Origin of the sequence: Aeromonas sp. QDB34, assembly GCF_027705405.1 — a bacterium.
Lineage (GTDB): Bacteria > Pseudomonadota > Gammaproteobacteria > Enterobacterales > Aeromonadaceae > Aeromonas > Aeromonas hydrophila.
In genome coordinates, this window is sequence record NZ_JAPDBT010000002.1 from 55,111 (window position 1) to 167,989 (window position 112,879).

Here is a 112,879-nt window from a genome sequence, read left to right on the forward strand (position 1 = left end):
AGCATAGCCAGCCGCACGCGAGCCGGCATTAACCTTTGTTAAGATCCTTCAGCCGTTTGCGGATGCGGCTCAGGCTGATGGGGGTGATGCCGAGGTAGGCGGCGATCTGGTGATCGGGCACCCTGGCCTCCAGCGCGGGAAAACTGCGCAAAAAGTGCTGATAACGGGCCTGCGGGCTTTCGGTCAGCAGCAGCAGCTCCTTCTCCTCCTTGATGCGCAGCTGCACCGCCAGCAGATGCTGATACCAGGCGAGCCAGCAGGAGAGCGTGCGCAGGTCGGCCAGATTGAACAGCAAGAGCCGACAGGGCTCCAGCGCCTCAACGCTGTAGCGGGCCGGCTCGCCACTGAGCAGGTGGTGGAAGTCGAGGAACTCGTCCCCCTCCCAGTAGAACTCCTTGATGTACTCGCGGCCATCCGCCAACACCACCTTGGCCCGCAGCAGTCCCTGCTCCACCATCACCAGCAGATCGGGTCGATCGCCAGCATGCCAGAGGCAGGCACGGGGGATCAGGGTCAGCGGCCGGGCAAAAGAGAGGAGGCGCGCGGCCTCCTGCTCATCTGTGACCCGATCCCGGCAAAACGGGGGTCTGTCCATTCAGCTTGCCTCAAGCACGACGCTGGCGCACGGCTTCAAACAGGCAGACGCCGGTCGCTACCGAAACGTTGAGGCTGGATACCGCCCCCGCCATCGGGATGCTCACCAGTTCATCGCAGTGCTCGCGGGTCAGCCGGCGCATCCCCTTGCCCTCTGCGCCCATCACAAGCGCCATCGGGCCGGTCAGCTTGGCCTGGAACACGTCGTGATCCGCCTCGCCGGCAGTGCCGACAATCCAGACGCCACGCTCCTGCAGCTCGCGCAGGCTGCGAGCCAGGTTGGTGACCTGAATGAGCGGCACCACTTCGGCGGCGCCACAGGCGACCTTGCGCACGATCGGGGTCAGGCCAGTGGCCTTGTCGCGCGGCACGATCACCGCATGGACGCCGGCCGCATCGGCGCTGCGCAGGCAGGCGCCGAGGTTGTGCGGATCGGTCACCCCGTCCAGCACCAACAGGAAGGGCTGAGTCTGTTGCTCGGCCAGCTTGTCCAGCAGGCTGGCCAGGTCGTGCTCGGCCAGCTTGGGCGCCTCTTTCACCCGGGCCATGATGCCCTGGTGATTGTTGCCCTCTGCCTTGTCGTCGAGCGTCTTGCGGTTCACGCTCTGCACCTTGAGGCCGAGCGCATCCAGCTCGGCCAGCAAGGGTTGCAGCCGGTCGTCATCGCGCCCCTTGAGGGCCCACACTTCGATGAAACGCTCCGGGGTGCGCTCCAGCAGCGCGGATACAGCGTGAATGCCGTAGATCAGTTCAGTACTCATTTAGTGCTCTTGGCCTTGTCGCGAGCTTTTTTGCTCGGTCGTCTGTTGCTGGGTTTGGCACGGCCGCCCTTGTCGGATTTGCCGTGATCCTTGCCCTCTTTACGTTTTTCGTGACGCTGTGCGCTCTTGGCCTTCTCTTTCTTGATCTCGGCCTGCTTGCGCGCCATCTCTTTGGCGTTCTTGCCGGTTGCCTTGAGGGGCTCTTCCACCATCACGAAGTCGATCTTGCGATCGTCCAGATTCACGCCCATCACCTTGACCCGCACCTTGTCACCCAGACGGTAGCGGCGGCGGAAGTTCTCGCCGATCAGCTGCTGGTGCAACGGGTCAAACTGGTAGTAGTCGTTGGTGAGGGTACTGACGTGTACCAGACCGTCGATGTGGATCTCGGCCAGACGCACGAAGAAGCCAAATCCGGTGACGCTGGCGATGACGCCATCGAACTCATCACCCACGTGATCAAGCATGTACTCGCACTTGAGCCAGTCAGCCACGTCGCGGGTGGCGTCATCGGCGCGGCGCTCGGTCATGGAGCAGTGCTCGCCCATGGGGTCCACTTCTTCCAGCTGGTAGTGGTAGCCACCGCTCGGAGTCCACTTGTGGCGCAGGTTGGCCTGCTGCTCCTTGGCGGTCTGATACTTGATCGCGCGGTGCAGGATGAGGTCGGGGTAGCGACGGATCGGCGAGGTGAAGTGAGCGTAGGACTTCAGCGCCAGACCGAAGTGACCGATATTGTCGGCCTGATAGATGGCCTGACGCATGGAGCGCAGCAGCATGGTGGAGAGCAGCTCCGCATCGGGGCGTCCTTCGAACTTGGCGGCCAGGTCGGCGAAATCTTTCGGCTCGGGCTCAAGGCCTCCCTTGAGCTCCAGACCCAGTTCGGCCAGGAAGTCACGGAAGCCGGTCAGACGCTCTTCGCCAGGACGGTCGTGTACCCGGAACAGGGCGGCGGCCTCGTTCTTCTCGATGTAGCGGGCAGCGGCCACGTTCGCCTGGATCATGCACTCTTCGATGATCTTGTGGGCGTCGTTGCGCACCAGCGGTACGATGCGGTCGATCTTGCGTTGGGCGTTGAAGATGAAGCGGGTCTCTTCGCTCTCGAACTCCACCGCACCGCGCTGATGACGGGCATGCTTGAGCGCCTTGTAGAGGTTGTTGAGCTCTTCGATGTGACCCACCAGCGGCTCGTACTGCTGACGCAGCTTGGGCTCCCCTTCCAGGATCGCAGCGACCTTGGTGTAGGTCATGCGGGCATGGGAGTTCATCACCGCTTCGTAGAACTTGTAGCCGGACATGCGGCCGGCGGCGGAGATGGTCATCTCGCACACCATGCAGAGGCGGTCAACCTGCGGGTTGAGCGAGCAGAGGCCGTTGGAGAGCACCTCCGGCAGCATGGGCACCACGAATTCGGGGAAGTAGACGGAGTTGCCGCGCTGGTAGGCTTCGGTGTCGAGGGCGGTGCCCGGCTTCACGTAGGCGGAGACGTCGGCAATGGCGACCCACAGGCGCCAGCCACCGCCGCGCTTGGCTTCACAGAAGACGGCGTCATCGAAGTCGCGGGCATCTTCCCCGTCGATGGTGACCAGCGGCAGGGCACGCAGGTCGATGCGACCCTCTTTGGCCTTCTCCGGCACCTGCTCGCCCAGACCGGCAACCTCCTTGGTCACCTCTTCCGGCCAGGTATGCGGAATGCCGTGGGTACGCAGGGCGATCTCGATCTCCATGCCGGGCGCCATGTTTTCACCCAGCACTTCCAAGACGGTACCGACCGCGTTGAAGCGGGCTGTAGCGCGCTGATTGATGCGCACGACTACGACCTGGCTCTGGCGAGCGCCCTTGTTCTCCCCTTCCGGGATGATGATGTCCTGGCCGATGCGGCTGTCATCCGGCACCACGAAGCCGACGCCGTTCTCGACGAAGTAGCGGCCGACGATGTCCGCTTCACGGGATTTGAGCAGGCGTACCAGACGCGCCTCCTGGCGCCCCTTGCGGTCGATCTCGGTAGGCTGCACCAGGGCGTAGTCGCCGTGCATCAGGCGCTGCATCTCGCGGTTGTTCAGGAACAGATCCGGGCCACCACCCTCGGGGCGCAGAAAACCGAAGCCATCTTTGTGGCCGAGCACGTAGCCTTTCACCAGATTCAGGCGATCCGGCAGGGCGTAACACTGGTTGCGAGTGAATACCAGCTGACCATCACGCTCCATGGCGCGCAGACGACGGCGCAGGGCTTCCAGCGGCTCTTCTTCGGTCAGCTTGAGGACCTTTGCCAGCTCTTCACGGGACATGGGCTTTTCATGGCCCTTGATGAGGTCGAGGATCATCTCGCGACTGGCGATGGGGTTCTCGTATTTTTCGGCCTCGCGTTCGAGGAAAGGATCTTTTTGAGACATAAGCAGGCCTTAGGGTAGGTGGTAACGGTGCCATTATATCGGAGGGGGGGGCGAATGGCATCCATCGACTGCCTTTTGGCCAATCTCTCTGTCATACTATGCACAGTTTGCAGGCATGATGAGACATGGAACTCATGAGCAAGGACTCGTTCGCCCAATCCGCCGCCTATCTCAAGCAGGCGGTTCCCCTGATGATCAAGTATCAAATCCCCACCACGCCGGATAATTACACCCTTTGGTATAACTACGTGGCGGCCAGCATGCCCGAGCTCAATCAGGCCATCGATCAGGCCATCAAGCTGCAGGGAACCTGCTCTCTCACCACCTGCGAGCGCCTCTATCACCAGCACCTCGCCGCGCAGGATGAGCAGCAGATGGAAACCATGAAACTCAACCTGGCCGCCATGGCCAACGAGCTTGGTCACACCATGCAGGATGCCCTCTCTGACACCGGCATGTTTCAGGACATGCTCGACAAGAGCTTCGATCGGCTGAGCCTCATCGACGACGAGGGGCTGAGCCTGGAAGACACCATGGGGATCCTGCGGGATCTGGTGCGCGAGTCGCGGGACGTGCGCATGTCTACCATGCACTTTCGCAACCAGCTCAGCAGCGCCGAGAAGGAGATCAAGGAGCTGCGTGAGGCGCTCAACGAGACCCGCAAGCTGGCCAACGAGGATGCCCTCACCAGCCTGCTCAACCGGCGCGCCTTCGATCTGGAGATAGAAAGCCTGATCCGCAGCAAGCAGCCCTTCTCCCTGATCCTGTCGGACATAGACCGCTTCAAGAGCTTCAACGATGAATATGGCCACCTGCTTGGGGACCAAGTGCTGCGCGCCTTCAGCAAGCGGCTGCGGGAAACCTGCAAGGAGGGCGTCACCGCCTACCGCCTCGGCGGCGAGGAGTTTGCCCTGCTGGTCCCCATGCGCAGTCTGGCGCTGAGCCGCCAGATGGCGGAGAGCCTGCGCCGGGCCATCGAGAAGATGTCGATCCTGGATCGCAAATCGGGCCGGCGCATCGACCACATCACGGCCTCGTTCGGGGTGGGTGAATACAGCGGTCAGGAGACGGGCGACAGCCTGGTCGAGCGCACCGACAAGCTGCTCTACAAGGCCAAGGAGCTTGGTCGCAACCGGGTGATGCCGCTGCCATCCTGATTCTGCCAGCACACAAAAAGGCCGGTCAATGACCGGCCTTTTTCATGTTTGCCATCCCGGGATCAGAGGCTTTTCAGCTTCTCTTCCGGCAGGGCCAGCTCGTCATTGCGGTTGACGCCGATGCCGCGCTCCAGCACGTGGCGGGCGATGGCATGGGCCTCTTCCAGCGAGTGCATGCTGTAGGTACCGCACTGATACTCGTTCAGCTCGGGGATCTTGCCCTGCTCCTGCACGGTCAGCACGTCGCTCATGGCGGCCTGCCAGGCAGCACCAACCCGGGCTTCGTCCGGCGCACCGATCAGGCTCATGTAGAAGCCGGTCCGGCAGCCCATGGGGGAGATATCGATGATCTCCACCCCGTTGCCGTTCAGGTGATCACGCATGAAGCCGGCAAACAGGTGCTCGAGGGTGTGGATGCCGCGCTCGGAGAGGATCTCCTGGTTCGGCACGCAGAAACGCAGGTCGAACACTGTGATGGTGTCCTTGCTCGGGGTCTGCATGGTCTTGGCCACACGCACCGCCGGCGCAGCCATGCGGGTGTGGTCAACGGTAAAACTGTCCAATAACGGCATTTCTGACTCCTGATTTGGTTACCAGAACCAGCCCCCGCTGGAGAGCTGATCCTTGCATTGTCGATACTGGGCGCCGTAGCGCTGGGCACGGGCCTCTACCTTGTGGGATGTCTTCATCAGCCATCCCTTGCTGCGGTAGCTGCCACGCCGATAGCCACCCCACCCTTCGTGATAGTTGAGATACTGGCCATACGCATCCCACTTGGAGGTGCCGTTCAGCCGCTGGGCCTTGTGAGTGTACCAGCCCATGAAGTCGATGGCGTCGGCAAAGTCGTCGCGATCGCTCCAGCCGTTGCCGGTTTCCCGCTGGTAGTCAGCCCAGGTTTCATCTTTGACCTGGGCATAGCCGTAGGCGGAGCTGGCCCGCCCGGTCGGGATGAAGAGGAAATACTGCATCGGCGGCTGGGCATCGTGCACGAAAGAGGACTCCTGATACATCATGGCCATCACCACCTGGATCGGGGTTCCCCACTTCTCGTTCATCTTGAGCGCCGCCTTGTGCCACTCCGGCTTCTCGCGAAAGATCTGGCACAGGTTTTCCGGCTGGGCCGGCGGCCGGGTACTACAGGCGGTCAGACCGGCCAGCAGGCCGACCACCGCAACGAGGCGCATCCAGGACATCAGCGGGATCGAGTCTCCATTCGTTGGCTCATCACGAGGTTCTGCCATCTCATCAGATGGCGTCTTCGTTCTCTTCGCCGGTACGGATACGAATGACGCGCTCCACCTCGCAGACGAAGATCTTGCCGTCACCAATCTTGCCGGTGCGAGCGGTGTTCTGGATCGCTTCCAGGCAGGCATCGAGATCCTCGTCCTGCACCACCAGTTCCACCTTCACCTTGGGCAGGAAGTCGACCATGTACTCGGCGCCGCGATAGAGCTCGGTGTGGCCCTTCTGACGGCCGAAGCCCTTGACCTCGGACACTGTCATGCCGTTGATGCCGATCTCGGCCAGGGCCTCGCGCACATCGTCCAGCTTGAACGGTTTGATGATGGCTTCAATCTTCTTCATGGTGACTCCTTACCAGTTCTGTTTGCCAAACCCGGACGTGATGGGGTAACGGCGATCCTTACCAAAGTTGCGGGCCGTGATGCGGGGCCCGACCGCCGCCTGACGGCGCTTGTATTCGTTGAGATCCACCAGCCGGATCACCTTGCGCACCACCGCCTCTTCGAAGCCCTCCGCCACCATGTCGGCCACGGAGGCATCTTCTTCCACGTAGCGCTTGAGGATGGCATCCAGGATGTCATAGGGCGGCAGGCTGTCCTGATCCACCTGGTCCGGCGCCAATTCTGCCGAAGGCGGGCGGTCGATGACCCGCTGCGGGATCACATAATCGACAGAATTGCGGTATTCGCACAATTTGAAGACCAGCGTCTTGGGCACATCTTTCAGCACGTCAAAGCCGCCGGCCATGTCGCCGTACAGGGTGGCATAGCCGACCGCCATTTCGCTCTTGTTGCCGGTGGTCAGCACGATGCGACGACGCTTGTTGGAGAGCGCCATCAACAGCACGCCGCGGCAACGGGCCTGCAGGTTCTCTTCGGTAGTGTCGCGGGCGGTCCCTTCAAACAATGGTGCCAGCTGGGCCATAAACCCTTCGAACATGGGCTCGATCGAGATGATATTGAACTCCACCCCCATCCGCTCGGCCTGCTCCTTGGCATCTTCCACACTCATCTGGGCGGTGTAGCGGAACGGCATCATCACCGCCTGCACCTTGTCAGCACCGATGGCATCAGCCGCGATGGCCAGGGTCAGTGCCGAGTCGATGCCGCCGGAGAGGCCCAGCACGGCGCCGTGGAAGCCGTTCTTGGTGACATAGTCGCGCACCGCCAGCACCAGCGCCTGATAGGTCTCGGCCAAAGGATCGAGCGGGGCAGCCGGTTCCCGCTCTTTCACCGGCTGGCCATCGGCAAAGCGCACCAGCGCCAGCTCTTCGGCAAAGGGGGCCAGCTTGTGGGTCAGCTCACCCTGGCTGTTGAACACCTTGGAGCAACCGTCGAAGATCAGCTCGTCCTGACCACATACCTGATTGAGGTAGACCAGCGGCAGACCGGTCTGATCGCAGCGCTCGGCCATCAGCTCGCGGCGGATCCAGGGTTTTTCCTGATCATAGGGTGAGGCATTGATGGTGAGCAGCAGCTCGGCTCCCGCCGCCTTGGCGGCCAGCGCCGGACCCGGCTGCCAGAGGTCTTCACAGATGAGCAACCCCAACTGATGACCACGGAAGGGGACCACACAGGTCTCGGTTGCCGCAGTGAAGTAGCGCTTCTCGTCGAATACCCCGTAGTTGGGCAGATCCTGCTTGAAGTAGCGTGCGACCAGCTTGCCTTGCTCGTAGAGGGAGGCGGCGTTGTAGAGTGCCTCCCCGTCGCGCCAGGGGTGACCCACCAGAATGGCGCAAGCCCCCTGCCATGCCGCGATGCGGGCCAGGGCGGCCTCCACCCGGATCATCAGGTCGGCGCGCAGCAGCAGATCTTCCGGCGGGTAGCCGGTCAGGGCCAGTTCGGAGCAGACCAGCAGATCGGCGCCTTGCCTATCGGCCTCGGCGGCTGCCGCCAGCACCTTGTCACAGTTATCTTCGATGGCGCCTACCGTCAGATTCAACTGGGCAAGCATCAGAGAGAGGGCTTTTGCCATGGCGATGCATCTTGAATTCGAAAATGATGGGGAATGATAAAGAAAAGGGGGGCGATCTGCCAGTTCAAGACGGAGCTCTAATGTGACAGTCCTTCACTGGCAGTGATAAGCTGTAAGAAGTCAAGGAACGACATATTCAGGATTATATGAAAAACAATGGATTTACCCTACTGGAGCTGATGGTTACCATCTCACTGCTGGTCATTCTGTTAGGGATCGGCTTACCCTCCTTAAAAGAACTCATCAGTAGCAACAGCCTGTCATTCCAGTCAGAAATGATTCTGAAACTTATTCGCTTTGCCAGAGCACAAGCCATTGATAATCAACAGAATGTAACTGCCTGCCTTGCTGATGCATCTGATAAATGTGTGCAAAATAGTCCAGACCATTTTCTTGTCTTCATCGATGATAACAGCAATAGCGAGCTCAGCACAGGTGAAACACTTCTGGCTCGCAGTCAATCTCTATCAGATGGGATTGTTGTGACGGCGAATAGAATTTCAACCATATATAGTTCGGATGGTACCAGCATTGGTACAAATGCAACCCTCACTCTATGTGAATCAGGTCAACCTCAAGTCAATTTAGTCATAGCCCAATCAGGTCGCAGTACAAATACTCCGCAGGCCAATATATGTCCATGACGATTATCTCGGCTGACTTAACTCCTGTTTTTTAGCCAATTCAAGATTGAATTCTCGGTTAAGATCCGTACACTCAATAATGTTTTTGACTTTGCTCACTCTCCCTTGATATTCAAAGCCTTTTTTGGTGAAGGCTCTGTGAATACTATCTTGGCTATTATCAGATAATGAAGTCTGCAAGATCACCTTTTGGCCATTCTCTAGTTCAACATAGCATTTTATATCAGCAGCCACAGCCACACTCGAAAGTAAAAAAAACAACATAGAAAATGAATATATAAATTTCATTACTGAGCTCCTTCATAGAGATATATCTTTTTGGGAGACATGTCCATTTCTGCTTCATCAGCGCCCTGAGAACACTCTCCCTCGGTGGTACAACGCTCAGGCTCACCCTGGCCTTCATTCTTGAGGATCACCTCTTCCCCTGGTGCACCACCAATAATACGGATCTTGGAGTCATCCCCAGCATGAACAACAAGATCATCAGCAACTTTGTTGTTCACATCCACATATCGGATAGGACTCTCATTGCCATCTTGATCTAGAACATACCGAAATGTCGTACCATAGTGCATATCAATCATATATTGACGCATTGCACCAATCGATTGAATCGTACATTCCTGAAAAGACTGAACTTGAGGTAAAAATGAGGTGAAATATAGCTTTCCTTGCAATACGACACCAGCCCCCATCGATTTCTCCCCCGGTTCATTTAACCAGTATACCCATCCCTTTTTACTTGTTATAGCAGCCCTCACATTCAAGATATCGGCATCGGTAGTTTTGCCAATGAGAGGGTCACTGGTCACATCATACAGATCTGAGACCAGCAATGGAGTGGGTGTATTGGTTTGATAATTTTTGGCGATGACATTGTAATCTCTCAACATGAAATAGGCATTTTTTACCGTAGACTCAGATGATGGTCTATTACGGTCACCACTTCCGATCAGCACAGCATCAAATGGACGCTCTTTATAGGTATATTGATCTTTTCCATTTACTGTGGTTCTAGTCACTTCCTTATTAATTGTCCTGACAATGACTGGTTGGGTAAAGAAGCGTCGATCAGCACTTTGTACGGAATCAGACCCCAGGTTGGCGAACTTATAAATACTCCACTCTGTTTTATTGGTTGATGAAAGGTCCATTCTCCATATATTACCCCCCGTATCCCCTGCATAGACTCTATCTATTTTTCCATCACCATCACTATCCAAGGTAGCAACAGTCCCCGGCATGCTATCCGTCATACCAGGCACGCTGAGATTTGATGAAGAAGCAACTGCAGGTGTAGCACTGAAAATCAACGCCCCGGTGTTAGCATTAATAAAATAGATTCCGGCGCCTGAGCTATCTCCAGCACCGATACCGGCATTACTCTTGTTCAAATCATAACCACCAGCGAAAACTAATACCGGATCGGTGACACCCGGAATAAAAGCAACTTCAGGTACAGACCATGTCTGCCCCAACTGAGAAAAACCTGTGGTTTGATTACTGATACTCCATTTCAGTGCAGGCGCATCAGGATTGGAAATATTGAATGCATAATAACTCTTACCACCCCCTCTCAATCCTATAAACAGCCATGCAAAGTCACCTTCTGAAGACTTGATAACACCATTTCGGTTAGCATCTTTGATCAATGCAACAGGAGATGAGTCAACTCCATAGATATGTGTCGAAGACTCTACATTTTCTCGAAGTGCCTTTTGGTTTGCCATAAATTCGTATGGGATAATAGCCCAGCTTTCATCAATACTGGAACCTGAGTCCTTAAACATATGGAGAAAACCAGCATTTGTTCCCATGATAATCCGAAGGTCTGGCGCATCATTAGCGTTGCCGGAGGGTGGCCCATAATTTATGACTAATGGCCTTGAGTGGAGTGGATCACCGAGAATGAATTGTCTGGTAGATGTCGTAGCATCAAAGTCTTCATCATCAACATCTACACCACGTGTCCAGTTTATCAATGAGTCCGCCGCTGCAGAATCGGTGACCTGTAGATCGCTAATTAAAGTAGAGGCACTACCCGCAATGCTTTCCAGATTGGATCTGGTGAAGTTATCCAAACGTGACTGGGCTTTATTGATCACATAAATGCTACGTGAGGCTTTTTCTGCCAGCATTGCTTGGGCACCACCTTTCACAACAATATTTCCATCACGCTCACCAGACCAATATGTCTGTGCATTTTCTATAATCGAACCATCCGTTTTTATCGCTGGCAAATCATTAACATCTGCCACATAGCCTTTGCTAGAAAAAATCAATTTCTTCAGATTGCCTTTCCAACGCGGACCTGAGTCAGGTTCAAACATTGCGTAATATATATTATTGAGGCTACGCGTCCGATCAAAGTTATTAGTTGCAATTGCCGGCGAGACTAGAGATGTGTTAATTTTCAGTATCGCCAACAAAGAGGACTTCAGCGCCTGGGTCAGAGCTGTCGCATCTGTTGCTGGATAATACGTCCCTCCACCACGACGAGCCGTTTCCGCCAACAAATTACCGGCCCCAGTTACCGCATCATCTCCAAACCCAACAGTGAATGTTGTCACAGTCTGCACACCAGGTGAGCCACTATTCACATCTTTATGTTTCATATAACCAGCAAGCGCGGCAAGATAACTTTTACTACCACTGGTACCATAACCAACCGTTGTACCATAAGCAGCTTTTTCATCCGCGCTAAGTGTATTAATAAGCCCTTGGACCAAGGTGTTAGCAGCTGTATCTTGAGTGGGTTCACCGTCTGTTATATAAATAACATAACCATTATTTGAACAATTATCATAAGGCGACTTATAAGTTCCAACGGGATTTTCTGCCAAAGTGTCTCTTGTTGGCACTCTCGTACTATCATCGTCACCATAATAAACACTTTGCCCACCAAAAAAACGATAAGCCTCATACAGAGTTTCACACAATGGAGTATTGGTTTCGGCACTTAAACTATCAATTGTTGACAACAAATTTTGTTCTGCCGTTACTCCTCCTCCCATATTTTCATCATTACTTAAAATTCGTCTAACTATACGACCACCGTTTCTTCCACCATTACTATCATTGTAATTATAAACAGCCAACCCAAAATCCACACCAGGAGTTGAAGACACCAATCCTTTGACTGCATCCTTGGCAATTTTCAGTCTTGACTGAACGCTATAACCAGTAGGACCATAGTACCAACGAATGTAATTTGCTGAATATAGTGTGACACTAGTATTACTGCCCGTCACTGCATTGGCTATATTTGAAGTGTAATACCAAGAGCCTGAATTATTGGATGTTTTATTGATAGGATATCCTGCAGTTACACTTCCGACAGGAACGGCACCACTGAAAGGGTTTGCGGTGTTTTTCGCTGTAATATCTTGCTTGCAATCAACTAAGTAAATCTCACTCTCAACATATGGAGAAACAGATGTCCACGAACCTTGCCGAGGTACTCCGCTGTTATTAAAACTAGAATATAGGTAACTCCATACTTGTGATTGAAAATATCCTACGTTGCTCAATGGTGTTTTTGAAGAGGCACATGCATTAACTTTATCCGAAAAACGTTTGGTACTAGTAATGGTCGGCACGCTACCATCTGTTGAATAGTATATATATTTTTTGCTATTACCAGTATCAGGATCTTTGTTTAAAGCAGCATATGTTGTTGATGGATTATACTCTTCTTTAACAACATCCATTGTCTCACTCATGCTACCAGAGTTATCGAAAACAATTAATATTTTCGGTCTAAAATCCCCAGCCTTAGAGAAATCATAGACAAATAGTTCAGTATCATCTGAGTAACTATTGGTTGCCATCGCTGGCATGACAGTAACCAGCATGAGTAACAACACTTTTAAATAATCAAGCATATCCTATGCTCCTCATTCAGATTTGAGCAATGGTTGCTCGACACCTGCAGTCCAGTTTAATGGACGAGAGTTTTTTCCATAATTTACTCCTGCCTGCATCTCTACATAGCGGCAGGAAGGGATAACATTTTGACTACTTGCATTGAACTTTCTTTTACATATCGTCTCTGCTCGACGTGTCATGCTAACTGATGTTGTTATATTATTTCCCGATATACTTAATGCTGCACTTGTACCCATCGTTGCGATACGAGTTGACAGACCACTCTGTTGCAATGCACTCTCGAGCACACCTTCAACCTGATGCTCTGCTTGCTGGATACTTGCTGAAGCTCCCGCCATACGCAAATCGACCCCACTTGACTGCATCACAATGATAGCAATTAAAGTCAAGGGGACTAAAATAATGAGAGCAATGATCAAGGCAACTCCTTGTATGCGCATCACTTGCCTCCTGTCGCAATCATCGCAGGATTACGAATAGCAACACTGCTTTCCAATAACAAGCGTCTAAATCCATCACCATTGCCCGACACTGAGATATTACCAACCTGATATACATTATTGTTTTTGTATTTTGCAGATGCCTGTAAGGAACGAACCAGAATAAATACCCTGGCTGAAACAACTCGACCCTCATTCCATTCCTGTGATGAAACATTGACACTGCCAACATATTTATCGATAACACCATCTTGCACGGGAGTGGTATCCACACCATACAGAACAACAATACTTTCAATACCGTCAGCCATCGACCCCGTTATCAGAAAAGAACCGCCATTTGCAGTTAGCATTCTTTTTCTCAACTCAGGAATGCCTGATGAGCCTGATGCGAGGTAGTAAATATAATGTTGATATTCCCATATTTGCCTGGCTGGCATTGCGGTATCGGTTGGTGCAACTTCATTACCACGAAAAATATATGCAGCTTGAGTCGTTGTCGCCATATAGAACCGATTACTATCGAGACTACCAGTGAGAGGTCGTCCAATCAGCCGTTTTATACTGATAACATCAGAATTCGCTATTCTGGACGAGGATGTAATACAAGAAAAACCTGTCATATTTTTACTGGCATCGACTCTGGCGACCCAAAGTGCCCGCGTGACTGTTGTTGAGGATGGAAAACTTCCCTCTCCCCTTTCATCGATACAATCATTGATACCAGAAATAACGGCGCCACTACTTAAACTAACTCCAGCATCTTTTTGCATCGGCATTCCGGTATAGTCACCCCAAAAACCGGCCCATCGCAGGTCTTGAGTAATCATCCGCATAGCCAGGCGACCATTTTCTTGCAGTTCACTTTGATCAAAAACATCTTCCGTTGTGGCACGGGAAGCCACATAAATGCTTAATACCCCCCCCAGTAGAAATACCCCAATGACCATGGCAATAAGCCATTCGATAAGCGTAAAACCTTTGGTTTTCATAACGTTGTTGCCAGCATATAGTAACGCCTTGACTGGAGCGTTCCGTTGCCAAAACCACACAGGTTGCGGATATTATTCGATATGGCCGATGTACCGTCAGAAATGCTCTCTCGCCCCTGCCAGGTAACAATGACTGTCATAGCATTGGCATTTCCTCGAATAATACAGCCGGATGGATTCTGTAGTACTGAGGAGGCACCTGATACTGCAACGCCCGACAAGGACTGCTGCCAACTGAACATATCCAAAGCGAGCAGATCGTTTGAACTGCAACTGGTCATGGTGCCATCCTTGTTACCACAGCTTGGCTTGCTGATGGAAGAACCCGAGCTCACAGTCCAAGCCTGTGCTGTCTGAAGCTCCCATATAGAACGATTGATTCTGGCACGTTCAACGATGTCAGTTGCCAGCCAGCTCGCTATCGTTCTTTGTCTGGCCTCATAGCCAGATAGCTTGGACGTCACCTGCATTCCCACCAATCCCAGCAACCCAAAAGACAGCACGACAGCCGCAATCATTACTTCCAGTAGACTGAACCCTTTCATTGAACTCAAGATGGGCCATTTCATGGGCTAGTCCCAGCAATCATTGTTGACAGCATTGCCAACATTGAAGGCACTTTTAGTGCCATCTTGGTCGATGGAATAGATGACACAGTCCTCATCAGAGCCCTGTGCACCTGATGCTGTAGCGGACAACACATATGTATTAGTACCGGCAGAAATCACCAGATGGTACAAACCCGCATCGGAATTCTCGGAAATGTTGAGCGCCGCCGCGGAAGATGCATATCGATTGAAATCCATGAAATAGGTTTCTTGCCGGTTGGCGGCATCCAACAGCATTTTTTTTGCATCGACACGATGGCTGGTCAGCAGATATCGCTGATAGGAGGGGTAAGCAATTGAGCTAAGAATTGCCACGATGGCAACAACGATCATCAGCTCGACTAGAGAAAAGCCTCGAAAGAACCCAATCATATCCCATCCTTGGTGTGATTGACGGCTTTATAAGTTTAACGCCGAGCCTGTCACTAGAACAAACTCGGCGTCAATATCATTGCACTTTATTCTTAAGCCTTCCTGGCTTCGCTCAAATAATTCTAAGTTCCGGCGGCACCTCAAACACCACGTTCTCTTCACGACCGGGATGCTCGGCCACCACCTTGCCGCCCAGCTCACGCAGGCGCGTGATGACCGACTGCACCAGCACCTCGGGTGCGGAAGCGCCGGCGGTGACACCGATCGCCTCTACTCCCGCCAGCCAGTCGGCCTCGATCATGGAGGCGTCGTCGATGAGATAGGCTTTGGCGCCCACCTTCTCGGCCAGCTCCCGCAAGCGGTTGGAGTTGGAGGAGTTGCGCGACCCCACCACCAGCATGGCGTCCACCAGCCCCGCCATCTCCCGCACCGCGTCCTGGCGGTTCTGGGTGGCGTAGCAGATGTCGTCTTTGCGTGGCCCCTGGATCTTGGGGAAGTGGACACGCAAGGCATCGATGACGTCCGAGGTCTCGTCCACACTGAGGGTAGTCTGGGTGACGAAGCAGAGGTCATCCGGGTTCTTCACCTTGAGCTTGGCCACGTCTTCCGGCGTCTCCACCAGATACATGCCCCCCTCGCGATTCTCGTACTGCCCCATGGTCCCGATCACCTCGGGGTGACCGGCATGGCCGATGAGCACGGCCTCGGAGCCCTTGCGACTGGCGCGATGGACCTCCATGTGCACCTTGGTCACCAGCGGGCAAGTCGCATCGAACACCTTGAGGGCACGGGACTTGGCCATCTCGCGCACCGCCTTGGAAACGCCGTGGGCGGAGAAGATGACGATGCTGTCGTCTGGCACCTCATCCAGCTCTTCGACGAAGACGGCGCCCGCCTCCTTGAGCTTGTTCACCACGTAGCGGTTGTGCACCACCTCGTGACGGACATAGATGGGGGCGCCGAACTTCTCCAGCGCACTCTCGACGATGCTGATCGCCCGGTCGACACCGGCACAGAAACCACGGGGATTGGCCAGAAGAATATTCATCAGTGAACCGCTTCCTCGTCATCAACCCCCAGGATCTCCACCTCGAACGTGACGGTGTGACCGGCCAGGGGATGGTTGAAATCGACCGTCACCGACATCCCTGCCACCGCCCGGATGATACCCGGCAGCTCGCTGCCGTTGGGCTGGTCGAACAGGATGATGGTGCCGACCTTGGGCTCTACATCGGCACCGAACTTGGCGCGGTCCAGATGATAGATGTTGTCGGGATTGGAGAGGCCGAAGGCCTCTTCCGGCGCCAGCGTGAAGCTCTTGCTCTCCCCTTCGCGCAGCCCCAGCAGGCACTGCTCGAAACTGGAGGTCAGGCTGCCATCGCCCATCCGCAGGCGGGCAGGCTTGCCTTGCAGCGCAGTGCTGTCGGCCACCGAACCATCTTCCAGCTTGATGGCGAAATGAAACAGCACGCTGCTGTCTGTCGCAATCGGCTGGCTCATGGCGTCACATCCTTCTTCTTCTCACTGCGAAAACCGTCCAGCACTATCATGGCGGCGCCGATGAAGATGAAGCTGTCCGCCAGGTTGAACGCCGGCCAGTGGGCACGCTGCCAGTAGAAATCGAGGAAATCGACCACGTGACCCAGCACCAGCCGGTCAAACACGTTGCCGAGCGCCCCGCCGATGATCAGCGAGTAGGCGATGCCGCTCCAGCGCTGAGCGACGGACTGCTTGCGCAGCCAGTGGATCAGCAAGCCACAGATGGCAAACGCCAGCACTGCGAAGAACCAGCGCTGCCAGCCGCCCTGATCAGCCAGGAAGCTGAAAGCCGCCCCCTTGTTGTAGACATGGACCAGGTTGAAGAAGGGGGTGATCTCCACCCCCGGGTAGCCAAATGGCAGCAGCTTGACCACGGCGAGCTTGCTCGCCTGGTCCAGTACAAAGGCCAGCACTGCCAGCCACAGCCAACGCAGGCCGCTTTTATGGTGAGTCATGTTCATCAGGCAAATTGACGAGTTTCGCCGTCACCCTCGACGTTGGTGACGCAGCGGCCACAGATCTCTTCGTGACCCGCGATGGTGCCCACGTCTTCCACATGGTGCCAGCAGCGGTCGCACTTGGCGGCGGCAGACTGGGCCACGCTCAGCCACAGGTCATCGCGCTCGGTCGCCACGGCGTCTGCCGGGGCGGCATCGACGCTGACGACCTTGGCCTTGGAGGTAAGCAGCACGAAGCGCAGCTCATCGGCCAGGGCGTTCAGACGCGCAGCCAGTGCCGGCTTGGCGAACAGGGTCAGCTCGGCCTGCAGGGAGCCACCGATGCGCTTCTCGCCACGGGCCACTTCCAGCGCCTTGTTCACTTCACCGCGCACGGTGAGGATCTCGGCCCAGAAATCGTCGTTGAGGGCTTCACCCGCTTCCAGCCCGAACAGGCCGTCGTACCACTCCTCGGTGAACACGAACTCACCGCGCTCACCCGGCAGCAGCGCCCAGATCTCGTCGGCGGTGAAGCTCATGATCGGCGCCATCCAGCGCACCATGGCTTCGGCGATGTGATAGAGGGCGGTCTGGCAGGAGCGACGGGCCAGGCTGTCAGCCTTGGCGGTGTACTGACGGTCCTTGATGACGTCCAGGTAGAAGGAGCCCATCTCGATGGAGCAAAACTGCATCAGCTTCTGGGTCACACCGTGGAAGTTGTACTCGTCGAACGCCGCCATGATCTCGGCCTGTACCGCTTTGGCACGACCCACGGCCCAGCGATCCACCACCACCATGTCGGCAGGCGCCACCATGTCGGTCGCCGGATTGAAGCCGTTCAGGTTGGCCAAGAGGAAACGGGCGGTGTTGCGGATGCGGCGATAAGCGTCGGCAGAGCGCTTGAGGATCTCGTCGGAGACGGTCATCTCGCCGGTGTAGTCGGTGCTGGCGACCCACAGACGCAGGATGTCGGCACCCAGCTTGTTCATCACGTCCTGCGGGCTCACCACGTTGCCGATGGACTTGGACATCTTGCGACCCTGGCCATCCACGGTGAAGCCGTGAGTCAGCACCTGGTTGTAGGGAGCCTTGTCTTTCATCGCCACGCCGATCATCAGGGAGGACATGAACCAGCCGCGATGCTGGTCAGAGCCTTCCAGATACATGTCGGCCGGGTTGCCGTTGAACTCGGGACGGGCGTCGACCACGGAGGAATGAGTCGAACCTGAGTCAAACCAGACGTCCAGGGTGTCGGGCACCTTGTCGTACAGGTCGGCGTCGCTGCCCAGCAGCTCGGCCTTGTCCAGATCCCACCAGGCCTGGATGCCGGACTGTTCGACCCGCTTGGCCACTTCGTGCATCAGGCGCACGGATTCCGGGTGCAGTTCCTGGGTCTCCTTGTGGACGAACAGGGAGATGGGCACGCCCCAGGTACGCTGACGGGAGATACACCAGTCAGGACGGTTCTCGACCATCGCCTGGATACGGTTTTTACCCCAGGCCGGCACCCAGCCGCTCTGGCCGTGCTGTTTGATGCCGTCTTGCTCGATGCGCTCGATCTCTTCCAGCGCGCGCTGCCGCAGACCCTTCTGCTCCATGCTGATGAACCACTGCGGGGTCGCACGGAAGATGATCGGGGTCTTGTGACGCCAGCAGTGCGGGTAGGAGTGGTTGAACACCTTGTGGTGCAGCAGGGCACCGCGCTCGGTCAACACCTCGACCACGGAGGCGTTGGCCTTGAACACGTGCTGGCCGGCAAACAGTTCGGTATCCGGCAGGTACACGCCGTTGCTGCCAACCGGGTTGGCGACTTCCAGACCGTACTTCTGACCGACCACGAAGTCTTCCTGACCGTGGCCAGGGGCGGTGTGCACGGCACCGGTACCGGCATCCAGAGTGACGTGGTCACCCAGCACCACCGGCACGTCGAAGCTGTAGAAGGGGTGGTTGAAGCGCAGCAGCTCGAGCGCAGCGCCCTTGGCGTAGCCCAGGTTGTGGAACTGCTCGATACCGGCGCGGTCCATCACGTCCTTGACCAGCTCGGCGGCCAGGATCAGGCGCTCGGGATGCTCACCTTCCACCTGCACCAGCGCATAGTCCAGATCGGCATGCATGGCGATACCGCGGTTGGCGGGCAGGGTCCAGGGGGTGGTGGTCCAGATCACGGCAGAGATCGGGCCCTTGCCAGTGTGGCCTTCGGCGCAGTCAAACTTGGCGGCAACACCCGCCTCGTCGACAGCCTTGAAGCGCACGTCGATGGAGGGGGAGTTCTTGTCGTAGTACTCCACCTCGGCTTCGGCCAGGGCGGAGCCACAGTCGGTACACCAGTGCACCGGCTTGGAGCCTTTGTGCAGGTGGCCGTTTTCAACGATCTTGGCCATGGAGCGGATGATGTTGGCTTCGGTGCCAAAATCCATGGTCAGGTAGGGGTGTTCCCAGTCACCCAGCACGCCCAGCCGGATGAAGTCGGTCTTCTGCGCTTCGATCTGGGTCTTGGCGTATTTGCGGCACTCGGCGCGGAACTCGGCAGCAGAGACCTTCTCGCCCGGCTTGCCGACCATGCCTTCTACTTTCAGTTCGATGGGCAGACCGTGGCAATCCCAGCCCGGCACATAGGGGGAGTCGAAGCCGGAGAGGCCCTTGGACTTGATGATGATGTCTTTGAGGATCTTGTTGACCGAGTGACCGATGTGAATGCTGCCGTTCGCATAGGGGGGGCCATCGTGCAGAATGAACGAAGGCTTGCCCGCTTTGGCGCGGCGAATGGCGCCGTAAAGATCCTGATCGTACCAACGTTTCAGCATGTTGGGTTCGCGCTTGGCCAGATCGCCACGCATCGGAAACTCGGTTTCCGGAAGATTCAGGGTGTGTTTATAGTCGCTCATCAGTCCTGGGTTCCCTTCTTTTCTAAAAGAGTGCTGGGTAAATGGAGTAGTGGCAGCCCGAACCAGGCTCGGGCCGCCAGGGCATCTCGTTCGATCTGCTCTTTCAAGGCGGTGAAAGAGGCAAACTTCTGCTCTTCGCGCAGCTTGTGGCGAAGCAGCACCTTGACCTGTTGACCATATAGGTCGCCAGAAAAATCAAATAGATGTACTTCCAATCTGGCTTGTGTACCGCTCAAGGTCGGCCGTACACCCACATTGGCGACACCGGGGAAGGTCTTGCCGGAACATAACACTTCCACCGCGAACACGCCACCGACCGGGATCACCTGGCGCTTGAGGGCCAGATTGGCGGTGGGAAAACCTATGGTGCGGCCCAGCTTGTCACCGTGGGCAACCCGGCCGCTGATGGTATAGGGGCGGCCAAGCATCAGCTCCACCTCCGCCATGCGACCGGCCGCGAGGGCCTCGCGCACCAGCGTGCTGCTGACCCGCTGACGGGACAACTGGAAGCTCTGGGTGCTGATCACCTCGAAACCGAAGCGCCGACCGGCCTCTTCCAGCAGGTGGAAGTCCCCTTCCCGCCCCTTGCCGAAACGAAAATCGTCGCCCACCACCAGATAGTGCACGCCGAGTTTCTCCACCAGCAGTTGCTCGATGAAGGTGGTGGCGGACTGCTCGGCGAAGCGATGGTTGAAGCGCACGCAGAGCATGCGATCGATCTGCATCCCCTTGAGCGCTTCATACTTCTCCCGCAGGCGGCTAAGGCGGGCCGGCGCCGCAGCCCCGGCAAACAGCTCCAGCGGCTGCGGTTCAAACAGCATGACGCAGGCCGGCAGGCCCAGTTGGGCTGCTTTTTCCTGCAGGCGAGACAGCACGGCATGATGACCCTGATGAACCCCATCAAAGTTGCCAATGGTCAATACACACCCCCGGTGACGGGGCTTGATATTGTGAATACCGCGGATAAGCTCCATCAATGCCTTGTGCGTCGCTGCTATGAAAATCGCCGGATTATATATCAGGCGGCACTCTGGGTCAGCCCTGTTGCTGACCCGATTTCAGCCATCCCGCCCTGATTGCTGGCTCAGGCGGGACTTCAATCGCCATGGCGCGCCGACTCAGTCATCCCGCCCTGCTCTCAGATCTTTTGGCCGAATGCCCAGCGCCAGCAAGACACCGGCATAGATGGCGCCCCCCAGCACCAGCAGCATGGTCAGTTGCATGCTCGCCTTGCTCATGTGCCAGGCGCCCCATTGGGCCAGATCCGGCGAGAGGTAGAGGAGCACGCCCCCCATCAGCAGACTTGCGGTCAACAGCTTGAGGCAGAATACCCCGGTGTGGCGGGAGGGCCGGTAGACGTTCTGCTGATGGAGCCCCTTGAACAGCAGGGCCGCGTTCAGCGTGCCCGAGCAGGCAGTCGAGAGCGCCAGTCCCACGTAACCGAGCGGATAGATGAAGATGAGGTTGCAGGCCATGTTGGCCGCCATCGACATCATCCCGATCCGTACCGGAGTGCGGGTATCCTGGCGGGCGTAGTAGCCAGGGGCCAGCACCTTGATCAGCATCAGCGACAGCAGGCCCGTGGTGGATGCCAGCAGGCTGGCGCTGGACATGCTCACCTCGTGCAAGCCGAACTCGCCGCGCATGAACAGCACCCGCAGAATGGGTTCGCGCAGCACGGCGATGCCCACCATGGCCGGCAGGCCGAGCAGCATCACCATCCGTACCCCCCAGTCCATGGTGCGGGAGAAGTCGGCCGGATCCGCATCCACGTGTTTTTTGGCCAACGCCGGCAGGATGACGGTACTGATGGCGACACCGAACATGCCGAGCGGGAACTCCAGCAGTCGATCCGAGTAATAGAGATAGCTGATGGCGCCGGTCGCGAGGAACGAGGCGAGCATGGTGTTGACCAGCAGGTTGATCTGGCTGACCGACACACCGAACAGCGCCGGGATCATCAGGGTGCGGATCTTCACCACTCCCGGATGGTGCCAACCCCACTTGGGCCACACCAGCATGTTGATCTGGCGCAGGAACGGGAACTGGAACAGGAACTGCACCAAACCGCCGAGGAAGACACCGATGGCCAGCGCCAGCTCAGGGTCGTCGAGCCAGGGGGAGATCCACCAGGCGGCGGCGATCATGGTGATGTTGAGAAAGATCGGCGTGAAGGAGGAGACCCCGAAGCGGCCGAAGGTATTGAGGATGGCCCCCGCCATGGCGGTAAAGGTGATGAACCAGAGATAGGGGAAGGTGATCTTGAGCATCAGGCTGGCCATCTCGAACTTCTCGGCCGCCGGCCCACCATGCAACCAGTCCCAGAACCAGCCCCAGCCGAACAGGGCGGTCAGCACCCCAGAGCCCAACACCCCGAGCAGGGTGACCACGGTGACGATCCCCCCGAGGGTGCCCGCCACCGCGGCCAGCAACTCGCGCACTTCGCTCTCGTCGCCCTTTTTCTTGTACTCCGTCATCACGGGAACAAAGGCCTGGTTGAAGGCACCTTCGGCGAACAGGCGACGCAGAAAGTTGGGAATGCGGTTGGCAAAGAAGAATACGTCTGCGGCCACCCCGGCACCGAGCAGATTTGCGATGACCACATCGCGCACCAAGCCCATCACGCGGGACGCCAACGTCATTCCGGACACTATCATGCCGGATTTGATCAATTTCTTACTCAAGACGAGGCCTCTGGAACTGTCGGAAAGAAAAGAATGCTGTTAGAATCGGCCGACAGTTTAACCGTCTCCCATCTGACACACCACCGGGGGGCGGTGTTTATTTGCACAAATCATTTGACAATATGTGGTTGAGAAGGCATATTTCCGGGCCTTTTCAATACACTCGCTAAGACAGTTTTAGGAGTTTTACCTTGGCTAACATCAAATCTGCTAAGAAGCGCGCTCTTCAGTCAGAGAAACGTCGTCAGCACAACGCCAGCCGTCGTTCCATGACCCGTACCTACCTGAAGAAAGTCATCGCTGCCATCGCCTCCGGCGACAAGGCTGCCGCGACTGCCGCTTTCGCTGTTGCTCAGCCGATCATGGATCGTATGGCGACCAAAGGCCTGATCCACAAGAACAAAGCTGCTCGTCACAAGAGCCGCCTGTCTGCCCAGATCAAAGCTATGGCTTAATTCAGCATCTGCTGAACAAAGCTAAAAAAACCGGCCTTCGTGCCGGTTTTTTATTTCTGTTCGCTGCAGTACAACTTGTGCAGCAATCCTATCATCTCGCGCACCTCGTGGCTGCGCAGCGAATAGTAGACCGTCTGGGCCTCCTTGCGCGTCTCCACCAGTTCATCCCGCCGCAACACAGCCAGATGCTGTGACAACGCCGACTGGCTCAAACCCAGCCGCTCGTTGAGCTCACCCACCGACAGCTCCCGCTCCAGCAGCTGACACAGGATAAACAAGCGCCGCTCGTTGGCCAGCGCCTTGAGCAGAGCGACCGCCCGGCTTGCATTTGCCTCCATCTCTTCCAGTTGCATCTCATTCCCTCTCGTTCGAGGCAAGAATCATACTCTGTGGCCCGTCGATTTAAAATGACAGGGTTGCCGGTTGAATCGTGGTGAAATCCTCCTGACCGGCAAACAGAAAGGAGAAATCGCTCTCGCATACCCGTTTTACCGCCGGATGCTGGATCATCCGTTCGGCGAAGATGACGTAATACTCCTCCATCAGATCCTGGGTCTCCCCCAGCAGCATCACCTCCTCCCCTTCCAGGATCTCCTCCCGATAGATGGTGGGAGCCATGAAGATGCCCTGGTTGAAGAAGCCGAATGCCTTCATCAGGGCAGCATCGTCAAACTCGCCGAGGATGCTGGGCGATACCCCCTGCTGCTCGAACCACTGGGTCAGCTGGCGGCCCATGGCGGTGCGCCGGCCCGGGATCAGCAGCTTGCGTTCCTCCAGACAGGCGGGAAAAGGGAGCGACGGCAGTGGCGCCTTGCAGAAGAAGCTGACCCCACAGCCACCGAGCCGCTTGGAGAGCAGACCGGCGTGCTGGCTGGAGTCCACCGGGCAGTCGGAGAGGATCATGTCGAGCTTGTGCTCGCTCAGCTGCTCCAGCAGCAACTCGTGGGTCGATTCGAAGCAACGCAGGTGGATGGAACCGTCGTTGGGAATAACGGAGAGCAGTACCCGGCTGGCAAGGCGTTTGGAGAGTGCATCGGCGATGCCGACGTCGAACAAGATCTGGCTCTCCTTGCGGTAGTTGACGATATCCAGCATCTCGTAGGAGAGGCTGAACATCTTGTCGGCATAGCGAAACACCAGCTGACCCAGCTCGGTCGCCTCGAGGGAGCGCCCTTTACGCATCAACAGCTTGCCGCCCAGTCGCTGCTCCAGCAGCTTGATCTGGCCGGTGACGGTCTGCGGGGTCAAGAAGAGGGCTTCCGCCGCTTGCGTGACGGAGCCCTTCTTCTGAGTCATCCAAAAATAGTAAAGATGATTGTAATTAAGGTGTGACATCCGATGGGGTTCCCGCGCTGCGCGGACTCCGGTAGCAACTGAGTTCAGCCGCCAGAATGTCATACATGTCGCTGATCGAGTCAACCTTGTTCGCGTCGAACTGCGCCTGCAGATGGGCCTTGAGGCGGGCCGGATCCGGCATCCGCTCCCCGCAGTAACGCTTGTTGGACTGTTTGACCCGCTCGCCGGCCCGGCTGCTCAGCGCCCGCTCGGCGAAGGTCTCGCCAAACTGGGCCTTGGCCTGCTTGTCCCCCAGCATCAGGGCGCTGTCGACCACCCCGTTGAGGTAGGCCGAGCAGCCGGCCGAGGCCGCATCCTGCTGGCAATCCCGCAGACTGCCGGCCAAGGCCGTCTGGCTCAGCGCCAGCAAGGCCAGCCATCCTAGTCTTTTCATAACCCCTCCGTGCTTTGATCGGCCTCCCGATTCGGAAGCGCCATGCGCAGGGCGAGATAACCGACGATCGCCGCCAGGGTCGATCCCACCAGGATCCCGAGGCGCGAATAGCTGCCGTAATCCAATCCGCCGTGCTCGAAGGCCAGCGAGGCGATGAACATCGACATGGTAAAGCCGATGCCACACAGGATGCTGACCGCGAAGATCTGTTTGAAGTTGACCCCGTTGGGCAATTGGGCAATGCCGAGCTTCACCGCCAGCCAGCTGATGGTGAACACCCCGAGCGGCTTGCCGATGAACAGCCCCAGCATGATGCCGAGCGGCACCGGGCTCAGCAGGGCGGAGAGACCGATCCCCTCCAGCGATACCCCGGCATTGGCAAAGGCGAACAGCGGCAGGATCAGGTAGGCGCTCCAGGGGTGCAGGGCATGCTCCAGCTGCTTGAGCGGCGAGGCATAGCGCTTGCCGTTGAGGGGGATCATGAAGCCCACGATGACCCCGGCCAGGGTCGCATGGACGCCCGATTTCAGCACCGCCACCCAGAGCACCAGCCCCACCAGCATGTAGAGGCTGATCCGATCCTCGCCGCGACGGTTCATCCACAGCAGGGTCAGGGTCGCCAGGATGCCGATCGCCAGTGCCGTCAGCGACAGCTGCTGGGTGTAGAACAGCGCGATGATGATGATGACGCCCAGGTCGTCCATGATGGCCAGTGCCAGCAGGAACACCTTGAGGCTGACCGGCACCCGCTTGCCTAGCAGCGCCATCACCCCGAGGGCGAAGGCGATGTCGGTGGCGGCGGGAATGGCCCAGCCGGCACGCGCCACTTCATCCGAGTAGTTGAAGAAGGCATAGATGAGCGCGGGCGCCAGCATGCCGCCCACCGCGGCGATGGCCGGGAAGGTGGCCTGCACCCGGGAAGAGAGGGCCCCTTCCAGCATCTCGCGCTTCACCTCGAGGCCGACCAGCAGGAAGAAGACGGCCATGAAGCCATCGTTGATCCAGAGCAGCAGCGGCTTGTTGATGTCGAGGGCGGCGATGCGTACCTGCACCTGGGTATCGAGGAAGGCCTGATAGCTGCCGGCCAGGCCGCTGTTGGCCAGGATCATCGCCAGCATGGCCGCCATGATCAGAATTATTCCGGAGGCGGCCTCCAGCTTGAGGAACTTTTTGATTACGTCGCTCATGGTTAAATTATCCACAGTATTACTTTGTTTTGAGTCTATATCCCATAACAATTAATGGAAAATCGTTTCTTACTGCGAAATACAACGAGAAAACCGAAGGCAAAATCAAACATGCCTGCTATAAGCAGGTTTTCTCCCATACGGATATCACTCGAAGCCCAGTCATCAGAATGAATATCCGGTGATTCTTATGCATAAAAAAGGCGCCTCATGGGCGCCTTTCACATCAGATGGCGACGGGCGCCTTGATGCCGGGATGTGGGTCGTAACCCTCTATCTCGAAATCCTCGAACTTGTAATCGAAGATGGAGTCCGGCTTGCGCTTGATCACCAGGGTCGGCAGCGGGCGCGGCTCGCGGGTGAGCTGCAGTGCGGTCTGCTCCATGTGGTTGGAGTAGAGGTGCACGTCACCGCCGGTCCAGACGAAGTCGCCCACTTCCAGGTCACACTGCTGGGCCATCATGTGGGTCAGCAGGGCGTAGCTGGCGATGTTGAACGGCAAGCCGAGGAACACGTCACAGCTGCGCTGGTAGAGCTGGCAGGAGAGCTTGCCGTCGGCCACGTAGAACTGGAAGAAGGCGTGGCAGGGGGCCAGCGCCATCTTGTCCAGTTCGCCCACGTTCCAGGCGGAGACGATGATGCGGCGCGAATCCGGATTGTGCTTGATGTCGTCCACCGCCTTCTGGATCTGATCGATGACAGACCCGTCAGCCGCCGGCCAGGAGCGCCACTGGGCGCCATACACCGGCCCCAGATCGCCGTTCTCGTCGGCCCACTCATCCCAGATGCTGACGCCGTGCTCTTTCAGATAGGCGGTGTTGGTATCGCCATTGAGGAACCACAACAGCTCGTGAATGATGGAGCGCAGGTGGCACTTCTTGGTGGTGACCAGCGGAAAGCCTTCCGCCAGATTGAAACGCATCTGATGGCCGAACAGGGAGACGGTGCCGGTACCGGTACGGTCGGATTTGACGGTCCCTTCATCGAGGATCTTCTGCATCAGGTCGAGATAGGCTCGCATTACTTTGCCTCCTTGACGCGGTTACCGAACAGCTGCGGTCGCTTGTAGGCAACCCAGATCATCAGGGCACCGATGATGATCATCGGGGTGGAGAGGATCTGACCCATGCTGATCTCCTGGAAGTAGAGACCTAGCTGGCTGTCCGGCTGGCGCACGAACTCCACCAGGAAGCGGAACAGGCCGTAGAACAGCAGGAACATGCCGGAGATGGCGCCACGGGGCGGGTTCTTGCGCCAGAACAGGTTGAGGATGATGAACAGCACCACCCCTTCCAGCGCGAACTGATAGAGCTGGGACGGGTGGCGTGGCTCGGGACCTGCCTCCGGGAAGATGATGGCCCAGGGCACATCGGTGACCCGACCCCACAGCTCGCCGTTGAGGAAGTTGCCGATGCGACCGACACCGAGGCCGAACGGAATGAGCGGTGCCACGAAGTCAGCCACGGTGAAGAAGTGGCGATTGGTCTTGTGGGCAAACCAGACCATGGCGGTGATGACCCCGATCAGGCCGCCGTGGAACGACATGCCACCGGTCCAGATCTTGAACAGGTAGAGGGGATCGGCCAGGAACATGTCGAAGTTGTAGAACAGCACGTAACCGACCCGGCCACCCAGGATCACCCCGAGGAAGCCGTAAAACAGCAGGTCCGAGACCTCGTTGCGGGTCCAGCCACTGTTTGGCGCATCCGCGCGACGCCCCGCCAGCCACATGGCAAAGGCGAAACCAAACAGGTACATGAGACCATACCAGCGTACCGATAGTGGTCCCAAACTGAATGCTACGGGATCAATCTGCGAGAAAACCCAATATCCATCGTGCTGCATATGCGGCCCCAGTCATAAGAAAAGCCGCATTTTCCGATCATTCGTCAGCAGGGACAAGGCATGATTATCAATCAGTCTGTTTCGTTTTGTGACCGGCGCGCAGCAAACCGCCCAGGCCGTGCTCTTCCAGATAGCGGGCAAACAGGCCGCGCAACACGTGCGGGTTGTCGTGCTTGAGGCCATCCGTCAGCAGCACCGTCAGTTCGCTCAGGGTGGACTGACGCAGCACGTACTTGATGCGGGCGATGTTGTGCGTGTTCATGCTGAAGCGGCGATAGCCCATGGCCAGCAGCAACAGCACCCCGACCGGATCACCGGCCAGCTCGCCACACACCGACACCGGCTTCTGGTAACGATGGGAGGCATCGACCAGCAGTTGCAGGGCGCGGATCACCGCCGGATGGAAGGCATCGTAGATGTTGGCGACCCTGGCGTTGTTGCGATCCACCGCCAGCAGGTACTGGGTCAGATCGTTGCTGCCCACCGACCAGAAATCGATGAGCGGCGCCATTTCGGGCAGGATGTAGAGGGCGGAAGGCACCTCGATCATCACCCCCAGGCTCGGATAGCGGATCACCGCCTCACGGCTGGCCGCCTCTTCCGATACTTCGCGCCAGGCCTGATCCAGCAGGCGGCGGGAAGCCTTGATTTCACTGACGCTGCTGATCATCGGCAGCATGATGGCCAGATTGTCCAGCCCTTCGCTGGCCCGCAGCATCGCCTTAAGCTGCACCAGGAACAGTTCGGGGTGATCCAGGGTGAGCCGGATCCCCCGCCAGCCAAGGAAGGGATTTTCCTCGACGATGGGGAAATAGGGCAGCTGCTTGTCGCCGCCCACATCCAGGGTTCGCATGCAGACCGGCCGGTTGCGGTAGGTCTCCAGAATGCCGCGATAACGGGCGGTCTGCTCCCACTCGGAGGGGAAGCTGTCCTGCAGCATGAAGGGAATTTCGGTGCGATAGAGGCCGACCCCGTCCGCCAGCTGATTGAGGGATATTTCGGTGTCGGCACTGAGCCCGGCGTTGAGCAGCAGGGAGACTGGCACGCCATCGGCCGTCTCGGAGGGCTGGTTGTCGACGCTGCGCACCAGGGTATCGAGCGCCCGCTCTTCGCTCAGCAGCTGGCGGTACTCGGTCAGGATCACCTGATTGGGCTCGATGAAGAGATCGCCGCTGTAACCATCGACCACCAGCATGCGACCGCCGATGTCGCCGAGCGGCAGATCCACCCCCATGATGGCCGCCACCCCCATGGCGCGAGCCAGAATGGCGGCGTGGGAGTTGGTGCCCCCCTTGAGCGACACTACCCCGGTCAGAAACTCGCGGGGAACTTCGGCCAGGATGGTGGCGGTCACCTCGTCGGCAACCAGCACCACCGGCTCGCCGATGGCGATATGCTCTGGCTCGTTTTGCACCAGCCGGCTGATGAGCCGCTGGGCAATGTCCTTCACATCGGTGGAGCGCTCCTGCAGGTACGGATCCTTCATCCCCTTGAACTGATCGATCAGCCGGTCACTGATGAGCTTGACCGCCGAGACGGCCGTCCAGTGCTCCTTGCTCACCTTGTTGCGAATGGGCTTGATGTAGCCCGGATCGTTCAGCAGATGCAGGTAGATGTCGAAGATGGCGACCGAGTCCTGGCTGTAGCTCTCGCGAAACCGCAGTGCCAGGCTCTCCAGATCGTGGCGCACCTCCTCCACCGCCACATTCAGCCGTTCCAGCTGTCTGGCGTGATCCTCATCCTTGCGCGGGGTGATGGAGTTGAGCTCCTTGCGCGGCCGCCACACCCAGGCCTTGGCCATAGCGATGCCGCTGGCACCGGCAATGCCGCGCAGCGGCTTGCTCCAGTCGGTCTTCTGCAGCCAGCCCTTGGCCTGGGCCTGGGCGATCCGGGCCGCCAGCTGGGCCGCCAGGGTCACCATGAAGGACTCTTCCCCCTCATCGAAGAGGCGGCTCTCCTTCTGTTGCACCACCAGAATGCCCACCACCTGACGCTGATGCATGATGGGGGCGCCGAGGAAGGAGCGAAACGCCTCTTCGGCCACATCGGGCAGGAACTTGAAGCTGGGATGGGAGGGGGCATCGGCCAGGTTGATCAGCTCTTCCCGCTGACCCACCAGACCGACGATGCCCTGCTCGAACGGCAGGGTGGCCTTGCCCACCGCCGACTCGGCCAGACCATCGGTAGCGGCCAGCCGGTAGCGGCGCATCTCGGGTTCTGAGACATAAACGGAACAGCAGTCCACCATCATGGCCAGCCGGGTCTGGCTGACCAGTGCCTGCAAGGCCAGCTCGAGGGTATTGGCCTCGGCCATGCTTTCGACGATGCGTCTGAGTTCCGTTAACAACTAATCTGTGCTCCTTAACGGGGGCGATTGCGCCGCCCATCCTTCTTGTTGACCTGAACTGCCGGCACCGGCATCGCCAGCGGGGCAAACTCCTTCATTACCCGTCGATAGACTTCCCGCTTGAAGGAGACGACCTGACGGACCGGATACCAGAAGCTGACCCAACGCCAGTCATCAAACTCGGGATGACCATGACAGCCGAACTGGATCCTGGACTCCCTGCCCGGATCCAGCTGCAGCAAGAACCATTTTTGTTTTTGGCCAATACAGACCGGTGAACTGTCCCAACGAACGAGGCGTTTGGGCAAGCGGTACTTCAGCCAGTTGCGACTGGTGGCCATGATGGTCACATCTTCGGGCTTGAGGCCTATCTCCTCATACAGCTCACGATACATGGCCTGCTCCGGCGTCTCACCATCATCAACCCCTCCCTGCGGAAACTGCCAGGAGTGCTGCCCATAGCGCTTAGCCCACAATACTTGTCCGTCACGGTTACAGATCACGATTCCGACATTGGGACGAAACCCGTCGCCATCTATCACGTGATCACCTTATAAAGGCTGAATCTATAAGGGGATTGTTCCACATTCACCTCGTGGCAGCAAACAGGGACTGCGATCCCCCACTCATGAATAACTTTCAATTTCAAGCCGACTTATAAACAAATCCAAGGATCAACTCAGCCAAGTTGCCCACCCAGACTGTGCATAAGCCTGTGAGCAAGCAGGTATATACAGTAGTTTCATTTATCTGATCCAAACCAGGCGACAGCATACCTCATGTTGATAAAAACAGAATATGTATTTAAATACATGAAGTTAAACGATCAATGCTGGATCAAGATCCATGTCTTTCACGGCCGGCGATCCGGGATCTCGATTGTGAACAAGTTCGACTGTTCAAAGATCCACCACGGCTATTTTATCCACAGGAGTGGCACACTATCTGCTCTGGAATCGCCGTTGAAATCGGTGCTGTTTCACATTTTTTTGTAACAATGAGCCAACTATTAGCACTTGCCGGCAGTTATCCAAGATTTCTGTGGATAACTGTGTGCAACAGCGCAAGCAAACCCTTGGACAACTATTTTGAGCCTGGATCCTGCTGGTCAGCGACCGACAGCATAGAGACAAATTTGTTTAAAATCATTATGATAAGTACTTACTCACAAAACAGCCCCCCCTGTGCATACCCCTGCCGGGATCGGTTATAAAAACAGCGATCCTCAGCGAGGATCAGAGTTGCTAGAATAATCCCCCTTTGCAGGAGTGACCCATGCCCACCAACCCCCAGTCAGAGCAGGAATTGCTGGCCCGCGCCTATGCCATGGCGGGCTTCACGCTGGCCCAGCTGGCCGCCACGGCTGGCATCGCCGTGCCGGCGGATCTGCGTCGTGACAAGGGTTGGGTTGGTCAGCTGATCGAGTGGCAGCTGGGGGCCAGCGCTGGCAGCAAGCCTGAACAGGACTTCCCGGATCTCGGCATCGAACTCAAGACGATCCCCATCGATCCTCAGGGCAAACCGCTGGAGACGACCTTCGTCTGCGTGGCACCGCTGATCGGTGTCAGCGGCCAGCAGTGGGAACAGTCCAATGTGCGCAACAAGCTCTCTCGCGTGCTCTGGATCCCGGTGGAGGGCAGCCGCGAGATCCCCATCGGTGAGCGCCGGATCGGCATGCCGCTATTGTGGAGTCCGAATGAAGAGGAGGAGCGGCTGCTGCGCCAGGACTGGGAAGAGCTGATGGACATGATAGTGCTGGGAGAAGTGGAGCAGATCAGCGCCCGCCACGGCCAGGTGCTGCAACTGCGCCCCAAGGCGGCCAACAACAAGGCTCTGACCCGGGCCATCGGCCGCAATGGCCAGCCGATCATGACCCTGCCGCGCGGCTTTTACCTCAAGATAGGCTTTACCCACGGGCTGCTGCAGCGCCACTTTGCCCTGCCCGCTTGATCTCGGTTATCAACATCCTTGTCATAAAGTGATATAAAAATAGCCAGCAGCTATTTCTTCGCAATCAGGACAAGGAGGCGTCATGCCGATCAACAAGCAATTTCTCAAGTCCCGCCCCGAGGTCAAGGTGACCTTTGCCGTGGAAAAAGAGGCAGCAGGAGAGGCCGAACAGGTGCTGTTGCTGGGGGAGTTCAGCCAGTGGCAACCCATCGAGCTCAAGCGGATGAAGAGCGGTGAGTTCAAGACCACCCTCAATCTGCCGACCGATGGTCCCGCTCATTTCGAGTATTGCTACCAGCTGGTGCAACCCAACGGGGAGACCCACTACGACAATGACTGGGCGGCGGATGACTACGTGCCTGGTCCCTTCGGACGCGACAACTCGGTGGTGCGGGTCAACCAGCCAGGTTGAGCCGACACACCCGGAAGCGGATACAAAAAAGGCTCGCCATTGGCGAGCCTTTTCACTACCTGTCGAGCTTTTCGCCGACATACCGACACCAATTCGAATCGAATTAGTTGAGCTTCTCTTTGATACGAGCAGCTTTGCCGGACAGGTTGCGCAGGTAGTACAGTTTGGCGCGGCGAACATCACCACGACGCTTCAGTTCTACACTGTGGATCAGCGGAGAGTGAGTCTGGAATACACGCTCAACACCTTCGCCGTTGGAGATCTTGCGAACGGTGAAAGCAGAGTGCAGACCGCGGTTACGCTTGGCAATAACGATGCCTTCGAAAGCCTGCAGACGCTCTTTACCACCTTCTTTAACACGAACTTGAACACGTACGGTGTCGCCCTGGGCAAAAGCCGGGATGTCGGTACGCAGTTGCTCTTGTTCAAGCTGCTGAATAATCTTGCTCATTGTCTTTCCTTACCTAGGATAAACTGAAAACTCTACTTAACGCTGTCACGCACTTCGCGGACATACTCGGCAAGAAGTGATTCTTGCTCGTCAGTCAGAGCTAGGTTGTTAATAAGTTCCGGCCTTCTCTGCCAGGTTCGTCCGAGCGATTGCTTGAGCCGCCAGCGCCGAATCACTTCGTGATTGCCGCTTGTCAGCGCCTCTGGCACCGCCAATCCATCCAACAACTCCGGCCGAGTGTAGTGGGGATGATCCAGCAGGCCATCCATGAAGGAGTCCTGCTCGGCACTGGCCTGATCGCCCAAAACCCCCGGGACCAGACGCGAAACCGCATCGATCAGGGTCATGGCAGGCAACTCGCCACCACTTAACACGTAATCTCCGATAGACCACTCTTCGTCGACTTCGGTTTGTATCACGCGTTCATCGATACCTTCGTATCGACCGGCGACCAGAATCAGTTTCTGATTCGTCGCCAACTCGGTCACGCCCGCTTGAGTCAGCTTGCGTCCCTGAGGAGAGAGATAGATGACTTTCGCCCCGTCTCCCGCCGCTTGCTTGGCTGCATGAATCGCGTCACGCAGCGGCTGAACCATCATTAACATGCCGGGCCCACCACCATAAGGACGATCATCGACCGTACGGTGTTTGTCGTGGGTAAAGTCCCGGGGGTTCCAGCACTCAATCTGCAGCAGGCCACTCTTGACGGCCCGACCCGTTACCCCGTGCTCGGTAATGGCTCGGAACATTTCAGGGAAGAGGCTAATCACCCCAATCCACATAAGAAACCTCCGGCACCCGTGTTAGCGCGGGAAACTAGAAACCAGGATCCCAATCAACTTCGATTGTTCGAGCAGTCAGATCAATGTTCTTGATCACCTGCTCTTCCAGGAACGGAATCAACCGCTCCTTCGCACCAAAGGCATCTTTTACATTGGCCTCAACCACCAACACATCGTTGGAGCCGGTTTCCATCAATTCGGTCACCTTGCCCAGGTCGTATCCCTTGGTGGTCACTACCGAGCAACCAATCAGGTCACGCCAGTAGAACTCGCCCTCAGGCAACGCAGGCAACAGATCGGCGGCTACGCCAATCTCGACATTGGTCAATGCCAGGGCATCCTCGCGCACGTCGATACCATCGAGTTTGCAGATCAGACCCTTGTTGTGACGCTTCCAGGATGAAACCTGAATTTCACGCCACACCCCGTTCTGATTGATCAGCCAGGGGTTGTAATCGAAAATCGCTTCGGCAACATCGGTGAAGGAGTTCACTTTAAGCCAGCCCTTGATGCCGTAAACGGTACCCAGGGTGCCCAGAACTACAGGTTTTTCCACCTTAACTCCTTACCGTTTGGCTGATTAAGCAGCTTTGGCAGCGTCTTTGATCAGCTTGGCAACGCGGTCAGAAACAGCGGCACCAGTACCAACCCAATGCTCGATGCGAGCCAGGTCCAGGTTCAGCTTTTCAGCGTTACCAGAAGCAACCGGGTTGAAGAAACCAACACGCTCGATGAAACGACCGTCACGGGCGTTACGGCTGTCAGCAACTACTACCTGGTAGAACGGACGCTTTTTCGCGCCACCACGTTGTAAACGAATGGTTACCATATCGTCCTCATTAACATCTAATGAACAAGGCCCGCAAACACGCGGACCCTAGCTTAAAATAAGCCGCGTAATTCTACTTGGATTCGTAATAATTGCAACCAAGCCAGCCATTTTTTGCACAAGCGGCCACATGAAAAGGGCCCACCCGTGGTGAGCCCCTGACTTCTATATAAAGACTCTGCAATCAGAAGGGGCCGCGGCCACCACCGAATCCCGGCGGCAGCATGTTCTTCATCTGCCCCATCATCTTGCGCATGCCGCCCTTGCCGGACATCTTCTTCATCATCCGCTGCATCTCGGTGAACTGCTTGAGCAGCTTGTTCACGTCCTGCACCTGCATACCCGAGCCCGCTGCGATGCGACGCTTGCGAGAGCCCTTGATGAGGTCGGGATGGGCACGCTCTTTAGGCGTCATGGAGCTGATGATGGCCTCCATCCGCACAGTGAGCTTGTCATCCATCTGATCCTTGATGTTGTCCGGCAGGCCGGACATGCCCGGCAATTTGTCGAGCATGCCCATCATGCCGCCCATGTTGCGCATCTGGGCCAGCTGCTCGCGGAAATCTTCCAGATCGAAGCCCTTGCCGCTCTTGACCTTGCTGGCCAGCTTGGCCGCCTTCTCTTTATCGACGTTGCGCTCCACCTCTTCGATGAGAGAGAGCACGTCGCCCATGCCGAGGATGCGGGAGGCCAGACGATCCGGGTGGAACGGCTCCAGCGCATCGGTCTTCTCGCCCATACCGATGAACTTGACCGGTTTGCCGGTAATGTGGCGCACCGACAGGGCGGCACCACCGCGGGCATCGCCGTCCGCCTTGGTGAGGATCACGCCAGTGAGCGGCAGCGCCTCGTTGAAGGCCTTGGCGGTGTTGGCGGCATCCTGACCGGTCATGGCATCCACCACGAACAGGGTCTCGACCGGCTTGATGGTGGCGTGGAGATGCTTGATCTCGTCCATCATATCGCTGTCGACGTGCAGGCGGCCGGCGGTATCGACGATCACCACGTCATAGAACTTCTTGCGCGCCTGATCGATGGCCGCATTGGCGATGTCGACCGGCTTCTGGCTGGCATCGCTCGGGAAGAAGTCCACACCGATGTCATTGGCCAGAGTTTCCAGCTGTTTGATCGCCGCCGGACGATAGACGTCGGCACTGACTACCAGCACCTTTTTCTTGCTGCGCTCTTTGAGCAGCTTGGCCAGCTTGCCAACCGTGGTGGTTTTACCGGCCCCCTGCAGACCCGCCATAAGGATGATGGCCGGTGGCTGGGCCGCCAGATTGAGCTGCTCGTTGGCCTCCCCCATCACGGAAACCAGTTCGCCATGCACAATCTTGATGAAGGCCTGGCCCGGGCTCAGCGACTTGGCCACTTCCTGGCCAACCGCCCGCTCCTTGACGCGAGCCACGAAGTCACGCACCACCGGCAGGGCGACGTCCGCCTCGAGCAGCGCCATGCGAACTTCGCGCAAGGTCTCTTTGATGTTCTCTTCGGTCAGACGACCACGGCCGCTGACATTGCGCAGGGTGCGCGAGAGTCGTTCAGTCAAATTCTCAAACATGACGCATTCCGGTTCTTGGCGTAACAAATGGGGGCATTATACCTCAGCCGGCGCAATGAGGACGATTATTCGCCGCACACGACGGTGACCTGCCCTCAAAATGGCAGGCACAATGACCCCAGGCTGGTATTTCGGCCGGTGCCGGCGCGCCTTCTGGTGCGCGCCGCGGCGGCAGACTGCTGCCTATATATGGGCGGATCGGCGGCTGCACAACTGGCGAGCACATCTTGTGCAAGGTATACTGCCCTTCCTATTCCCAATCGCTTGCTCGACAACGACCCGGTTATGATCGTGATCTCTGTTCTGGCCCTGGCGTTCTATCTGCTGGCCATCATCGCCTCTCTGCACCTGCTGCTCAGTGCCAAACCAGTGGGACAAGCCCCCCTGTTTGCCTGTATCGGACTGGCCCTGATCGCCCATGGCACCGCCGTGGCCGGCGAAGTGCTGGTGACTCACTCCGGCCAGAATCTGAGCATGCTCAACGTGGCCTCGCTGGTCAGTCTCATCATCAGCTGCTTCATGACCTGCGTCACCCGCCGCTTCAACGGCTGGATCCTGCTGCCGGTGGTCTACAGCTTCTCGGCCTTGCTGCTGGCCGCCAGCGCCCTCATTCCCGGTCGCTACATCACCCATCTGGAGGCCCATCCCCAGCTGCTGCTGCACATTGGTCTCGCGCTGATGGCCTACTCGGTATTGATGATCGCCTGCCTGTTTGCGCTGCAGCTCGCCTGTCTGGACCGGCAGCTGAAGTCGCGCAAGATCAGCCAACTGCCCGCCATGCCGCCCCTGATGACGGTGGAGAAGCGGCTGTTCCAGCTCATCTCGGCGGGTCTGTTCCTACTGACTCTCTCCATTGCCTCCGGCCTGTTCTTCCTCGAAGACATGTTCGCCCAGGGCAAGTCCCACAAGGCCATCCTCTCGATCCTGGCTTGGTGCGTCTACGTGCTGCTGCTGTGGGGCCACCATACTCGTGGCTGGCGCGGCCGCAAGGTCATCACCCTGAGCCTGATCGGCAGCTTCATTCTGACCCTGGCCTATTTTGGCAGCCGCTTCGTCAAAGAAGTCTTGTTGAGCTGACCGCCGCCCATTTTATCACCCACTCCCACAGGAGCCCTTCTTGGACAGTATCTCAACGAGTACATTGCTGATTGTTCTCGTTATCTTGATCCTCTTGTCTGCTTTTTTCTCCAGTTCCGAAACCGGCATGATGTCCCTCAACCGCTACAAGTTGCGGCATCTGGCCCAGACCAAACACAAGGCCGCCCGCCGGGTAGAAAAGCTGCTCTCCCGCCCGGATCGCCTGCTGGGGCTGATCCTGATCGGCAACAATCTGGTCAACATCCTCGCCTCGGCCATCGCCACCATCGTCTGTATCCGCGTCTTCGGCGATCTCGGGGTGGCCATCGCCACCTTCGGCCTGACCCTGATCGTGCTGGTGTTTGGTGAAGTGACCCCCAAGACCCTGGCGGCCATGTTCCCGGAGAAGATTGCCTACCCGGCCTCCTGGGTGCTCAAGGGGCTGATGGTGCCGCTCTCGCCGCTGGTCTGGCTGATCAACGGCATCACCAGCGGCCTGCTCAAGCTGCTGCGGCTCAACCCCAGCAAGGATGACGCCCTCAATACCGAGGAGCTGCGCACCATCGTCAACGAGGCTGGCAGCCTCATCCCCCAGCGCCATCAGGAGATGCTGCTCAGCATTCTGGATCTGGACAAGATGACAGTGGAGCACATCATGGTGCCACGCAGCGAGATCTACGCCATCGACATCAACGACGACTGGAAAACCATACTGCGCCAGCTGGCCCACTGCGCCCACACCAAGATCCTGCTCTATCGCGACAACATCGACGACGTGGTGGGCTTTCTGCACGCCCGCGACGCACTGCGGCTGATGGCCAGGGATCAGTTCAACAAGTCGAGCCTGCTGCGAGAGGTGGACGAGATCTACTTCATCCCGGAAGGAACACCGCTCAACGTGCAGCTGGCCAAGTTCCAGCGCAACAAGGAGCTGATCGGCCTCATCGTTGACGAGTACGGCGACATTCAGGGGCTGATCACTCTGGACGATATTCTGGAAGAGATAGTGGGCGACTTCACCACCTCCATGACCCCCGCTCCCAGCGACGAGATCCACCCCCAGCCGGACGGCTCCTTCCTGGTGGAGGGCTCGGCCAGCATCCGCGAGCTGAACAAGGAGATGAGCTGGCAACTGCCCATCGACGGGCCCAGAACGCTCAATGGCGCCATCCTGGAATACCTGGAGGAGATCCCCCAGCCCAACATCAGCCTGCGGCTGGCCGGTTACCCCATCGAGATCCTGGAAGTGGAGAACAACATGGTGAAGATGGCGCGGATCATGCCTGATTTATACCGTAACGAGTCTGGCTTTGAAGATTGAAAAAAGGCTGCCACTGGCAGCCTTTTTGCTTGCTTACTCGCTCTCCTCGTCCGGCTCCAGCACCAGAGTCGGAATCAATTCGCCAAATACCTTCTGCAGCTCGTCGCGATTGGCCAGCAGGTCTTGCAGGGTATAGCTGTCCATCACCGCCAGAAAGGCGTTCATCGCCTCCTTCAGGGCATTCTTCAGCAGACAGACCGAGACGATGTGGCAGGCCGGCGAGCCGCAATCTATCCCGTCCAGATTCCCTTCCAGCGCCCGGATCACCTGACCGATGTTGACGCTCTCCGGCGCACAAGCCATGCGGATCCCGCCATTCTTGCCACGCTGGGACTGCAGATAGCCCAGTTTCACCAGCTGGTTCACCACCTTCACCATGTGATTGCGGGAGACGTCATACAAGGCGGAGACCTTGGCCACGCTCGACAATTCGCCCTCCGGCAGGGTCGCCAGATAGAGCAGGGCTCTCAATCCAAAATCGGTATAGCTAGTTAGTCTCATAGTGCCTGTGGCGCATCGCGCGGAAATTGATTATTGATTCAGATCAAATAAACATCTAGGATGCAGCTTATTAAGTGACATTTTAGATGTTCAATTAGCAAGGACCCCCTATGTTAGACCAAGCCACCATCGCCGTCATCAAAAGCACCATCCCTTTGCTCGAATCGGCGGGCCCCGCGCTCACCCAGCACTTCTACCAGCGCATGTTCAGCCATAACCCGGAACTGAAGGACATTTTCAACCTGGCGCACCAGCGCAGCGGCGGTCAGCCGCTGGCGTTGTTCAATGCGGTGGCGGCCTATGCCAAGAACATCGACAACCTGGGGGCACTGGCCGGTGCCGTGGAGCGTATCGCCCACAAGCACACGGGTTTCCTGATCCAGCCAGAACAATATCACATTGTAGGTAGTCATCTCTTGGCCACGCTCAAAGAATTGGGTGGAAGTGCGGTCACCGACGAAGTGCTGGATGCCTGGGGCAAGGCGTATGGCGTGCTCGCCAGCATCTTCATCGGCCGCGAGAGCGAGATTTATCAGGAGAAGGCAAGCCAGACAGGTGGCTGGCAGGGTTCCCGCCCCTTCCTGATCAAAGAGAAGCGGGTCGAGAGCGAGCTCATAACCTCCTTCCTGCTGGCGCCGGTGGATGGCAAGCAGGTACTGGACTTCAAGCCTGGCCAGTACCTCAGCATCAAGCTGGTCCACCCCGAGCTGGAATATCAGGAGATCCGCCAGTACTCCCTCTCCGATGCGCCCAATGGCCAGCACTACCGCATCAGCGTCAAGCGCGAGCCGCAGGGCCAGGTTTCCAACCTGCTGCACGATCATCTGCAAGCGGGTGACAAGATTGAGGTGATGCCCCCCACCGGCGACTTCTACCTGAAAGCCGATGGCCAGACCCCGGTGGTGCTGCTCTCGGCCGGTGTGGGTGTCACCCCGATGATGAGCATGCTCAACCAGCTGCTGGCGAATGGCCATCAAGCCGACATCACCTGGCTGCACGCCTGTGAACAGGGTGCCGTACATGCCTTCAGGGAGGATATTCAGCAAAAGTCCCGCCAACACGCCAACCTGCTGAGCCGGGTCTGGTATCGGGAGCCGCAGGCCAGTGACGTGCAGGGCGAAGGGTACGACTTTGCCGGGACCATGGATCTGAGTGCTGTGAAAGAGCGCATCACGCTGCAGGCCAACTACTACTTCTGTGGTCCCGTCGGCTTCATGCAGGCAGTCAAGCAGCAGCTGATCGCGGCGGGCATTCCGGCCGGCCAGCTTCATTACGAAGTTTTTGGTCCCCACCAAGATCTGTAAGGCGGGCTAATCACTATAACCAGATGAGGGGCCAGCCTGTCACGGCACGGCGGCCGGCGCCTCCCGGCCCACGGATGCAGATCCGTGGGTCATTTTTTTGGCTCAGTGCATCGCCTTGGCGCGGGCGATGGCATTGGCCGGCATCCGGTTGCCGAGCCGGCTCAGCAGGCTGGTCGCCTTCTGGTGCAGCGCCTTGTCGCCGATCACCGTGCTGTGCAACCAGTGGTAGGCCTCTTCATAGTCGAGCGGGCTGCCCATTCCCTGCAGCAGCATCTCCACCCATTCGATCTGTGCCCGCTGGAAACCCAGGCTGGCGGCCTCCCGCATCAGGGTCTCGGCCTTGAGCAGATCCTTTTGCACCAGCGTGCCTTTCCAGTAGTAACGGCCCAGTTGTTCCAGCGCCGGCGCCAACCCCTGATTAGCCGCCTCCCACATGAATTTGACCCCCAGCTCCGCGTTGGGCTTGATGCAGACCCCCCAGGCCAGCATGTCTCCCCACAAAAACTGATAGGCAGGCACCTTCATCACCTCGGCCCGCACCTCGATATCCTGGGTAAGCTGGCACCTGTCCTGCTTTACCTGCTGCAGGTGACGCCCCTGCTCAATCCAGTTGAGCAGCTCGTCCTGGCGATAGAGCGGCACCGCCTGCAGCGTGCCGCTGTCCACATTCAGCCCGCTGCTGCTGTTCGGGGTGCTGGTCATGGGGCGGCTATTGGGTGAGCGCCCGCTATCCGTGGCGACAGGAGCGGGAATGGGGGCCGCTGCCGGTGCATCGGCCGTCGCCGGGCTGGCCGATGGCGCAGCCGTGGTATCCGCAGCCGCCGGTACAGCGGTCGCAGCGGATGGGACCGCTGCCTCCGGCTGCGCCGGCGTGCTGGCCGGTGCGGAAGCGGCCACGGCCCCGCTCGTCGCCGCGGCGGCAGAGGCGGAAGGCTCGGCCCCCTGCGCCTGGCTCGTCAGCAATGGGGGCGTCAGCAAACAGAGAAGGCCGACAAGGGTAATGGGTTTCATCATAAGGATCTCCTGCAGCACCCTGTTATCGGCAGCCGATGACATCCCCTTAGGCCGGCACCGCCTGCATCCGTCACCATAACGACAAAGGGGAGCCGAAGCTCCCCTTGCTGTCCATCCGGACGCCTTACTTGACGAACTCGACACCCAGCTGGATATCGGCTTTCAGAGTGGCCAGCATGCCATCCATCGCCTCTTGTTCAAAGGCGCTCAGCTTGCCGTAGTCCAGCACGGTTTCGACACCGTTCTTGCCAAGCAGGATGGGCTGCGCGAAGAAGGTGGCGTGTTTGCCGTCGCCTTCCACGTAGGCGCACTCGATGACGTTGGCTTCACCCTGCAGGCCCTTGATGAGCGACAGGCCGAAACGGCAGGCAGCCTGGCCCATGGAGAGGGTAGCGGAACCGCCACCGGCCTTGGCTTCCACCACTTCGGTACCGGCGTTCTGGATACGCTTGGTCATGGCGGCCACTTCGTCAGCGGTGAAGCTGGCACCTTCGATCTGGGAGAGCAGCGGCAGAATGGTCACGCCACTGTGGCCACCGATCACGTTGACGCGCACCTTGTCGACGTTCAGACCCTTGGCCTCAGCCACGAAGGTCTCGGCACGGATCACGTCCAGGGTGGTGACGCCGAACAGGCGACGCTTGTCATAGACACCGGCTTTCTTCAGCACTTCGGCGGCGATGGCGACCGTGGTGTTGACCGGGTTGGTGATGATGCCGATCAGCGCTTTCGGGCAGGAGGCGGCGCACTTTTCCACCAGATTCTTGACGATGCCGGCGTTGATGTTGAACAGGTCGGAACGATCCATGCCGGGCTTGCGAGCCACGCCGGCGGAGATCAGCACGACATCGGCGCCGACCAGAGCCGGGCTCGGATCTTCACCGCAGAAACCTTTTACTTTCACGTCAGTCGGGATATGGCTCAGATCGACCGCCACGCCCGGGGTCACCGGAGCGATATCATACAGGCTCAATTCGGAACCAGCAGGCAGACGGTTTTTCAACAGCAGAGCGAGGGCTTGGCCGATGCCACCGGCGGCACCCAGAACGGCAACTTTCATGATCAACTCCATGTTTAAGCGTAGGTTTAAGGTTGTTTCTTGTTGTGCGCCCAACCTTAAAGGATCCCCCCCTAAAAAACAATCTGATAACAGTTGTAATCACAGGTTCTGTGAGCCAATAAACAGGCGGCGAATAAAAATGGGGGGAAATGCAAAAAATTGGAGGGGAAGCACAGATTTCCTGCACTTCCCCTCACCATTAATAGGTAGATCTACCGACTTCAGCCCTGGAAGGCCAACGCCCTGCGTTCACACCAACGAAAACCAATTGTTAACAATCCGTTCATGGTCAGGTAGAGGGCACCGGCCACGGTGAACACCGCCAGGGTGTCATAGGTCTGGGCATTGAGGCGCTGGGCCAGCCCCATCACATCCATGATGGTAATGGTACTGGCGAGCGAACTCCCCTTGAGCACCAGGATCACCTCGTTGGAGTAGGCGGGCACCAGCCGCCGGGCGGCGTGACGCACCTTCATCCACAAAGTCTGGCCGGCGGAGAAGCCGAGCGCGCGGCAGGCCTCTACCTCACCGGCCGGGATGGCATCGAGCGCCCCCTTGAACAGCCGGGTGGAGTAGGCGGCGGTATTGAAACCGAGCGCCAGCACGGCGCAGAACCAGGGCTGCTTGAGCAGCGGCCAGAGCGGCCCCTCTTTGAGCCAGGCAAACTGGCCCGGCCCGTAGTAGATGAGGAAGATCTGGATCAGCAGCGGCGTGCCAGTGAAGATCAGCACCCACAGCTGCACCAGCTGGGTCGCCACCGGAATGCGGCGCTCCAGCACCCAGGTCATGGCAGCCGCCATCAGCACGCCGAGCAGCAGGCTGAATGCCGTGAGTTGCAGGGTAATCGCCAAGCCACCCAGCAGGGTCATCAGGTAATCCTGCATGATCAGCCTCCGTAACGACGGGTGTAACGGGACGCCTGCTTCAAGCCAAACTCACTCACCAGGCTGATGGCCAGGTAGATGAGGGCCGCCGCGGCATACCAGGTGAAGGGTTGATAGGTACTGGCCGAGGCCATCTGGGCCTGGCGCATCATCTCGTTCACCCCGATGAGGGAGACCAGTGCGGTGTCCTTGAGCAGCACCAGCCACTGATTGCCGAGCCCCGGCAGGGCGTGCCGCCACGCCTGCGGCAGCACGATGCGAAAGAAGATGTGCCCCTTGCCAAGACCGAGCGCCAGTGCCGCCAGCCGCTGCCCGGCGGGCACCGCATTGAGGGCAGCCCGCAGGGTCTGGGTGGCGTAGCTGGCGAACAGCAGGGAGAGCGCCAGCACGCCGCAGGCGAACGGGCTGAACTCCACGTACTCGCCGGTGATGAGGAACAGCACCTGGGTCGAGCCGAAGTAGATGAACAGCACCACCAGCAGCTCGGGCAACCCGCGGATCAGCGTGGTGAGAGTGGCCACCGACCACACCAGCGCGCGCTGCTTGCTCAGTTCGGCGGCGCTGAACGCCAGCGCCAGCACCATGCCCCCGACCAGGGATGCCAAGGCCAGCCCGAGGGTCATCCAGGCTGCATCCAACAACAGGCTCAACATGGCTTAGTGCGCGAAATATTTGTCGTAGATCTTCTGATAGGTGCCGTTGGCCTTGATGTCAGCCAGCCCCTTGTTCAGCTGAGTCAGCAGCTCCTGATTGCCCTTGGCCACCGCGATGCCAAAACCGGTACCGAAGTACTTGGCGTCAGTCACCGGCGTGCCGATCACGGCATACTCCTTGTGCTGCTTGAGCCAGTCGGCGGCGACCGCGGTATCGGCAAACACGCCGTCGGTGCGGCCGTTCATCATGTCGAGGAAGGCGCTCTGATAGCTGGCGTAAGGTACGGTCAGCAGGCCCTTGCTCACCCAGTTGTCCACCAGATAGGACTGATGGGAAGTGCCGTTCTGCACGCCGACGGTCTTGTCCACCAGCTCTTCCGGCCCCTTGAAGGCGCCCTTCTTGGTCACGAACACCGCGGAGTTCTGGTAATAGATGTCGGAGAAATCGACCTGGGCGGCCCGCTCCGGGGTCACGTCCATGGCTGCGATGGCGGCGTCATAGCGACGGAATTTCAGGCTGGGGATCAGGCTGTCGAAGGCCTGGTTGTGGAAGCTGCACTCCAGCTTGGCCTGTTCACAGATGGCGCGGGCCAGATCGATGTCAAAACCCTGGAACTCGTTCTTGTCGTCCAGGTATTCGAACGGCGCGTAGGTGGCCTCGGTGGCGAACTTGATCTCCTTGGCCAGCACCGAGGTGCTCAGCAGGCCCATGGCGGCGACCAGCAACAGACTCTTTTTCATGACAGCTTCCTTATCGATTTGAATATCAATGCATCAAGAATTCGGCAAACCGGCTGGTTTGCGGGGCTTGGAAAATGGCGGCGGAGCCGGCTTCGATGATCCGCCCCTTCTCCAGATAGATCACCTGGCTGGCCACCTTGCGGGCGAACTCCACCTCGTGGGTCACCACCACCTGGGTGATGCCGGTCTGGCCCAGGTTGCGGATGATCTCCGCCACTTCCTTGGTGATCTCGGGGTCGAGGGCGGCGGTCGGCTCGTCAAACAGCAGCACCTGGGGGTCCATCATCAGGGTACGGGCGATGGCCACCCGCTGCTGCTGACCGCCGGACAGCCGCGCCGGCCAGGCGTCGCGCTTGTCGGCCAGTTGCAGCTGGGCCAGCAGATAGCCCCCCTTCTCCATGGCCGCCGCCTTGCTCATGCCGAGCAGCTTGACCGGCGCCTCGATGAGGTTCTCCATCACGGTGAGATGGGGCCACAGATTGTACTGCTGGAACACCATGCCCACCTTGCGCCGCAGCGCCTGGGTCTGGCGGTTGAACTCGGCGGTGGAGAGGCTGGACGGGAAAGAAAATTCACTTTCACCGATGCGCAGAACACCGGCATCCGGGGTGTCCAGCAGGTTCATCATGCGCAGCAGAGAACTCTTGCCGGCACCGCTCGGGCCCAGCAACACCAAGGTTTCACCGGGAGCGGTCCGAAAGCTGACCTGTTGCAGTACCGGCACCTTGTGCCAAGATTTTTCGATACCGATTAATTCAATACCCATACAGCCCAATTGAATAAGTTTTCAAAATTTCGTCCTGATTCTAACGCTGGCATGGGTGGATGCAAGCTATATTTGAATCAATATGCAGAACAAGCGCCGCTTCCTTGCAAAAATAGGCATATGAATGCAAAATGGGCACGCTGTTCATATCTGCCGCCTGAGCGTGACAGGCAGCCAAACCTCCTCATTCGTGAGTCCAAGATGAAGCATAACGACAAGCAAGAAAAACTGGCCAAGGCCTTTAAAGCCTTGCTGAAAGAAGAACGATTTGGCTCCCAGGCAGAGATAGTGACTGCCCTGCAAGAGATGGGCTTCGAAAACATCAACCAGTCCAAGGTATCGCGCATGTTGAGCCGCTTCGGCGCCGTTCGCACCCGCAATGCCAAGATGGAGATGGTCTACTGCCTGCCGGTGGAACTGGGTGTGCCCACCACCTCCAGCCCACTCAAAAACCTGGTGCTGGATGTCGACCACAACGGTGCCCTGGTGGTGATCCACACCAGCCCGGGTGCGGCCCAGCTGATCGCCCGCCTGCTCGACTCCCTCGGCAAGGCCGAAGGGATCCTCGGCACCATCGCCGGTGACGACACCATCTTCATCACCCCGACCAGCGACACCGACATCGAAGAGCTCTACCTCTCCGCCCTCGAGCTGTTCGAACAGACGCCGTAATGGTTGCCGCCGCGTCATCGCGGTCCCGCCAAAACACAAAATCCCGGCCAAGGCCGGGATTTTTGTTATCTGCGGGTGGGCGAGCCTTATTTGCCCTGCGCCACCAGAAAATCCTCTGAAGGGGCGAAGAAGGCTGCGCCGGTCACCGCCTTGGTGAAGCGCAGCAGGTGATCGAAGTGACTGCCCTCGCCCTTGTACATGCTGGCCAGCATGGCGTTGAAGTGCTGCGGGGTGCGGCAGCAGGAGATGAAGTAGAGCCCCTGCTCTGTCATGGTGCCCCAGGGCATGCTCTGGCGCAGGATCTCCATGGACTCCCCCTTCGGGGTCTTGAGGTTGACCCGCTTGATGTGGGCGGTCAGCGGCTTGTCGGCCGACTCGTACTCGATGTTGTCGACCTTGGTGCGACCTATGATGTCTTCCTGCTCCTTCAGCGCCAGCTTCTCCCAGTCGCTCATGGCGTGGACCCAGCGCTGCACGTGGATGTAGGAGCCGCCGGCAAACTCGCCGCCGTCCAGCAGCGCCACTTCGGCGCGGTGCTCATCCTGCGGGTTTTCGGTGCCGTCGACGAAACCGGTCAGATCGCGGCAGTCGAGGTTGCGAAAACCGCGCACCTCTTCCGCCAGCTCCACCAGCCCGGCCAGCAGAGCCATCACACGCTGACCGGCGTGATGCAGCACATCGACCCGATCGGCGCGCAGTTGCACGAACAGATCGAACGGAGTGTTGGGCGCCTCCTGGCCGTTGGCGGATTGCGCCATGAAGCCGCGGAACTGGGGCGGACGGGCGGCAGGATAGAGGCCATCCCAGGCATCGGCACCGACGGCGACCAGACCGCTGAAGCCGGCAGCGGGGAAATCGGCGGCCACCGCCTCCCACAGGGCCGGCAACCTGGCCAGACGGGCCACCAGTTCGGCGGCGTCACCGGTGCGGTTGAACATCAGATAGAGGGCGTGCAGATTGGGCTCGGCACAGATCCCGGCTTGGGCTTTCATATATCTCTCCCCTGAACAGACATTGGCGATATGGGCGGTTAGCGTTGCGCGATTATAAACCAGCGCGGTTCCAGTTCATTGATTTCACGACGATATCACGCGTTCAGGGTAAAGGGTCAAACAACACCAGCGCGTGGGGCGTCACCCTGACCCGCGCCCGCGCGCCCTCCAGCGGCTCACCGATGCTCGCCTCCAGCCGCAGTTCGCCACTCTCGAACAGCACCCGGCAGTGGTGGCCGAGAAACTGCTGCTCCACCACCTTGAGCTCGCCATCTGCGGCGCTCTCCAGCAGCAGCTGCTGAGGCCTGAGCATCAGTTGCAGCAGCTCACCCGCGGCCCGGCCATGGGGCTCGCTGCCGCAGATGACCCCGAGCGCCGTGCGCACGCAGTGGCTGTCCACCACCTCGGCCGCCAGGTAATTGACCCCGCCGAGAAACTCCGCCACGAAGCGATTCTGCGGGCGGCGATAGAGCTGCTCCGGCTGGCCCACCTGTTCGATGTGACCCGCACGAAACAGCGCCAGCCGATCGGCGAAGGCAAAGGCCTCTTCCTTGCTGTGGCTGACGAAGATGGCGCCGATCCCCTGCTGCTTGAGCAGGGCGCGGATCTCGAGGATCAGCTTCATCCGTACCTGGGTATCGATGTTGGAGAAGGGCTCGTCCAGCAGCATCAATCTCGGCTTGCACACCAGCGCCCGGGCGATGGCTACCCGCTGCTGCTGGCCGCCGGAGAGCTGGTGCGGATAGCGATCCCCCAGCCCCTGCAGATTGACCAGCGCCAGCGCCTCGTCCACCTGTTGCTGGCGGGCACGGCGATTGAGTTTGGTCAGGCCAAAGCCGACGTTGTCGGCCACCGTCAGGTGGGGAAAGAGGGCGTAATCCTGAAAGATCATGCCGATGTTGCGCGCCTCGGGCGGCACGCTGGCACCGGGCCCGTCGAGCAGGGTATCGCCGAGGTGAATCGTTCCCTCTGCCAACGGCAGCAGGCCGGCGATGGCCTTGAGCAGCGTGGTCTTGCCGCAGCCGCTCGCCCCCAGCAAGCAGACGATCTCGTTGTCTGCCACCGTCAGGGAGAGCTGTTCCAGCACATTGCGGCCGTTGTAACGGCAACTGACATTTTCAACCTGCAAACAGGACAAGGCTGACTTCCTCTCATTTCTGGCGCTGTGCTGCCTTTCGGCTCAGCACACCGCATGCAATTTCATTGGCCGACGTGGCAACTCAGTGCCCCGCCCCATCCAGGTTGCGGTTGACCCAGATCAGCGGCAACAACCCCACCAGCACGATGACGATGGCGCCGAGCGCGCCGCGCTCCAGCATTTCGTCCGACACGAACTGGTAGACGTGGGTCGCCAGGGTATCGAAGTTGAACGGCCGCAGCAGCAGGGCGGCAGGCAGTTCCTTCATGGATTCGATGAACACCAGCATGGCACCGGCAAACAGGCCGCGTCGCACCAGCGGCAGGTGCACCCGCCGCAACATGGCGCCATCCCCCTGCCCCAGGGAGCGGGCCGCCATGTCGAGGCTGGGGGAGATCTTGCCCATGCTGCTCTCCACCGAGCCGATGGCGATGGCCACGAAGCGCACCAGATAGCCGAACACGATGGCGGTGATGGTGCCGGTCAGCAGCAGCCCCGGCCCCTGACGCCCCAGCCACTCGGCCAGATCGTTGATGGCAAAGTCGAGGGCGGTGAGCGGCACCAACACCCCGATGGCGAGTACGGTACCCGGCATGGCGTAACCCATGGCGGCGATGCGCAGCGGCAGCAGGCTCTTGATCCCACCATCGAGACGACGACAGAAGCCGAGCAGCAGGGCGATGCCCATGGCCAGCAGGGCGGTCAGCGCCGAGATAGCCAAGCTGTTGCCGGCGAAGCGGACGAACTCCGGCGTCCACGACAATTCGAAGTAGCGCACGCCGTAATCCAGCAAAATGACGAACGGCAGGCCGAAGCCGGCCAGCACCAGTCCCCAGCACCAGAGCCCGGCCAGAGCACGGCGAATCCCCTTGAGCGGGTAGCGCAGCGGCTGTTCGTGGCCCATCGACTTCTGGAACACCTGCTGCCGGCTGCGCGAGCGGCGCTCCAGCGCAATCAGCAGCACCACCGCCAGCAGCATCAGGCAGGAGAGCTTGGCGGCGGTGGCCAGGCTGCCGTAACCGAGCCAGGTGTCGTAAACCGCCGTGGTCAGGGTATTGATGGCAAAGAAGTGGACGGTGGCAAAATCGGCCAACGTCTCCATCGCCACCAGCGATACAGCGACCATGGTGGCGGGGCGCGCCAGCGGCAGACTGAGGCGGTGAAAGCTCTGCCAGGGGGAGCAACCGAGCAGGCGGCTGGAGTGAATGAGGCTGACCGACTGCTCCAGAAAAGAGGCGCGGGTCAGCAGATAGACGTACGGGAACAGCACCAGCGCCAGCACCCAGGCGGCGCCGCCGAGGGAGCGGATGGCCGGGAACCAGTAGTCGGCCGGCCCACCCCAGCCAAACAGCTGGCGCAGCCCCGCCTGCAGCGGGCCCGAGTAGTCGAGCAGATCGGTATAGACGTAGGCGACGATATAGGAGGGCATGGCCATCGGCAGCATCAGCGCCCACTGCAGGGCGCTCCGCCCCGGCACCTGGCACATGGCCACCAGCCAGGCGGTCGGCACACCGAACAGCAGACTGAGCAGCACGACGCCGACCACCAGCCCCAGGGTATTGGCCAGATAGTCGAACAACACGGTATCGGCGAGGTGGCCAAACAGATCTCCGTCGGCCGACAAGGCGGAGAAGACCAGAGCAAGCACCGGCAAAGCCAGCAGCAGGGCGCTGGCCCAGCTGCCGGTAATCCATCCAAAATTTTTCATGAGACCACAGAGGTTGATGGGGCCGTTGGCCCCATCTGAATTACAAATCGAATTTCACTTCATCCAGCAGCTGCAAGGCGTCCTTGCGGTGCTTGGCGTAATCGCTGACCGGTAGCGCATCAGACTTGAAGCTGCCCCAGGACTTGACCATGGCGGAAGGCTCCACCCCGGCCTTGACCGGATACTCGGCGTTCACGTCCGCATACATGTGCTGGGCGGTGTCGCCGGCCAGGAACTCCATCAGCTTCTGGGCCTCAACCTTGTTCTTGGCGTACTTGGTCATGGCCACACCGCTCACGTTGACGTGGGCGCCGCGGTCAGCCTGGTTCGGGAAGTTGATGTAGACGGCATCGGCCCAGGCTTTCTGCGCCGGATCCTTCAACATGGCGCCCAGGTAGTAGCTGTTGCCGAGCGACAGATCACAGATACCATCCTTGATCGCCTTGACCTGATCCCGGTCGTTGCCCTGCGGCTTGCGCGCCAGGTTGGCCTTGACCCCTTCCAGCCAGCTCCTGGTCTCGGCCATGCCGTGATGAGCGATCATGGAGGAGACCAGCGCCACATTGTACTCATGCTTGCCGCTGCGGGTGCAGATTTTTCCTTTGAATTCAGGCTTGGTCAGATCTTCGTAGCTGATGGTATCGAGCTTGCCGAGACGATCCTTGCTGGAATAGATGGCGCGCACCCGGGTAGTCAGCGCGAACCAGCGGTTGTCCGGATCGCGATAGATGGCGGGGATGTTCTCCTGCAGGATCTTGCTGTCCACCGGCTGCACCAGCCCCTTGTCCACCAGATCGGTCAGCCGGCTGATGTCGACGGTCAGCATCAGATCCGCCGGGGAGAGCTTGCCTTCCCGCTCCAGACGCTCGTTCAGCCCCTCTTTGGCGAACACCACGTTGACCTTGATGCCCGATTCCTTCTCGAACTGCTGGATGATGGGCTTGATCAGCTCATCCTGCCGGTTGGAGTAGACATTCACCTCCCCTGCCGCCAATGCCGACTGAGCCGCCAACGCAGAGAAAGCCAGTGCCAACATCTTCATTTTCATCATCCATTCCTTGAGTTGCTATATCGAGTGAGAACCATTGCTGTTTGCATTTTGCATTGAGCTCGACAGCCGGATCAAGAAATCCTGATGTGGCGGGATCACATATTTAAACCCTGTTCAAACAAAGGGGCCGGATAGAATCCCATCCGGCCCCACCATGGAGTCAATCAGCGACAAAGTACCGATCATTCGCCCCCATCCAGCGCGATCAGAGCGCCTCGTCGTCGCTCTCACCGGTCCGAATGCGCACGGCCTGCAGCAGGTCGTAGACGAAGATCTTGCCGTCACCGATCTTGCCGGTATAGGCGGCCTTGCAGATCGCCTCGATCACCCCTTCGACGTTGTCGTCGGCCGTCGCTATCTCCAGCTTTACCTTGGGCAGGAAGTCGACCTGATACTCGGCTCCCCGGTATAATTCGGTGTGCCCCTTCTGGCGGCCAAACCCTTTGACCTCGGACACGGTCAGACCCTCGACCCCCAGGTTGGCGATGGCTTCGCGCACGTCGTCCAACTTGAAGGGTTTGATAATCGCAGTAATCAGCTTCATCTGGTTGCTCCCAATCCATGGTATGTCATGAATGGGGAATCAATTCTTGTGCCAAGTCTTTTTATTGTTTAATTTCAAAAAGATAGCATTTACGTCTGGAGCAGGACTCTCCCGGCATCACCAAGGGAGCGCATCTCGCCCCATTATGAGGCACCAAGCTGAGCCAGCCACAGCCGATGCACCAAACAAGAGCACCGCAGTATGTTAGTCATCTCCAACAGCGTTACCCTGCCCTGGCATGAACTGCAATTCCAGACCATGCGGGCACAGGGCAACGGTGGCCAGCACGTCAACAAGACCGACTCCGCCGTCTGGTTGCGCTTCGATTACCGCAACTCCCCCAGCCTCACCCCGCTCTACAAGGAGGGGCTCGACAAGCTGAGCGACAGCCGGGTGCACGACGGTTTCATCATGATCCGGGTCGAGACCCACCGCAGCCAGGACATGAACCGCAAGGAGGCGATGAACCGTCTGGTGGAGCTGCTGAAAAAAGCGGCCTGGCGCCCCAAGGCCCGCCACGCCACCAAGCCGACCCGCAGTTCCCAGCGCAAGCGGGTCGATGCCAAGAAGCGCAAGGGGGAGATAAAATCGACCCGCGGCAAGCCGGTAGTGGACTAGCCGGGCCCTTGCCCAACGCCCGAGGATGACAGAATGAAATTCAGTTTTTGCGACAGCGCCCACGGCCCCCTGCTCATCGCCATCGACCGGGACGGGCTGCGCTATGTGGAGTTCGTGCTAGGCGAGCAGCCGGTGACCCCGACCGACGAATGGCAGCGCGACGATCAGGCGCTGGCCCCCTTCGTCGAACAGTTCGCGGCCTACTTCGCCGGTCGCCTGCGCCGCTTCGATCTGCCGCTCGCCGCCCGGGGCACCCCTTTTCAGCAATCGGTGTGGCGCGCCCTGGGCGACATTCCCTATGGCGAGACCGTCAGCTACCTCGAGATAGCCCAGGCCATCGGCAATCCCAAGGCAGTGCGGGCGGTGGGTGCCGCCAATGGGCGCAATCCGCTCAGCATCATAGTGCCCTGCCACCGGGTGATCGGCCGCAGCGGCGAGCTGACCGGTTATGCCGGCGGCATTCCCATCAAACGCTGGTTGCTGGCGCTGGAGCAACAGACCGCAGACAACTTCGCGCTGACCCCCTGACCCCCTGACCCCCTGAGCAGTCAGTCCCATTGCGTTTAGCAAAATGAACATAGTATGAAGAATCGCCTCAGAAGGGCTTCAGACAGCATCAGGCATCATGGCTTCACACTTGGATGGCATGGCTCATCCCTCATTCAAGTGGCACCCATGTGACGCTTCCAATCTGTCTTTTTCCCCGCGCCTCCCTGAGGCGCTTTTTTTTTGCCGGCAAGCGGCCACAAAAAAGCCCGCCGAAGCGGGCTCTGACCGGAAGGTGCTAGCTTCAGGGTCAATCAGAGGGCGAGGAACAAGCCTGCCAGCGAGGCACTCATCAGGTTCGCCAGCACACCCGCCAGGATGGCGCGCATGCCGTAACGAGCGATGAAGGATTTGCGCTCCGGCACCATGGCGCCCAGGCCGCCGATCAGGATCGCCATGGAGGAGATGTTGGCGAAACCACACAGGGCGAAGGTGACGATGGCCTTGCTCGACTCGCTCAGGGTCTGGTCCTGCACCAGGGCGATGAAGGCGACGAACTCGTTCACCACTATCTTGGTCCCGATCAGGGCGCCGGCGGCCTGAGCCTGCTCCCAGGGGATGCCGATCAGCCAGGAGACAGGTGCAAACAGCCAGCCCAGGATGATCTGGAAGCTCAGCTCCAGCCCGACCAGGTCGCCGGCCCAGCCCAGCAGGCCGTTGAGCATAGCGATCACCCCGACGAACGCCAGCAGGGTGGCACCCACGGCAACCGCGATGTTGAGGCCGGACATGGCGCCATCGGCGGCCGCTTCAATCACGTTGGTGGCGCGCGGGATCACCACGTCCTGATGATGGTCCTGCTCTTCGGCGGCAGGCGGCACCAGGATCTTGGCCATGGCCAGACCGGCCGGTGCCGACATGAAGGCCGCCGCGATCAGATATTTCAGCTCGACCCCGATGCTGGCGTAACCCACCAGGGTACCACCGGCCACGGAGGCGAGGCCGCAGCTCATCACCGCGAAGAACTGGGAGTCGGACATCTTGGAGAGATAGGGTTTGACCACCAGCGGCGCCTCCACCATGCCGACGAAGATGTTGGCAGTGGCGGAGAGGCTCTCGGCGCGGCCGGTACCCAGCAGCTTCTGCAGGCCGCCGCCGAGCAGGGCGATCACTTTCGGCATCAGGCCGATGTGGTAGAGGATGGCGATCACCGCGGAGAAGAAGATGATGACCGGCAGCACGTTGAAGGCAAAGATGAAGCCCAGCTTGAACTTGGCCAGATCGCCAAACAGGAAGGCAATCCCCTCCTGACCGTAACCGATCACGCTGCTGACGCTTTCGCTTACCCCGTTCAGCACGTGCTGACCGGCGGGCAGCCAGAGCACCAGGCCGGCGAAGAGGATCTGCAGGCAGAGGGCCAGGCCAACTGTTCGCAACGGGATACGACGACGATTATCAGAGCAGAGCGTGGCCACGGCCAGAATGCTCAGGATGCCGAGCAGGGCAATCATAGGGACTCCATCAGGTGGGGCGAAAGATGGGCGCGGATTCTGCGCTCCCGACCTCGCCACTGCAAGTCCACTTGGTTACAGCCCTGTTAGCAAAAACGTTTGCACGATATCGGTTGCGGCAACTGGCTGATTTGACTCGATTTTGGTTTCAAGCGAAAGCCAGTGTTCTTATATAGAAACGATTATTCCTCTGTGCCGGACAATTTGCCACCGAGCCAGGGGGCCAGCCGCTGCTCCCAGTAGGGATTCGGACCGAAGCTCTCCTTGAGGAAGTCGATGAACAGCCGGATCTTGGGATCCAGGTGCTCGCGCCTGGCATAGACGGCGTGCACCGCCATCTTCTGGTTCGGCCGCCACTGGGGCAGCAGCGGGATCAGCTGGCCGGACTGCAACTCCTTGTCCAGCAGGTAGTTGGCCACGTAGGCGATGCCGAGCCCGGCCAGGGCGGCGTCGCGCACCGCCTCCGCCAGGTCCACCCGGTAGTTGCCGGCCACCTGTACCGTCTGGCGCTCCTTGCCCTGGCGAAACGACCACTCGTGGTAGCGCCGCTCCCGGCTCTGGTAGGTGATGCAGTTGTGCTGAGCCAGATCTCTGGGGTGCAGCGGGGTGCCGTGGCTCAGCAGATAGTCCGGCGAGGCCACCAGCACGAAGTGAATGTCCGCCAGCCGCTGCCCCACCAGGGCCTCGGGTTTGTCCTCGTAGGTGGTGATCCAGAGATCCAGCCCCTCATCCACCAGGTTGGTGCGGTGATCGAACAGCGAGACCTCCAGCTCCAGCTCGGGGTAGCGATCCTGAAACGCCTTGAGGCGCGGGATCACGTGCAGCCGGCCGAAAGACTGGCCGACTCCCAGATGCAGGATGCCGCTCACCTTGCCGCGCCGCTCCGCCACCATGGAGTCCGCCTCCAGTGCCACCGCCACCAGGGCGCGGCAGTGGCGGGCATACTCCTGGCCGAGCTCGGTAAGGGAGAAGCGGCGGGTAGTGCGCTGCACCAGCTGGGCACCGAGTTCGGTCTCCAGCTGAGCCAGCTGTTTGCTGATGTGGGATTTGGAGACCCCGAGCCGCCGGGCGGCCGCCGAGATGCCCTGTTCACGGACTAGGGCATCGAAGATCACCATTTGGGGCAGACGTTGCAGCACGGGATTACCAGAGAGAAGAGCGGGCCCCCATTATTCCAGAGCCGCCCGCCGCGGGGTAGCGCTAAAGGCCGAGCGCCCGTTTGACCTCTTTTTGCAGGGGATCGTCCGCCGGATTCTGGTTCGCGCCATAACTCGCGACCAGCTTGCCGTCACGGCCGACCAGGTATTTGTGAAAGTTCCAGCCCGGCGCCTCGCCCGCCGCTGCGGCCAACCCTCGGTAAAGCGGGCTGGCATCGGCCCCGCGCACGGCGATCCGGTTGAACATGGGGAAGGTGACCCCGTAATCGCGTCGGCAGACCGAGGCGGTCTTGCCCTCGTCCCCCGCCTCCTGCCAGAAGTCGTTGGAGGGGAAGCCGAGCACCACCAACCCCTTCTCCTTGTAGGTCTGGTAGAGCGTCTCCAGATCCCGGAACTGGCCGCGATAGCCGCAGTAGGAGGCGGTATTGACCACCAGTACCACCTTGCCCTCGGTCAGCTGGCAGAGGTTGTGGCGCTGGGTGCTGTTGAGCTCCCGCATCTCCACGTTGAAGTAGTCCGGGCAGGCGGCGACGGCGGCCCCGGCCCCGAGTGTCAGCAACAACATGATCCATTTCATCGAGCGACTCCTGTCAGGCAGATGAGTGACATACGCGCGGGCACGCCGGCCGGTTCACCCGCTCAATAGAGGGGGATGCCGGTGAGCATGCCGTGCCCCCAGAAGATCAGCAGGGCGGTGAGCGCCAGCCCGGCCCCCACGCTGAGCCCGGTGCCGTACCAGTTGGCCGCCGGACGGGGATGACGCTGCCAGTCCCGCACCGAAATCCAGACGATGCTCACCAGCGCCCACAGGCCGATGCCGCCAAACAGCACCAGGGAGCGGGCCTCGCTGTTGACCGCTAGGTGGGCACCGGCCCAGAGCAGGGTGCCGAGCAGTTGGGGATGCACCAGCCAGCGCCGCAGGTGATTGGGCCCCTGGCCGGAGCAGAACAGGATCAGGGCGATGGGCATGACCGCCATCATCAGGGTCGGTCCCCAGGCGGGCAGAAAATAGAGCGGCAGGGGGCTGGCGGTGCGCCAGCCGGCGATGATGCAGGCGATGGCGATGAACACCAGCAACGAGAAGAGTCCCTTGTAGCGATTCTCCCCCAGCCGCTCGCGCAAGCGGGCCCGATGGGCACCTGCGAAGCAGGGATAGAGGTGGATCAGGGTAAACAGCAGTACCCCCAGGGTCAGCAAGATCATGGGTTGCTCCTTGTACTATGGGGGATCACTATGCCGCAAAGTCGGCGGCCAGAATACAGAAACCGCAGAAAAGTACAGTCTATACAGCAGGATAATGAAAAAAGCCGATCATCTGATCGGCAAGGTGTTTCGGGCAGACCGGCAGCGGGGCAGGTCGTCACCGCGACACGGGGCTAGGTTGGCCGGCGCCAGGCACCGGCCAGAAGAGAGTCAGGGTCGCAGCAGATAGAGCGCCGCCACGTTGCGGGCCGTGAGCTGCAGGTTGGTGGTGGCGGTGGCCAGCGCCTCCGGCAGCGACATGGCACGGTTGACCACGGCGAACACCGCATCCAGCCCGTGCTCGTGCACCACGCCGCAGTCGTCGGTCAGGCAGCCCGCAATGCCGATCACCGGCTTGCCAAACTGCTTGGCGCAGCGTGCGACACCGATTGGCGTCTTGCCGTGGATGGTCTGGCTGTCGATGCGCCCCTCGCCGGTGATGACCAGATCCGCATCGGCCACCGCCTCGGCCAGTTTCAACGCCTCGATGACGATCTGAATGCCGGGTTTGAGCTCGGCGCCGAGCAGGCCCACCAGGGCCGCCCCCATGCCACCGGCGGCGCCCGCTCCCGCAATCTCCTTCACCTGCTTGCCAAGCGCCTGCTCGATGCAGTCGGCGTAGTGGGCCAGGTTGGCGTCCAGCTGCGCCACCATCGCGGGGGTCGCCCCCTTCTGCGGACCGAACACGGCGGAGGCCCCTTTCGGCCCGCACAGCGGGTTGTCCACGTCGCAGGCCACTTCGATGGTGAGCTTGGCGAGGCGCGAATCGAGCCCGCTCAGATCGATGGTGGCCAGCTCGGCCAGACCGGCGCCGCCCGGTGCGATGGGAGTGCCGTCGCGCTTGAGCAGCTTGCCGCCAAGCGCCTGGATCATGCCAGCACCGCCGTCATTGGTGGCGCTGCCGCCGATGCCGAGGATCAGATGCTTCACCCCCATGTCGAGGGCCGCCAGGATCAGCTCGCCGGTACCGCTGCTGGAGGTGTGCAGCGGATTGCGCAACTCAGGCGCCACCAGATGCAGGCCGGAGGCCGCCGCCATCTCGATGACGGCGCGCTCGCCATCCCCCAGCAGACCGACGAAGCCCTGTACCTTGTTGCCAAGGGGAGCGGTCACGTAGAAGGGCAGAATGCGGCCACCGGTGGCGTCCACCAGGGACTGCACCGTCCCCTCGCCGCCATCGGCCATCGGCAATTTGACGTAGGTGGCATCCGGCAACACCTGCTTGAATCCGGCCTCGATGGCATCGGCCACCGCCATGGCGCTGAGACTCTCCTTGAATGAATCGGGGGCGATAACAATTTTCATATCAATTCCTTAGGCGAGGCCAAACACGCCGAACATCAGGGTGGAGACGGCGGCAATGGTCAGACCGACCGCAGTTTCGTAGGGGATGAGCTTGAGCCGCTCACCCACACCCATGTGGACGCTGCCGCCGGTGGCATGGAAGAAGGAGCCGTGGGGCATGTGGTCGAACACGGTGGCACCGGCGTGGATCATGGCGGCCCCCGCCAGGCTGCTGATGCCAAGCTCTATCAGAGTGGAGCTGAACACGTTGGAGGCCACCACGGTACCGGCGGTGGTCGAGGCGGTCGCCAGCGACATCAGGGCACCGGAGATGGGAGCCAGCAGGTAGGAGGGCAGACCGGAGGCGGTCAGGCCGCTGATCAGCACATCCTTGAGACCGGAGTTGGCGATGATGCCCGCCAGGGTACCGGTACCCAGCAGCATAATGGCCACCGGCGCCATGCGGGCGAGACCCGAGACGGCAAACTGGTTCACCTTGCTGAACTTGCCCATCATCAGGGCGCCGACCAGGCCGCCGAGGGGCAGTGCAATGAGCGGGTCCACGACTATGCCGGCGATGGGGCGCAGGGCCAGCAGCAGGATGGCCACCAGCGGCGCACTGATGGCGGCGGCAAAGCCCGGCAGCTTGCTGCCATTGAAGCTCACCACCTCGTCGGCGGCGACCTTGCTGCCCTTGTTGTTGAGGCGCTTCGCCAGCCAGTAGGCCATCACCAGCCCGAACAGGCCCGGGATGATGCCGGCCGCCATCACCGAGGTGAGCGGCAGGTGGAAGGCATCGGCTGCGGCGATGGCGTTCGGGTTCGGGGACATGACGTTGCCCGCCTTGCCGCCACCGATCATCGCCAGCAGGATGGCCGCCTTGGAGAGGTCGGCACGGCGGGCGATGGCCAGCGCAATGGGAGCGACCGTGATGACGGCCACGTCCACGAACACGCCGACCGCAGTCAGGATCAGGGTAGCCAGCGCCAGTGCCAGCAGGGCGCGGGTCTCGCCCAGCTTCTTGACGATGGTTTCGGCGATGGTGGTGGCGGCGCCCGATTCGATCAGCACACCGGCCAGCACGCCCGCCGCCAGGATCCGCATCACCGCCGTGGTGATCCCCTGGGCACCGCCGATCATCAGGGCTACGGTCTGGGTCAGATCGGCGCCGCCGATCAGGCCACCGGCCAGGGCGCCGACGATCATGCCGTAAGCGGGCGGCACCTTCTTCAGGATCAGGAAGATGGCGATGGAGAGCGCGGCGAGAGCGCCGAGCGCGGATACAGGGATCATGACGGGCACCTTTCAAATGAGTAAGTGGTGGCCATTATGGTGATCCGGGATCGGAATGCTTTGGTCAAAAAACCAAATATCAGCTTTATAAAACGCAATTTTATGTATGAATGAACAAATCAGCTGTCGAGGTTGAGCCCGAGATAGAGCAGAAACTTGTCATCTAACTTGTTGAAATTCAACCCGGTTATCTGTTCAATCCGGGTCAGCCGATAGCGCAGGGTATTGGGGTGGATGAACAGGGCTTCGGCGCAGGGATGCAGATCACAATCCTGCAAGAAATATTGGCGCAGCGTCTTCTGCAGCGTTCCCTTTGTGTCCTCCTGCGCCAGCTTGTGCAGCGGAGCCCGCAGCTGATCCGCCTGCCAGGAGTCCGCCAGACTGCCGAGCAGCACCGGCAGCCGGTAATCCTCGAAGAAATAGACCTGCTTGCGCGGCGCCTGCCGCATGCCACGGCGCAAGGTGTCCCGCGCCGTCTGGTAGGAACGCGCCAGCCCGCCGGTGCCGGCGAAGTAATCACCCACCCCGATGCGCACCCGAAAGTGGGGAATGCGGGCCAGCAGTTGCTTGATGCGGCTGCGCTCCTGCGCCGACTGCCAGATGCCGTCGCTGAGCTGGGCCGGCTTGAGCACCACTATCTCGTCCAGGCCGTTGATGGCCACCAGGTTGTCCCGCTCCGGGTTTTCCAGCAGATGCACCAGCTCCCGCAGCCGGGCCGGGTCGGCTTCCTCCAGCGCCAGCACCGCCACCACCCGCGGCTGGGCCAGATCCAGCCCGAGGAAACGGGCCGCCTGCTGCAGCTGATCTTCCCGCCCTTCACCACGGATGAGCTGCAGTACCAGCTCCTCCTTGTGGCGCTTGTCCCACTGCAGTTGTTCGGTGAGCGCTGCCTGCTCCAGAATGAGCTCGGCGGTCATGCGCACCAGCTCGGCGTAAGCACGAACTTCGTCCGGATCGCCCGAGATGCCGATGACCCCGAGCAGCTCCCCCTGATAGGCGATGGGCAGGTTGATGCCGGGGCGCACCCCCTTGAGTTCGCGGGCGGTCGCTTCGCTGATCTCCACCACCCGGTTCTCGGTCAGCGCCAGCACGGCCCCTTCGTGACGCTGATGGAGCCGCTCCGGATTGCCGGACGCGATGATCAGGCCGTGCTCGTCCATCACGTTGACCGAAAAAGAGAGGATCTTCATCGCCCGACTGACAATCTGCCGAGCGAGGGTATCATTGAGCTGCATAGGTACTCCGCTGAATGAACCGGGAATAGCCTGAGGCGATGATGAGCCGCTGTGGCTCGTCCATCACGTTGACCGAGCACGACAGGATCTTCATCGCCCGGCTGACAATCTGGCGCGCGAGGGTATCGTTTAGCTGCATCACATCTCCAAAGCGGGGCCGGACCGGCCACAAAGCGCCGGTAGCGGGGCAAAGATGCCACATCTTCAAGACAAGCGAGGGGGGGCTCGCTAGAATAGGCCACTTTACGCTATATGCGCCCCGCCATGGAGCAGGATTTGCCCTGCCCATGACGACTCACCCTTCCGCTATGGACTGAACTATGGATTATGAATTTCGCCGCGATCCGTTCGGCGGTTATCGCGCCCGGTTCTCCATGGGCCATGAGGCCATCGGCCAGTGGCTGATCGACGAAGTGGGCAAGGACGAGGAAAAACTCGACGAGCTGTTCGCCATCATCGATCAGCTCTCCAGCCGGACTCGCGTCGAATACCGGCTGCTGGGCGGCGACTACTCCCTGCTGCTGACCCACGAGGAAGCCGAGGTGAAAGCCAACGTCCTCAATATCGAGCAGGATGAGGATCTCGACGATCTCGCCTACTACGATGATGAACAGCTGGCCATGTGCGGGCTGGAAGATTTTGCCCAGGTGCTCGGCTCCTGGCGCGCCTTTATCCGCAACGAGGATATGGGCTGAACGACCCCTCTGAAAAAACGACATCGGGCAACCATGCCCCATTGCCTAACCAACAGGATTGACTATGTCTATTTACGATTTTGATGACGAACTGCCGGAAGAAGACGAGCAGGAACAACCGAAAAAAGCCGCCCCTGCCAAGAAGAAAGGCAAGCAGGTGCTGAACACCCAGGTCAACCTGAGCCCGCGCGATGCCAGCCGTCTGAACGGTATGCACGTCGAAGCCATCGCCACTCTGGACGACGTCAGCCTGCCGAAGAACGTGATCTTCAAGGCTGGCCTCATTGCCCTGGGCGAGCTGGAAGCCAGCAAGCGTGCCGACATCATTGCCCGGGTGATCGCCGAATCCGGCCGCTGAGACGCCTTGTCACCCTTGCCAAAACCGGAGCCCAGCTCCGGTTTTTTTATGGCCGCGCGCCCTGGCAGCCAGCCGAACACGGGATCCGACCAGCTTATTAAGCCTTGTCTCATGGGATGTCCCATTGTTAAGGTGCGGGACTTTCATCGGCCTTGGAGACTCAATGTTACCTCTACCTGATTCACTCATCTGGGGAGCACTGGCGCTGGCCGTCTTGCTCTGTCTGGCCCGGCAACGACTGCCCGGCTTCATCATGCTGGCCGTCGCCCTGCTGGCGGCTCTCGGCCTCGGCCACCTGAACCCAGTCGCCCTGCTTGCCAGCGCGGCGGGCCTGCTGCTGGCCTGGCGCACCCCCTCCCTGCCCCAGCCCTGGCGCGCCGTCGCCCTGGGCGCCGTGCTGCTGTGGGCGGTGGCGCTGATGCTGCACCTCATCCCCGGCTTCACCAACCTGAAGGTGCTGGACCAGGTGCAGGCCGGCCCCGCCAGCGTGCCGTTCAACATGTACCTCAACCTGGACAAGCCGCTGGTCTTCTTTGGTCTGCTGCTGGCCTGGCCCGCCTTGCTGGGCCCGGGCGGTGCCATTCAGTGGCGCAGGCTGGCACTGCTGCTGTTGCCGCTGGCGGCCCTGCTGATCGCCGCCTGGCAGCTGGGGGCCCTCAAGCCCGAGGTGGGCCTGCCCGGCTGGTGGTGGCTGTTTGTCATCAACAACCTGCTGTTCACCTGCGTGGCGGAAGAGGCGCTGTTTCGCGGCTTCCTGCAGCAGGGGATCGCCGCACACAGCCGGCGCTGGCTTGGGGTGCTGGTGGCCAGTCTGCTGTTCGGCGCCGCCCACCTGGCCGGCGGCCCGCTGCTGGTGCTGTTCGCCGCGCTGGCGGGGGCCTGCTATGGCCTGGCCTTCCTGCTGAGCGGGCGCCTCGGCGTCGCCATCGCGATCCACTTCCTGTTCAACTTCGCCCACCTGGCCCTCTTTACCTACCCGCTGGCCAGCCGCTGATCCCGGGCGCCCCCTGCGGGGCGCCTGCAACCTCTGCTCCCCCTTGGCGCACGCCGCCCACTCCTTTGCCATCCGCCTGCACAGATGCACCTTTCATTTGCACTATTTAGCTAAGCGAGAGTGGCGATTAATTGACCCAAGCCAAGATAGCGCGCTTGCTGCCCCCTAGAATGGGCCGGTAACAATCACAAAAAATAAAAACAAATCTATCAGTTACTTGACTCAATCAGGATGCACTCATGACCACAACCCAACGGGAGGGGGAGATACGTTTCCCCGACCACCTGTCACTGATCTCGACGACCGACCCCGCCAGCCACATCACCTACGCCAACCAGCACTTCTGTGACGTGGCCGGTTATCACCCCGCCGAAATGGAGGGGGTACCCCACAATCTGGTACGCCACCCCGACATGCCCAAGGCCGCCTTCGCCGACATGTGGCAGCGACTGCGCCAGGGCAAAAGCTGGATGGGGCTGGTGAAGAACCGCGCCAAGAGCGGCAAGTTCTACTGGGTCAACGCCTATGTCACCCCCATCCTCAACGAGCAGCGACAGATCATCGAGTACCAGTCGGTGCGCACCCGCCCCAGCGAGCACGACATCGCCTGGGCGGAGCAGCTCTACGCCCGCATCCGGGCCGGCAAGGCGCTGCCCTGGTTGAGTCGGCTCGCCCTCGAACCCGGTCTGCTCACCCTGCTGCTGTCGGGCGGCGCCCTGCTCACCCTGCTGGCGGCCATCATCAGCGGCAATCCGCTGTGGGGGGCGCCAGGCGCACTGGCCCTGCTGGCCCAGATGCTGCACGGCTGGCGCCTGCAGCAGCGGCTCAACCGGCTGGCCCATACGGCCGGCGAGGAGATGGGCACCCCGCTTTGCCAGGTGCTCTACACCAGGCGGCGGGACACCCTGGCGGCCCTGGAGCTGGCGCTTCGCATGAAGCGGGCCGAGCTCAAGGCGGTGGTGGGGCGCAGCGCCGACACCAACCAGCAGATCCTGCAGGCCGCCGAGGACGACAGGGGCAATATCCAGACCATCGACATCCACCTGCAGCAGCAGCGGGCCCAGAGCGAGCAGCTGGCCGCCGCCATCACCGAGCTCAGCCACTCCATTCGCGACGTGGCGAGCAACGCCCATCAGGCCAGCGAACTGGTGGGCGAGGTGCAGCAGGTCTCCGCCGAGGGGTTGCGGGCGCTGGCCACCACCCAGTCTTCGGTCGATCAGCTCCATCACGAGCTCGATGCCAACCACGCCGTGCTGGCCCGGCTGACCGGCGACAGCCAGAAGATCAGCGGGATCCTGGAGGTGATCAGCCAGATCGCCGATCAGACCAACCTGCTCTCCCTCAACGCAGCCATCGAGGCGGCGCGGGCCGGCGAACAGGGACGCGGCTTTGCGGTGGTGGCCGACGAGATCCGGGCGCTGGCCCAGAAGACCCGCAGCTCCACCGGCGAGATCAACGAGATGATCCAGGCACTGCAGCAGACGACCCGTCAGCTGGCCGACGGCATGAGCCAGGGCGCCCAGACCTCGGACCGCTGCCAGCAGCACGTGGGGACCACCGCCGAGGTACTCAACCAGATCAACCGCATGCTGGCCCGGGTCACCCATACCAGCGACGAGATTGCCCAGGCCGTCAGCCAGCAGGCGGATGTCACCAGCACCCTGGACAAGGGCATCCACCAGATCCACCAGCTGGCCAGCCACACCGCCGACAATAGCCGCCAGGCCCTCGACGGCATCACCCTGCTGGTGGAGCGGCTGCATGCCCTCTCCCGCCTGATCAACCAGTTCCAGCACTGACCGCCTTGCAGGGGCGTGCCGCCCGGCACGCCCGCTTCACCTCGCTCGCCTGACCTCCCCCATCCCTTTGGCAGCTGCCAACCTCATGGGTTAACACCTCCCCATATGGGGCCTTTCATTTATTTGTAACAAAAATGTAAATGAAATGACCTCTGTGCCCGCCATAACAGTCACTTTCCAGCGTGCCTCGACCAGAAGGACTTCATGATGCACAAACCCCTCAGTTATGCCGCCCTGCTGCTGGCCAGCCAGTTTCCGCTGCAGGCGCTGGCCGACACCGATGTCTACCTCACCAACAACAGCCCGGATCCGGTCCAGCTGGAGATCCGCCAGAGCGGCTCCGGCCAGCTGCAGGCCGGCAGCCAGTGGCTTCAGCACAGAACCGAGCTGGGTCCCTGGGAGAGCGCCATGGTGCTCAGCTTCAACCGCTACGAGGGGGTGAAGGCGGGCAAGAGCTATCTGTTCGAAACCCGGGTCACCACCCCCGGCGGTGACACCTATCGCCTCAACCAGAAGATGGAGGGCACCTGGTGGAACAGCACCCTGCAACACGGCGGCGAGACGCCGGCAGACAACTCCGGCTGGCAGAGCGATCGCGCCATCCACCGCCTGAGCGGGCCGCAGGAGCTGGCCTTTGCCGCCAAGTTCACCGGCCGCTACGACGATCTCCACTACATGCTGACCCCACCCAGGCAGGTGGAACAGCCCGACGCTGACGAAGCCAGGTTGAAGGTGGCCAGCTACAACGTCTGGGCGCTGCCGGTGATCGCCTCCAGCATCGGCGAGCGGCTGACGTTGCTGCCAGAGCACCTCAAGGGCTATGACGCCCTGCTGTTGCAGGAGGTGTTCGATGGCCGGCGCGAGGGCTTCCTGCAGGCGCTGGCCAAGGAGTACCCGTACCAAACCAGGGTGCTCGACAAACCGGGGGTCAACATCCATGACGGCGGCGTGGTGATCGTCAGCCGCTATCCCATAGTGCGCGAGGCCCAGCTGGTCTATCCCCAGTGCACCGGTACCGACTGCTTCGCCGACAAGGGGGTGATGTATGCGGAGGTGATCAAGGGGGGCAAGGCCTGGCACCTGTTTGCCACCCACACCGCCAGCTTCGACACCGACGAGGCGCGCCAGCTGCGCCAGATCCAGTTCGGCCAGATCCGCACCCTGGCCGCCAGCCTGAAGATCCCCGCCAGCGACACCGTCATCTACGGCGGTGACTTCAACGTCAACAAGCGCAAGTTTGCCGACGACTACGCCGGCATGCTGGCCAACCTCAACGCCGACGAGCCGGCCTACGGCGGCTACACCGAGGCCACCTTCGATCCCAGGATCAACCCCTATGCCGGCGGTCCGCTCTCCGGCGGTGCCAACGTGGAGTACCTCGACTATCTGGTGGTGAGCCGGGAATACGGCGCAGTGCGCCACAACCTCAACAGCGTCTGGATCCCGCGCAGCAGCGATGGCAGCCTCTGGCCCGCCAGCAACCTCTCCGATCACTTCCCGGTCAAGGGAGAGATCAGCCGATGAAGCGCCGCTACGGCTTGCTGGCACTGGCGGTGCTGGCTTTGTTGCTGCTCAACCTCGGTTGGCAGGAGGCGCCAACGCGGCCGGCACACACCGGCCAGCTCGCTCAGCCAGCCACCGCAGCGTCTCCGCAGACACAGCCGCCATTGCCCCCCGCTAGCGGCCCGCTTGCCGCCACCGCCGTGCCAGCCGGCCCAGCGCCTGCGCCTGCCAGCTGGCGCGACTTGCCGGACGAGATGAACCGGCAGCTCGCCAGCGAGGTGAGCGACAGCGAGCAGCCGCTCGCCGAGCGGCTGGCCAATCTGGAAGCGATAGAGGCCCAATGGCTGAGCGAGGGGGAGAGCCTGTTTCGGCTGCAGGGGCGCTACGCCCTGGCACTAGAGCAGCTGGCGCAGGAGCACGAGCAGCTGCCGCTGGCCGAGCGACTGGCGGCCCTCACCCGCTTGCAGGATGAGTGGGCGGCGGATCATCCGGATCTGGCGGCTGAGCTGTTCAACCCGGCTGCCCGCTTGCAGCAGGCGCGCCAGCTGTGGGGGGACGAGGAGCTGACGACCCTGGCCCGCCACTTCCTGCCGGCCGGGCAGGCCGAAGCGACCGTGCAGTTTGCCGCCAGCCGACAGCAGCAGCTGACACAGCGCAGCCACTACCAGCAGCAGCTGACCGAGCTGGAGCAGCAGTTGGCGGCCAGCCGAGGCAACATGGACGAGGCAAGCTGGCAACAGCACAGGGAGGCGGTACTCGGCCAGTTTCGGCGCGACTTCTTCGCCCAGACGCCGGATCAGCCCTGAACAGACAACGGCCTAGGGTATCTGACCCCGACAAGAAAAAGGGCCCGTCAGGGCCCTTCGCATTTTCCCGCCATCAGGCCAGCGGGTAACTGGCCGCCAGCCCGTTCTCACAATGCCAGTTGGCCCACAGCTTGTTGTCGGTGCCCATCAGCAGGGTGGCGAAGTTGCGGGTACGCAGGTAAACAGGAGCGCCGAACGGCTTGATAAGCTCGGCGCGGATCAGCCGGTTCTCGTCGAGGTATTCGGCATCGTCGTTGGTCATGGCGAGGATCCCCATCCACTGGAACTGGGTGGGACAGGGGTGGACGATACCGGAGGAGACCAGCTGGTGCACATTGGTGACCCCTTCACGCTTGTCCTGAATGACGCCAAGGCAGCCCACGTGCACGTCGCCGGAGAGGATCAGGGTCTTGCAGCCACGCCGGCTCTTGGCATTGTCCAGCAGCCGCATGATGAGCCGGGCCCGCTCCCCCTGATGATCCTTGGCCCGCCAGTGATCCTTGAGATCGTCGGTCAGCTCCTCCTCCCAGGGGGTGGCATCCAGCGCCGCCTCGGTGAAGGAGAAGTCGCGATAGACCACGGGCACCCCCGCCAACACCAGCAGGTGGCCCGCGTCGCAGGCGGCCAGCGCGTCGTTGATCTGATCCCACTGGGACGGGCTCATCACCTGGGCGCGGGTCCGGTTGGCCCGGTTGTCCAGCGCCAGGATCTGGTAGCCCCGAAAACTCAGCCGCCAGGAGTTGTGGCCCAGCTTGACCGGGTCCAGCAGGGAGACGTTGGCAACGGAGCGCAGCTGGAACAGCCGGAAATAGCGGGACGCTGCGGCATAGATAGCCTTATAGACGTCGCAGCCCTGCAGATTGTCTGGCGACTCGGGATAGCTGCCCCAGCCATCGAAGATGTCGTGGTCGTCCCACATCATGGCGCTCGGGATCCGGGCCAGCAGGCGCGCCACCTCGGGCCGCCCCCACTGTTTGCAGTAGAGATCGCAGTAGAAGCGATCGAGCTGCTCCTCCATGGTGCGAGTGGCCTTGCGTTTGACCTTCTCCGCCATGTCCAGCTCGTTCCAGGCCTTGAGGCTGGGCACCGTGGTCCAGAGGGAGTCGGCATAGACCTGATCGCCCCCCATCAGCAGCAGCGAGAAGGGGTGCGTAGCGTGCTCGGCGGCCAGCTTGTCCCACATCACATAGGGCTGCGGGGTGGAGGTAAGCAGCTTGAAGTCGGAAAAACCGTTGCAGGAGGCGTACCCGATGCGCACCCGCTCCGCCGACCCAGGCAGATGAAACTGCCAGCGATCCTCACCGGCCAGATCCCGGGCGGGCTCCCCATCCAGCAGGATCTGGTACTCCACGCTCGAACCCGCCTCGGCTGGAGTCGCCGTCCAGCTGACCCGCCAGAAGCCGCCCCTGGGGGTATCCGCCTGCTTGCCGGCGGCCAGCAGGCTGCCGTTGATCCTGACCCCGGCGCCCTTGCAGTCAGGCCCCGCCAAAAAACAGATGCTGTATTGCGTCTCCGCTTCGAGCCCCAGCAGGGGCCCCATCACCAGACTCGCCATTGCCTATCCCTCCGTGGTTGAACCCATGGAGCATAGTGAAACGGGCGTCCTTTGGTACTGCCCAAGCGGGCAGTCCATCTTTGGTCAGGCTTGTCCTAGCCCTTGCTCTTGAACTGTTTGGCGCTGCGCTTGGCCTGGGTGCGGCGTTGTGATCACCTTGTTTGTCGCGAAACGGAGCAAGGCGGCAGCAATGACCTCAGCTCTTGCTCTTGAACTGTTTGGCGCTGCGTTTGGCCTGGGTACGACGATTGGCCTGCTTGTCACGGGGGGCGCGCTTGCCCTCCCCGCTGGCTGGCTGATCGGTGACCGGGAAGCCGGCGAGCTCCGCCAGCGGCAGCTCGCGGCCGGTGAGGGTGCGGATCGCCGCCAGGGTATCGGCCTCGCCATGGCAGGTGAGCGAGATGGCAAGCCCGCTGCGTCCGGCCCGGGCGGTACGGCCGATGCGGTGCACGTAGACGGGGGCGCTGGCGGGCAGGTCCAGGTTGATCACCAGCGGCAGCGCCTCCACGTGAATGCCGCGCGCCATCAGGTCGGTGGCCACCAGCACCTGTACCTTGCCCGCCTTGAAGTCGCCGAGCGCCTGCTCGCGTACCGCCTGCTCCTTCTCGCCGTGCAGCGCCGCCACCGCAATGCCCGCCTTGGCCAGCTTGCGGGCCACCCCGTCTGCGTCGTCCCGTGCGCTGATGAAGACCAGCACCTGCGGCCACTCGTGGGCCTTGAGCAGGCTGATGAGCGCCGGCACCTTGCTGCTCTTGTTGACCAGATAGAGGCGCTCCTCGATGTCGTCGGCCACGCTGTTGCGGGGATCCGCCTCCACCCGCACCGGCTCGGTCAGCAGACCGGTCGCCAGCGCATCCAGCTCGGCCGGCAGGGTGGCCGAGAACAGCAGGGTCTGACGCTCGACCGGCATGGCATTCAGCAGCCACTGGATGTCGGGCCAGAAGCCCATCTCCAGCAGCCGATCCGCCTCGTCCAGCACCAGATGGCGCAGCTGGCTCAGTCCCAGCAGTTGCTGGGCCAGCAGATCCCGCAGCCGCCCCGGGGTCGCCACCAGCAGTTGCGGCCCCAGTGCCAGTTCGGCCTGTTGCAGCTCCTGCGCTACCCCGCCGCACAGGGTCACCAGCCGCAGACCCAGCCCGGCGGCCGGCCCCTGCAACGCCTCGCTCACCTGCACAGCCAGCTCGCGGGTCGGCACCAGCACCAGCCCCTGCACCCGATCGCTGGCCGGATCGAGGCGCTGCAGCAGCGGCAGGCCGAATGCCAGGGTCTTGCCGCTGCCGGTGCGGGCCAGTGCCAGCAGATCCCGACCCGCCAGCGCGGCGGGAATGGCCAGTTGCTGCACCCGGGTCGGGCACTTGAGGTCGGCGGGCAGGGTCGCCAGCAGGGCGGGGACGAGGGCAAGTTCATCAAAAGTCATGGGGCTACGCAGCTATCGACAGAATAGGGAGGTGGGGGCGAAGTCTAGTGAGCGGCCGACCATAAGTAAAATCCCATCCATCACGGCCAGCGGCCCGCACCCGGCCCGCCATGCGCAAAGCGGGCCTGACTACACTTCAGGGAACCTCCCCCGGGGACGTGACCAGACCATGACCAGACATCCCTCTCTGCTGCTGTTGTTGCTGCTTTGCCTGGCGGGGCTGACCAGCCTCAGCCTCTCTCGCGCCGACACGGCTGCCGCTCCCGCCGCCAAACCGGTACGCATCCTCAACGCCCACCTCGGCGAGCTGCCGGGGCTCATCAACGCCGACAAGACCGGCCCCTTCGTCGACCTAGTGCGCGCCATCGATGAGCTCTACCCCGAGGTGAGCATCCGGATCACCATCTATCCCCTCGCCCGGGCCATGGCCGGGGTGATCGCTGGCACCGCCGATTTCAGCCTGCCCGCCATCCGCAATCTGCAGAATGCCGACCTGCTGCCCTATCGCTTCAGCACCCGCAGCTTCGGCAAGGTCACCCACGTGCTCTACAGCAATACCGACCACCTCATCACCCCCGACATGGCCTATGGCATAGTGCCCACCAAGCGGGATCTGCTGATCGAGGCGACCCCCGGCTTTCTGCCCATTCCGCTGCAACGGTCGATGAGCATAGAGCAGTCCCTGCGCAAGCTCTCGCGCGGGCGCATCGACGCCTTCATCTGGGCCCAGGAGGAGGCCGACCTGATGCTGCGCCAGCTCAAGCTGACCAACATTCACCGGGAACACCAGGGGGATTTCGAGGATGTCTTCATCATCGCCAAGGGGCCTGCCGGGGATGAAACGGATCGTTTCCTCGGCGAGGCGATCGACCGGCTCGCCGCCTCCGGCAAACTGGCAGAGATCTACTCAAGGCTGCACCGCCCCTATGTCGAGTGGCAACCCCACCCGGAGCCACTACCCGCCAAAGACGTGACCAAAGCCCCCTGACTGTTCCATAAAAAAATCCCGCCGGGGCCATGCCCCGGCGGGATTGTTGTCAGCCTGCCTGCTTACAGTGCGGCCAGGGCGGCGGCGTAGTTCGGCTCGTCGGCGACTTCGGCCACCAGCTCGCTGTGCAGCACCTTGTTCTCTTCATCCAGCACCACGATGGCACGGGCAGCCAGACCCACCAGCGGGCCGGAGGAGAAGGCCACACCGTAGTCCTGCAGGAAGGCGGCACCACGCAGGGTGGAGAGGGTTACTACCTTGTCCAGCCCTTCGGCGCCGCAGAAGCGGGACTGGGCGAACGGCAGGTCGGCGGAGATGCACAGCACCACTGCGTTGTTCAGCGCGCTGGCCTGCTCGTTGAACTTGCGCACGGAAGTGGCGCAGGTCGGGGTATCGACGCTCGGGAAGATGTTCAGGATCTTGCGCTGGCCGGCGAAGCTCGCCAGGGTCAGATCGGAGAGATCCTTGGCCACCAGGGAGAACGGCTTGGCCTGCTCGCCGGCAACCGGGAAGTGACCGGCGACGGAGACGGGGTTGCCTTGCAGGGTAACGGAATTGCTCATGTTATGTCCTTGATTATCGAGGGAGGATCAGGCCCTCCAGTATAGGCCTGCCGGGCGGGGACAAACACCCGCCAACCACAGGGATATCGCCTCTGCCGGCAGCCTGTTGCGAGGAGCGGGAGAAAGGGGCTTGACCTTGGACTTAACACCAAGGTTTACACTCGGCTCAGTTATCGAAGATCTCGCACCGGCGGGATCCATCCAAGAGGGACTCATCATGAGCAAATCCTGCTGCAGCCATCAACACGCCGCCGCCCCCATCAAGGCCGTCAGCAAGACCGCGGCGCCCCAGGCCGAGCACCAGCACGACAGCCACTGCTGCGACCAGGCCGCACCGGTCAGCTGCTGCGCGAGTCAGGCCCCCCATGATCATCAGGATCATGCCGCCAGCGACGCTCCCGAAGGGGAAGAGCCCCCCAGAGGGGGTTGTTGCGCCACTCCGCCGCCCGCCCATAATCATGCCCATGACGGGGAGCACGACCACCATGAGCATGCCGTCGCGGCAGAACCTCCGCTGGACGCCCCCGAGCAGAACAGCCGCCGCCACAGCTGGCAGGTGCTGGGGATGGACTGCCCCAGCTGCGCCCGCAAGATAGAGACCGCCGTCAGCCGGGTGAGCGGCGTGCAACAGGCCCGCGTGCTGTTTGCCACCGAGAAGCTGGTGGTGGATCTGGCCCCCGGCCTCTCCCCCGATCCCGTTACCGCCGCCGTGCTGGCCGCCGGCTTCCAGCTCAAGGGCGAGCGCAGCGGCAAGCAGGAGCCTGGCCGCGAACGCGGCCCGCTGCAGACCCTGCTCGCCAAGTATTGGCAGCCGCTGTCGCTGGCCAGCCTGATGCTGGTGGCGGCCCTGCTGCCGAGCCAGATCGGTCAGCCGCTGTTTACCCTGGCCACCCTCTGGGGGCTGTGGCCCATCTCCCGCAAGGCGTGGGCGCTGACCAAGAGCGGCTCCCCCTTCGCCATCGAGACCCTGATGACGGTCGCCGCCGTAGGGGCCCTGTTCCTCGGCGAAACCGCTGAAGCGGCCATGGTGCTGCTGCTGTTCATGCTGGGCGAACATCTGGAGGCCTACGCCGCCGGCCGCGCCCGCGCCGGGGTCACCGCCCTGATGGCACTGGTGCCCGACAAGGCGCTGCGCATCCGTACCACTGCCGAGGGCGAGGTGCGGGAAGAGGTGGCGGCAGACCAGCTGCGCCCCGGCGACATCATCGAAATCGCCCCGGGTGCCCGCCTGGCCGCCGATGCCCGCCTGCTCGACGCCCTCGGCGCCTTTGACGAGAGCGCCCTGACCGGCGAATCGATCCCGGTGGAGCGCCGTCAGGGTGACAAGGTGCCCGCCGGCAGCCTGGCTGCGGATCGGGTGCTGCGCCTCGAGGTGGTGTCCGAACCCGGCAACAACGCCATCGACCGCATCCTGCATCTCATTGAGGAGGCCGAGACCCAGCGCGCTCCCATCGAGCGCTTCATCGACCGCTTCAGCCGCTGGTATACCCCGGCCATGATGCTGGTTGCCCTGCTGGTGGTGCTGGTACCGCCGCTTGCCTTCGGCCAGAGCTGGGACGAGTGGGTCTACCGCGGGCTGGCGCTGCTGCTGATCGGTTGCCCCTGCGCCCTGGTCATCTCCACCCCGGCGGCGGTCACCTCGGCGCTGGCGGCAGCCACCCGGCAGGGGGCCCTCATCAAGGGAGGCGCCGCGCTGGAGCGCCTCGCCCACATCGATACCGTGGCCTTTGACAAAACCGGCACCCTGACTCTGGGCAAGCCGCAGCTGACCGAACTGGTGAGCCTCAATGGCCAGCCTGAGGCCGAACTGCTGGCACTGGCGGCGGCCATCGAGCAGGGCTCCCACCACCCGCTGGCCCGCGCCGTGGTGACGGCGGCCAGCGAACGGGGCCTCAGCCTCGCCGCGGCCCAGGCGCTGCGCGCCCTGCCCGGCATGGGCGTGGAAGGTCGCATCGACGGCACCCTCTGGCAACTGCTGGCACCAAGCCGGGTCGCCACCCTGGATGCCGCGATGCAGGCCCGGGTCGCCACCCTGGAGCAGCAAGGCAAGACGGTGGTGGTGCTCGGTCAGCCTGACGCCGCCCCGGCCGCCCTGCTGGCCCTGCGCGACCAGATCCGGCCAGAAGCGGCTGCGGCGCTGCAAGAGCTCAACCAGCTCGGCCTGCAGAGCATCATGCTGACCGGCGACAACCCCCGCGCCGCCGAGGCCATCGCCGGTGAGCTCGGCATGGGCTGGCGTGCCGGCCTGCTGCCGGAGGGCAAGGTCGATGAAATCGCCAAGCTCGGTCTGACGCAAAAGGTCGCGATGATCGGCGACGGCATCAACGACGCCCCGGCCATGAAGCGGGCCAGCATCGGCATCGCCATGGGGGGCGGCACCGACGTGGCGCTGGAGACCGCCGATGCGGCGCTGACCCACAACCAGCTCGGCGGGGTCGCCGCCATGATCCGGCTCTCCCGCGCGGCACTGGCCAACATCCACCAGAACATAGCGCTGGCGCTGGGGCTCAAGGCCATCTTCCTGGTCACCAGCCTGCTCGGCATCACCGGCCTGTGGATTGCGGTGCTGGCCGACACCGGCGCCACCGCGCTGGTCACCGCCAACGCCCTGCGCCTGCTACGCAAGCGCTAAGCCGGCCATTGACGACACAACCAACAGCCGCCCCCAGTGGGCGGCTTTTTACTGCCTCGCCCACGAGCAAAGAAAAAGCGCGGCTGCCGGTCGGCAGTCGCGCTTTGCTTACTCTCTCGGAGTTATCCCACCCTTGGCGAGGTGGAATTCAACCCTGGGGTGCCGAGCCAGCCCCGGGCTCGATGGGAATGACTACTTGGCGCTGCACTCCTGGATCACAGCGGTACCGGCCTTGGTGCCGGCCGGGTCAACCTTCACCAGCACGCTCCACAGCCCATGCGGCAAGGTGATGCTGTTGTTGGCACTGCCCGGCTGGGAGAAGCCGATGGCATAACCCGTCTCCGCCGTCACCGCGCCGCCACCGTTGAGCAGGTACTCCTTGCTCCAGTCCTCGTTGGCCACCTTGAACTCGGTGCTGCCGGTGTAGTTGAAGGCCGCCTGATAGATGGCCAGATCGCCGTCCATCCCCTTGTAGCTCAACTGGTACTGGGGCTGAGCGGCCCAGCCGGAGAGCTCGCCCTTGACGAACAGGTTGTAGCCGAGCGGATTGCCCGCCACCGTGTCCAGCACCTTGCAGCTCTGCACCGGCTCGGTGAAGCTGACGCTCAGGGTGGGCTTGTCCTTGTTCATGGCGGTAAACACGAACTTGTAGCTGCCCGCCTTGGCCAGATCGAGCCCGATGTTGCCGGTATCGCCACCCTTGCAAAGGGTCAACGGGGTGCCGACCACCAGCTTGTCACCCGCATTGCAGCTGCCGTAGTTGAGGGGACCCCAGCTGGCATCCGCGATCTTGACGTTGGTGGTGCCCAGCTTGTCGCTGCTCACCTCGGTGGTGAACTCGTACATGAAGTTGCTGCTGAAGGTCATCTGGTTGGTGTTGCCCCACTCATTGAGGAACCCCTTCAGATAGACGGCGGTGTCACCGAACGGCGGTACCGTGCTCAGATCAGTCTTCTTGCCGACCGGCAGGCCGCTGCCCTGGGCACCGCTCTGCGGCTTGACGAACACCGCCGCCGACCAGGCTCCCAGGGTCAGGGTACCGCCATTGACGACCGCATCGCGGGCGATGCTCTCGCCGCCGTGGTGGGCCGGGCTCAGCTGCAAACCGCTCAGGTCGATGGGCTGATCGTTGCCGTCACGGAAGTCGCTGATGCTCTGGGGAGCATTGGTGGCGTTGATCATCACCACCAGACCGTCGATGGCCGGATCCAGATCCGCCCCCGCATTGATGCCGTCATCCACCGTCATCACGATGAGGCCGGGTTCCTGATCCGGGCCGGTATTGCGGAAGTCGACCCGCTTGATCACCTCGGCGCCACTGCCCAGACGCAGCAGACGGGAGGATTGACGCAGCTCGGCCAGCTCCTGATAGAAGCCCACCATGGTCGCCATGTCGGCACCGCTCGGCTTGACGTGCTTGCCGAGTACTTTCTCGATCAGCGGATAGTTGTCGCCATCCTTGTCCTTGCGCGGCAGCCCCTTGTCGAAGTTGTTGTCGGCCAGGGTGTAGTCGACCCGGTTGTACCAGTCACCCGAGTCGTAGCTGTCCCGTTCCATGGACTTGGAGCGCAGCAGCTCGACACCGGCATGGGTGAAGGGAATGCCCTGCCCCAGCATGGCGGTGGCGAGCGATACCCCCTGCATCCGCACCAGATCGGCCCCTTGCGGCGCCTTGTAGATCAGGTTGTCGAACAGGGTCTGGTTGTCGTGCTTGTCGACGTAGTTCTGGATTTCGGTCGGATCCTGGGCATAGCCCGCCGGTTGACCGTTGTAGTCGATGTCGGACCCCTTCTTCGGCATCCCGTCTTTGTCGGTCAGGATGAAGTCCTTGAGGTTGCCGGCCATGCCGAGGCGCACCAGATCGGCCTGATGCAGGGCAGTGGCGCGATCGACGCCGTCCATCTCGTTGGCATCCACCAGGGCGCCGTTGCCAAAGCCCTGGGTCTTGCGAATGGTATCGCCGCCGTCGAACGGACTGCCACCGCGCACCGCATCCCGCAGCCGGTCGGAGAAGGAGCCGATGCCGGTACCGGCCAGGTGTTTCTGGGTCGCCTGCACGAAGCGCTTGTCATCCTGCACCTCGCCGAAGTTCCAGCCCTCGCCGTAGAAGTACATCTCCGGGTTGACCTTCTTGACCGCGGCCAGCGCCTGCACCATCTGATCTTTCGGGTGGTGGCCCATCAGGTCGAAGCGGAAGGCGTCGATCTTGTAGTCGCGGGCCCAAGTGACCAGAGAGTCATCCATCAGCTTGGCAAACATGGCGTGTTCCGGCGCCGTGTTGGAGCAGCAGGTGGAGTTCTCAACCGAGCCGGTCTCCGGATTGAGGCGCTGATAGTACCAGGGCACTATCTTGTCGAGCACCGACTTGGGCCCCAGGCCCGCTTCGTTGGTGTGGTTGTAGACCACGTCCATCACCACGTTCATGCCGATGTTCTGCTTGATGGCCTTGACCATTTCGCGGAACTCCAGGATGCGCTGGCTGCCCTCGGCGTTGGTGGCGTAGGAGCCTTCCGGGGTGGTGTAGTGGTAAGGGTCATAGCCCCAGTTGAAGGAGTCGACGCCGCGCAGATAGCCGTAGAGCTCCTGCACCTGCGGGTTCTCCTTGCTGTCGCTCCCTTGCAGATCGCCGAGCACGGCCTCGATGGTCTGGCCGCTGCTGCAGTAGCCGGCGAACTTGGAGTTCTGCACCTCGGGGTTGACCTGGCACAGCTTGCCAAAATCGTCGCTGATGTTGGCGACCTTGGCCGGATCCTCGTTGACGGTGGCGATGTCGAACACCGGCAGCAGGTGCAGGTGGCTGACGCCGCTCTTGGCCAGTGCCTGCAGGTGCTTGACCGGCGCCGTGTCGGTATCGGTCAGGCCGAGGAACTTGCCGCGGTGCTCGGCCGGGGTGGAGTCGTCGTTGCCGGTCAGATCGCGGACATGGGCCTCATAGATGGTGATGTCGGCGGGGTTCTGCTGGCTGTGGGGCGCCTTGAGGCTGTCCCACCCTTCCGGCTTGAGAGCCGGATCGTTGAGATCCACCACCTGGCTGAACTCGGAGTTCATCGCCAGGCTCAGGGAGTAGGGGTCGGTCACCTGATAGGATTCCAGCTTGCGGCTGACCGGGTGATAGACCTGGATGTCGTAGCGGTAGAACTTGCCCACCAGCTCGCTGCCGCCCTGCACGCTCCAGCTGCCGCTGGCCTCTGCGCTCGCCGAGCGGCTTGTGCTGGCCGTCGAACAGCGCCAGCTTGACCGACTTGGCGGTCGGCGCCCACAGCCGGAAGGTGACATTGCCCCCCTCGACCACGGCGCCATAAGTCAGCTTGGTGGCGGCTTCGCTGTAGAGGGCATCGAGGGCACCGGCGCTCTGCACCAGGGTCGCCCCCTGCAGAATGCCGTCGGCATCGGTGCCGATGGCCACCAGCTCACCCTTGAGCAGCGGCTTGAGGTCCTTGCCAGCCGGCAGGGCGAAGGCGGCAGCATCCTTCAGATGCGGATACTTGGCCTGCTGCTCGGCGGTCAGGCTGGTCGGGGTAAGGGTGATGTAGGGGAAGTCGAACACCCCTTCGGCGTTGGCCTTGATGGTGCCGGACTCGGTGTAATAGAGGCGCACATGGGGCTTGTCCTTGCCCCCTTGCCAGATCAGGGTGTTGCCGTCGATCAGGTGGGCACTGGCGCCCGCCACGCCGAAGGCGGCGGTGAAGGCCTCGGCGCGGCTGCCGAAGATCTCGTTCTTGCCGGCGACAATGGCCACGGTGCGGTCCGGGTGATCGCTGAAGACCACCTTCATGTCGCTGCCGGTCAGGTTGGCCAGATCGCCGTTGCGGGCGATGAAGTTGATGCAGCCTTCCAGCTTGCTAAGAGGCACCACCCAGCTCGGGCCGAAACCGTCGGCCGCGGCCGGGGTGTTGACCTTGTCATCCCAGCCCGCGTTGAGGCCGCTCTCGGCGGTGGCGCTGCAGGCGTCGTTGTTCCACAGGTGCAGGCTGTAGTTGGCGAAGGGGCCAGTGACCCCGCGGGCCGCACTGGTCTGGGTATCCACCAGGGCGATCACCGCCTGATCGGGCCCGGCTACCAGTTGCTCGGCAGGGGGTTGCACATTGGGCAGACGGGCGACGGGGCCGTCCGTGGGTTCAGGGGTGGAGGGGGAGGAGCTGTTGTCATTGCAGCCGGACAAAAGCGCGAGCAGTGAGGCTGTTACCAGCGCCACTTTGGTCTTTTTCATATCCATTTTTTTATAATTCCCGCTGTAGTTAGTCTCGATATCCGAGTACCCGGTCATTGCCGAGCGGTGCCATATTAATCAGCAGAAATCGTTTCAAATGTGAGCAGGGGGGCAAAAAAGTTAACCGCTTTCAACAAGATAACGTTTTCATAACGAAAATCGGATCGGGCTCACAGACCTGCCGCCCGATTCGGCACATACCTGCGGGCAGGGCCATGATGTCTGGAAAAATTGATTTCCGATCAAATGGATAAGTGGATACGGCAAGAGAGAGGGAGCCACGACAGATGAAGCGGATTGAGGAGCAGGCCAGACGGCTGGACCTGGAGTATCAAGAGATTGCCCAGCTGTTTGACCAATTTTGTCAGCAGGCAGGGACGCTCGCCGAGCAGTACCACTTCTTCAACTGGCCGGATTATGAGGATACCCCGCCCCTCGCCCGAGCCTTCACCCTGCTGGGGGAGCCGCGGGAGCTGCGGCTGCGCTGCCAGCCGGGGGAGCGCGGCAGTTTGAGCGGGCTGATCCAGGTGTGCGGCGAGGAGGGCACAATCCACGCCAGCCTCGGCTTTCGGGCCGACGGCCACCTGCTGCTGGAGTCGGGCCGGCTGCTGGACAATCCGCCCGAGCTGCTGCTCAAGCTGCTGCTCGGCGCCATCTGGCAGCACAAACCGGAGGATGTGCAGGGCCAGCCGCACTGAGCCAGAAAAACAGGAAGGGGCCTTGGCCCCTTCCTGCTGTTGCGTGCAGCCAACCGGCCAGGATCAGGAGGCGCTCACCTCTATGGTGACGTGCACCAGCTCCTCGTGGATGGCGAGCCGGGCGCGGATCTCGCTGGCGGAGATCGGCGCCGCCATCAACAGGGAGAGCACGCAGGCATACTGCTGCTGGCCCACCCGCCAGACGTGCAGATCGCGCACTTCGGCATCCGGCAACTCGGCGATCACCTCGCGGATCTCCGCCACCAGCGGCGCGTCCATCTCGGCATCCAGCAGCACCCGGCCGGAGTCGCGCAGCAGGCCCCAGGCCCACACAGCCACCAGCCCGGCCCCCACTATGCCCATCAGGGGATCCAGCCAGTCGGCCCCCCACAGCATGCCCCCCACCAGCGCCAGAATGGCCAGCACCGAGGTGGCCGCATCCGCCAGCACGTGGATGTAGGCGGCGCGCAGGTTGAGATCCTGATGGCCGTGATGATCGTGCGGGTGAGCATGGTCGTGATGATCATGATGGTGGTCGTGACCGTGGCCATGGTGATGGCCGTGATCATCCTTGAGCAGCCAGGCGCAGGCCAGGTTCACCAGCAGGCCGACGATGGCGATGACGATGGCCTGCTGGTAGTGGATCGGGCTGGGATCCAGCAGCCGGAAAACCGACTCGAACAGCATCATGCCGGCCACCCCCACCAGCAAGAGGGCGCTGGTAAAGCCCCCCAGCACCTCGATCTTCCAGGTGCCGAAGCTGAATCTGTGGTCGCGGGCGAAGTGGCGGGCGGCGCGGTAGGCCAGCACCGACAGGCCGAGAGCCAGCGCGTGGGAGCTCATGTGCCAGCCGTCGGCCAGCAGCGCCATGGAGTTGTAGAACCAGCCGCCGCCGATCTCCGCCACCATCATGATGACGGTCAGCAGCACGGCCCAGCGGGTCTTCTGTTCGGCCAGCGGATTCCCTTCGTGGACGACGGGTTGGTGGCAGTGGGATGAGGCGAGGGATGACATGGATTTCTCCTGAGGACGACAATGCAATATACTATACCCCAGTATAGTTTTATTGATCGAGAGGATCCTGCATGTCACACACCATTCACGGCAAGAAGAAGCTGCTGGCGCGGGTGCGCCGCATCAAGGGGCAGGCAGGGGCACTGGAGAGCGCGCTGGAGCAGGAGAGCGACTGCGCCGCCATCCTGCAGCAGATCGCGGCCATTCGTGGCGCCGTCAACGGCCTGATGCTGGAGGTGCTGGAGGGCCACATGCGCGAGCATCTCGGCGCCGAAGAGGCGACCCCGGCCGAGCGGCTGGAAGATCTGGATCAGGTGGTGCGGGTATTGCGATCCTATCTGAAGTAGAGCCGGTGGATGGGGCCATGCGTAGCCCCGCCTCATCCCGTTTACGGCTGGGCGGCGTCGGCCCCCGCCCCTTTCAGACTTGAGCCCTCGCCGGCTTTACGCCATGATGACCGCCGATCATTGATCGCCATACCCTGGATTCCATTTCGCAAGGACCCCCCATGTTTGAACACGTCGATGCCTATGCTGGCGACCCCATCCTGACCCTGGTCGAGACCTTCCACAAAGACACCCGCGAGCAGAAGGTGAACCTGGGGATCGGCCTCTATTACGACGAGCAGGGCCGCATTCCGCTGCTGGCCTCGGTACAGCAGGCCGAAGCCCAGCGCGCCGCCGCCCCGGCCCCGCGCCCCTACCAGCCGATGGAAGGCGCCGCCAACTACCGCACCGCGGTGCAGCACCTGCTGTTTGGTGCCGACCACGAAGCGGTCAAGGCGGGTCGCATCGCCACCATCCAGACCATCGGCGGCTCCGGCGCCCTGAAGATCGGCGCCGATCTGCTCAAGCGCTACTTCCCGACCTCCGAGGTGTGGGTCAGCAATCCCACCTGGGACAACCACAAGGCGATGTTCGAGGGCGCCGGCATCAAGGTGCACGACTACCCCTACTACGATGCGGCCACCGGCGGCGTGCAGTTTGACGCCATGATCGACTGCCTGAGCAGCCTGCCGGCAAAGAGCATCGTGCTGCTGCACCCCTGCTGCCACAACCCGACCGGGGTGGATCTCTCCCGCGCCCAGTGGGACCAGGTGATCGCGCTGGTAGTCGAGAAGCACCTGATCCCCTTTATGGACATCGCCTATCAGGGCTTTGGCGACGGGCTGGAAGAGGATGCCTACGCCATTCGCGCCATGGTGGCCGCCGGCGTCAGCTTCTTCGTCAGCAACTCCTTCTCCAAGAACCTCTCCTTCTACGGCGAGCGCTGTGGCGGCCTGTCGGTCATCTGCCAGGATGCCGAAGAGGCGAGCCGGGTGCTGGGCCAGATGAAGGCCACCGTGCGCCGCAACTACTCCAGCCCCCCCACCCACGGCGGCCAGATCACCGCGGCCGTGATGAACGATGCCAGCCTGCATGCCATGTGGGTCGGTGAGGTGACCGAGATGCGCACCCGCATCAAGGCGATGCGCGAGAAGCTGTTCGAGGTGCTGAGCGCCAAGGTGCCGGGCCGTGACTTCAGTTACTTCATCAACCAGCGCGGCATGTTCAGCTACACCGGCTTCACCCCGGAGCAGGTGGACAGACTGCGCGAGGAGTTCGCCGTCTACCTGGTGCGCTCCGGTCGCATGTGCGTGGCGGGCCTCAACAGCCGCAACGTCGACTACGTGGCCGACGCCATGGCCGCCGTGCTCAAGGGCTGATCCCCGCAAGCCCCGCTTCGGCGGGGCTTTTTGTTTGTCCCGTTTGCTTGTGGAACCGTTATGGATCTCATTGCCCTCTCCCGCCTCGGCGGCCGTCATCTGGTTACCCTGCACCTGCTGCTCGACAGCCAGAGCGTCACCCGCACCGCCGAACGACTCTGCACCACCCCCTCCACCGTCAGCAAGACCCTCAACCAGCTGCGGAATCTGCTCGGCGATCAGCTGCTCTACCGCCAGGGCAACCAGCTGTTGCTGACCCCGTTCGCCGAGCGGCTCGGCCCTACGCTGCACCGGCTGTTGAGCGAGCTGAACGGCCTCACCGGCCAGGGCGGGTTCGATCCCGCCAGCTGGCAGGGGCAGCTGAAATTTGCCTTGCGCGAGAGCGGCATGGTCTGGCCCATGGGGCCCATTCTGGCTCAGCTGATGCGCGAGGTGCCGGGCCTGGTGCCCGACATTCGCAACAAGGATGAGCAGGGGTTGGCGGCCCTGGCGGCAGGCAAGCTGGACTTCGTGATCCTGCCCCACGATCAGAGCCAGCCCCTGCCCCGCCAGCAAGGGCTGGTGTGGGAGACCCTGCGCGAGGACAAGCTAGTCTGCCTGCTGCGCGCGGATCACCCGGCGTTGGCGCAATCCTGGGATCTCGATGCCTACCTGAGCTGGCGCCATATCGCCATTCGCGATCAGGAGCTGGCCAACCCTTTCTTCGAACAGAGCCTGGCCCAGTTGCAGGTGCGCCGGCAGATCGCCGCCATCCTGCCGGATTTTGGCAGTGCGGCAGCCCTGCTGCGCCAGAGCGATCTGATCCTCACCGCCATCGGTGGCTGGGCCGAACAGGCGGCCCCCCACGCTCTGGTGAGCAGGCCGGTGCCCTTCGATTACGGCGCCGTCACCCACAGCCTGGTGTGGTACGGCCCGGCCGGAGAGGAGCCGGCCCGGCGCTGGTTTCGCCAGCGCATCCTGCAACTGGCCCGCGAGCTGGGATAAGGACGACTATGCCCGGCACACGCCGGCCGGACATGGCAGGTGTCAGGGTTTCTTGGTGTAGATGGGGCTGGGGAAGGGAGAGACGTTGTTGCCCAGTTCGGTGATGCGGGCGGCCCCCTGCTTGCGCACCTGATCGACCCGCAGCACGTGGTGCATGGGGATCATGGTGCGATTGACGTCGGCAAATTCACTCTTCAACTTCTCGTGGCTGGGGTCGACGATGAGCGCCGTGTGGTTGTCCCACACGAAGTTGGCGATCTCGATGAAGCCGAACAGCTGACCCTGGCTCACTTCCCTGACATAGACTTCGTAACGCTCGTTGTGACAAATGAACTGCACTCGATATAAGGCGTTGGATTCACTCATGTTCGTCTGTTGATGGTGGGCGATTGACCCATTCTAGCCGCCACCTCGCAGAGCTCAAATAGACAGCAATCACAGTTACGTCATCTCAAGACTCAGGCAGCAAAAAAGCCACGCCAAACCGCTCGGTTCGCCGTCCAATCTTGCCTTGTAGTATCAAATCCCTTTGCGATCAGTTGATTAGCATCCGGCTACTTAGAGCAGTGGCGGCAGGCTGACCGGGCCGAGCCCGGCCACCGCCAGCGCAGCGGCCAGCTGCTCCAGCTCCTCTCGCGTCGCCTCTGACCAGCCCTGCGCCGCCCCGCGCACCCCGTGATGGCGAAAGCCGTTGAGGCGGATGGGCACGGGCCCGAGGGCGCGCAAGAAGGTGGCGAGCCCGCCCTCCAGCGTGCCGTCGGCGGCGAGATAGTCGCTCTGCCCCGGCACCTGCAGCAGGCGCACCTCCGCCAGCTTGCCCGCCTGCGCCAGCAATTGCAGCGAGGCCAGCACCCGCTCGCGGCCATAGCCGGTCAGCGTGTGATGCACAGAGTCGCCCCACCCCTTGAGATCGATCATGGCGCCGTCCAGCACCGGCAGCAGCCGCTGCCAGCCAGCCTCGGCGAGCGAACCGTTGCTGTCGAGCAGGCAGTCGAGATGAGCCAGATCCGGCGCCCCCTTGATGGCGGTGAACAGCGCGATCACGAACGGCAGCTGGGTGGTGGCCTCACCGCCGGAGACGGTAATGCCGGTCAGCAGCGGGCCGTAGCGGCGCAGCAGGGCCAGCACCTCGGCCACCGTCATGACAGCTGTCTTGGGGCTGGCGCTGCGGGGGCAGGCATCGAGACAGGCATCGCAGTCGGTGCAGCGTGCCGCCTGCCAGCTCACCCGCCCCTCGTGCAGGGTCAACGCCCCGCTCGGGCAGCCGGGCACGCAGTCACCGCAGTGATCGCAGAGGCCGATGGTGTGCGGGTTATGACAGCCGGGGCAGGCGAAGTTGCAGCCCTGCAGAAACAGCACCAGCCGGTTGCCGGGGCCGTCCACGCAGGAGAAGGGCAACCAGCGGCTCACCGTCGCGCTGCGCACCGCCCCTGCCCGCCTGTTGCACTCAGTAGTCACACAGGGTCGCCTCGCGCCCCACCACCCGCGGCGCCCGCTGGCGGATCCCGGTCAGTTCGCTCGCCTCGGCGCCGAGGCAGGTGGTCTGCAGCCGCGAGCCCTCTGTCGCGAAGCGGGCCACGTCGCTCTTGCGGATCATGTAGCCGGTCACCCGCACCAGGTCGCTGTCCGCCACGTTGGCGGTGAACTCGCGCATGCCGATGGCGAGCGCCCCCTTGCAGAGCTGCAGCAGCGCCTGCGGGTTCTGGCGGATGGTGGGATCCAGGGTGAGGATCTCGCTGATCCCGGAGTGATAGAAGCCGTGGTGCGGTGCCAGCGCCAGCATGTGGCTGGCGGGATCCGGCTCCTCGCCATAGGGGATGCGCACCCCGGGGGTCACCCCGCGATCCACGCTGAGCCCGCCCTGGGAGTGGAGCAGGGCGCGGCCGCCCCAGGCGTGGCGCTGCGGCGTTTCGCTCACGTGGCGGGCGAGCTGGGCCGAGATGCGGTAGCCCAGCTGGTTCGCCTCTTCGTCCCGGCCGTAGCGCTCCGGCAGATTCTCCTTGTCCATCAGAAGGTTGACCGCCTCGGCCATGCCGTAGATGCCGAACATGGGCACGAAGCGATCCTCTTCCAGCAGCCCCTCCTGCACCAGGAAACTGTCGAAGAAGCCGGACTCCTGGTGCAGGAAGGCGGCACGCGCCTCGATCAAACGGGAGGCGAGGCGGCAGTAGTGGGGCAACAGGCAGCCCAGGAAGTCGTCGATACCGTGGGCCTGCTCGGCCACCCGCTTGAGGGAGACCCGCACCAGGGTGTTGGCGCCACCCGCCTGGGGCAGGGCGTTGTAGCAGCTGACGATGCCGAAGCCGCGCTCATCGAAGGTGTTGCGATGGAGCGGGTAGTTGGCGATGTGGGGCTTGCTGCAGGCCGCGATGTTCTTCACCCCCTGCAGCAGCAGGCTGTCCGGGGTCTGCGCCGGATCGTGGAACAAGGTGAGGTTGGGGGCCACCTGCTTGAGATCGCCGTCGATGCGCAGGATCAGGCGGCAGAGCCGGTTGTCATCCGGGCCTATGTTGACGTGCATGAAGGCATCCGGCAGCACCCGATCCAGGTAGATCCAGAACCCCTTCAGCTTGCGATAGAGGGCCTCGTCATCCAGCTCACCGACGAAGGGCAGCAGCAGGTGATCGAGCCGGCCCAGCCAGACCGGCATGCCGGTGACGGAGGGCACATGGTGGTAGAGGATGCGCAAGGCATCGAGCGCCTCGTCGAAATCCTGCGGCGGTGCCAGCTCCAGCCAGGCCGAGCCCTGGCGCAGAAACTTCTCGTAATCCGGCAGCACATAGCGCGGCTTGTAGGGGGCGTGCCCCTCGAACATGTCGCAAACAAAGCCCTTGGCCATCGCCTCGCTCACCTCGGCAGGCAGCTCGGGATAGGGCAGCGCATTCTCGGCGGCCAGCGCCAGGGCATGGCTCTTCTGGGCCGGTGACAGCAGGGGATCGCGCACGATGCGCTGGCAGGTTTCGGTGAAGGACATGGCTCGCTCCTCGAGGGATGGGAGCTAAATCCTCACACTTGAGAGGTGTTTTTTGAAGTGACATTCACAACATGGCGGATATCCAATGAAGACATCCGCCATGCAAGATCACGGGCCTAGCCCAGCCAGGGCAGCAGCTGGGCCACGCCCCCCTGCCAGCGCAGCAGGAAGAAGCCCCCCATGCCGACCACCACCACCAGCAGGGTCGGCAGCCGCAGCAGGGTCAGCGCCGTCACCAGCAGGGTGGCGACCAAGTAGTCCGGATCCCAGCTCAGCCCAGTGCCAGGCTGGTAGCTGAAGACGATGGGCAACCAGATGGCGGTCAGCACCGACTGGGCCGAGAAGCTGAGGAAGGCCCCCATCTCGGCGCCCGGCTGATAGCGGGTCAGCCGCGAGAAGAAGGCGAAGCGGTTGAAGAAGGTGATCAGGGCCAGCAGGCCTATCATCAGCCAGCTCATGATTACCTCCTCATCCGGTGCAGCACATAACCCACCAGCATGCCGGAGAGCGCCGAGATGATGATGTAGACCTCCGCCAGCAGCGGCTTGGTGAGCAGCGCCATGGCACCGCTCACCAGGGTAGCCGCTACCATGGGCAGGTTCTTCATGGCGGGAATGGTCATGGCGATGAAGGTGGCTGCGATAGCGAAGTCCAGCCCCATCTGATCCAGTCCGTCGATGTACTGGCCGGCGGCGATGCCGAGCAGGGTCGCCGCATTCCAGAACAGATAGAAGACGAAGCCGGCAATGAGCGCGTAGGCCGGATCGAAACGGCCACTGCGCTCCCGGTCTTTGAGCGCCACCGCGAACATCTCGTCGGTCAGAAAGAAGGCCAGACTGGCGCGCCAGCGCAGGGAGAGCGGCAGCACGTCGCGGCGAAAGGTGAAGCCGTAGAGCAGGTGCTGGGAGGTGATGACGAAGGTGGAGCCCATGATGGGCAGCAGCGGCGTCCCCGCCCCGAACAGGGTGGTGGCCGAGAGCTGGGCGGCACCGGCATAGACCAGCAGCGACATCAGCTGGGCCTGCAGCGGGCTCAGCCCCACCTGCAGCGCCAGGGCACCGCACAGGATCCCCCAGGGGATCACCGAGACGGAGAGCGGCAGAATATCGATGGAGGCGCGCCACCAGAGCGCGCGGGTACTCTCGGCCCCGACGGGCCGGGAGCAGGTTGCTGATGGCATGGGATCATCCTTGTTGCGTCCACGGCGAGCCGGAAAAACTAGCACAGCACGGGGACGGATACCAAGAGGCTGCGGCTAAAGAGAGGATGGAGCAGAGCGGAGGGAGCCAAAAAACAGAACGCCACCCGGAGGTGGCGCGCTGCAGAGAGTCAGGGCTGAATGACGATGGGGGTGCCAGGTTCGATGGCGTTCCACACTTCATCCAGATCCTTGTTGAGCATGGCGATGCAGCCATTGGTCCAGTTGGACGGCTGCAGGCGGGTGTTGCCTATGCTGTTGCGCTGACCGTGGATCATGATCATGCCACCCGGTCGCACACCCATCTCGTTGGCCGCCTTGATGTCGTCCAGATTCGGGTAGTTGATGTGGATGGCCTTGTAATAGTTGGAGTTGGTCTTCTTGTAGTCGAGGATGTAACGGCCTTCCGGCGTGCGCTGATCCCCTTCCCGCTGCTTGTGCCCCTTGGGAGCCGGACCCAGAGCGATCCAGTAGCGTTTGACCTCCTTGCCATCCTTCATCAGGGTCAGGCTATAACTCGATTTCTTCACCACCACCATATCGGCGGACAGGGTGGCAAAACTCAATGCGGGCCACAGCCCCAGCAAACACAGTAATACGGCTCTCATTCCATCCCTCGGCAAGCCTCTGGTAAGGGCTTTTCTGTTACCAAATCATCTGAACTGCACCGCCTCGTGTGGCGGGCGAGCGCCATCATATTGGATCGCCATCAATACTCAATATATCCAGAGAAACATATCCCGCGCCATCTTTTATAGATTGTTACAATTAACTGCCAAAACAACGGGATAACCCCCCTATCTCGGGATAGTCCCGGGCGGGACATTGGGGGAAGATAAGGCGCTTTTCACCTCTCAGGAACCTCACGATGCGATACCGACTCTCCCTGCTGCTCCTGCTGCTCTGCTCCTCCCTGCAGGCGGCCGAGCCGCTCTGGCTGCGCGAGCCCGCCCTCTCCCCCGATGGCAAGCAGCTTGCCTTCACCTGGCAGGGCCGCGTCTACCTGAGCGCGGGGGATGGCGGCCCCGCCGTGCCCCTCACCGACGGCAACTACCTGAGCCAGCGCCCGCTCTGGTCGCCGGATGGCAAGCTCATAGCCTTTGCCGCCAACCTCTACGGCAACGAGGACGTGTTCGTGGTGCCGAGCCACGGCGGCGAGATGGTGCGGCTGACCCGCGATTCGCGCCCCGATCTGCCCCAGGCCTTCAGCGCTGACGGCAAGCAGCTGTTGCTGAGCAGCCAACGCCTCACCGACCCCGACGCCGATCACTTCGTGGCGGAAGGCTATCAGGCCGGCAACCTCTACTGGACGCCGGTTGCCGGCGGCCCGCTGACCCCTGCCCAGCCCCTGCCCGCCACCCTGGCCCGCCCCCACGGCAACCAGCTGGCCTACCAGATGCCGGGCATGGATCAGCCGTTTCGCAAGCACCAGCACTCGTTCGCCGTCTCCCGTCTGTGGCTGTTCGACGGCAAACAGCATCGCCAGCTGACCGAAGACAGGGTGGCCGCCAGCGATCCGGTCTGGGAGGAGCAGGGCAAGCAGCTCTATTACCTGAGCGAGCGCAGCGGTGATTTCAACGTCTGGCAACGGGACCTGGCCAGCGGCCAGGATCGCCAGCTCACCCACTTCAAGGGCCACCCGGTGCGCGGCCTCAGTGCCTCCCGCCAGGGGGATCTGGTCTGGTCCTGGCAGGGGGAGCTCTACCGCCTCGATGCCGGCAGCGATACCCCGCGCAAGATCGTCATCCAGCCGCTGTTCGCCAAGGTGCCGGCCGAGCAGAGCTGGCAGCCCGGCCCCGTCGACGAGGCCATCGCCCGCCAGGACGGGGAAGAGGTGATCCTGGTCAGCCAGGGGGATCTCTACGCGGTCGATACCCGACGCGAGCGGGTACGCCAGCTTACCCGCCACCCCAGCGAGCAGTCGGCGCCGCGCTATCTGGATAAAGAGCAGGAGCTCATCTACCTCTCCGAACAGGAGGGGCCGGCGGCGCTGTACCGCCTCAAGAAGGGGCAGCCGGACAAGCTGTTCAGCGACCCCGGCTCCCTGACCGAGGAGAAACTGCTGGCCATTCCGGGCGCCGCCATCAGCGTGCCGACCCTCTCCCCCGACGGCAAACAACTCGCCTTCGTGGTGGACGGCCAGGCCATCCACCTGCTGGATCTGGCCAGCGGCAAGCGGCGCCAGCTGGTCGCCGCCGAGTTCAACCCCTCCCGCCACGCGGTGGAGCTGGCCTTTGCCCCTGATTCGCGTCACCTGGCGCTGACCATCCAGCCCGACTCCGCCCAGCAGGAGATCGCCGTCATCGATACCCGGGATGCCAAGGCCAAGCCGGTCAACGTCAGCCTCAACGGCTATCGGGATGGCGATCCTGCCTGGAGTCAGGACGGCGGCATCCTCTACTGGCAGTCCACCAAGTACGGTGTGCTGGGCGCCGATGGCGAGCCCCTCGGCGGCAGCCTGCTCGGCCTCTACAGCAGCCGCGCCGCCAAGAGCGACTTCATCGCCGAGCAGGCACCGCCCAAGGCCGGTTACGGCTTCGAGGCCGACCGTCTGGCGCACCGGGAGGCGATCCAGCTACAGCCAGAGGGCCCCATCCTCGCCAGTCGCATCGTCGACGATCATCTGATCTATCTGGTGGAGGTGATGGACGCCAACGGCGAGAGCGAGATCAAGGGCTACGCCCAGGATCTGCGCAAGGGGGAGACCAAGCTGCTGTTTGCCGAGCAGCCGGGGCCGGCGCTGGCCAGCCTCAACCAGGATGCCAGCCTCGCCACCCTGGTGCGGGAGGGGGAAATCGCCCTCATCGATACCCGCTCCGGCGAGGCCAGCAGCCACCCCTTCAATCTGCTGATCACCGCCAGCTGGCAGGATCGGATGAGCGCCGCCTTCGACCAGATCACCCGCCTCACCCGGGACGAGTTCTACCGGGCCGACATGAACGGGGTGGACTGGGACGGCTATGTGGCCGCCTATCGTCGCCTGCTGCCCGGCATCAGCAACGATCGTGACTTCGGCAACCTGCTGGCAGAGCTGGCCGGCGAGCTCAATGTTTCCCACACCTGGGGCAGCGGTCCGGCCCCCTCCCTGCGCATGCCGGACGAGACCGCCAGCCTCGGTGGTTACTGGCGCGAGCGACAGGGGGCGGTCGAGCTCGACGCCCTGCTGGCCGGCGGCCCGCTGGAGCAGGAGACGGATCTGGCGCCGGGCGCCCGCCTGCTGGCCGTCAACGGCACCGAGCTGCACAGCCTCAACGAGCTGGATGCCCTGCTCAACCACCAGGCCGGCCAGCGACTGGCGCTCACTGTGCTGCCCAAGGGAGCCAAGGAGCCCAGCCAGCTGGAGGTCACCGCCATCGACCTGCAGCAGGAGTATCAGTTGCAGCTCGACGGCTGGATCGCCAAGCGCCGCAGCCAGGTGGAGCAGTTGAGTCAGGGGCGGGTCGGCTATGTCTACCTGCCGGAGATGAGCAGCGCCGTCTATGAGGAGGTGGTGGCCGACGCCCTCGGTCGCCAGCGCAACCGCGAGGCGCTGATCGTCGACGTGCGCTTCAACAAGGGGGGCTATCTGGCCAACACCCTGGTGGAGTTCCTGACCGGCAGCGGCAGCGCTCAGGGCATGGCCCGCAGCTGGCCACGCCTTGGCAAGGGGGAGACGGACGCCGCCACCCGCCAGTGGACCAAACCCTCGGTGGTGCTGGTCAATGCGGGCAGCTACTCGGAAGGCTCGGCCTTTCCCCAGTACTACCGCACCCTCAAGGTGGGCCCCATCGTCGGTGAGCCGGTGCCGGGCACCGGCACCATGGTGTATGCCCACACCTCCAGGCTGATCCCGGGCCTTGCCTACGGCATCCCGACCCTGGGGCTGCGCAACCCCGACGGCACCCTGTACGAGAACCAGGAGCTGATCCCTGACGTGCAGGTGGCGCTGACCCCGGCCGACATGCTGGCGGGACGCGATCCCCAGCTGGCAGCCGCAGTGCAGGCCGCCCTCGCCCAGCTGTCGACGAATGCGAAACCCGCAGCCAAACGGGCTGACTGACGCCAACCAGCAAAAGAGGAGCCGACCGGGCTTGCCCGGTCGGCTCCTCTGACAGACAGACATCAAGGGCGCCCCGCCTGTTGCGGGGCGCCCTTGTTGCATCAGGCCGGCTGAGTCTCCGCAGGCTGGCGGGCCAGCGCCAGCTGATACCTGTGCTCGGCCAGCTCCAGCTCGCGGCGCGCCTCGTCCACCTTGCCGTCGGCGCTCTTCACCGCTGCCACCAGCTGGTTGTAGCGATCCCAGCTGCCGTTGTACTCGTTCACCTCGGCCTGGTAGCGCTGGCTGATCTCGTTGGACTGGCGAATGATGGCGTTGTTCTCATCGTGCAGCTGATCGATGCGGGCGCTCAGGTTCGCCTGGATGGCGCGGATCCGGCGATACTCTTCCGGGCCGTAGCTGCCGTTGTAGCTGTTGTGCTCGCGCACCAGCCGGTTGATCTCCTGCACCGTCTGCCGGTTGCGCTGGTTCAGCTGGCTCAGCTCACGCTGGTAGCGATCAAAGTTGCCCTTGAGCGTCTGCTGGCGATCCTGCAGGGCGGTTCTGGCTGCCACCTGCTGGCTGTAGTGCTCCTGGGCCGCCGCCAGGTCCTGGCGCCGGGTCTCGAGAGAGCGCTCCAGCTCGCCCAGATCCGGCAGCGCTTCCGTCACCATGGTGGGGTAGAAAGCGGCGATCTGCGGCGTCGTCACCTTCAGCGCCCGCACCGCATCGGCACCGTTGGCCTGATCCCGGTAATCCACGCCGCACGGCTGCCCCTTGCAGACCAGATCGGGGCTGGAGAACTTGTACTCGTGGCTGTAGACCCCGAAGCTGGAAGGGTAGGCCATCACGGTGGCGAAGGAACCCCGCACCCCGTGCCCCAACGCATAGTGATAAGTGCCCCCCGTGCCATCCTGCAGGCGGGAGTGGTTGAGCCCCATGTTGTGGCCCAGCTCGTGCGCCAGCACCACGTCGCCACAGCCGGTGGCCGTGACATGGCTGAACATGCTGCCCGCATCCTGGGATACATCCCCGTCGGCATACGCCTTGCGGCCATCGGTATAGGTCGCGGAACCACCAACCCAGGCCAGCCCGCAGCTGCCGTGGTCACCGGTCTGGGGGCGCATCAGCACCACCATGTCGGCGCCATAGCGGGTGCGCAGGGTCGGTACCTGCTTGAAAGCCGGATCCTGCTGGTAGGTCACCGCGTTGAGCGCGGATTTGTCGGTGCCGCCATCCGGGTAATTGACCTGCTGGTCGTGCACGGCCCGCACCGTCAGATCCAGGCCGCTGGCGGCATAGATCTGGTTGGTGACGTTGATCATGTGCTGGATCCGGGTCTGCGCATCCCCCTGATAGCGGGCCGCCAGCCCCGGACTGTGCAGCACCATCAGGTCGATGGTTTCCGCCAGCACGGGGGTCGCCCCAAGCAATCCCGCAATCATGATCCCCAAGGTGGTTTTCTGCATGTGATCTTCCTTTTCTGTTGTTATTGGTGAGTCGGGATCAGGGCGTCATCGCCGCCATGACCCAGATCCAGCGGCGGGTTCTTGTAAACCCAGCCCTTGCCTCCCAGGGTCTCGACGGAGTAACTGCCTTGCGGCGTGCCGATGAACCCGAAAGTCGCTTGCTTGCCGACGGTGAAATTGACCGGATAGCTGTCACCGTCGACCCGAATTTCCCCCTGCCAGTTGCGCTCCCCGCCCCGCTGCAGTTCAACCTTGGTCACCCTGGCCTGCAGGGTGCTGCCGTCCGGCATTGGCAGGGCCACGCTGTCGCCCACCTGGGCCCGCTCCAGGTCGCTGCCCTGCAGGGCGATCGGCTGGGGTTGCTCGACCGCATCGCCGGGCTCCGCCAGCGGAAAGTCGGCATCCACCTCGGCCGCCTGCCAAGGGGTCTCCAGCTGCTGGCTGCCATCTTCCCGCAGCCGATCCGGCTTGGTGGGGGCCGCGACCGGTGCCGGCTTGAGCGCAGGCGCAGGCATGGCGGCGAGCGGCGTGAGCTCCGCCAGCGGGCCGCTATCCGCCGCGTGCTCCTCATCCCCTGCCGCCGCCTGGCCGGGCGCCACCGCTTGCGGCCACAGGTACCAGCCGATCACCCCGGCCAAGAGGGCGCACAACCCCAGCCAAGGCTTCCATTTCGCTCTCTTCATACTGATACTCCAGTCAAAAACAATCCTTATAAAACAATGAATTGCGTTCAAAGTGAGCAGGCATGCTAGAAACCGCCGAGCAGGCTGGCACCCCCCTATATGGGGCGTCGAAAAAATGGGCGCGGGAGGTTCACACCCGCAGGATGAGTCGCGCAAGTCAGTGCTGGCGGGGGCTGAGAGAGGGTTCGAATGATGCTTTTTTGCCGCATGAAAATGGCCCCGAAAAGGGCTGGAATGAGGCCATTCACCCCATATGGGTTAAGCAGATTTGGCTGTACCGGGGGGCAGGCGTCGGCGTACCCTGATGGCATCAATCAGGTCAAGGATGTTGCATGAACGGTTTGCCGATACGGGCGCCAGCACTGGGCTGGCTGTTGATTTCACTGCTGGCGGCGCCGCTGGCCGCCGCCCCTCTGACGCTGCAGGGCGAGACCCAGCGTTACCGCATCGATCCCGATACCCTGGCCATCTCGGTCAACCAGATCCCGGTCAGCGCCGGCCAGCCCGCTCGCCAGGTCGATCAGTTGCAACAAGGGGAGCAGCAGGCCAGCTGGCACTGGCCCGCCCAGGACGCCAGGGTGGAGGTCAAGCTGGATGGCGACGACCTCTTGCTGACGCTGGTCAGCGACAGTCCCCGTCAGCTGGCCTGGTTCAGCCTGCCGAAAAACCAGACCCACCTCTCCCTGGCCTTCGGCGAGGGCAGCCGCTTCTCGGTGCGCGACAGCGACTGGCTCGGCTATGTCGGCGACGAGCTGGCCGAGCTCAACACCCATTACGACCTCAAGCTGCCGCTCTGGAGCCAGGATGCCGGCAAGCAGACCTACAGCTGGATCCTGCAGACCCCCTACGACAACCGGCTTCGCTTCAGCCGCCAGGGAGGCCGGCTGCAACTGAGCGCCAGCCATGAATTCAGCAGCTTCAACCAGCAGGCGCCTATGGTGGTGCGGCTGAGCGTGGGGGATGACTGGCTGGCCGGCGCCCGCCGCTACCGGGCGTGGTTGCAGAGCGAGGGGGCCTGGCAGTCTCTGGCCGACAAGGTCGCCCGCATTCCCGCCGGGCGGCGGCTGATCGGCGCCAGCCATGTCTACCTGTGGGGTGATGCCCTGCTCGATCGGCAAGATGTGAAGGCGTGGCCCGCGCTGCAGGCCAAGCTCCGGCAAAAGCCGGAGTGGCTGCAAGGCTTCAACAGCGAGGAGCGGGAGGCGCTGGCCGCCAAGGCGCCAGAACCCTGGCAGCAGGCGCTGATCATGGCGGGTCTCAACCGGCTGATTGCCGACCAGCTGCCGCTGCCTGCCCAGCAGGGCCCGCATGCCCAGAGCAAGGTGCTGGCCCTGCGCCAACAGTGGGTCAAGAGCCAGTTCGGCGAGCAACTGGTGGCGCAGGAGCGCTGGGGCCAGGGGCTGTCGCTGCCGGTGATCGAGGCGCTGCAGCAGGCGGGACTGCGCAAGCTGTGGCTCGGCACCCCGCAGTGGACAGCTGCCCTGCAGCAGGGCTATGCCCTCACTGCCGCCCAGCGCCAGGGCTATCTGGTGGGCAGCTATGACTCCTACGATACCGCCATCGCGCCCGGCACCAACGACAGCTGGCTCACCGCACAGCTGCCACCGGAGATCGGCAAGCGCTGCGCCATCGTCGAGGCCAACGGCAAGCCCAAGCCGGGCTTTGGTGGCGAGGGGGTCTATCTCAATCCGGGCTGCACCCTGCCGTTTGCCAAGAGCCGCATGAGCGAGCTGGCCAAGGCCAGCGGCATCAACAGCCTGTTCCTCGACGTGGACGGCACCGCCATGGCCTCCAACGATTACAACCCGGCCCACCAGCAGGGCAGCCAGGCGATGATCGCCGACCGCAACGCCCGCATGAGCTGGGTGGGAGAGCGGCTCGGGCTGGTGCTGGGCTCGGAGGATGGCAACGCCCTCACCAGCAAGCCGCTGCTGTTTGCCCACGGCATCCAGAGCTGGGGCTTTGGCTGGACCGATGCCGCCATGCGCAAGCAGGCCAAATCCCCCTACTACCTCGGCAAGTGGTGGCCGGACGAGGCGCCGCAGGTCTTCTTCCAGCCCGCCCGACTCAAGCCGCGCTACCTGAAGACGGTGTTCAACCCGGCGGATCGGCTGCCCCTCTATCAGGCGGTGTTCCACGACTCCGTGCTCAACAGCCACCACTGGCTGCTGGACAACCTGAAATTCCCGGGCATCAAGGAGGAGCGCGCCCTGCTCGGCCTGCTCTACAACACGCCACCGCTGGTCAACCTGAGTCGCAGCACGCTGGCGAGCCGCCTGCCGGAGCTGGTGAGGCTAGACAGCCAGTTCGGCCCGCTGCACGAGGCGCTGTGGGACAAGGCACTGGTGGGCTTTCGCTGGCGTGACGGGGTGGGCCGGGTGCAGGAGACCCGCTTCTCCGACGGCAGCCGGCTGGTGGCCAACTTCGGCCACAGCTCCATCATGATCGACGGCCACAAGCTGCCGGGCCACCAGCTGCTGGTGGCGCTCAAGGACAAACCGGTCAGCGTGCTGAAGATCCAAGGCTGAACCCGGGCCGCCATCAGGAGGGGGTCGCCCCGCTGGCCGGGGCGGGCGGCACTGCATGGAGGTTAAGCCAGCGCCGGCGCAGCGCCTCCAGCGAGCCATCCTGGCGCATCTGGTCGAGGGCCCGCTGCAGGGCCTGCACCTTGGCCGGCTCCGTCGCCAGGTTGAGGGCGAAGTAGTACTGTTCGCCGTCGTCATAGACGAACAGCGGAGTGAGCGCATCCAAGCCGTGCCCCAGCTGGTGCATGTGAAAGGCAGCCCCCAGATCCAGCGCCGTCACCAGCTCCACCCGGCCGCGCAGCAGCATGCGAAACTTGTCCTCCTCGCTGTTGACGCTGACCGGCGCCAGCCCCTGGCGGATCAGCTGCTGGGCCGAGGCCGAATTGCGCACCACGGCGATCCGGTAGTGGCTCGCCTCCTGCAGGCTGCGGGGCTGGATGTCGGTGCGCGAGCTCAGCCGCCACACCCTGATGGTGCGCGGCCCGACCGGCCCCACCCACTGGAACTGCTGCTCCCGCTCCGGGGTGCGTGCCACCGAGAAGAGGATGCTGCCCGCCTGATAGCGGGCATTCTGATAGGCCCGCGCCCAGGGCTGCAGCTGGATGTCACCGCGCAGCGCCAGGCCGCTGCGCGCCAGCAGGGCATGCAGCAGATCCACCGAGAAACCGCTCACCGGCTGACCGGCCAGCTGATAGTTGTAAGGGGGCATCTGCTCGGTCAGCGCCTGCAGTGCCCGGGCCGGCTGCGCCAGCCCTCCCGTCAGCAGCAGCGTGACCAGAAGCCACCGCCACCGCGCTGTTGTTCCCACCCTCGACTCCTTCCCATGAAAACAGACCCCTGCCGCGGCAGGGGTCTGACATAACGCATGTTCACCGGCTTGCGCCTCAGTGGCTGGTCACCGGCTCCTGGTAGTGGTCGCGGATCCAGCGCTCGAAGTCGGCCAGCATGGCCGCTTCGGAGCCGCTATTGTCGGCGATAAGCTGGTCGCCGTGAACCACCCGGATGCGGGCATTGAGCGGCTCACCCTCGCCGACCGGCGGACGCTGGCGGGCCGCCGCCATACAGGCTTCTGCCTGCTGCCACGCCTCGGCCACGCTCTGGTTGCAGGCCCGGACCAGCGGACCGGCGCTGAAGCCCTTGCCGGTCAGGCTTTGCAGCGTCTCGTCATGGGTCATGCCGTTGCCCGGACCCCAGTAGTGGGCGGCCAGATCCGGCCCGATACGCGGGTTGTCGGTGAGGTAGCCGTCGCGCTTGAGGAAGTAGGCGCGGGTCTGCTCCACCGCCATCAGCGCCAGCAGATAGCCGTGATAGGCACAGGCCGACTCCTGGTTGAGCAGGTGCGGGATGGCCAGCAGCGGGCGCGGGCTCTCCACCCCCAGGATCTGGCGCTCCCAGCGGCGGGCCAGTGCCAGCACGGCGGCCGGGGTGCGTTCCGCCTCGTCCATGGCGTAGAGATCCCGCTCGAAGTAGGCCACCAGCGCGATCTGGCGCTCATTGAAGGCGCGAAACGGCTGGCGCGCCTCGATCATCGCCTTGATCAGCGCATCGGGGATCGGCTCCCCCGCCGCGTTTCTGGCGTAGCGCTTGAGCCAGTCCGCATCGTCCAGCAGGCTGTCGCAGAACATCGACTGGGTCTCGGCGTAGGCCATGGAGGTGGGCGGGAACTCCTGGGAGAAGCAGGGGGCGTTACCGGTGACATTGGCAAAGTGCGCCGCGTGGCCGCCCTCATGGAACAGGGTGTTGAGCCCGCTCCAGCCGCTGCCCACCTGGGCCGGGTTGGCCAGGCTGGTGAAGTTGACCACCGCCGGCACCCACTCCCCCTCCTGCCAGAAGCTCGGCACCGGGCCGTGGCAGAAGCCGTTCTCGTATTTCCCCTCCCGGGTCAGCAGATCCAGGGTGAGGGTGGCACCGCGGTACTGGATGCCGAGCCGGCGAAAGCTATCGACCCAGTCCTGCAGCGCCCGCGAGAAGGGCACGTAAGGGTCGAGCTGGCGGGTCACGTCGCCACTCACGCTGTAGCGCAGGTTGTGGGGCAGCAGGGCCGCCTCCCCCTTGACCGCTTTCAGCTCGGCCAGGCTCTGGTGCAGCCGCTGCTCGGTGCCGGCGATGAAGTCGTCGAGAATGGCGAACAGCTGCGCCGGGCTCATCTGCTCGTTCTTGTGCACCTTGTAGTCGAAGTAGTCGCGATACCCCATGGCGCGGGCGAAGCGGTTGCGCAGCGCGACGATGGCCAGATAGCCGTTGTCCACCACCCACTGCTCCAGGGTGTGGAACATGGCGAGCGCACTCTGGCGCACCGCCTCGTCGCTGCTGGCGGCCAGCGCCGTGCTGGCGGCGGGCAGGCTGCCGGCCACCTGCCCGCCCTGCTCGTCCAGCAAGGTCAGCTTCAGCTCCCGGCGGCGGGCAAACAGCGCCGCCTCGGCGGCCACCAGCTCGTCCATCAGGGCCGCAGCCTGAGGATCCTCGATGACGTTGCACTCGAAGAAGGCGATCCAGCCCCCCAGACCGCGCTTGAGCTCGGTCTCCTCGGCCTCGGCCTGCATCTGCCGCAACACCGGCAGGCGCGCCGGATCGGCGCAGAACGCCTTGTAGGCCTGCTCGGCGGCGGTGAAGCCGGCCTGATCGTCGCTGGTGCCCATGTAGGTGGACCAGAACAGATCCTCCTTGCGCCTGTGTACCTGCAGGTAGTCGGCGTTGAGCTGGTTGAGATAATTCCTGGCAATGGAACTCATAACTTCCCTCTTGTTATGGGGCGGCCGCGAGGGCGCCCACTCCTTTTTGGTGAAATGCCAACTCATTCACATTTTCTGCAAATTGAGCAGACAAATAGTGCGCCGGGATGCGCGCCATCACGCTATCAAAAGCGAGGGTTTCTGTCTGCTGGCTATACTGATTGTCAAATTGCTCAATTGGCGTTTTATGGCCCCAAGCCATTGAAAGTTAATTAAATGTTAACAACAAAATAATCAGGGCCAGCCGACGGACTGGCCACCACCAGACCCGCACGGGAAAGTTAAGGAAGAGACTATGTTCAAGCTCGGTGATATTGCCGTGAGCCGCAAACTGATGCTGTTGCTCTCACTGGCGCTGATCGGTTTCATCGCACTGCTGCTCATCTCGGCCAGTGCCCTGCATCGCAACCTGATGAGTGAACGGGAAGCCAGGCTGCAGGCCGTGCTGGATCTGGCCATGAGCCGGATCCAGACGCTGGCGGCCACCCTGCCCGCCCCCCAGGCCCAGGCCGAAGCCAAGGCCATGCTCAACAGCATGCGCTTTGACGGCGACAACTACCTGTTCGTGCTGGACGAGAACCGCCGGATGGTGGTGCACCCCGTCAGGCCCGAGCTGGTCGGCCAGCAGATGGGCGAGAGCGGCACCGCCACCGCCGGCGTCCACTGGCAGCAGATGGTGGATCTCGGCAAGGGGGGCCACAGCGGCCGGCTGGAATACAAGTGGATCTCCCCCTCCGGCGAGGCGGCCCAGAAGATGTCGCTGGTGGCCGGTTATCAGCCCTGGGGCTGGATCCTCGGCTCCGGCGTGCTGCTGCAGGACATCCAGGCCACCATCTGGTCCCAGTATCAGCTGATGGGGGGCGCCACCTTGCTGGTGACCCTGCTGATGGGGCTGCTGGGCTTTGCCATCAGCCGCTCCATCGTCAATCCGCTGGCCGAGATCAACCGGGCCATGCAGCAGGTGGCCGCCGGCGATCTGGTGGTGAGCATCCCGGTGCACGGCAAGGATGAGCTGGGGGCCGTCGCCAGCTGCACCAACCAGGGGCTCAACGCCATTCGCCGCGCCCTGCTGGAGGCGAGCCAGGGGGCCCGCAACGTGGCAGATGCCGCCCTGCGCATCGCCGCCTCCGCCGAGCAGACCAACCAGGCGGTCAACAGCCAGCGGGATCAGCTGGCCCAGCTCGCCACCGCCATGAACGAGATGAGCGCCACCATCTCCGACGTGGCGGGCCACGCCGAGAACACCGCCCGCGATACCCAGGACGCCACCAGCGAGGCCGGCCTCGGCAACCGTGACGTGCACGCCAGCGTGCACGGCATCCAGGCGCTGGCCACCGAGGTGGAGCAGGCCACCCTGCAGGTCAACCAGCTCAAGGAGGGGGTGATGCAGATAAGCGAGGTGACGGCGGTCATCAGCGCCATCTCGGAGCAGACCAACCTGCTGGCCCTCAACGCCGCCATCGAGGCGGCCCGCGCCGGCGAGCAGGGCCGCGGGTTTGCCGTGGTGGCCGACGAGGTGCGCCAGCTGGCCAGCCGCACCCGCCAGTCCACCGAGGAGATCCAGAGCACCATAGCCCAGCTGCAACAGCGGGCGGTGACCGCCGCCAGCGCCATGGACGCCAGCCGCAAGCTGGCGGAGAGCAGCGTCAGCCAGTCGGAGAAGGCGGGCCAGGATCTCTCCCTCATCGTCAACCATATCCAGCACGTCAGCGACATGGCGACCCAGATAGCGACCGCGGCGGAGCAGCAGAGCATGGTGGCGGAGGACATGAACCGCAACGTCAGCGGCATCAACGACTCGGCGCTGGAGATGTCCCAGTCCGCCTCCCAGCTGGCCCAGGAGAGCGAGCTGCTGGCCGGGCTTTCACGCAGCCTGGACGAGCGGCTGGCGGTATTCAAGCTCGGCAGCGCCATCGACCAGCAGCTGGAGCAGCGACTCGCCCCTCTGCACCGGCAGGTGAGCCCGGCTGAACGCCCCCGCGTTCGCCACTGATCCGTCCTGCCCTGTCGCAGCGCACGCCCCCGTCAGCCCGGCTGGCGGGGGCGTGCTTCATTGATGAAAAATGTGGATTTTTTGCATCTTGTCGACCTGTTCGACGACATTGATGCGGCGGCGTTCAGTTAACCACCATTTAAAAACAAACAGTTAAGTGTTTGCTCTACTCCGATGAGGTCAAGCTGTAAAGATTTACACTTAATTATTTAATCAAAAATAGCCATGATGGGTTGTCGCCAAACGCGACACCATGACCCTTTATGTAGTCATTTGGCAAACTGGTTGAAAGGCCAGGACGCAAAGCCTCCGGTCTAAAGACATGTCGTCCAGGATAGCGGGGTTGCCACATCGTGCTTCGGGGAACTCCCCCTGCCAACTTGACTGCCCACATCTGTCGAACAGAGGAATGTATGGCAGCAAAAATCCAACTCAATCACGTCGCTGCGACGCTGGCCTTGCTGGTCAGTGGCAGCGTGTTCGCCCACGGCTACATCAGCCAGCCGGAATCGCGCAACTACCTGTGCAAGACCGGCGGCAACAGCCAGTGCGGCGCGGTGCAATGGGAGCCCCAGAGCGTGGAAGGCCCCTCCGGCTTCCCGCAGGCCGGTCCGCCCGATGGCCAGATCGCCTCGGCCGGCAGTGCCAGCTGGCGCGAGCTGAACGCCCAGACCAGCGACCGCTGGACCCGCCGCGAGGTGCAGGCCGGCCCCTTCGCCATCAGCTGGACCTTCACCGCCAACCACGTCACCCGCAACTGGCGCTACTACCTCACCAAGCAGGACTGGAACCCGAACCAGCCGCTGACCCGCGCCGCCTTCGAGCTCACCCCCTTCTGCGTGGTGGACGGCAACATGACCCAGCCGCCCAAGCAGGTCACCCACCAGTGCAACCTGCCCCAGCGCACCGGCTATCAGGTGATCCTGGGGGTGTGGGAAGTGGGGGACACCAGCAACAGCTTCTATAACGTGATCGACGCCAACTTCAAGGGCGGCACCCAGCCACCGCTGGCCTGGAGCCAGGGCGGCACCATCTATCCTTCCACCGAGCTGGCGGTCGGCGACAAGGCCAGAACCCTGGTGTTCGACGCCAACGGCGTGCGCCCCGATCTGCAGACCGAGCTGACCATCGCCAGCCCGGAGCAAGGGCAGAAGAACAACTGGACCCACGCCCTGGCGACCAAGATCAATGCAGAGCAGAGCCAGATCCGCTCCGGCCAGCAAAGCGGCGAAGGCCAGTTCAACCCCGTCTACGGCCAGAACCCGGTCTACTTCAAGGCCGGCAGCGCCCTGGAGCGAGTCGAGATCCAGCTCGAGCAACAGCAGCCGCCGGTGAGCAACGGCGTCAGCGTGAGCGGCCTGGAGAGCGACTACCTGCTCGACGAGGGCAAGCTTACCCTCAACTTTACCGTGGCCGCCGAGGGCGATCTGACCGTCACCAACACCCTGTATGATCACGGTGGGGCCGCCAAGGGGCAGACCAGCGCCGACATCAAGGACAGCACCCACAGCTTCACCATGCCGCTGACCGGGCTCAGCGCCGGTCACCACCAGCTGGTGATCGAGGGCAAACCCAAGGCCGGTGGCGATGCGGTGCAGCAGACCCTGGATCTGATGCTCAAGGATCCGGCCGCCGGCGGTGACTACCAGTTCACCTTCCCGGACGGGCTCAAGTCCTACACCGACGGCACCAAGGTGCTGCAGCCCAAGAACGGCAAGATCTACCAGTGCAAGCCCTTCCCCTATCGCGGCTGGTGCAGCCAGTGGTCGGCCAGTGCCACCCAGTATGAACCCGGGGTCGGCACCAATTGGCAGGATGCCTGGATCCTGGTGAACTGAGCCGCAGGCACAGCATGACACCATCAACAAAACGGGGAGCCACTGGCTCCCCGTTTTCTCTGATGCACCACCTCAGATCTGGAAATCGATGGCCGCCTCGCTGCCCATGGCGCGGGCCTGAATGTCCGCCAGCGCCAGCTCCGGGTTGCAGAGCTGGATGAACTGCCAGGCGAAGTTGTGCTGGAACTGCCCCTGCTTGAGACCAATCCAGGCGGTGTGGGGCGCGAACAACCGGCTGCCATCCAGCTGCACCAGCCCCTTGTCGCGCTGGGTGTCGAACGCCATGTCCGCCAGTATGCCCACCCCCATCTCCAGCTCGACATAGGTCTTGATGACGTCGGAGTCCTGCGCGGTCAGCAGGATCTGCGGGGCGATGCCGGCCTCGGCAAACGCCTCGTCCACCCGCGCCCGCCCGGTCAGGCCGGCCTGATAGGTGATGATGGGCCAGTGCGCCAGCGCCGCCAGGGTCAGCTCCCGCTCGGCGGTGAGCGGATGCTGCTCCGGCACCACTATGTTGTGGTGCCAGCGGTAGTAGGGAAAGGCCACCACCCCTTCGCTCTTGTCGAGCTGCTCGCTGCTGATGCCGATGTCCACCTCGCCGGTCTGCACCAGCCGCACTATCTCCTCCGGGCTGCCCTGGCGCAGCTCCAGCTGCACCAGCGGGAACTGTTCGCGAAACGCCTTCACCACTCGTGGCAGGGCATAGCGGGCCTGGGTATGGGTGGTCGCCACCAGCAGCCGGCCCGACTCGCGGTTGGCGAAGGTGCTGGCCAGCTTGCGGATGTTGTTGGCGTCGTTGAGGATGCGCTCGGCGATCACCAGCAGCTCCTTGCCCGGCTCGGTCATGCCGAGCAGCCGCTTGCCGTAGCGGATGAACAACTCGATCCCCAGCTCCTCTTCCAGCTCGCGGATATGGCGGCTGACCCCGGACTGGGAGGTAAACAGGGCATTGGCCACCTCGGTCAGGTTGTAATCCCGCCGTGCCGCCTCCCGGATAATTCGCAACTGCTGAAAATTCACGTCATCGCCTCCTGCGCTGACCGGCCGGTCGGGGCCTTCCCCGCCGCCTTGTTGTTATCTTGTCTGGCCGCCCGAGCCTGAACTCTGAGCACCATACTGACCCTGTTGTACCCCAGGCGGGCAGACCCCGCCATGGTCACGCTGCTTGCCTGCGCGGCCCTTCAGGGGCCTGCCCCTCAAATCTGGTAATCCGGGTAGAGCTGGGCCTGCTTGGCCACCAGCCGCACCCCCTGGCCCGGGCTGAAGGCGCGGGCCGCCTCCTTGCTCAGCTCGGCTTCGAAGTGTGCACCGTTTGTATCCTCATTGCCACGCAGTTCCACCCGGATGCGTGGCCCCATGGGCAGCAGGCGGGTGATGGTGGCGCTGATGCCGCCCGGCGCATCCGCCGGCAGTATCTCCAGCTCGTGGGGCCGCACATAGGCGACGGCCGCGCTGCCCTCCGCCAGCTGGGAGCTGATGGGCCCGCCCAGCAGCTGCTCGCCGATACCGAGCCCCTGCCCGGCCACCCGGCCGCGAAACAGGTTCACGCTGCCGAGGAAGCTGTGCACGAAGGAGCTGGCGGGCTGGTCGTAGACCTCGGCCGGGGTGCCGATCTGCTCGACCTTGCCGGCATTCATCAGCACCACCCGGTCCGCCACCTCCAGCGCCTCCTCCTGATCGTGGGTGACGAACAGGCTGGTGACATGCAGCTCGTCGTGCAGCTCCCGCAGCCAGCGGCGCAGCTCCTTGCGCACCTGGGCGTCGAGGGCGCCGAACGGCTCGTCCAGCAGCAGCACCTTGGGCTGCACCGCCAGCGCGCGGGCCAGCGCGACCCGCTGACGCTGACCGCCGGAGAGCTGGGTCGGGTAGCGCGCGGCCACGTGGCTGAGCTGCACCAGATCCAGCAGCTCCTTGACCCGGGCGCGGATCGCCGCCTCGGCCGGTCGCTCGCTGCGCGGCTTGACCCTAAGGCCAAACGCCACGTTCTCGAACACCGTCATGTGGTGAAACAGGGCGTAGTGCTGGAATACGAAACCGACGTTGCGTTCGCGCACGTGCAGATCCGAGGCATCCTCGCCGCGGATGATCACGCTGCCGCTGTCGGCCTGCTCCAGCCCGGCGATGATCCGCAGCAGGGTGGTCTTGCCGCAGCCGGAAGGGCCGAGCAGCGCCACCAGCTCACCGTCGTGAAAGTCGAGGTTGATGTCGGCCAGCGCCGCGTACTGGTTGAAATGCTTGTTGAGTCCTTGTACCTGAATGCTCATGGCAGCCTCTTGAATTCGGTGATCAGTGAGAGTGAGTGGGCTGGGCACGCAGCCGGGCCAGCAGGGTTTCCCCTAGCAGGGTGAAGATCCCGAACAGGGCCAACAGGCTGGCTACCGCGAAGGCGGCGCCGGTCTGGTACTCGTTGTAGAGGATCTCGATGTGCAGCGGCAGGGTGTTGGTCTGGCCACGAATGTGGCCGGAGACCACCGACACGGCGCCAAACTCCCCGACCGCGCGGGCGGTACAGAGCAGCAGGCCGTACATCAGGCTCCAGCGGATGCCAGGTAGAGTGACCCGCCAGAACATCTGCAGGCCGCTCGCCCCCAGCATGATGGCCGCCTCTTCCTCTTCCGGGCCGCGCGCCTCCATCTGGGGCAGCAACTCGCGCACCACGAAGGGCACGGTGATGAAGGTGGTGGCCAGGATGATGCCTGGAGTGGCGAAGATCACCTTGATGTCGTGCTCGCTCAGCCATTCGCCGAACCAGCCGCGGCTGCCGAACATCAGCACGAACATCAGCCCTGCGATCACCGGTGACACCGAGAACGGCAGATCGATGATGGTGATCAGCAGCTGCCGGCCCGGGAAGCGGAAGCGGGCGATGGCCCAGGCTGCGGCGACCCCGAACAGCAGGTTGAGGGGCACCGAGCAGAGGGTCACCAGGGCGGTGAGGCCGAGGGCACTGAGGGCGTCCGGCTCACTGATGGCGTGCCAGAAGAAGGCTAAACCAGGGCTCAGCGCCTGGATGAAGACGGTGGCCAGCGGCAGCAGCAGCAGGGCGGCAAACCAGCCGAGGCCGACCGTGATCAGCAACCATTTGACCCAGACCGGCTCGCGGATGACGGGTGGCTGGCGCACCGAGGTGGTCGGCGCCGCCTCGCCCGTTGCCAGCGCCAGGCTTGCGTTGGATGCGTTCATATCCGGCTCCCTCCGATACGGGCCCAGCTCCAGGCCTGCAACTTGTTGATAAGCAGTAACAAAATGAAAGAGATCAGCAGCATGACCACGGCGATGGCGGAGGCGCCAGCGTAGTCGTACTCCTCCAGGTGGCTCATGATCATCAGCGGCGCAATTTCCGACACCATCGGCAGGTTGCCGGCGATGAAGATGACGGAGCCGTACTCCCCTACCGCCCGCGCGAAGGCCAGGGCAAAGCCGGTCAGCAGGGCAGGTACCAGGGTCGGCCACAGCACCCGGATGAAGGTCTGCCAGCGATCGGCGCCCAGGCTGGCGGCGGCCTCCTCCTGCTCGGTCTCGGCTTCCCGCAGCACCGGCTGCAGGGTGCGCACCACGAACGGCAGCCCGATGAAGGTGAGCGCAATAACCACACCGATGGGGTTGTAGGCAAGCTCGATGCCAAACGGGGCGACCCACTGCCCGATCCAGCCATTGGGGGCGAAGATGGCGCACAGGGCGATGCCGGAGACGGCGGTGGGCATGGCGAACGGCAGGTCGATCAGGGCATCCACCAGTCGACGGCCGGGGAAGGTGTAGCGCACCAGCACCCAGGCCAGGATCAGGCCGAACAGGGCGTTGAGCAGCGCCGCCACCAGGGCGGCCCCGAAGCTCAGACGAAAGGAGGCGAGCACCCGGGGGGAACCTATCACCTGCCAGAACTCGGCCAGGGTCAGATTGTTCACCGCGAACAGCACCAGCGCCGAAAGTGGCAGCAGCACCAGCACGCCCAGATAGAGCAGGCTGAAGCCGAGGGTCGGGCCGAAGCCCGGCAGCACGGAGTAAGAACCAAATCGCATAACGCATCCGTTTGTTATGAAAAACATTAGATAGAGCGATTCTGCGCATTCCTGTTTGGGGCAACAAACACCAATAACGCCTTTGCTAAGCACTTTTTTGTCTAACAGCGGCGGACAAGGCTTTTAGAGCCATAAAATGAAAAAAAGGTCTTTTATATAAATAAAAGACCTAAAAATGGAGCGTCGTGCAATGTACCAAGCTATCCAAATCAGACTGTCGTGGTGTCGGGTGCCTGCCCTCCTTCTCTGTTCCAAACCTGTGTGATCAACGCTCGCGGCTCAGCGAAAACTCAAAGCCGCCCGCCGCTCCCACACCGCCGGCGTCGGCTCCACCACCATCACGGCCCGCCGATAGAGGGTGCCGAGCAGGTTGAGCCCCTGGTTCCACTCACCGTGGCCAGACTGGGCATTGATGTGGCCCACCTCGCCGGCATCGAACAGCGGCACCTGCCACTGGCGGCTCCAGTACTCGGCCCGCTCAAAGCTCATCCAGGGATCGTTGCGGCTGGCCACCAGCTGGGCCGACACCTTGAGCGACCCTGCCAGCAGCTCGTCTGGCAAGCCGAAGCGGGCCGGATCCGCCGGGGCCACGATGAACAGCGAGGCCACCTTGTCGGGCTGCTGGCGCGCCGCCGTGATGGCCGCCAGCGCCCCGAAGGAGTGAGCCACCAGGTGAGCCCGGCCGCGCCGGCTGCGCAGCTTGCTCGCCAGCTTGGCGCTCCAGACCGTGAGGTCAGGCCGATCCCACGGCAACCCCACCATCCGCTGCCAGTGGGGGAAGTATTGGTGCCAGCGGCTCTGCCAGTGATCCGGCCCACTGTTGTGCAGACCGGGAACCAGGAGGATCTTGTTCATCTTGGTGCTCCTATCAGCTGGCACAGGGGCCAGTTAAGTTGGCGATGGCCGGCCGCTTAGCGACCCGGCTGGTAGATCTGGTCAAACAGGGCGCCCTGGGCGAAGTGCTTCTTTTGCGCCTTGTCCCAATCCCCTTCCAGATCCTTGACGGTGAACAGCGCCAGTTGCGGGAACTGGGCCGCAGTCTCCTTCTGGATCGCCGGGTTGCTGGGGCGATAGTGATATTTGGCGATGATGCGCTGCCCCTCGTCGGAGTAGAGGTAGTCGAGGTAAGCCTTGGCGACCGCCTCGGTACCGTGCTTCTTGGCCACCTTGTCCACCACCGCCACCGGCGGCTCGGCCAGGATGGAGACCGACGGCACCACCAGCTCGAACTTGTCGCTATTGCCGGGCTGACCGAGCACCAGCAGGGCTTCGTTCTCCCAGGCCAGCAGCACGTCGCCGAGGCCGCGCTCGATGAAACTGGTGGTGGCGCCGCGGGCGCCGGAGTCCAGCACCTTCACGTTCTTGTAGAGATCGCCGACGAACTGCTTGGCCCCCTCCTCGCTGCCGCTCTTCTTCAGGGCATAGCCCCAGGCAGCCAAATAGTTCCAGCGCGCCCCGCCGGAGGTCTTGGGGTTGGGAGTGACGATGGCCACGTCCTTGCGCACCAGATCATCCCAATCCTTGATCTGCTTGGGATTGTCCTTGCGCACCAGGAACACGATGGTGGAGGTGTAGGGCGCCGCATTGTTGGCCAGCCGGCTCTGCCAGTCGGCGGCGGTCAGCCCCTGCTTGGCCACGGCATCGACGTCGTAGGCCAGCGCCAGCGACACCACGTCCGCCTCCAGCCCGTCCACCACGGCGCGCGCCTGCTTGCCGGAGCCGCCATGAGACTGGCTGACCACCACGTCGTCGCCGGTCTTCGCCTTCCATTCCTTGGCGAAGGCGCCGTTGTACTCCTGGAACAGTTCGCGGGTCGGATCGTAGGAGACGTTGAGCAGGCGGATCTCGGCGGCATTGGCCTGACCGAGGGCCAGCAGGGAGAGCAGGGTCAGGGCGGTCATTCGCAGTTTCATGGGGATACTCCATATCTCGTTGGGTTGAATGCAGCATGCCGCGGGCTTGTTATGCCGAGAACCAAGAAATAACGCTTTGCTTATCTCATTTGCTCATATCAGGAGGCCATAGGCGCCATTCGCGCACTCTGTGAGCCAGGCCGCGCTGGCCCGGTGCCGGCTGTGCCATCATGGAAACAAGGCAGGCAGATGACGAAAAGGAAGTCGTTATGTGGATCAATGCAGAACCCGTCAATGGCGCCCTGGTGTCGCTGGCCATCGGCCTCATCATCGGACTGGAGCGCGGCTGGCAGGTGCGCCAGCTGGGGGACAACCAACGCATCGCCGGGATGCGGACCTACGGCCTCATCGGCCTGCTCGGCGGGGTCTGCGCCCTGCTGCTGCCCACCCTCGGCCCCTGGTTGCCGCTGCTCGGCCTGCTGGCGGTGGTGACGGGTTGCGGCCTCTCGGTCTGGCTGGCCCAGCGCTGGCAGGGGGAGTTCGGTCTCACCAGCTCGGTGGCCATGCTGCTCACCTATCTGCTGGGGCTGATGTCGGTGCTGCTGAGCCCGAGCGAGGCGGTGGCCTGCGCCGTGCTGGCGGCCCTCTTGATGGGGCTCAAGGGCAAGATCCAGCAGGGGATGCTGTTTCTGAGCGAGACCGAATTTCACGCCACCCTGCGCTTTCTGCTCATCTCGCTGGTGCTGTTGCCGGTGCTGCCCAACGAGGAGATGGGGCCGCTCGATGCCTTCAACCCCTTCAAGATCTGGCTGATGGTGGTGGTGATCGCCGGCATTTCGTTCTGCGGCCACTTCGCGGTACGCCTGCTCGGCACCCGCGCCGGGCTGGTGCTCACCAGCATACTGGCGGGGCTCGCCTCCTCCACCGCCCTCACCCTGCAGTTTGCCCGCCTCAACAAGGAGCAGGGAGGGCTGGAGCGGCTGCTGGCCACCGGCATCCTGCTGGCGGGGGCCACCATGTGGCTGCGGCTGCTGGTGCTGGTACTGCTCATTCACAGCGAGCTGGCGATGCGCCTGGCGGCGCCCCTGCTGCTGCTGGCGGCTACCGTCTACGGCTTTGCCTTCTGGTTCTGGCGCCAACGCGAGGAGCTGCCCGACGGCCCGGTGCAACCGGAAACCAACAACCCGCTCGATCTGGCCACCGCTATCAAGTTCGGCCTGCTGCTGGCGCTGATCGGCTTTATGGCAACTCTGCTGCAAGACAAGGTAGGCAACTCCGGGGTCTACCTGCTGTCGCTGGTCTCCGGCATCACCGACGTGGACGCCATCACCTTGTCGCTCTCCCAGCTCTCCCACAAGGAGCTGGCGCTGGAGGTGGCGGCCCGCGGCATCCTGCTGGCCGGGCTGGTCAACTCGTTGGTGAAGGGGCTGCTGGCCCTGGGGATCGGCGGTCGCCGGCTGGGGCTGCGGGTGCTGCTGCCCTACTTCGTCTCGGCCCTGCTGATCCTGCCGCTGATCTGGCCCGGCGCCTGAGGTTGCAGCAAGTGACAGCCTGACGCCACCAAAGTGCTCGCGTATACTGGCTCATCTTGGCACATGAGAGGAGCTGTAGCATGGCAAGCGATTGGGACAAGGTACTGGCGGGCGGCGCCCTGGACAGCCAGAGCGAGGAGATAGCGAACGACCGGATCCGCGGTCAGGCGCTGCTGGCACAACTCAACGCCTCTCCGGCCGGTGACGAAGCCCTGCGCCAGCGCCTGTGCGGCGAGCTGTTCGGCCACTGCCCCGACTCCTGCTGGATCAGCACGCCCTTCACCTGCGAATTCGGCCGCAACATCCACATCGGCGAGAAGACCTTCTTCAACTTCAACATCACCATTCTCGACGTGGGCGAGGTGCATATAGGCAGCCATGTGCTGCTGGCCCCCAACGTGCAGATCTACACCGCCACCCACACCATGGACTATCTGGAGCGACGCAACTGGACCGCCTACAACAAGCCGGTGCGGATCGGCGATGACTGCTGGATTGGCGGCGGCGCCATCATCTGCCCCGGCGTCACCATAGGGCCGCGCTCCATCATAGGTGCCGGCGCAGTGGTCACCCGCGACATCCCGGCCGACTCGGTGGCGGTGGGCAACCCGGCGCGCGTGATCCGCAGCCTGAGCCCGGACGCCCCCCGTGGCTGGGAGCTGGCCCTGTGATCTGGCTCGCCCTGCTTCCCCTGCTGTGGACCGCCTGGCTCGGCCTGGCCGACACCAACTGGTGGCCCCTCGCCATCGTCACCACCATGAGCCTGCTGACGGTGCTGGCCTACGCCCACGACAAGCGCCAGGCCATTCGCGGTGGCTGGCGCATCCCCGAATCCCGGCTCCACCTGCTGGAACTGTTCGGTGGCTGGCCTGGCGCCCTGGTGGCCCGTCACTGGTTGCGCCACAAGACCCAGAAGGGCAGCTACCGCAGGGTGTTCTGGTTCATCGTGCTGCTGCACCTCACCCTGTGGGGACTCTGGCTCGGCCGTCCGCTCTGGCAGACGATCTGACGCGGGTCGCAGTGCTCGGTTGCCGGCCATTGCAGCCGGCAATCGGGTATGAGACAACAGAAGGCAATCAGGCTGTTTTCTCGTTTGTTCATCGGCAAGGAGTCACTCATGACCATGTGGACCGGTATCGTGCTGATCGTCTTCATCAGCGCACTGTTCGGTTTTCTCAGCAAGCGGGCCCGCTACCAGCTGGGGGATATTCGCATCACCGACCGCCTCGGCAAACAGGACGTGCTCATCAACCAGCTACAGGAGCGCATCGCCAATCTGGAGGCCATCGTCATCGAGGAGGAGAAGCGCCGCCCGTTCAAGGAGCTCTGATCCGGCAAGCCGGGCGGCAAACCGGCCAGCCCCCGGGCTGCAAGGGTTTGCCGCCGCCCCTTCCCGCGCTCACCCGCCTCCAGCAGGGCAAAAACTAAATTCACAGCAGGATCAGTCCCCTGCCATTTTCAGGCTGAATTTTCGCCAAGCTGGCCCATTCCCTGCTCCGTCATGACATCAGTCGTACGGAGAGTGACATCATGATCGCCATCAGCACCCTGCTTCCCCTCGCCTCCCTCGCCCTCAAGCTCGGCAGCAAGCTGCTCGGCGATGGCACACCACAGGCCAAGGCCGAGCCCCCCGTGCAGGAAGAGCGGCTCGCCCCCACGGTGCAGAGCCTGTTCCAGCGGCTGGGGGTCAAGGATGCCAACAGCGAGCAGAACCGCCCCGCCATCAACCACTTCATGGGGGCGCTGATGCAGACCCTGGGCCAGGAGTACTCGGGCCAGTCGCTGCCCCAGGCCATCGACGCCGCCCGCACCCAGCTGGCCGACGGCACCCAGAGCACCCGCCTCGACGCGCTGCAGAGCGAGCTCGACACCCTCAAGGGCTCCTTGGGCAACAGCGACCTCAACCTCGATCAGCTGCTCTACGCCTTCAAGCAGACCCTGCCCAACGGCAAGGGGGAAGGCGTCGGCAAGCTGCTCAATGCCAGCGCGTGAACGGGAGTGGAACCATGAACAACGGCAACCTAGTGGTTGCCGTTTTTGTCGGGCCGGATCTCATGATGTCACGCTAGGGTAGTGAAGGAGGTGGACTCAGCATTGCCTCAGCCAGCGCGGTCTGCCCGCGATCCTGCAAGGTATTGGCCGCTCCCAGGCGATCCGCAGCCTCCTTGTTCTGACCCAGTTTGAACTTGCCGACCAGCCCGGTTATCTCGATTTCGATGCCGACGACCGCCTGCACCATGGTCTCGAGATAGTCTCGCGGCGCATCCGCCATCTTCCATGGAGTCGGCTCTCCAGCCTCATGGTGACGAGTCAGATTTGCCAGCAGCCGGCGCACGAAACGGGCATCGTCGCGGATCTGGATGCGACCGTGAGCATGCACCACGCTGTAGTTCCAGGTCGGCACCTGCTGGTGATGCTCATGCTTGCTCGGATACCAGCTGGGGGAGATGTAGCCGTCGGCGGCCCTGAAGATCACCAGAACGTCGTCGCCGTCTTTCACCTCCTGCCAGAGCGGGTTGTTGCGAGCAACGTGGGCACGCAGGACGCCATGGGCCCCTTCCCCAGCATCCAGCTCGAATGGCAGATGATTGGCATCCAGTCCCCCTTCACCATGGGTGATCAGGGCCCCCAGCGGATAGGCCCGGATCAGCTGGTGCTGGGTCTCGGAGTCGGTAACGGCGAAATGGGGTGGTTGATACATAAGGGCTCCTTGAGCGAGGCATTGGCTTCCATGCAGAAGCCCATTCTTGCGCAATCGGGAGTGGCAGGCGATGGCATAGACATAAAAAAAGAGGGCCCTGGGCCCTCTTCGTTTCATTCGGCTTGGCAATCAGCCGCGCTTGGCCAGCCAGGCTTCGGCGGCGACCAGTGCGCCTTCGATCTGCTCGCGGGCAACGCCGCCTTTGGCAACCCGCTTGGCCAGGGTCGCTTCCAGCTCCAGATTGGGGTAGACATCGAACTCGATCACCGGGCTGAAGCGCTGGAACTCGCCGATAGTCAGCTCCTCCAGCGGCTTCTTCACCTGGATCGCGTAGACCACGGTCTCGCCGACGATATGGTGCGCCTCACGGAACGGAATCCCCTTGGCCACCAGATAATCCGCCAGCTCGGTGGCGTTGGCGTAGCCGCCCTGGGCCGCCGCCATGGTGCGCTCGCCATTGACCTTCAGATCGATCAGCACCAGCGCCGCCATGTCGAGGCAGTCGTGCCAGGTATCGAGGGCATCGAACAGCCCCTCTTTGTCTTCCTGCATGTCCTTGTTGTAGGCCAGCGGCAGCGCCTTGAGGCTCATCAGCATGCCCATCTGGGCGCCGACCACCCGGCCGGTCTTGCCACGGATCAGCTCCAGCGCATCCGGGTTCTTCTTCTGCGGCATCAGCGACGAGCCGGAAGTGACCGCATCGGAGAGCTCGACAAAGCCCGCCTCGCCGGTGTTGTAGAAGATGAGATCTTCGGCAAAGCGCGACAGGTGGGTCATGGAGAGGGACGCCACGTGCATCAGCTCCACCACGTGATCCCGATCGGAGACCGAATCCAGACTGTTGCGGGTGGCGCCGGCAAAGCCCATGTCGAGCGCCAGGGCTTCGCGGTCGATGGCGTAGGCGGCGCCCGCCAGCGCGCCGCAGCCGAGCGGGCTGGTGTCGAGGCGCTTGAGGGCATCCTGCAGCCGGGAGTAATCCCGCTCCAGCATCTCCACATAGGCCAGCGCCCAGTGGG

Annotated in this window: 107 protein-coding genes, 1 pseudogene and 1 riboswitch (1 of these 109 cut by a window edge); of the genes and pseudogenes, 33 read left to right on the forward strand and 75 right to left on the reverse strand. The window is 62.1% G+C overall.

Going from position 1 to position 112,879, the window contains the following annotated elements:
* Window positions 1-28: 28 nt before the first annotated feature.
* From OKC29_RS04095 to rnr, 3 genes are read right to left on the reverse strand one after another with little or no spacing between them, the layout of a single operon-like run.
* A complete protein-coding gene (locus OKC29_RS04095; protein ID WP_073348864.1) occupies window positions 29-595 on the reverse strand; it encodes a Crp/Fnr family transcriptional regulator in 567 nt (188 codons plus the stop codon).
* 10 nt (window positions 596-605) lie between these two features.
* The gene (gene rlmB / locus OKC29_RS04100) at window positions 606-1,355 is read right to left on the reverse strand and encodes a 23S rRNA (guanosine(2251)-2'-O)-methyltransferase RlmB (RefSeq protein ID WP_029304634.1); all 750 of its coding nucleotides are present in this window, start codon (window positions 1,353-1,355) and stop codon (window positions 606-608) included.
* Window positions 1,352-3,745, reverse strand: coding sequence for a ribonuclease R (gene rnr, locus OKC29_RS04105; protein ID WP_073348863.1), 2,394 nt, complete (start codon window positions 3,743-3,745; stop codon window positions 1,352-1,354). Before rnr ends, rlmB begins: the two co-directional genes overlap by 4 nt.
* Window positions 3,746-3,879: 134 nt before the next feature.
* Between rnr and OKC29_RS04110 the strand changes: the two genes are divergently transcribed.
* Window positions 3,880-4,902, forward strand: a complete 1,023-nt coding sequence (locus tag OKC29_RS04110; protein ID WP_024944559.1) for a GGDEF domain-containing protein — start codon at window positions 3,880-3,882, stop codon at window positions 4,900-4,902.
* A 62-nt stretch (window positions 4,903-4,964) separates the two neighbouring features.
* On the opposite strand, the gene luxS is transcribed toward OKC29_RS04110, so the two are convergent.
* The 4 genes from luxS to OKC29_RS04130 form a co-directional block, all read right to left on the reverse strand.
* Complete coding sequence (gene luxS / locus OKC29_RS04115) at window positions 4,965-5,474, reverse strand: S-ribosylhomocysteine lyase (protein ID WP_073348862.1); 510 nt, start codon at window positions 5,472-5,474, stop codon at window positions 4,965-4,967.
* An 18-nt stretch (window positions 5,475-5,492) separates the two neighbouring features.
* On the reverse strand, window positions 5,493-6,086 hold the full coding sequence (locus OKC29_RS04120; RefSeq protein WP_275065486.1) for a transglycosylase SLT domain-containing protein: 594 nt from the start codon (window positions 6,084-6,086) through the stop codon (window positions 5,493-5,495).
* Window positions 6,087-6,147: 61 nt separating this feature from the next.
* Window positions 6,148-6,486, reverse strand: a complete 339-nt coding sequence (gene glnB / locus OKC29_RS04125) for a nitrogen regulatory protein P-II (protein ID WP_005308848.1) — start codon at window positions 6,484-6,486, stop codon at window positions 6,148-6,150.
* A gap of 9 nt (window positions 6,487-6,495) precedes the next feature.
* Window positions 6,496-8,118 (reverse strand): NAD+ synthase, encoded by a 1,623-nt coding sequence (locus OKC29_RS04130; RefSeq protein ID WP_043166232.1) that lies wholly within the window; start codon window positions 8,116-8,118, stop codon window positions 6,496-6,498.
* Between the two features lie 146 nt (window positions 8,119-8,264).
* Here OKC29_RS04130 and OKC29_RS04135 point away from each other — a divergent pair, with 146 nt between their 5' ends.
* Entirely contained in the window at window positions 8,265-8,762 is a 498-nt protein-coding gene (locus OKC29_RS04135) for a GspH/FimT family pseudopilin (RefSeq protein WP_073348860.1), read from the forward strand.
* A 3-nt stretch (window positions 8,763-8,765) separates the two neighbouring features.
* Here the strand turns inward: OKC29_RS04135 and OKC29_RS04140 are convergent, their stop codons facing one another.
* The 11 genes from OKC29_RS04140 to ribF all read right to left on the reverse strand — a co-directional run bounded on the left by OKC29_RS04140 (window position 8,766) and on the right by ribF (window position 20,900).
* The gene (locus OKC29_RS04140; protein ID WP_073348859.1) at window positions 8,766-9,050 is read right to left on the reverse strand and encodes a TapY2 family type IVa secretion system protein; all 285 of its coding nucleotides are present in this window, start codon (window positions 9,048-9,050) and stop codon (window positions 8,766-8,768) included.
* Entirely contained in the window at window positions 9,050-12,649 is a 3,600-nt protein-coding gene (locus tag OKC29_RS04145) for a pilus assembly protein (RefSeq protein ID WP_101150119.1), read from the reverse strand. The genes OKC29_RS04140 and OKC29_RS04145 overlap by 1 nt, the downstream gene beginning before the upstream one ends.
* A 12-nt stretch (window positions 12,650-12,661) precedes the next feature.
* Window positions 12,662-13,072 (reverse strand): pilus assembly PilX family protein, encoded by a 411-nt coding sequence (locus tag OKC29_RS04150; RefSeq protein WP_269149512.1) that lies wholly within the window; start codon window positions 13,070-13,072, stop codon window positions 12,662-12,664.
* Between the two features lie 20 nt (window positions 13,073-13,092).
* Window positions 13,093-14,085, reverse strand: a complete 993-nt coding sequence (locus OKC29_RS04155) for a PilW family protein (protein WP_073348855.1) — start codon at window positions 14,083-14,085, stop codon at window positions 13,093-13,095.
* Entirely contained in the window at window positions 14,082-14,654 is a 573-nt protein-coding gene (gene pilV / locus OKC29_RS04160) for a type IV pilus modification protein PilV (protein ID WP_049047989.1), read from the reverse strand. The genes OKC29_RS04155 and pilV overlap by 4 nt, the downstream gene beginning before the upstream one ends.
* A gap of 3 nt (window positions 14,655-14,657) precedes the next feature.
* Window positions 14,658-15,065 (reverse strand): type IVa pilus pseudopilin TppA, encoded by a 408-nt coding sequence (gene tppA / locus OKC29_RS04165; protein ID WP_045790662.1) that lies wholly within the window; start codon window positions 15,063-15,065, stop codon window positions 14,658-14,660.
* A 112-nt stretch (window positions 15,066-15,177) separates the two neighbouring features.
* The gene (ispH, locus tag OKC29_RS04170; protein WP_049047988.1) at window positions 15,178-16,113 is read right to left on the reverse strand and encodes a 4-hydroxy-3-methylbut-2-enyl diphosphate reductase; all 936 of its coding nucleotides are present in this window, start codon (window positions 16,111-16,113) and stop codon (window positions 15,178-15,180) included.
* Window positions 16,113-16,565 (reverse strand): FKBP-type peptidyl-prolyl cis-trans isomerase, encoded by a 453-nt coding sequence (fkpB, locus tag OKC29_RS04175; protein WP_049047987.1) that lies wholly within the window; start codon window positions 16,563-16,565, stop codon window positions 16,113-16,115. Before fkpB ends, ispH begins: the two co-directional genes overlap by 1 nt.
* A complete protein-coding gene (gene lspA / locus OKC29_RS04180) occupies window positions 16,562-17,065 on the reverse strand; it encodes a signal peptidase II (RefSeq protein WP_011704644.1) in 504 nt (167 codons plus the stop codon). The genes fkpB and lspA overlap by 4 nt, the downstream gene beginning before the upstream one ends.
* A complete protein-coding gene (gene ileS, locus OKC29_RS04185; protein ID WP_073348854.1) occupies window positions 17,065-19,926 on the reverse strand; it encodes an isoleucine--tRNA ligase in 2,862 nt (953 codons plus the stop codon). The genes lspA and ileS overlap by 1 nt, the downstream gene beginning before the upstream one ends.
* Window positions 19,926-20,900 carry a bifunctional riboflavin kinase/FAD synthetase gene (gene ribF / locus OKC29_RS04190; RefSeq protein WP_017409028.1) on the reverse strand — a complete coding sequence of 325 codons (975 nt, stop codon included), beginning with the start codon at window positions 20,898-20,900 and terminating at the stop codon, window positions 19,926-19,928. The genes ileS and ribF overlap by 1 nt, the downstream gene beginning before the upstream one ends.
* Between ribF and OKC29_RS04195 the strand changes: the two genes are divergently transcribed.
* Window positions 20,805-21,002, forward strand: a complete 198-nt coding sequence (locus OKC29_RS04195; protein WP_162183721.1) for a hypothetical protein — start codon at window positions 20,805-20,807, stop codon at window positions 21,000-21,002. The two genes, ribF and OKC29_RS04195, sit on opposite strands and share 96 nt — an antisense overlap.
* A 42-nt stretch (window positions 21,003-21,044) precedes the next feature.
* Here OKC29_RS04195 and murJ read toward each other — a convergent pair whose 3' ends face one another.
* Window positions 21,045-22,610, reverse strand: a complete 1,566-nt coding sequence (gene murJ / locus OKC29_RS04200; protein WP_016349424.1) for a murein biosynthesis integral membrane protein MurJ — start codon at window positions 22,608-22,610, stop codon at window positions 21,045-21,047.
* 191 nt (window positions 22,611-22,801) lie between these two features.
* Between murJ and rpsT the strand changes: the two genes are divergently transcribed.
* Window positions 22,802-23,065 (forward strand): 30S ribosomal protein S20, encoded by a 264-nt coding sequence (gene rpsT, locus OKC29_RS04205; protein WP_005308808.1) that lies wholly within the window; start codon window positions 22,802-22,804, stop codon window positions 23,063-23,065.
* 50 nt (window positions 23,066-23,115) lie between these two features.
* On the opposite strand, the gene OKC29_RS04210 is transcribed toward rpsT, so the two are convergent.
* From OKC29_RS04210 to rppH, 8 genes are all read right to left on the reverse strand, one after another.
* On the reverse strand, window positions 23,116-23,418 hold the full coding sequence (locus tag OKC29_RS04210; RefSeq protein WP_016349423.1) for an ArsR/SmtB family transcription factor: 303 nt from the start codon (window positions 23,416-23,418) through the stop codon (window positions 23,116-23,118).
* 49 nt (window positions 23,419-23,467) lie between these two features.
* Entirely contained in the window at window positions 23,468-24,400 is a 933-nt protein-coding gene (gene nhaR, locus OKC29_RS04215) for a transcriptional activator NhaR (RefSeq protein WP_017409027.1), read from the reverse strand.
* Entirely contained in the window at window positions 24,387-24,794 is a 408-nt protein-coding gene (locus OKC29_RS04220; protein WP_073348853.1) for a hypothetical protein, read from the reverse strand. The genes nhaR and OKC29_RS04220 overlap by 14 nt, the downstream gene beginning before the upstream one ends.
* Window positions 24,791-25,981 (reverse strand): Na+/H+ antiporter NhaA, encoded by a 1,191-nt coding sequence (gene nhaA, locus OKC29_RS04225; RefSeq protein WP_024944573.1) that lies wholly within the window; start codon window positions 25,979-25,981, stop codon window positions 24,791-24,793. Before nhaA ends, OKC29_RS04220 begins: the two co-directional genes overlap by 4 nt.
* A gap of 226 nt (window positions 25,982-26,207) precedes the next feature.
* The gene (gene thyA / locus OKC29_RS04230; protein WP_042064884.1) at window positions 26,208-27,002 is read right to left on the reverse strand and encodes a thymidylate synthase; all 795 of its coding nucleotides are present in this window, start codon (window positions 27,000-27,002) and stop codon (window positions 26,208-26,210) included.
* Entirely contained in the window at window positions 27,002-27,826 is an 825-nt protein-coding gene (gene lgt / locus OKC29_RS04235; RefSeq protein WP_039214257.1) for a prolipoprotein diacylglyceryl transferase, read from the reverse strand. The genes thyA and lgt overlap by 1 nt, the downstream gene beginning before the upstream one ends.
* A 67-nt stretch (window positions 27,827-27,893) precedes the next feature.
* Window positions 27,894-30,173, reverse strand: coding sequence for a phosphoenolpyruvate--protein phosphotransferase (ptsP, locus tag OKC29_RS04240; RefSeq protein WP_024944576.1), 2,280 nt, complete (start codon window positions 30,171-30,173; stop codon window positions 27,894-27,896).
* 14 nt (window positions 30,174-30,187) lie between these two features.
* Complete coding sequence (gene rppH / locus OKC29_RS04245; RefSeq protein ID WP_011704634.1) at window positions 30,188-30,715, reverse strand: RNA pyrophosphohydrolase; 528 nt, start codon at window positions 30,713-30,715, stop codon at window positions 30,188-30,190.
* Window positions 30,716-31,448: 733 nt separating this feature from the next.
* On the opposite strand from rppH, the gene mutH reads away from it, so the two are divergent.
* The gene (mutH, locus tag OKC29_RS04250) at window positions 31,449-32,123 is read left to right on the forward strand and encodes a DNA mismatch repair endonuclease MutH (protein ID WP_016349416.1); all 675 of its coding nucleotides are present in this window, start codon (window positions 31,449-31,451) and stop codon (window positions 32,121-32,123) included.
* A gap of 82 nt (window positions 32,124-32,205) precedes the next feature.
* The gene (locus tag OKC29_RS04255; protein ID WP_049047984.1) at window positions 32,206-32,535 is read left to right on the forward strand and encodes an isoamylase early set domain-containing protein; all 330 of its coding nucleotides are present in this window, start codon (window positions 32,206-32,208) and stop codon (window positions 32,533-32,535) included.
* Between the two features lie 103 nt (window positions 32,536-32,638).
* Here the strand turns inward: OKC29_RS04255 and rplS are convergent, their stop codons facing one another.
* The 5 genes from rplS to ffh all read right to left on the reverse strand — a co-directional run bounded on the left by rplS (window position 32,639) and on the right by ffh (window position 36,158).
* The gene (gene rplS / locus OKC29_RS04260; RefSeq protein ID WP_005313505.1) at window positions 32,639-32,986 is read right to left on the reverse strand and encodes a 50S ribosomal protein L19; all 348 of its coding nucleotides are present in this window, start codon (window positions 32,984-32,986) and stop codon (window positions 32,639-32,641) included.
* Window positions 32,987-33,018: 32 nt separating this feature from the next.
* Complete coding sequence (trmD, locus tag OKC29_RS04265; RefSeq protein WP_073348851.1) at window positions 33,019-33,768, reverse strand: tRNA (guanosine(37)-N1)-methyltransferase TrmD; 750 nt, start codon at window positions 33,766-33,768, stop codon at window positions 33,019-33,021.
* A 34-nt stretch (window positions 33,769-33,802) separates the two neighbouring features.
* Entirely contained in the window at window positions 33,803-34,324 is a 522-nt protein-coding gene (gene rimM, locus OKC29_RS04270) for a ribosome maturation factor RimM (RefSeq protein ID WP_011704630.1), read from the reverse strand.
* Between the two features lie 24 nt (window positions 34,325-34,348).
* Window positions 34,349-34,597 (reverse strand): 30S ribosomal protein S16, encoded by a 249-nt coding sequence (rpsP, locus tag OKC29_RS04275; RefSeq protein WP_005341383.1) that lies wholly within the window; start codon window positions 34,595-34,597, stop codon window positions 34,349-34,351.
* Window positions 34,598-34,781: 184 nt separating this feature from the next.
* Window positions 34,782-36,158 carry a signal recognition particle protein gene (gene ffh, locus OKC29_RS04280; protein ID WP_011704629.1) on the reverse strand — a complete coding sequence of 459 codons (1,377 nt, stop codon included), beginning with the start codon at window positions 36,156-36,158 and terminating at the stop codon, window positions 34,782-34,784.
* 285 nt (window positions 36,159-36,443) lie between these two features.
* Between ffh and OKC29_RS04285 the strand changes: the two genes are divergently transcribed.
* Window positions 36,444-37,235 (forward strand): cytochrome C assembly family protein, encoded by a 792-nt coding sequence (locus tag OKC29_RS04285; protein ID WP_011704628.1) that lies wholly within the window; start codon window positions 36,444-36,446, stop codon window positions 37,233-37,235.
* A gap of 40 nt (window positions 37,236-37,275) precedes the next feature.
* Window positions 37,276-38,556 (forward strand): HlyC/CorC family transporter, encoded by a 1,281-nt coding sequence (locus tag OKC29_RS04290; RefSeq protein ID WP_270668928.1) that lies wholly within the window; start codon window positions 37,276-37,278, stop codon window positions 38,554-38,556.
* Between the two features lie 33 nt (window positions 38,557-38,589).
* Here OKC29_RS04290 and OKC29_RS04295 read toward each other — a convergent pair whose 3' ends face one another.
* On the reverse strand, window positions 38,590-39,057 hold the full coding sequence (locus tag OKC29_RS04295; RefSeq protein ID WP_073348850.1) for an Rrf2 family transcriptional regulator: 468 nt from the start codon (window positions 39,055-39,057) through the stop codon (window positions 38,590-38,592).
* A 110-nt stretch (window positions 39,058-39,167) separates the two neighbouring features.
* Here OKC29_RS04295 and hmpA point away from each other — a divergent pair, with 110 nt between their 5' ends.
* On the forward strand, window positions 39,168-40,361 hold the full coding sequence (gene hmpA, locus OKC29_RS04300; protein WP_270668931.1) for an NO-inducible flavohemoprotein: 1,194 nt from the start codon (window positions 39,168-39,170) through the stop codon (window positions 40,359-40,361).
* A gap of 102 nt (window positions 40,362-40,463) precedes the next feature.
* On the opposite strand, the gene OKC29_RS04305 is transcribed toward hmpA, so the two are convergent.
* The 6 genes from OKC29_RS04305 to OKC29_RS04330 form a co-directional block, all read right to left on the reverse strand.
* Window positions 40,464-41,063 (reverse strand): tetratricopeptide repeat protein, encoded by a 600-nt coding sequence (locus tag OKC29_RS04305; RefSeq protein WP_024944582.1) that lies wholly within the window; start codon window positions 41,061-41,063, stop codon window positions 40,464-40,466.
* Window positions 41,064-41,499: 436 nt separating this feature from the next.
* Entirely contained in the window at window positions 41,500-42,435 is a 936-nt protein-coding gene (gene mdh / locus OKC29_RS04310; RefSeq protein ID WP_011704623.1) for a malate dehydrogenase, read from the reverse strand.
* Window positions 42,436-42,656: 221 nt separating this feature from the next.
* Entirely contained in the window at window positions 42,657-43,319 is a 663-nt protein-coding gene (artM, locus tag OKC29_RS04315) for an arginine ABC transporter permease ArtM (RefSeq protein ID WP_016349411.1), read from the reverse strand.
* A gap of 2 nt (window positions 43,320-43,321) precedes the next feature.
* Window positions 43,322-43,972 (reverse strand): arginine ABC transporter permease ArtQ, encoded by a 651-nt coding sequence (gene artQ / locus OKC29_RS04320; RefSeq protein WP_073348847.1) that lies wholly within the window; start codon window positions 43,970-43,972, stop codon window positions 43,322-43,324.
* 3 nt (window positions 43,973-43,975) lie between these two features.
* Window positions 43,976-44,713 (reverse strand): transporter substrate-binding domain-containing protein, encoded by a 738-nt coding sequence (locus OKC29_RS04325; protein ID WP_011704620.1) that lies wholly within the window; start codon window positions 44,711-44,713, stop codon window positions 43,976-43,978.
* A 25-nt stretch (window positions 44,714-44,738) separates the two neighbouring features.
* Entirely contained in the window at window positions 44,739-45,479 is a 741-nt protein-coding gene (locus OKC29_RS04330) for an ATP-binding cassette domain-containing protein (protein ID WP_005308671.1), read from the reverse strand.
* A 201-nt stretch (window positions 45,480-45,680) separates the two neighbouring features.
* Here OKC29_RS04330 and argR point away from each other — a divergent pair, with 201 nt between their 5' ends.
* Window positions 45,681-46,151 carry a transcriptional regulator ArgR gene (argR, locus tag OKC29_RS04335; RefSeq protein WP_005308670.1) on the forward strand — a complete coding sequence of 157 codons (471 nt, stop codon included), beginning with the start codon at window positions 45,681-45,683 and terminating at the stop codon, window positions 46,149-46,151.
* A gap of 86 nt (window positions 46,152-46,237) precedes the next feature.
* Here argR and OKC29_RS04340 read toward each other — a convergent pair whose 3' ends face one another.
* The 5 genes from OKC29_RS04340 to glnK form a co-directional block, all read right to left on the reverse strand.
* On the reverse strand, window positions 46,238-47,143 hold the full coding sequence (locus OKC29_RS04340) for a Dyp-type peroxidase (protein ID WP_060390416.1): 906 nt from the start codon (window positions 47,141-47,143) through the stop codon (window positions 46,238-46,240).
* Between the two features lie 103 nt (window positions 47,144-47,246).
* Window positions 47,247-48,281: an ABC transporter ATP-binding protein gene (locus OKC29_RS04345; protein WP_073348846.1), complete on the reverse strand. Its 1,035-nt coding sequence runs from the start codon at window positions 48,279-48,281 to the stop codon at window positions 47,247-47,249.
* 82 nt (window positions 48,282-48,363) lie between these two features.
* A complete protein-coding gene (locus tag OKC29_RS04350; protein WP_073348845.1) occupies window positions 48,364-49,989 on the reverse strand; it encodes an ABC transporter permease in 1,626 nt (541 codons plus the stop codon).
* Between the two features lie 40 nt (window positions 49,990-50,029).
* The gene (locus tag OKC29_RS04355) at window positions 50,030-51,037 is read right to left on the reverse strand and encodes a Fe(3+) ABC transporter substrate-binding protein (RefSeq protein WP_073348844.1); all 1,008 of its coding nucleotides are present in this window, start codon (window positions 51,035-51,037) and stop codon (window positions 50,030-50,032) included.
* A gap of 208 nt (window positions 51,038-51,245) precedes the next feature.
* Window positions 51,246-51,584, reverse strand: a complete 339-nt coding sequence (gene glnK, locus OKC29_RS04360) for a P-II family nitrogen regulator (protein WP_011704615.1) — start codon at window positions 51,582-51,584, stop codon at window positions 51,246-51,248.
* Between the two features lie 201 nt (window positions 51,585-51,785).
* On the opposite strand from glnK, the gene arfB reads away from it, so the two are divergent.
* A complete protein-coding gene (arfB, locus tag OKC29_RS04365) occupies window positions 51,786-52,202 on the forward strand; it encodes an alternative ribosome rescue aminoacyl-tRNA hydrolase ArfB (protein WP_011704614.1) in 417 nt (138 codons plus the stop codon).
* Between the two features lie 33 nt (window positions 52,203-52,235).
* Window positions 52,236-52,730 (forward strand): methylated-DNA--[protein]-cysteine S-methyltransferase, encoded by a 495-nt coding sequence (locus OKC29_RS04370; protein WP_073348843.1) that lies wholly within the window; start codon window positions 52,236-52,238, stop codon window positions 52,728-52,730.
* A 272-nt stretch (window positions 52,731-53,002) separates the two neighbouring features.
* Here the strand turns inward: OKC29_RS04370 and OKC29_RS04375 are convergent, their stop codons facing one another.
* The 8 genes from OKC29_RS04375 to OKC29_RS04410 form a co-directional block, all read right to left on the reverse strand.
* Window positions 53,003-54,199 carry a NupC/NupG family nucleoside CNT transporter gene (locus OKC29_RS04375; protein ID WP_011704612.1) on the reverse strand — a complete coding sequence of 399 codons (1,197 nt, stop codon included), beginning with the start codon at window positions 54,197-54,199 and terminating at the stop codon, window positions 53,003-53,005.
* A gap of 182 nt (window positions 54,200-54,381) precedes the next feature.
* Window positions 54,382-55,317: a LysR family transcriptional regulator gene (locus OKC29_RS04380; RefSeq protein WP_016349403.1), complete on the reverse strand. Its 936-nt coding sequence runs from the start codon at window positions 55,315-55,317 to the stop codon at window positions 54,382-54,384.
* A gap of 82 nt (window positions 55,318-55,399) precedes the next feature.
* The gene (locus OKC29_RS04385; RefSeq protein ID WP_029304572.1) at window positions 55,400-55,933 is read right to left on the reverse strand and encodes a glutathione peroxidase; all 534 of its coding nucleotides are present in this window, start codon (window positions 55,931-55,933) and stop codon (window positions 55,400-55,402) included.
* A 62-nt stretch (window positions 55,934-55,995) separates the two neighbouring features.
* Window positions 55,996-56,559 carry an NnrU family protein gene (locus tag OKC29_RS04390; protein WP_017409007.1) on the reverse strand — a complete coding sequence of 188 codons (564 nt, stop codon included), beginning with the start codon at window positions 56,557-56,559 and terminating at the stop codon, window positions 55,996-55,998.
* Between the two features lie 210 nt (window positions 56,560-56,769).
* Entirely contained in the window at window positions 56,770-57,903 is a 1,134-nt protein-coding gene (locus OKC29_RS04395; protein ID WP_073348842.1) for a glycerate kinase, read from the reverse strand.
* Window positions 57,904-57,912: 9 nt separating this feature from the next.
* Window positions 57,913-59,175: a GntP family permease gene (locus OKC29_RS04400; protein WP_011704607.1), complete on the reverse strand. Its 1,263-nt coding sequence runs from the start codon at window positions 59,173-59,175 to the stop codon at window positions 57,913-57,915.
* A 119-nt stretch (window positions 59,176-59,294) separates the two neighbouring features.
* Window positions 59,295-60,410, reverse strand: coding sequence for a sugar diacid recognition domain-containing protein (locus OKC29_RS04405; RefSeq protein ID WP_044799129.1), 1,116 nt, complete (start codon window positions 60,408-60,410; stop codon window positions 59,295-59,297).
* The gene (locus OKC29_RS04410; protein WP_123785000.1) at window positions 60,397-60,549 is read right to left on the reverse strand and encodes a sugar diacid recognition domain-containing protein; all 153 of its coding nucleotides are present in this window, start codon (window positions 60,547-60,549) and stop codon (window positions 60,397-60,399) included. Before OKC29_RS04410 ends, OKC29_RS04405 begins: the two co-directional genes overlap by 14 nt.
* Before the next feature lie 181 nt (window positions 60,550-60,730).
* On the opposite strand from OKC29_RS04410, the gene OKC29_RS04415 reads away from it, so the two are divergent.
* From OKC29_RS04415 to OKC29_RS04440, 6 genes are all read left to right on the forward strand, one after another.
* Window positions 60,731-61,105: a YacL family protein gene (locus OKC29_RS04415; protein ID WP_011704605.1), complete on the forward strand. Its 375-nt coding sequence runs from the start codon at window positions 60,731-60,733 to the stop codon at window positions 61,103-61,105.
* Window positions 61,106-61,169: 64 nt separating this feature from the next.
* On the forward strand, window positions 61,170-61,463 hold the full coding sequence (locus tag OKC29_RS04420) for a hypothetical protein (protein ID WP_016349397.1): 294 nt from the start codon (window positions 61,170-61,172) through the stop codon (window positions 61,461-61,463).
* Between the two features lie 163 nt (window positions 61,464-61,626).
* Window positions 61,627-62,457 (forward strand): CPBP family intramembrane glutamic endopeptidase, encoded by an 831-nt coding sequence (locus OKC29_RS04425; protein ID WP_073348841.1) that lies wholly within the window; start codon window positions 61,627-61,629, stop codon window positions 62,455-62,457.
* A gap of 239 nt (window positions 62,458-62,696) precedes the next feature.
* Entirely contained in the window at window positions 62,697-64,256 is a 1,560-nt protein-coding gene (locus OKC29_RS04430) for a methyl-accepting chemotaxis protein (RefSeq protein WP_041218181.1), read from the forward strand.
* Window positions 64,257-64,463: 207 nt separating this feature from the next.
* Window positions 64,464-65,780 (forward strand): sphingomyelin phosphodiesterase, encoded by a 1,317-nt coding sequence (locus tag OKC29_RS04435; protein WP_123785059.1) that lies wholly within the window; start codon window positions 64,464-64,466, stop codon window positions 65,778-65,780.
* Window positions 65,777-66,565, forward strand: a complete 789-nt coding sequence (locus OKC29_RS04440; protein ID WP_073348840.1) for a hypothetical protein — start codon at window positions 65,777-65,779, stop codon at window positions 66,563-66,565. Before OKC29_RS04435 ends, OKC29_RS04440 begins: the two co-directional genes overlap by 4 nt.
* 73 nt (window positions 66,566-66,638) lie before the next feature.
* Here the strand turns inward: OKC29_RS04440 and OKC29_RS04445 are convergent, their stop codons facing one another.
* Together OKC29_RS04445 and OKC29_RS04450 are read right to left on the reverse strand one after the other, a co-directional pair.
* A complete protein-coding gene (locus OKC29_RS04445) occupies window positions 66,639-68,120 on the reverse strand; it encodes an alkaline phosphatase D family protein (RefSeq protein ID WP_073348839.1) in 1,482 nt (493 codons plus the stop codon).
* 196 nt (window positions 68,121-68,316) lie between these two features.
* A complete protein-coding gene (locus OKC29_RS04450) occupies window positions 68,317-69,537 on the reverse strand; it encodes a DEAD/DEAH box helicase (RefSeq protein WP_073348838.1) in 1,221 nt (406 codons plus the stop codon).
* A 169-nt stretch (window positions 69,538-69,706) separates the two neighbouring features.
* Here OKC29_RS04450 and OKC29_RS04455 point away from each other — a divergent pair, with 169 nt between their 5' ends.
* Window positions 69,707-70,525, forward strand: a complete 819-nt coding sequence (locus tag OKC29_RS04455; protein ID WP_073348837.1) for a transporter substrate-binding domain-containing protein — start codon at window positions 69,707-69,709, stop codon at window positions 70,523-70,525.
* 62 nt (window positions 70,526-70,587) lie between these two features.
* Here OKC29_RS04455 and tpx read toward each other — a convergent pair whose 3' ends face one another.
* Window positions 70,588-71,088, reverse strand: a complete 501-nt coding sequence (gene tpx, locus OKC29_RS04460; RefSeq protein ID WP_073348836.1) for a thiol peroxidase — start codon at window positions 71,086-71,088, stop codon at window positions 70,588-70,590.
* Window positions 71,089-71,305: 217 nt separating this feature from the next.
* Here tpx and OKC29_RS04465 point away from each other — a divergent pair, with 217 nt between their 5' ends.
* Window positions 71,306-73,720, forward strand: coding sequence for a zinc/cadmium/mercury/lead-transporting ATPase (locus OKC29_RS04465; protein WP_162275601.1), 2,415 nt, complete (start codon window positions 71,306-71,308; stop codon window positions 73,718-73,720).
* A 192-nt stretch (window positions 73,721-73,912) separates the two neighbouring features.
* Here the strand turns inward: OKC29_RS04465 and pulA are convergent.
* Window positions 73,913-77,936 (reverse strand): annotated as a pseudogene (pulA, locus tag OKC29_RS04470) (pullulanase-type alpha-1,6-glucosidase).
* 281 nt (window positions 77,937-78,217) lie between these two features.
* On the opposite strand from pulA, the gene OKC29_RS04475 reads away from it, so the two are divergent.
* A complete protein-coding gene (locus tag OKC29_RS04475; RefSeq protein WP_024944600.1) occupies window positions 78,218-78,628 on the forward strand; it encodes a hypothetical protein in 411 nt (136 codons plus the stop codon).
* Window positions 78,629-78,691: 63 nt separating this feature from the next.
* Here OKC29_RS04475 and dmeF read toward each other — a convergent pair whose 3' ends face one another.
* Window positions 78,692-79,642, reverse strand: a complete 951-nt coding sequence (dmeF, locus tag OKC29_RS04480; RefSeq protein ID WP_073348834.1) for a CDF family Co(II)/Ni(II) efflux transporter DmeF — start codon at window positions 79,640-79,642, stop codon at window positions 78,692-78,694.
* Window positions 79,643-79,713: 71 nt separating this feature from the next.
* Between dmeF and OKC29_RS04485 the strand changes: the two genes are divergently transcribed.
* From OKC29_RS04485 to OKC29_RS04495, 3 genes are all read left to right on the forward strand, one after another.
* Window positions 79,714-79,989, forward strand: coding sequence for a metal/formaldehyde-sensitive transcriptional repressor (locus OKC29_RS04485; RefSeq protein ID WP_005308614.1), 276 nt, complete (start codon window positions 79,714-79,716; stop codon window positions 79,987-79,989).
* Window positions 79,990-80,150: 161 nt separating this feature from the next.
* Window positions 80,151-81,347: an amino acid aminotransferase gene (locus tag OKC29_RS04490; RefSeq protein ID WP_024944602.1), complete on the forward strand. Its 1,197-nt coding sequence runs from the start codon at window positions 80,151-80,153 to the stop codon at window positions 81,345-81,347.
* Between the two features lie 60 nt (window positions 81,348-81,407).
* Window positions 81,408-82,331, forward strand: a complete 924-nt coding sequence (locus OKC29_RS04495; protein ID WP_073348833.1) for a LysR family transcriptional regulator — start codon at window positions 81,408-81,410, stop codon at window positions 82,329-82,331.
* Between the two features lie 42 nt (window positions 82,332-82,373).
* Here the strand turns inward: OKC29_RS04495 and OKC29_RS04500 are convergent, their stop codons facing one another.
* The 6 genes from OKC29_RS04500 to OKC29_RS04525 all read right to left on the reverse strand — a co-directional run bounded on the left by OKC29_RS04500 (window position 82,374) and on the right by OKC29_RS04525 (window position 87,111).
* Window positions 82,374-82,697: a DUF1820 family protein gene (locus OKC29_RS04500; RefSeq protein WP_011704589.1), complete on the reverse strand. Its 324-nt coding sequence runs from the start codon at window positions 82,695-82,697 to the stop codon at window positions 82,374-82,376.
* Window positions 82,698-82,889: 192 nt separating this feature from the next.
* Window positions 82,890-83,741: a YjjW family glycine radical enzyme activase gene (locus tag OKC29_RS04505; RefSeq protein ID WP_073352322.1), complete on the reverse strand. Its 852-nt coding sequence runs from the start codon at window positions 83,739-83,741 to the stop codon at window positions 82,890-82,892.
* 37 nt (window positions 83,742-83,778) lie between these two features.
* Window positions 83,779-85,305, reverse strand: coding sequence for a YjjI family glycine radical enzyme (locus OKC29_RS04510; protein ID WP_024944605.1), 1,527 nt, complete (start codon window positions 85,303-85,305; stop codon window positions 83,779-83,781).
* A 116-nt stretch (window positions 85,306-85,421) separates the two neighbouring features.
* Entirely contained in the window at window positions 85,422-85,763 is a 342-nt protein-coding gene (locus OKC29_RS04515; RefSeq protein WP_010635181.1) for an AzlD domain-containing protein, read from the reverse strand.
* A gap of 2 nt (window positions 85,764-85,765) precedes the next feature.
* Window positions 85,766-86,485, reverse strand: coding sequence for an AzlC family ABC transporter permease (locus tag OKC29_RS04520; protein WP_011704586.1), 720 nt, complete (start codon window positions 86,483-86,485; stop codon window positions 85,766-85,768).
* Between the two features lie 149 nt (window positions 86,486-86,634).
* Entirely contained in the window at window positions 86,635-87,111 is a 477-nt protein-coding gene (locus OKC29_RS04525) for a L,D-transpeptidase family protein (RefSeq protein ID WP_024944607.1), read from the reverse strand.
* 260 nt (window positions 87,112-87,371) lie between these two features.
* On the opposite strand from OKC29_RS04525, the gene OKC29_RS04530 reads away from it, so the two are divergent.
* On the forward strand, window positions 87,372-90,542 hold the full coding sequence (locus tag OKC29_RS04530; protein WP_073348832.1) for a S41 family peptidase: 3,171 nt from the start codon (window positions 87,372-87,374) through the stop codon (window positions 90,540-90,542).
* Window positions 90,543-90,643: 101 nt separating this feature from the next.
* On the opposite strand, the gene OKC29_RS04535 is transcribed toward OKC29_RS04530, so the two are convergent.
* Entirely contained in the window at window positions 90,644-91,987 is a 1,344-nt protein-coding gene (locus OKC29_RS04535) for a zinc-dependent metalloprotease (protein WP_073348831.1), read from the reverse strand.
* A 20-nt stretch (window positions 91,988-92,007) separates the two neighbouring features.
* Window positions 92,008-92,670: a hypothetical protein gene (locus OKC29_RS04540; RefSeq protein ID WP_162275600.1), complete on the reverse strand. Its 663-nt coding sequence runs from the start codon at window positions 92,668-92,670 to the stop codon at window positions 92,008-92,010.
* 332 nt (window positions 92,671-93,002) lie between these two features.
* Between OKC29_RS04540 and OKC29_RS04545 the strand changes: the two genes are divergently transcribed.
* Window positions 93,003-95,198, forward strand: a complete 2,196-nt coding sequence (locus tag OKC29_RS04545) for a glycoside hydrolase (protein WP_073348828.1) — start codon at window positions 93,003-93,005, stop codon at window positions 95,196-95,198.
* A 13-nt stretch (window positions 95,199-95,211) separates the two neighbouring features.
* Here OKC29_RS04545 and OKC29_RS04550 read toward each other — a convergent pair whose 3' ends face one another.
* Window positions 95,212-96,003: a substrate-binding periplasmic protein gene (locus OKC29_RS04550; protein WP_073348827.1), complete on the reverse strand. Its 792-nt coding sequence runs from the start codon at window positions 96,001-96,003 to the stop codon at window positions 95,212-95,214.
* Window positions 96,004-96,079: 76 nt separating this feature from the next.
* Complete coding sequence (locus tag OKC29_RS04555) at window positions 96,080-97,927, reverse strand: M3 family metallopeptidase (protein WP_073348826.1); 1,848 nt, start codon at window positions 97,925-97,927, stop codon at window positions 96,080-96,082.
* A 295-nt stretch (window positions 97,928-98,222) separates the two neighbouring features.
* Between OKC29_RS04555 and OKC29_RS04560 the strand changes: the two genes are divergently transcribed.
* Window positions 98,223-99,920 (forward strand): methyl-accepting chemotaxis protein, encoded by a 1,698-nt coding sequence (locus OKC29_RS04560; protein ID WP_073348825.1) that lies wholly within the window; start codon window positions 98,223-98,225, stop codon window positions 99,918-99,920.
* A 265-nt stretch (window positions 99,921-100,185) separates the two neighbouring features.
* A riboswitch (cyclic di-GMP riboswitch) is annotated at window positions 100,186-100,271 on the forward strand.
* A 62-nt stretch (window positions 100,272-100,333) separates the two neighbouring features.
* Entirely contained in the window at window positions 100,334-101,758 is a 1,425-nt protein-coding gene (gene gbpA, locus OKC29_RS04565) for an N-acetylglucosamine-binding protein GbpA (RefSeq protein WP_162275599.1), read from the forward strand.
* 72 nt (window positions 101,759-101,830) lie between these two features.
* Here the strand turns inward: gbpA and cbl are convergent, their stop codons facing one another.
* The 6 genes from cbl to OKC29_RS04595 form a co-directional block, all read right to left on the reverse strand.
* Window positions 101,831-102,778, reverse strand: coding sequence for an HTH-type transcriptional regulator Cbl (cbl, locus tag OKC29_RS04570; protein ID WP_011704576.1), 948 nt, complete (start codon window positions 102,776-102,778; stop codon window positions 101,831-101,833).
* Window positions 102,779-102,954: 176 nt separating this feature from the next.
* Entirely contained in the window at window positions 102,955-104,022 is a 1,068-nt protein-coding gene (locus tag OKC29_RS04575; RefSeq protein WP_073348824.1) for a sulfate/molybdate ABC transporter ATP-binding protein, read from the reverse strand.
* A 22-nt stretch (window positions 104,023-104,044) separates the two neighbouring features.
* Window positions 104,045-104,941 carry a sulfate ABC transporter permease subunit CysW gene (cysW, locus tag OKC29_RS04580; RefSeq protein ID WP_017408972.1) on the reverse strand — a complete coding sequence of 299 codons (897 nt, stop codon included), beginning with the start codon at window positions 104,939-104,941 and terminating at the stop codon, window positions 104,045-104,047.
* Entirely contained in the window at window positions 104,938-105,777 is an 840-nt protein-coding gene (gene cysT / locus OKC29_RS04585; protein WP_005308571.1) for a sulfate ABC transporter permease subunit CysT, read from the reverse strand. The genes cysW and cysT overlap by 4 nt, the downstream gene beginning before the upstream one ends.
* A gap of 279 nt (window positions 105,778-106,056) precedes the next feature.
* Window positions 106,057-106,632 (reverse strand): RBBP9/YdeN family alpha/beta hydrolase, encoded by a 576-nt coding sequence (locus tag OKC29_RS04590; protein WP_073348823.1) that lies wholly within the window; start codon window positions 106,630-106,632, stop codon window positions 106,057-106,059.
* Between the two features lie 56 nt (window positions 106,633-106,688).
* Window positions 106,689-107,690 (reverse strand): sulfate ABC transporter substrate-binding protein, encoded by a 1,002-nt coding sequence (locus tag OKC29_RS04595; protein WP_073348822.1) that lies wholly within the window; start codon window positions 107,688-107,690, stop codon window positions 106,689-106,691.
* Window positions 107,691-107,899: 209 nt separating this feature from the next.
* Here OKC29_RS04595 and OKC29_RS04600 point away from each other — a divergent pair, with 209 nt between their 5' ends.
* The 5 genes from OKC29_RS04600 to OKC29_RS04620 all read left to right on the forward strand — a co-directional run bounded on the left by OKC29_RS04600 (window position 107,900) and on the right by OKC29_RS04620 (window position 111,154).
* Window positions 107,900-109,162 carry an MgtC/SapB family protein gene (locus OKC29_RS04600; protein WP_073348821.1) on the forward strand — a complete coding sequence of 421 codons (1,263 nt, stop codon included), beginning with the start codon at window positions 107,900-107,902 and terminating at the stop codon, window positions 109,160-109,162.
* Between the two features lie 80 nt (window positions 109,163-109,242).
* Entirely contained in the window at window positions 109,243-109,833 is a 591-nt protein-coding gene (locus OKC29_RS04605; protein WP_016349367.1) for a sugar O-acetyltransferase, read from the forward strand.
* Window positions 109,830-110,171 (forward strand): DUF1294 domain-containing protein, encoded by a 342-nt coding sequence (locus OKC29_RS04610; protein WP_039215378.1) that lies wholly within the window; start codon window positions 109,830-109,832, stop codon window positions 110,169-110,171. Before OKC29_RS04605 ends, OKC29_RS04610 begins: the two co-directional genes overlap by 4 nt.
* A gap of 108 nt (window positions 110,172-110,279) precedes the next feature.
* Complete coding sequence (locus OKC29_RS04615; protein ID WP_016349365.1) at window positions 110,280-110,492, forward strand: hypothetical protein; 213 nt, start codon at window positions 110,280-110,282, stop codon at window positions 110,490-110,492.
* A 200-nt stretch (window positions 110,493-110,692) separates the two neighbouring features.
* The gene (locus OKC29_RS04620) at window positions 110,693-111,154 is read left to right on the forward strand and encodes a hypothetical protein (protein ID WP_029301914.1); all 462 of its coding nucleotides are present in this window, start codon (window positions 110,693-110,695) and stop codon (window positions 111,152-111,154) included.
* Window positions 111,155-111,227: 73 nt separating this feature from the next.
* Here the strand turns inward: OKC29_RS04620 and OKC29_RS04625 are convergent, their stop codons facing one another.
* Both OKC29_RS04625 and argH read right to left on the reverse strand, forming a co-directional pair.
* Window positions 111,228-111,863, reverse strand: coding sequence for an FMN-binding negative transcriptional regulator (locus OKC29_RS04625; RefSeq protein WP_073348820.1), 636 nt, complete (start codon window positions 111,861-111,863; stop codon window positions 111,228-111,230).
* 129 nt (window positions 111,864-111,992) lie between these two features.
* A protein-coding gene (gene argH / locus OKC29_RS04630; RefSeq protein WP_073348819.1) for an argininosuccinate lyase crosses the window boundary here: on the reverse strand, window positions 111,993-112,879 show its 3' portion. Its footprint extends 496 nt past the window's final position; only the last 887 of its 1,383 coding nucleotides appear in the window; its start codon lies off the right edge, out of view — the gene reads right to left on this strand; the stop codon is at window positions 111,993-111,995.

What these genes read in the sequence shown, in the direction of transcription:
- OKC29_RS04095 (WP_073348864.1), bottom strand. Translation starts at nt 595, where the DNA reads ATGGACAGACCCCCGTTTTGCCGGGATCGGGTCACAGATGAGCAGGAG.
- rlmB (WP_029304634.1), bottom strand. Translation starts at nt 1,355, where the DNA reads ATGAGTACTGAACTGATCTACGGCATTCACGCTGTATCCGCGCTGCTG.
- rnr (WP_073348863.1), bottom strand. Translation starts at nt 3,745, where the DNA reads ATGTCTCAAAAAGATCCTTTCCTCGAACGCGAGGCCGAAAAATACGAG.
- OKC29_RS04110 (WP_024944559.1), top strand. Translation starts at nt 3,880, where the DNA reads ATGAGCAAGGACTCGTTCGCCCAATCCGCCGCCTATCTCAAGCAGGCG.
- luxS (WP_073348862.1), bottom strand. Translation starts at nt 5,474, where the DNA reads ATGCCGTTATTGGACAGTTTTACCGTTGACCACACCCGCATGGCTGCG.
- OKC29_RS04120 (WP_275065486.1), bottom strand. Translation starts at nt 6,086, where the DNA reads ATGCGCCTCGTTGCGGTGGTCGGCCTGCTGGCCGGTCTGACCGCCTGT.
- glnB (WP_005308848.1), bottom strand. Translation starts at nt 6,486, where the DNA reads ATGAAGAAGATTGAAGCCATCATCAAACCGTTCAAGCTGGACGATGTG.
- OKC29_RS04130 (WP_043166232.1), bottom strand. Translation starts at nt 8,118, where the DNA reads ATGGCAAAAGCCCTCTCTCTGATGCTTGCCCAGTTGAATCTGACGGTA.
- OKC29_RS04135 (WP_073348860.1), top strand. Translation starts at nt 8,265, where the DNA reads ATGAAAAACAATGGATTTACCCTACTGGAGCTGATGGTTACCATCTCA.
- OKC29_RS04140 (WP_073348859.1), bottom strand. Translation starts at nt 9,050, where the DNA reads ATGAAATTTATATATTCATTTTCTATGTTGTTTTTTTTACTTTCGAGT.
- OKC29_RS04145 (WP_101150119.1), bottom strand. Translation starts at nt 12,649, where the DNA reads ATGCTTGATTATTTAAAAGTGTTGTTACTCATGCTGGTTACTGTCATG.
- OKC29_RS04155 (WP_073348855.1), bottom strand. Translation starts at nt 14,085, where the DNA reads ATGAAAACCAAAGGTTTTACGCTTATCGAATGGCTTATTGCCATGGTC.
- pilV (WP_049047989.1), bottom strand. Translation starts at nt 14,654, where the DNA reads ATGAAATGGCCCATCTTGAGTTCAATGAAAGGGTTCAGTCTACTGGAA.
- tppA (WP_045790662.1), bottom strand. Translation starts at nt 15,065, where the DNA reads ATGATTGGGTTCTTTCGAGGCTTTTCTCTAGTCGAGCTGATGATCGTT.
- ispH (WP_049047988.1), bottom strand. Translation starts at nt 16,113, where the DNA reads ATGAATATTCTTCTGGCCAATCCCCGTGGTTTCTGTGCCGGTGTCGAC.
- fkpB (WP_049047987.1), bottom strand. Translation starts at nt 16,565, where the DNA reads ATGAGCCAGCCGATTGCGACAGACAGCAGCGTGCTGTTTCATTTCGCC.
- lspA (WP_011704644.1), bottom strand. Translation starts at nt 17,065, where the DNA reads ATGAACATGACTCACCATAAAAGCGGCCTGCGTTGGCTGTGGCTGGCA.
- ileS (WP_073348854.1), bottom strand. Translation starts at nt 19,926, where the DNA reads ATGAGCGACTATAAACACACCCTGAATCTTCCGGAAACCGAGTTTCCG.
- OKC29_RS04195 (WP_162183721.1), top strand. Translation starts at nt 20,805, where the DNA reads ATGATGACCCTGATGAACCCCATCAAAGTTGCCAATGGTCAATACACA.
- ribF (WP_017409028.1), bottom strand. Translation starts at nt 20,900, where the DNA reads ATGGAGCTTATCCGCGGTATTCACAATATCAAGCCCCGTCACCGGGGG.
- OKC29_RS04210 (WP_016349423.1), bottom strand. Translation starts at nt 23,418, where the DNA reads ATGCAACTGGAAGAGATGGAGGCAAATGCAAGCCGGGCGGTCGCTCTG.
- nhaR (WP_017409027.1), bottom strand. Translation starts at nt 24,400, where the DNA reads ATGTCACACCTTAATTACAATCATCTTTACTATTTTTGGATGACTCAG.
- OKC29_RS04220 (WP_073348853.1), bottom strand. Translation starts at nt 24,794, where the DNA reads ATGAAAAGACTAGGATGGCTGGCCTTGCTGGCGCTGAGCCAGACGGCC.
- nhaA (WP_024944573.1), bottom strand. Translation starts at nt 25,981, where the DNA reads ATGAGCGACGTAATCAAAAAGTTCCTCAAGCTGGAGGCCGCCTCCGGA.
- thyA (WP_042064884.1), bottom strand. Translation starts at nt 27,002, where the DNA reads ATGCGAGCCTATCTCGACCTGATGCAGAAGATCCTCGATGAAGGGACC.
- lgt (WP_039214257.1), bottom strand. Translation starts at nt 27,826, where the DNA reads ATGCAGCACGATGGATATTGGGTTTTCTCGCAGATTGATCCCGTAGCA.
- mutH (WP_016349416.1), top strand. Translation starts at nt 31,449, where the DNA reads ATGCCCACCAACCCCCAGTCAGAGCAGGAATTGCTGGCCCGCGCCTAT.
- OKC29_RS04255 (WP_049047984.1), top strand. Translation starts at nt 32,206, where the DNA reads ATGCCGATCAACAAGCAATTTCTCAAGTCCCGCCCCGAGGTCAAGGTG.
- rplS (WP_005313505.1), bottom strand. Translation starts at nt 32,986, where the DNA reads ATGAGCAAGATTATTCAGCAGCTTGAACAAGAGCAACTGCGTACCGAC.
- trmD (WP_073348851.1), bottom strand. Translation starts at nt 33,768, where the DNA reads ATGTGGATTGGGGTGATTAGCCTCTTCCCTGAAATGTTCCGAGCCATT.
- rpsP (WP_005341383.1), bottom strand. Translation starts at nt 34,597, where the DNA reads ATGGTAACCATTCGTTTACAACGTGGTGGCGCGAAAAAGCGTCCGTTC.
- ffh (WP_011704629.1), bottom strand. Translation starts at nt 36,158, where the DNA reads ATGTTTGAGAATTTGACTGAACGACTCTCGCGCACCCTGCGCAATGTC.
- OKC29_RS04285 (WP_011704628.1), top strand. Translation starts at nt 36,444, where the DNA reads ATGATCGTGATCTCTGTTCTGGCCCTGGCGTTCTATCTGCTGGCCATC.
- OKC29_RS04295 (WP_073348850.1), bottom strand. Translation starts at nt 39,057, where the DNA reads ATGAGACTAACTAGCTATACCGATTTTGGATTGAGAGCCCTGCTCTAT.
- hmpA (WP_270668931.1), top strand. Translation starts at nt 39,168, where the DNA reads ATGTTAGACCAAGCCACCATCGCCGTCATCAAAAGCACCATCCCTTTG.
- OKC29_RS04305 (WP_024944582.1), bottom strand. Translation starts at nt 41,063, where the DNA reads ATGACCAGCACCCCGAACAGCAGCAGCGGGCTGAATGTGGACAGCGGC.
- mdh (WP_011704623.1), bottom strand. Translation starts at nt 42,435, where the DNA reads ATGAAAGTTGCCGTTCTGGGTGCCGCCGGTGGCATCGGCCAAGCCCTC.
- artM (WP_016349411.1), bottom strand. Translation starts at nt 43,319, where the DNA reads ATGCAGGATTACCTGATGACCCTGCTGGGTGGCTTGGCGATTACCCTG.
- artQ (WP_073348847.1), bottom strand. Translation starts at nt 43,972, where the DNA reads ATGTTGAGCCTGTTGTTGGATGCAGCCTGGATGACCCTCGGGCTGGCC.
- OKC29_RS04325 (WP_011704620.1), bottom strand. Translation starts at nt 44,713, where the DNA reads ATGAAAAAGAGTCTGTTGCTGGTCGCCGCCATGGGCCTGCTGAGCACC.
- OKC29_RS04330 (WP_005308671.1), bottom strand. Translation starts at nt 45,479, where the DNA reads ATGGGTATTGAATTAATCGGTATCGAAAAATCTTGGCACAAGGTGCCG.
- argR (WP_005308670.1), top strand. Translation starts at nt 45,681, where the DNA reads ATGAAGCATAACGACAAGCAAGAAAAACTGGCCAAGGCCTTTAAAGCC.
- OKC29_RS04340 (WP_060390416.1), bottom strand. Translation starts at nt 47,143, where the DNA reads ATGAAAGCCCAAGCCGGGATCTGTGCCGAGCCCAATCTGCACGCCCTC.
- OKC29_RS04350 (WP_073348845.1), bottom strand. Translation starts at nt 49,989, where the DNA reads ATGAAAAATTTTGGATGGATTACCGGCAGCTGGGCCAGCGCCCTGCTG.
- OKC29_RS04355 (WP_073348844.1), bottom strand. Translation starts at nt 51,037, where the DNA reads ATGAAAATGAAGATGTTGGCACTGGCTTTCTCTGCGTTGGCGGCTCAG.
- glnK (WP_011704615.1), bottom strand. Translation starts at nt 51,584, where the DNA reads ATGAAGCTGATTACTGCGATTATCAAACCCTTCAAGTTGGACGACGTG.
- arfB (WP_011704614.1), top strand. Translation starts at nt 51,786, where the DNA reads ATGTTAGTCATCTCCAACAGCGTTACCCTGCCCTGGCATGAACTGCAA.
- OKC29_RS04370 (WP_073348843.1), top strand. Translation starts at nt 52,236, where the DNA reads ATGAAATTCAGTTTTTGCGACAGCGCCCACGGCCCCCTGCTCATCGCC.
- OKC29_RS04375 (WP_011704612.1), bottom strand. Translation starts at nt 54,199, where the DNA reads ATGATTGCCCTGCTCGGCATCCTGAGCATTCTGGCCGTGGCCACGCTC.
- OKC29_RS04380 (WP_016349403.1), bottom strand. Translation starts at nt 55,317, where the DNA reads ATGGTGATCTTCGATGCCCTAGTCCGTGAACAGGGCATCTCGGCGGCC.
- OKC29_RS04385 (WP_029304572.1), bottom strand. Translation starts at nt 55,933, where the DNA reads ATGAAATGGATCATGTTGTTGCTGACACTCGGGGCCGGGGCCGCCGTC.
- OKC29_RS04390 (WP_017409007.1), bottom strand. Translation starts at nt 56,559, where the DNA reads ATGATCTTGCTGACCCTGGGGGTACTGCTGTTTACCCTGATCCACCTC.
- OKC29_RS04395 (WP_073348842.1), bottom strand. Translation starts at nt 57,903, where the DNA reads ATGAAAATTGTTATCGCCCCCGATTCATTCAAGGAGAGTCTCAGCGCC.
- OKC29_RS04400 (WP_011704607.1), bottom strand. Translation starts at nt 59,175, where the DNA reads ATGATCCCTGTATCCGCGCTCGGCGCTCTCGCCGCGCTCTCCATCGCC.
- OKC29_RS04405 (WP_044799129.1), bottom strand. Translation starts at nt 60,410, where the DNA reads ATGCAGCTCAATGATACCCTCGCTCGGCAGATTGTCAGTCGGGCGATG.
- OKC29_RS04410 (WP_123785000.1), bottom strand. Translation starts at nt 60,549, where the DNA reads ATGCAGCTAAACGATACCCTCGCGCGCCAGATTGTCAGCCGGGCGATG.
- OKC29_RS04415 (WP_011704605.1), top strand. Translation starts at nt 60,731, where the DNA reads ATGGATTATGAATTTCGCCGCGATCCGTTCGGCGGTTATCGCGCCCGG.
- OKC29_RS04420 (WP_016349397.1), top strand. Translation starts at nt 61,170, where the DNA reads ATGTCTATTTACGATTTTGATGACGAACTGCCGGAAGAAGACGAGCAG.
- OKC29_RS04425 (WP_073348841.1), top strand. Translation starts at nt 61,627, where the DNA reads ATGTTACCTCTACCTGATTCACTCATCTGGGGAGCACTGGCGCTGGCC.
- OKC29_RS04430 (WP_041218181.1), top strand. Translation starts at nt 62,697, where the DNA reads ATGACCACAACCCAACGGGAGGGGGAGATACGTTTCCCCGACCACCTG.
- OKC29_RS04435 (WP_123785059.1), top strand. Translation starts at nt 64,464, where the DNA reads ATGCACAAACCCCTCAGTTATGCCGCCCTGCTGCTGGCCAGCCAGTTT.
- OKC29_RS04440 (WP_073348840.1), top strand. Translation starts at nt 65,777, where the DNA reads ATGAAGCGCCGCTACGGCTTGCTGGCACTGGCGGTGCTGGCTTTGTTG.
- OKC29_RS04445 (WP_073348839.1), bottom strand. Translation starts at nt 68,120, where the DNA reads ATGGCGAGTCTGGTGATGGGGCCCCTGCTGGGGCTCGAAGCGGAGACG.
- OKC29_RS04450 (WP_073348838.1), bottom strand. Translation starts at nt 69,537, where the DNA reads ATGACTTTTGATGAACTTGCCCTCGTCCCCGCCCTGCTGGCGACCCTG.
- OKC29_RS04455 (WP_073348837.1), top strand. Translation starts at nt 69,707, where the DNA reads ATGACCAGACATCCCTCTCTGCTGCTGTTGTTGCTGCTTTGCCTGGCG.
- tpx (WP_073348836.1), bottom strand. Translation starts at nt 71,088, where the DNA reads ATGAGCAATTCCGTTACCCTGCAAGGCAACCCCGTCTCCGTCGCCGGT.
- OKC29_RS04465 (WP_162275601.1), top strand. Translation starts at nt 71,306, where the DNA reads ATGAGCAAATCCTGCTGCAGCCATCAACACGCCGCCGCCCCCATCAAG.
- OKC29_RS04475 (WP_024944600.1), top strand. Translation starts at nt 78,218, where the DNA reads ATGAAGCGGATTGAGGAGCAGGCCAGACGGCTGGACCTGGAGTATCAA.
- dmeF (WP_073348834.1), bottom strand. Translation starts at nt 79,642, where the DNA reads ATGTCATCCCTCGCCTCATCCCACTGCCACCAACCCGTCGTCCACGAA.
- OKC29_RS04485 (WP_005308614.1), top strand. Translation starts at nt 79,714, where the DNA reads ATGTCACACACCATTCACGGCAAGAAGAAGCTGCTGGCGCGGGTGCGC.
- OKC29_RS04490 (WP_024944602.1), top strand. Translation starts at nt 80,151, where the DNA reads ATGTTTGAACACGTCGATGCCTATGCTGGCGACCCCATCCTGACCCTG.
- OKC29_RS04495 (WP_073348833.1), top strand. Translation starts at nt 81,408, where the DNA reads ATGGATCTCATTGCCCTCTCCCGCCTCGGCGGCCGTCATCTGGTTACC.
- OKC29_RS04500 (WP_011704589.1), bottom strand. Translation starts at nt 82,697, where the DNA reads ATGAGTGAATCCAACGCCTTATATCGAGTGCAGTTCATTTGTCACAAC.
- OKC29_RS04510 (WP_024944605.1), bottom strand. Translation starts at nt 85,305, where the DNA reads ATGTCCTTCACCGAAACCTGCCAGCGCATCGTGCGCGATCCCCTGCTG.
- OKC29_RS04515 (WP_010635181.1), bottom strand. Translation starts at nt 85,763, where the DNA reads ATGAGCTGGCTGATGATAGGCCTGCTGGCCCTGATCACCTTCTTCAAC.
- OKC29_RS04520 (WP_011704586.1), bottom strand. Translation starts at nt 86,485, where the DNA reads ATGCCATCAGCAACCTGCTCCCGGCCCGTCGGGGCCGAGAGTACCCGC.
- OKC29_RS04525 (WP_024944607.1), bottom strand. Translation starts at nt 87,111, where the DNA reads ATGAGAGCCGTATTACTGTGTTTGCTGGGGCTGTGGCCCGCATTGAGT.
- OKC29_RS04530 (WP_073348832.1), top strand. Translation starts at nt 87,372, where the DNA reads ATGCGATACCGACTCTCCCTGCTGCTCCTGCTGCTCTGCTCCTCCCTG.
- OKC29_RS04535 (WP_073348831.1), bottom strand. Translation starts at nt 91,987, where the DNA reads ATGCAGAAAACCACCTTGGGGATCATGATTGCGGGATTGCTTGGGGCG.
- OKC29_RS04540 (WP_162275600.1), bottom strand. Translation starts at nt 92,670, where the DNA reads ATGAAGAGAGCGAAATGGAAGCCTTGGCTGGGGTTGTGCGCCCTCTTG.
- OKC29_RS04545 (WP_073348828.1), top strand. Translation starts at nt 93,003, where the DNA reads ATGAACGGTTTGCCGATACGGGCGCCAGCACTGGGCTGGCTGTTGATT.
- OKC29_RS04555 (WP_073348826.1), bottom strand. Translation starts at nt 97,927, where the DNA reads ATGAGTTCCATTGCCAGGAATTATCTCAACCAGCTCAACGCCGACTAC.
- OKC29_RS04560 (WP_073348825.1), top strand. Translation starts at nt 98,223, where the DNA reads ATGTTCAAGCTCGGTGATATTGCCGTGAGCCGCAAACTGATGCTGTTG.
- gbpA (WP_162275599.1), top strand. Translation starts at nt 100,334, where the DNA reads ATGGCAGCAAAAATCCAACTCAATCACGTCGCTGCGACGCTGGCCTTG.
- OKC29_RS04575 (WP_073348824.1), bottom strand. Translation starts at nt 104,022, where the DNA reads ATGAGCATTCAGGTACAAGGACTCAACAAGCATTTCAACCAGTACGCG.
- cysW (WP_017408972.1), bottom strand. Translation starts at nt 104,941, where the DNA reads ATGAACGCATCCAACGCAAGCCTGGCGCTGGCAACGGGCGAGGCGGCG.
- cysT (WP_005308571.1), bottom strand. Translation starts at nt 105,777, where the DNA reads ATGCGATTTGGTTCTTACTCCGTGCTGCCGGGCTTCGGCCCGACCCTC.
- OKC29_RS04590 (WP_073348823.1), bottom strand. Translation starts at nt 106,632, where the DNA reads ATGAACAAGATCCTCCTGGTTCCCGGTCTGCACAACAGTGGGCCGGAT.
- OKC29_RS04595 (WP_073348822.1), bottom strand. Translation starts at nt 107,690, where the DNA reads ATGAAACTGCGAATGACCGCCCTGACCCTGCTCTCCCTGCTGGCCCTC.
- OKC29_RS04600 (WP_073348821.1), top strand. Translation starts at nt 107,900, where the DNA reads ATGTGGATCAATGCAGAACCCGTCAATGGCGCCCTGGTGTCGCTGGCC.
- OKC29_RS04605 (WP_016349367.1), top strand. Translation starts at nt 109,243, where the DNA reads ATGGCAAGCGATTGGGACAAGGTACTGGCGGGCGGCGCCCTGGACAGC.
- OKC29_RS04615 (WP_016349365.1), top strand. Translation starts at nt 110,280, where the DNA reads ATGACCATGTGGACCGGTATCGTGCTGATCGTCTTCATCAGCGCACTG.
- OKC29_RS04620 (WP_029301914.1), top strand. Translation starts at nt 110,693, where the DNA reads ATGATCGCCATCAGCACCCTGCTTCCCCTCGCCTCCCTCGCCCTCAAG.
- OKC29_RS04625 (WP_073348820.1), bottom strand. Translation starts at nt 111,863, where the DNA reads ATGTATCAACCACCCCATTTCGCCGTTACCGACTCCGAGACCCAGCAC.